Here is a 114,901-nt window from a genome sequence, read left to right as displayed (position 1 = left end):
GTGAAGGCGTCGGGGGCCAACGTGCTGGTGGCGATCGGCTACTACCGCGACAGCCTGCTGGCCGCCAAGGCGATCAACGCGGTCAAGCCGCCGCTGGACGCGGTCTGGGGCGTGTCCAACGGCGCCTTCGACCAGCCCAAGTTCGTCACCGACGCGGGCGCGCTGGGCGAGCGGATCTTCAGCACCAACTACCACTTCGACGCCAAGAACCCGCGCACCACCAGGCTGCGGGAGGAGTACCAGCGCCGCTACGGCGCCCCGATGCGCACCGGCGCGGTGCTCGCCTACGACGCGGTCCAGGTGATCGCGCAGGCCGTCGAGCGGTCGGGCAGCACCGACCCGGTCAGGATCCGCGAGGCCGTCCGCGCCTCCCAGGTCGCGCCGCTGACGGTGGGCAACGGCCCGATCACGTTCGCGCCCAACGGCGACAACACCAACGCCGCACCCGTCCTTATGCAGGTCCAGGGAGGCCAGGTGAAACAGGTTCACCCCCCGGAGAAAGCCGAATCCCAGCCCGACTACTCGGTGACGTGGCGGCCATGACGCACAGCGAAGGGGCGGCGCTCGCCGCCGAGAAGGAACCCGCCGAGATCCTCGATCCCCCGGGCCCGGCCCGGGCCGGCGGCGGCACCGCGGCCCTGCTCAGGCGCGCCGCCGTCCCCGCCGGGGCGGTCGCCGTCGCGATCGTGGTCGCGCTCCTCCAGTCCGGCAGCGGGCTGGTGGTGTGGCAGTCGGTGGTCACCGGCCTGCTGATGGGCGGGCTGTACGGGCTGATCGCGATGGGCCTGACGCTGATCTTCGGCGTGCTCGACATCGTCAACTTCGCGCACGGCGCGCTGCTGGCGGTGGCGATGTTCCTGTCGTTCGGGGTGATCCAGGCGACCGGCCTGCACCCCTACCTCACCCTGCTGGTGGCCGTGCCGGCGCTGTTCCTGCTGGGCGCCGCCGTGCACCGCGGGCTGCTGAGCGGGGCGGGCGGCGGCTCGCTGGAGAACCAGCTGCTGATCACGCTGGGCCTGTCGCTGCTGCTGGAGAACGGGCTGCTGATGTTCTTCGGCGCCGAGCCCAAGAACGTCCCGCTGCCCGGCGACTTCCAGTTCTCGATGTTCGGCGCGGTGGTGTCGGGCGCCCGCCTGTACGCCTTCCTGGGCGCGCTGGCTCTGGGCGCCGCGCTGTTCTGGCTGCTGCGCCGCACCCGCCTGGGCACCGCGATCCGCGCGGTCGCGGCCAACACCGACGGCGCCCGCCTGGTCGGCATCAACGTCCGCGGCATCCACACCCTCACCTTCGCCATCGGCACCGCCTGCGCGGGCGCGGCGGCGGTGCTTGCCGCGCCGCTGGTGACGGTGACGCCCACGCTCGGCGAGCAGTTCAACATCACCGCGTTCGTGGTGGTCGTGCTCGGCGGCATGGGCAACGTGGCCGGCGCGCTGGTCGGCGGGCTGCTGATCGGCCTGGTCGAGCAGCTCACCACCATCTACATGGGCGGCCAGAGCTCGCTGCTGGGCGTGTTCGTGGTGTTCGTGCTGGTCCTCTTCCTGCGCCCGCAGGGCCTGTTCGGACGGAGGGACGCGTCATGAGCGGCGGTGTCACGCTGGCCGAGCGTCCGGGCCCCGCCGGGGGAGCGGGCGGGACGGCCCGCGCCGTCAAGGCCCCGCCGCTGCGGCCGCAGAACCGGCAGCTCGCGGTCCTGCTGGTGCTGCTGCTGGTCGCGATCCCGCTGCCGCTGGTGCTGCCGCCCGCGCAGGGCGCGGTGGCGGTCCGGATCCTGATCTTCCTGCTGATGGCCGTCGGCTGGAACATCATGAGCGGCTTCGGCGGCATGTTCAGCTTCGGGCACGCCGCGTTCTTCGGGCTCGGCGCGTACACCAGCGCCTACCTGCTGGTCGAGCACGGCGTCTCGCCGTGGATCGGGATGCTGGCCGGGATGGCGGTGGCCGCCGCGGTGGCGGTGCTGATCGGCTACTTCGCCTTCCGCTACAAGCTGCGCGGCGCCTACTTCGCGCTGGCCACCTTCGCGTTCGCCGAGATGCTCCGGCTGGTCGTCAACAGCAGCGAGATCACCAACAAGGCGGTCGGGTTCACCGTGCCGCTGATCCAGGGCTCCTCGCTCCCGCTGATCCAGTTCCCGGCCGACTCGCACGCCTACTTCTGGCTCGCGCTGGCGCTGGCGGGCGCGGCGGTCGCGGCCAGCATCGCGTTCCTGCACTCCAGGACCGGCCGGTACGTCACCGCGATCCGCGACGACGAGGTGGCCGCGGCGGCGCTGGGCACCCCGGTGATGCGCTACAAGCTGGTCACGGTGGCGCTGTCGGCGGCGATCACCGCCGTGGCGGGCGCCTTCTACACGCAGTACTACCTGTTCGTGAACCCGGACCTGGCGTTCGGGTCGGCGGTGTCCATCCAGGCCATCGTGACCGTCGTCATCGGCGGCATCGGCACGATCTGGGGCCCGGTGGTGGGCGCGGTCATCGTCGGCTCGCTGAACGACGTGACCGCCACCCTGCTGCGCACGCCCCCGGACTTCCTGTCGTTCCTGCAGGGCCGCAGCGGGCTGGACGTGGTGCTGTACGCGATCCTGCTGATCCTCATCGTGCGGCTGCTGCCCAAGGGGATCGTCGGGACGATCATCTCGGCGAGCAGAGAGAGGCGGCGGCGATGAGCGGCACGGCGGGGCCCATCGTCCGGGCCACGGGCGTCGGCAAGTCCTTCCGCGGGCTGCACGCCCTGGCGGAGGTGGAGTTCGAGGCCGCCGAGGGCGAGATCCTCGGCATCATCGGGCCCAACGGCGCCGGCAAGACCACCCTGTTCAACGTGGTCAGCGGGGCGCTGGCCCCCGACACCGGCCGGGTCGTCTTCGACGGCCGGGACGTCACCGGCGCCGCGCCCGACCGGATCGCGCGGGCCGGCATGGTCCGCACGTTCCAGCTGATGCGGCCGTTCGGCAGCATGACGGTGGCGGAGAACGTGGCGCTGGCCGCCCAGCACGAGCGGCTGTCCGCCCGCACCCTGCGGGAGCGGTCGCTGGACGTGGTGGAGCGGGTCGGGCTGGGCCCGTACGCGCACCGCCGCGCGACCGAGCTGCCGACCGCCGGGCTCAAGCGGCTGGAGCTGGCGCGGGCGCTGGCGATGCGGCCGAAGGTGCTGCTGCTGGACGAGGTGCTGGCCGGGCTGGTCCCCGCCGAGCGCGAGCCCGTGCTGGACCTGCTGGCCGGGCTGCGCGAGCGGGACGGCACGACGCTGCTGTTCATCGAACACATCATGGCCGCGGTGATGCGGCTGGCGGACCGGGTGCTGGTGCTGGACCAGGGGCGGGTGCTGGCGGCCGGGGCACCGGAGGAGGTCACCAGCGACCCGCGCGTCATCGACGCCTATCTGGGCGAGGAGCCGACCACCGGGGAACCGGCCGGGGAGCCGGGCGATCAGGCCGGCCGTGAGGAGGCGACCGATGCTGGCTCTTGACAAGGTCTGCGCCGGGTACGGGCGCATGCGGATCCTGCACGACATCGACCTGCGCCTGGGCGAGGGCGAGATCGTGGCGCTGGTCGGCGCCAACGGCGCGGGCAAGACCACGACGCTGCGCACCGTCTGCGGGATGCTGCGCCCCCTGTCCGGCACGATCACCTTCGACGGCGCGCCGACGGCGGGCCGCCGCCCCGACCAGCTCGTCCGGGACGGCCTGGTGCACGTGCCCGAGGACCGCGCGCTGTTCGGCACGCTCACCGTCGAGGAGAACCTTCGGATGGGCGCGTGGACCCGTTCGGCGGCCCAGGCGGAGAAGAGCCTGCGCGAGGTGTACGAGCTGTTCCCCGTGCTGGCCGAGCGCCGGACGCAGATCGCGCAGACCTTCAGCGGCGGGCAGCAGCAGATGCTGGCGATCGCCCGGGCGCTGATGGCGGGCCCGCGGCTGCTGATGCTGGACGAGCCGTCCACCGGGCTGTCGCCCAAGCTGACCTGGACGATGCTGGAGGCGGTCCGGAGGATCCGGGACGGCGGCGTCGCGGTCCTGCTGGTGGAGCAGAACGCCAAGCAGGCCCTGGCCATCGCCGACCGGGCGTACGTGCTGGAGAGCGGGTCGACGGTCCTGGAGGGCACCGGCGAGGAGCTGTCCGGCTCCGCCGAGGTGCGGAAGGCGTATCTGGGCCTGTGACACCGCAGAAGGCGAGGGAGGCAACGGCCGGGCTCGGGGCGTGGGTGTCGGGCCTGGTGCTCGACGACGTCCCGGACGGGGTGGTCGAACGGCTGTCGCTGGTCCTGCTGGACGTGGTGGGCGTGACGGCGGTGGGCGCGGGCCTGCCGGAGCATCGCGCGCTGCGCGACGCCTGGAACGCCCCGCCGGGCCGCTCCCCGCTGATCGGCGCGGGCCGGCTGGCGACGTCCGACGCCGCGGCCTGGCTCGGCGCGATGGCGCTGGTCGCCCTCGAACTGGACGAGGGCAACAAGTACGCCAAGGGCCATCCCGCCGCGCACGGCTTCCCCGCGGTGCTGGCGCTGGCCGCCGAGCGGGACGCCACCGGCGCCGACACCGCCGCCGCGCTGCTGGCCGCCTACGAGGTCGCGGCGCGCTTCGGCCGCGCCACCCGGCTGCGGCCGGGGGCGCATCCGCACGGCAGCTGGGGCGTGGCGGGCGCGGCGGCCGGGTGCGCGCGGCTGCTCGGCCTGGACGCGGACGCGACCGCCGCCGCCATCGACACCGCCGCCGGGATGCCGATCGCCGGGCACTTCGACTCGGCGACGTCGGGCAACCCCGTGCGGGACGCCTGGATGGGCGCGGCGAACCTCTCCGGTCTCGTCGCGGCCCGGATGGCGGCGGCGGGGGCGGCCCGCAACACGGGCACGGCCGCGCTCTCGCTGGGCACGCTGCTCGGCGAGTTCGACCCCGCCGAGCTGACCGGCGGGCTGGGCGAGCGGTGGGACATCACGCGCGGCTACTTCAAGCGGCACGCGTCCTGCTCGTTCACCCACCCGGCGGCCGACGCCGTGCTCGCGCTGGCCGCGGAGACCGGCCTGGCCGCCCGCCCGATCGCGGAGATCCTGGTCGAGACGCACGCGCTGGGCGCGGGCCTGGCGCGGACCGGCTGGGACAACCGGCTGTCGGCGATGTTCTCCACGCCCTACGTCGTGGCGGCCGCCGCCCTCACCGGAGAGGTGGGGCCGCGCTCGCCGCTGGACCGTCCCGACGTGGCCGCGCTGGCCCGGCGGGTCCGGGTCGCCGCCGCCGGCGACCTGACGGCGCGGCTTCCCGACGAGCGCGCCGCCCGCGTCACGGTCGCGTTCGAGGACGGGACGCGGGCCGTCCGGGAGGTGCCCAACCCGGTCGGGGACGCCGACCACCACCCGCTCGGGGAGGCGGAGGTGGTCGCGCTGCTGCGGGCGTGGCTGCCGGAGCGGCCCGGGCTGATCGACGACGCCGTGCGGACCTCCCGCGAGCTGCCCGGCATGCCTCAGGTGGGCGACGCCCTGCGCGCCCTCGCGGGAGAAGAGGAGAAGGAGCAGAGCTGATGCGTGCCCTCGCGGTGACGCCCATCCACCTGCCGGCGGAGGAGATCCGCAGGCGGCAGGACCGTTACGACCGGCTCGCGCCGCCCGGCCTGCGCGTCGAGTTGCGGGACGTGGGCCCCGCCGCCCCCGGGTCGCTGGACACCGGCGGCGACGTCCGCGTGTCCGAGCGCGAGGTCGCCGCGGCGCTGGCGAGGGAGGCCGGGGACGGCACGGCCTGGGACGCCGCGTTCCCCGACTGCGTCCTCGACCCGGCCGTGCCCGACGCGGTGGCCCCTGCGGTGACCGGGGGGACGCCGCCGGTGCACGGGCTGCTGAAACTCAGCGCGATGCACCTTGCGGCCAAGGGCGTCCGGTTCGGCGCGGTCGTGCGCAACCCGGCCATCGGGGACGAGCTGGCCCGCCGCCTCACCGTGTACGGGCTGGGCCCGTACACGGCGGGCGTCGAGGTGCTCGAGCTGCCCTTCGAGGCGATCGCCGACACCGGCGCGTGGAACGCCGCGCTCGGCGGCGCCGTCCGCGCCCTGGCCGCCGCCGGCGCCACCGCGGTGATCAACGGCTGCTCGGCCGTGGACGTCGTCCCGGCCGACATCCGCAGCGAAGCGAGGAATGTCGGCCCGGCAGTTGCCCGGGGGTCTGGGGGGTCGTCCCCCCAGAATGATGCCGACCTGGCCGCCCGGATCGTCGACCCGACCGAGCTGGCCCTCCGCCTGCTCGTCGCCGAGGCGGCGGCATGAGCGGCGGCGGCGACGCGGTCGACCTGGTCGTCGCCGGGGCGGGCGGCGGCCTGGCGGGCGCGCTGCGCGCCGCCGAGCACGGGCTGAGCGTGCTGGTCGTCGAGTCCAGCGAGCACTACCGGCGCGGCAACAACACCTCCATGTCCACGGCGATGTTCCCCGGACCCGGCTCGCGCTGGCAGGCCGAGGCGGGGATCGACGACTCCCCGGAGCGGTTCGTCGCCGACGTCATGGCCAAGACCAAGGGGGAGGCCGACCCGCGGCTCGCCCGCACCCTCGCCGAGGTCGGCGCGCCGCTGGTGGAGTGGCTGGCCGACTCGGTGGGCCTGCCGATGTCGCTGGTCACCGACTTCAACTACCCCGGCCACTCCGTGCCGCGCTGCCACTCCATCCCCGGCCGGCACGGCTCGCGCGTGATCGACCACCTGGCCCGCAGGGCCGCCGAGAACCCCCTGATCGACATGCTCGTCCCGGCCCGGCTCGTGGACGTCCGCACCGGGGACGGCGGGGCGGTGGCCGCCGCCGTCGTCCGCTACCCGGACGGGACCGAGGAGGAGATCCCGGCCCGGGCCGTGCTGCTGGCCACCAACGGGTTCGGCGCCGACCGCGACCTGGTCGCCCGGCACCTGCCCGAGATCGCCGGGGCGCTCTACCACGGCGGCGAGCACTCGCTCGGCGACGCGCTGCGGATCGGGGAGCGGCTCGGCGCCGCCGCCGGCTTCCTGGACGCCTACCAGGGCCACGGCGCGGTCGCCGCGGGCGCGGGCACCCTGGTCGGCTGGGCCACGATCATCCACGGGGGGATCCTGGTCGACCGGCTCGGCCGCCGGTTCGGCGACGAGACCCGCGGCTACTCCGAGTACGCCGCCGAGCTGGCCGCCCGTCCCGGCGCGACCGGCTGGATCGTGCTGGACGAGGTGATCCACGAGCAGTGCCAGGCGTTCCAGGACTTCCGCGACACCGTGGAGTCCGGCGTGCTGGTGTGGGCCGACGACGCGGCCGGGCTGGCCGAGGCCACCGGGCTGCCCGCCGAAGCCCTGGCCGAGGAGCTGGAGACGGCGGCGGCCATCGCGCGCGGCGAGCGGGACGACCCGTTCGGCCGCACCAACTGGGAACGCCCGCTGGCCTCCCGCTACGCGGCCGTGCGCGTCGTCCCGGCGCTGTTCCACACCCAGGGTGGCCTGATCGTGGACGAGCACGCCTCCGTGGTCGGCGCGGACGACCGTCCCATCCCCGGCCTCTACGCGGCGGGCGGCGCCGCCGCGGGCATCTCCGGGCACGGCGCCGCGGGCTACCTGCCCGGCAACGGCCTGCTGCCCGCCTTCGGCCTGGCCTACCTGGCCGCCGACGCCGCAGCCCGTGCGGCGACCGCGGCGGCCGGACGCCGCACACCCTGACCCGACCTACCCTGACCTCGAACGCGGAGGAGCTCTCATGGCGACGACCGAACTACTGATCAAGAACGTCCGGGTGGTCCGTCCCGACGACGCCGACGGGACCCGGCCGGAGGCCCTCGACATCGCCGTGAACGACGGTGCCATCACCCGGGTCGCGCCCGGCCTCCCGGACGACGACGCGGCCACCGTGGTCGACGGCCGCGGCCGGCTGGCCTTCCCCGGGGTCGTGGACGCCCACCAGCACTGGGGCATCTACAACGAGCTGTCCACCGACACCCGCACCGAGAGCCGCGCCGCCGCCCAGGGCGGCGTGACGACCGCGCTGACCTACATGCGGACCGGCCAGTACTACCTGAACAAGGGCGGCTCCTACCGCGACTTCTTCCCCGAGGTGCTGGCCGCCGCCGAGGGCCGCGCGTACGTGGACTACGCCTTCCACCTGGCCCCGATGATGGCCGAGCACATCGACGAGATCCCCTACCTGGTGGAGGAGCACGGGGTCACCTCGTTCAAGATCTTCATGTTCTACGGGTCGCACGGCCTGCACGGCCGGTCCGCCTCGCAGAGCGACTTCCTGATGATCCCGCCGGACGAGCGCTACGACCTGGCCCACTTCGAGTTCGTCATGCGCGGCCTGCAGCGGGCGCGGGAGGCCCTCCCCGCCTACGCCGACCACCTGTCGCTGTCGCTGCACTGCGAGACCGCCGAGATCATGACGGCGTACACGAAGATGGTCGAGCGGGAGGGGGCGCTGACCGGCCTGCGCGCCTACAGCGCGTCCCGTCCGCCGCACTCGGAGGGCCTGGCGGTCACCATCGCCTCCTACCTGGCGCACGAGACCGGCCTGCCCAACATCAACCTCCTCCACCTGTCCTCGGAGAAGGCGGTGTCGGCCGCGCTGACCATGGCGTCGGCGTTCCCGCACATCGACTTCCGCCGCGAGGTGACCATCGGGCACCTGCTGGCCGACGTCGACACCGCGCACGGCCTGGGCGGCAAGGTCAACCCGCCGCTGCGCGAGCGGGAGGACGTGGAGGCGCTGTGGCGGCACGTCCTGGCCGGCGAGGTCGACTGGGTCGTCAGCGACCACGCCTGCTGCCGCGACGAGATGAAGTTCGGCGCCGACCGCGACGACATCTTCCTGGCCAAGTCGGGCTTCGGCGGCGCCGAGTACCTGCTGCCCGGCCTGGTCGGCGAGGGCGCCAAGCGCGGCCTGTCGCCGCAGCAGGTCGCCCGGCTCACCTCGTGGAACCCCGCGCGGCGCTACGGCCTGCTGAAGAAGGGCACGATCGCCGAGGGGTACGACGCCGACATCGCCCTGGTCGACCCGGACGTGAACTGGACGGTCCGCGCCGCCGACTCCGAGTCCACCCAGGAGTACACGCCGTTCGAGGGGTTCGCCATGACGGCCAAGGTCACCGACACGTTCGTGCGCGGCCACCGGGTGTACGCCGACGGCGCGATCACCGGCGACCCCGCCGGCCGCTACCTGCGGCGCGGACGCTGAGCCGCCCGCAGGGTCCCGCCCGCCCTAGGATCTTGCCGTGACGAACAGGAGCACGACCGTGCGCAAGGCCGCCCCCGGCGCCGACAACGTCGGGACCGAGGCGGCCGCGCGGGTCGCCGACGTGCTGCTGCTGTTCGCCGGGGGGCCGCGCTACCTCGGCGTGAGCGCGATCAGCCGCGAGCTGGGCATCTCCAAGGCGGTCGTGTACCGCATCCTGCAGTCGCTGGTGTCCCGGGAGGTCCTGGCCACCGACGAGGGCGTGCCGGGCTACCGGCTCGGGCCCGCCGCCGTGGCGCTGGGCGCCAGCGCGCTGCGCCGGTTCGACGCCCGCGCCGCGGCCACCCCCGTGCTGCGCCGGCTGCGGGAGGAGACGGGCGAGACCACCACGCTGTCCGGGCTGGTCGGGGACGAGCGGGTCTACCTCGACCAGTTCGAGAGCCCGCGCGAGATCAAGATGACGGTCGACCTGGGCACCCGGTTCCCGCTGCACGCCGGGTCCTCCGGCAAGATCATCTTGGCGTTCCTGCCGGCGGAGCGGCGCGAGGCGGTGCTGGCCCGGCCGCTGGCCGCGCTGACCGAGCGCACCGTCACCGACGAGGCGGCGCTGCGCGAGGAGCTGGCCGCGGTCGCCGCCGAGGGGGTGGCGGTGTCGCTGGGCGAGCGGCAGGCCGACGCCGGCTCGGTCGCCGCCCCGCTCATCGGCCCCGACGGCGAGGTGCACGGCTCGATCAGCATCTGCGGGCCCCGCTACCGGTTCACGCCGGAGGCCGTCGACCGTTACCGCGCGCTGGTGCGCGAGGCGGCCGAGGAGATCCGGCGCGGATGGTCGTGGCGCCAGGAGTCGGTCACCGAGGCGAGTTGACACGGGGCGAGTTGACACGGGGCGAGTTGACACGGGCGAGTTGACACGGAGGCGAGCTGAGCACCCGATGCTGATCTTCACCAACGCCAACGCGGGGACGCACGACGCCGAGACCGTCGAGCGCGTCGCCGGGCTGCTGCGGAGCGAGGGCGGCGGCGAGGTGATCGTCCAGCCGAGCCGGTCGCCGGAGGACATCGACCGCGCGCTGGACGAGCACGCCGCCGGCCTCGGCGGCGCGCACGGTCCGGGCGGGCGCCCGCTGGTGGTCGCCGCGGGCGGCGACGGCTCGATCCACGGGCTGGTGGCCGCGCTGCACGCCCGGGGCGAGCTCGACCGCTGGACGGTCGGCCTCCTGCCCATGGGCACCGGCAACGACCTGGCCCGCAACCTCGGCATCCCGCTGGAGCCGGAACGCGCCGCCCGGCTGCTGCTCGGCGGCACGACCCGCGACCTCGACCTGCTCGTCGACGAGGACGGCGGCGTCGTCCTCAACGCGGTGCACGTCGGGATCGGCGCGGTCGCGGCGCGCAGCGCGACGCGCTTCAAGCCGTACCTGAAGGCGGCCGCGTTCCCGCTCGGCGCGGTCCTGGCCGGGCTGCGCGAGTCCGGCTGGCGGCTCCGGGTCGGCGCGGACGGCGAGCCGGTCCAGGAGGGCCGGTTCCTGATGGTCGCGCTGAGCAACGCCTCCGGCATCGCCGGGGGCAGCGCCCAGCTCGCGGCCGACGGGCATCCCGCCGACGGCCGGCTGGAGCTGGTGATCTCCGCCGCGACCGGGCCGTTCGCCCGGGTCGGCTACGCGCTCGGCCTGCGCCGCGGCACGCACCGGCAGCGCGACGACGTGATCCACACCACCGCCCGGAACGTGACGGTGACCGGCGAGGAGTTCCTGGCCAACAGCGACGGCGAGGTCACCGGCCCCTACACGCACCGCTCCTGGACCCTGCGGGGGCGCGCCTGGCGGATCGTCGCCCCCGCCGACCCCGGCGGCGCGTCCTGACCGTCGGGGCTCAGGGCGCGGCGGTGTTCGACAGCACGTCGGTCATGCGGGCCGCGACCTCGTCGTCCAGCGCGCGCTCGCGCAGCCGGGTCTCGATCTTCTCGCGGAGCTGCGCCAGCTTGAGCGGGGCGTCGCCGGTGCGTCCCGAGGCGAGGTCGTTGCGCAGGTTGGTGATCAAGTTGTTCAGGTCGACGGCCACGTCGGAACGGATCGCGCCGGACGCCTGCCCCCGGTCGACGATCGGCTGCAGCCGTCCCAGCGTCGCGAACACCTCCGGCGCCGGGTCCGGCGTGGGACCCGGCGGCGCGGTCTCGGTGGGTTCCGCGCCGCGCGGTGACGCGGGCGCCGGCAGCGGCGGCGCCGAGCCGCCCTGACCCGGGGACGGACCGGGCAACGAGCCGCGGCCGGCGACCACCAGGATCGCGGCCAGCGACGCCGCGGCCAGCGTCACGGCGACCGCCACCCGGAACACCGCCGCCCGGTCGCCGTCCAGGGCCGGGGACCGGCTCCGGGACGGGCGCTCCGGCGCGTCGGCCTGCCGGGACTCCAGGTCCTCCGGGCGGTCGAGGACCGCGGTGGCGTCGGACGGCCCCGGGCCGCCGGGGGAGGCGGGGAGCACGGGCTCACCGTCCGCGCCCGGCTCCCTCCCCAGCGCCCCGGCGAGGATCTCCGCGGCGCGGGCCGCCGCCGGACGCGCGGCGGGGTCGGGCGAACGGCACAGCGCACCGAGCCGCACGACCTCCTCGGGCGTCTCGGGCGCCGAGCCCTCTGCCGCGTCCTCTGCCGAGCCCTCCGCCGAGCCGCCGGCCGAGTCTTCCGCGGGGGGCTCCGGCAGGCACGCGCCCAGCAGGTCGCCGAGCGCCAGCACGTCCGCGGCCTGGCCGGCCTCGGGGGCCGCGCCGCCGCCCCGTGCGGGGGCGCCGTGCGAGGCCATGCCCAGGCCCACGATCCGCACCCCGTCGGGGGTGAGGAACACCTTCTCCGGCCGCAGGTCGCCGTGCGCCACCCCCGCCGCGTGCGCGGCGGCCAGCGCCGCGGCCACCTGCGCGCAGCACTCCAGCGCCTCCGGCACGGGCGGCGTCCCCCGGGCGATCCGCTCCGCCAGCGTCTCGCCGTCCAGGAACGCGGTCACGATGTAGGACACCTGGCGGCCGTCGCCGTCGCGGGTGCGGTCGCAGTCGTAGACGGTCACGAACGCGGGGTGGGTGATCCGGACCGCGTTCACCACGCGGTCCACCACCCGCGCGTGCGGGGGGCCGGGCCGGCCGCTCCCGCCGCCCACCCGTGCGAACCCGGGGATCCTGACGGCCACCGGGCGGTTGAGCGCCTCGTCCCAGGCGCGCCAGACGTGTCCCGTCCCGCCGCCGTCCAGGCGCTCCACCAGCCGGTAGCGCTCGGTGAGTCTGAGTCCTGGTTCCACTGCACTCACCCCTGCTGCCATACCCGAGGCCGTGCCGAGGACTCGGCCACCCGTACCGCAAACCATCAAGGTGTACGCATCCAGCGGTAAACAGGTTCGAGCCCGACAGGTCAGGAAGTGTTGCGGTGCAGGCGGCGCAGGGCCAGGGCGAGCTGCAGCCGCAGCCGCCCCTGCGGCTCGTGCACCGACCAGCCGAGCAGCGACTCGGCGTGCGCCAGCCGGTCCTGGAGCGTCGAGTGGTGGATCGCCATCTCCTCGGCCGCGCCGCGCAGGCTGCGCGCGGAGGCGACCGCGTCCAGCACGGCCAGCATCCAGGGGGCGGACGCCGCCGCGCGCTCGAGCGCGCGCACGTCCGGAACGGGCTCGGTGTCCGGGCCCACCGCGGCGGCGAGCACCGCGAGCCCGCCCAGCCGGTCGGCGTGGACGACCCGCGGCCCGGGATCCCGCTCGGTGCCCTCGGCGGTCAGGCGCAGCGCGGTCAGCGCCTCCCGGTGGGACACGGGCAGGTCGAGGACCGGCACCTCGGGGCCGATCCCGGTACGGCGCGTCCCGTCCGGCGCGGCGGCCCGCCCGCCGGTGGACCCGGCCGTTCCGGGCACGGGTTCGATCGCGGGGACCCCGCCCGCCATCGCCAGGGCCCGGGCCCGGCCGCGCGGGTCGAGGCCCAGCCGCCGGGCGGCGCGCAGCCGGGCCACGGCGGGCGCCGCCGGATCCAGCACGGTCTCGACCATCGCCTGGTCGTGGCCGGCGGCCGGGACCTTGCCGCGGGTGCGTTCGAGGACGGCGCGGATCGCGGTCGAGGCCCGCTCCAGGACCATCGCCTCCACCACCCCGGCCGGGCCGGGCCCCTCCAGCCACAGCGCGGGCGGACCGCCGGCCTCCAGCGGGGCGGACGGCCACCCGGCCCCGGCGGGCGGCGGACCGGCGCCGTCGGCGCGCCGCCCGCCGGGGTCCACCCGGATCCGCACCCGCCGCGTCTCGTCCACCAGGCGGGCGGGACGGCCGGTCAGCACGGCGGCGCCGCGCACCAGCGCCTCCAGCCCGGCCCGGCCCTCGACCAGCCGGTCGTAGTACGCGATCACCTGGAGCGCCGCGCCGGCGTCGGGGTCCAGCGCCTCCAGCCGCCCGGCCAGCTCCTTCACCGCGTCACACGTCCTGACACGCCCTCACCCGTCCTCACCGTCCCGGCCGGCCGGGTGCCGGGCCTCAGACCTCAGACCCCCAGCAGCCTGCGGAGCCAGCGCACCCGCGCCTCGCGCGCCTCCTGGGAGAGGGCGGCCTGCGGCGCCATCATGTCGAAGCCGTGGAAGCCGCCGGGCCACACGTGCAGCTCGGCCTGCCCGCCGGCCTGCCACAGCCGCGCCGCGTAGGCGACGTCCTCGTCCCGGAAGGTCTCAGCCGAGCCTACGTCGATGAACGCCGGCGGCAACCCCGAGAGGTCCTCGGCGCGGGCCGCGGCCGCGTAGGGCGACACCCCGGGGCCGCCCCTGGCGTCGCCGAGCAGCGCCGTCCAGCCGGTGTCGTTGGCCGTGCGGTCCCAGACGCCACGGCCGGCCATCTGCCGGGTCGACACGCTGTCGTTGCGGTCGTCCAGCATCGGGCACATCAGCACCTGCGCGGCGAGCGCGGGGCCGCCCCGGTCGCGGGCCAGCAGCGCCAGCGAGGCGGCCAGCCCGCCGCCGGCGCTGGTGCCGGCCACGATGATCCGCGCGGGGTCGGCGCCCAGCTCGGCGGCGTGCCCGGCCGTCCACACCAGGCCCGCGTAGCAGTCCTCGACGGGTGCCGGGTGCGGATGCTCGGGGGCCAGCCGGTACTCCACCGACACCGCCACCAGGCCCAGTTCCTGCGCCCAGTCCAGCACCTCGCCGAGGCCCATCCGGTTGTCACCCATGATCATCCCGCCGCCGTGCACGTAGTAGACCGCCGGGAGCGGCCCCTCGAAGCCGGTGGGGGTGCAGATCAGCAGGGAGACGTCCGGCGCTCCCGCGGGACCGGGCACGGCGCGTTCCACCACCTCGAAGGCGCCGTCCCGGCGCAGCTCGTCGTCGGTGACCCGGGGCATCGTCCCGCCCTGGCGCAGCATCGGCAGCACCTCCGCGGTGATGGCGGACGGCAGTGCCGCGCTGATGATCTCCAGCGCGGCGGCCAGTTCCGGCTCGAACGGGGGCGGCGGCGGAGCGCCGTCCGCGGCGGGGGCGGGCTGCTGGGAGGAGGAGGTCGGGGTGGTCATCGCTTCTCCTGTCTCGGGACGCCGCCGTGCGGGCGCGGCACCGGTGTGATCCATGCCATGCTCGCCCCCGCGAGGGTATGCCGACAGCGCCACGCGGCGGAAATCCTCCGCCGAACGGCGGGAAGGGGCCCGGGGCGCGCGCCTAACCGGTGCGGTCGAGACTCCCCGCGCGTTCGCGGGACAGGATCTCGTAGAGCTGGACGATCTGCTCGCAGGCCTCGGTGAGGTCGGAGCGCGGCACCCTGGCGAAGCCTCCGCCGGGCACCCGCCAGTGGAACGATCCTCCCTCGCACCACACGGTGAGGTCCCGCTCCACCGACAGCACCGACAGCCCGCGCTCGTTCCGCCGGATGAGACGGCGGATGCCGCGCTGGACGAGCAGCGCGTGCAGGTCCTCGGCGGCGCGCGCCGCACCGGTGTGCACGGGCGGGCACAGCGCCGGGATCGGCAGGCCGAACCAGGTCGCCTTGCCGGGCACCGCCGGGTCGACCAGCCGCGAACGGGTCAGGTGGTGACCCCAGCGGCCCTGGCTCAGCGCGTCGACGATGAGCAGCCCGCGGCCGTGCTCGGCGAGCTCTCCGGAAAGGCCGGCGACGTCGTCGCCGTCCGGTGCCGGGGCGGTGTGCGCCGGGTCGGCCTGAGCCGGGACGGCGGATGCCGGGGAGTCCGGCGCGGGAGCGGCCTGCGCCGGGGCGTCCGGCCCCGCGGCGGCGGCGCCGTGCCACTCCGGGGAGCCGTCGAAGACCTTGACGACCAGCTCGGAACGGTCCCGGTCGTGGCCCCCGTGGGCTCCGTGGCGCGCGTAGATCCACAGCTCCACCGGCCGGGCCGGGGAGGGGGTGCCGTCGGGCGAGCGCGGGACGCCGTGCCGCAGGGCGTTGGTGGCCAGCTCGCTGACCATCAGGGTGGCGCTGTCGATGGTGTCGGCGGACAGGCCGCCGAACCCCTCCAGCGTCTCGCCGGTGCCGGTGCGCGCCGCGTGCGCGATGGTCTCGTCCGGAGGCAGCCGCATGGCCGCGCAGCCGCCTCGGTCCACGCACAGGGAGGGCCGGAACCCCGATTCCGCCTCCGTCATGCTCGCCTCCCCCGTCGGGATATGAGCGTCCACGTTCGCGAGTCGCTATCTGTGATTCACAGTTATGGTCGCACATTCGGCGTGGCCGTCCCGCGAACTGAAGAAAACTTCACGGCTTGAAAGGCGAGACGTTCGTCGACACTCTCATAACGGTTAAAAACAGGGTGGACCTCATCATCGACGACAGATCCCGTCGCGGCCGGAAAAGGGCGGCCGTACCGGGCGGGTAGGGTGGTCGCACCCTGAGACGGGTGGCAGGCGCGAAGATCCCCCAGGGGTGCAGCCCTGGGGGATCCGCCTTCGCGGGGACGCGGCGCTACAGGTCGTAGCGGCCCGCGCGCACGTCGGCCAGGAACGCGGTGAACGCGGCACGGTCGACCACGTGCACGCCGGCGTCCGGCCTGGTGCTGTCGCGCAACGCGGTGGCGTCGCCCAGATCGGCGACCTCCACGCAGCCTCCGTTGCTGGAGGCGCTCGCCGTCGCCTTGAACCATTCGGCCTGAGACAGGTCCATGTCTACTCCGGCTCCGACCACTCGGGGTCTCGCTCGCGGGGTCTTCTCGGACGTCATGCTCGGAGTCATGCTCGGGCGCCGCGCGTGAAACGTCCCGCGCGAAACGTCCTGCACGAAACCTGGTGTTCGGAAGGTCTGGGTCGGACCGTCGTGCCCGACGGTCGGGAACGGGCGCTCAGTCGAGGGTGTGCGTCAACCGGTCGAGGTGCTCGGTGGTGCCGGCTGGATCGAGCGCCGCCTTGCGGACCCGTTCGAGGTTCTGCTCATAGGCCTCCACGATCTCGGGGTCGATGCTGTCCTGGATCGCGACGTCGTTCTCCAGGAAGGCCATCGAGGGGTCGTCGTCGAAGCGGAAGAGGTTGACCAGGGTCGACATGCCGGGGTGCAGCCCGTCGGCGAAGCGCAGCAGCCTGATCTCGACGTTGGGCCGCCGGCCCATCGCGGCGAGGTGGGCGATCTGCTCCCGCCGGTCGGACCGCTCGCCCCAGCGGTAGAGCAGGGACGCCTCGGTGACCAGCGCGAGCAGCTCGGGCGCGGTGCCGTCGTCGCGGTCGAGGACGCGCTGGCGCCGCAGCCGCGCCTTGAGCGCCCGTTCCCGCCACTCGGCGCCCTTGGAGCCGGAGGCGAACAGCGCCCGCGTGTAGGCGGGCGTCTGCAGCAGGCCCGGCACGACCAGGGGGGTGAGGACCCGGATGGCGGACGCGTCGGCCTCGAAGCCGGGGAACTCGTTGGGGAAGACGTCGGGGTGGTCGCGCCACCACGCGCGCCGGCGGGCGAGGGCGGCCAGCCGCTCCAGCTCCGCCAGGTCGCCGCCGGCCTGCCCGTAGACGCGGGCCAGGTCGCGGATGTCGCTGAGCTCGGGCCGCACCCAGTTGTTGGCCTCGAACCTGCCGACCTTGCCGCGGCCCCAGTTCAGCCGGTCGCAGACCTGGTTGGCGGTGAGGCCCGCCTCGTCCCGCAGGGCCTTCAGGCGCCGGGAGAGCCGCCACTTGGCGACGGTGGAGCCGTAGGCCTCGCTCACCGCGGCTCCCTCGCTCGACCTGCGGCTTTCCCCGCCAGCATAACCCTTCATCACCCTTCCGATTTTGTGAATCACAGATTGAAGGGGGTGTCCTCCCGGTTAGGTGGCGGCGCGGTCGAACTCGCCGGCCTTGGCTCCCTGGACGAAGCAGTCCCACTCGTGGTGGTCGAAGACCGAGACGTGACCGCCGTCCCCCTCGGTCCGCAGCAGCACCCACGGCCCGGTGAAGGCCACCTCGACGGCGCCCGCGCCGCCCGCGCCGCCCGCCGCGCGCCGCCAGTCGAGGGTCCGCAGGTCGACGCCCAGCTCGTCGGCCGCCGGCTTGGCCGGCCTGCCCGCCATGGTCGGCTCGCTCATCGGTCCGCCCGTCCTCTCGTCCGTTCCGCCGTCCGGCCGGTGTCCAGCGGCCGCGATTCGCGACACAGATTAGGGGACCGCAAAAGCCGAACCGCATTGCGTCAATGCCGAAAGCGGTGAATCGGATCGTCCGAAGTCGGTGCGCGCTGTACCGTCCCACCGCGAGCGGCTCCATCGCAATGGCGCGAATGTGATTAACGCCGGTCCGGAAGGGGATCGCCAGTCCGTGCCGGACCGGCCGCGAGTCGGGACGGGGGAAGGGCGGTAGTCGCGATGGTGCGCGATCCCCGCGAGGATTCTTGTCAGGAAATACCTAGTTTGGCGGGTTTTCTGGGCCTTAGCGTGCGCCGACTCCGCACTTCATGCCCAGGAGCCCCCATGACCGCGCCCGATCCGCTCTCCCTGGTACGCGACGTCCTGCCGCCCGCCGATCTGGCGTGGCTCGAGAAGGCCCGCGCCCGCGCCGCGGCCGACCCCCGTTCCGTCATCCTCCTCTTCCCGGCCGTCGGGCGCCACTGCGGCCGCCGCCGCGCCCTGGACGCCGGCGGCCGGCGCCTCGACGACGCCTGCCGCGCGCTGCTGCTCGACGCCACCACCGGTCCCGTCCTCGACCTGCTCGGCGACCTCTACCACGACGGCGGCGTGGACGAGCGGCGCGCCGTCCTGAAAGCCTTGCCCCGGCTGCTCGACCGGCTGCCGGCCGAGTCCGCCGCGCTCGCCCTGGTGCACGACGCGCTCCGCGGCGACGACCCCGTGCTGCTGGAGGCCGCCGTGGGGCCCTACGGGGGGCGCCACCTCGACCAGGACTCCTTCCGCCGGGCCGTGCTGAAGTGCGCGCTCGCCGGTGTTCCGCTGACCGCCGTGGCGACGCTGAGGGAACGCGCCGACCGGACGCTGGCCCGGATGCTGGCCGGGCTCGTCCGCGACCGCGCCGCGGCCGGGCTGGACCTCCCGGAGGGCGTGTGGGTCGTCCTGCACGACCACCCCGACCTCGTCCTGGACCTGGACGCCGACGAGGCGGTCCGCGTCCCAGGGGAGGCCCGCACGTGGGCGCCCCGGCTGGCCCGCACTCTGGGCATGGGCGGAGCCTGACCGGGCGGGCTGTCGTCCGGCCACAACGGGCGGGCCCGCGCGTTGGGCGCCGCGCCCGATGCCGCGATCGCCGGCCGCTCCTACCCTGGCGGCAAGGGTGATCTTGAGGAGGCGCGGATGACCACAGCCACGGACGTCACGGCGGTGCCGATCGGCCGGAGGGTGCGCGACCTGGCCGCGACCAGGCCGGACGCGCCCGCGGTGACCTGCGGGGACGACACCGTCACCTGGGCGGATCTGGACCGGCGCACCAACCGGATGGCCCGGGCCCTCGCGGACGCGGGCGTGGACCAGGGGCGGTTCGTCACCATCGCCCTCCCCAACGGCGTCGGCTTCGTCCTGGTGTGCGTGGCGGTCTGGAAACTGGGCGCGGTTCCGCAACCGGTGTCGTGGCGGCTCCCGGAGGCGGAGCTGGCCGGCGTCGTGGACCTGGCCGACCCGCCGGTGGTCGTGGGGCCGGTGGCGGTTCCCGGGCGCCGCGCCGTCCTGCCGGAGGAACTCGAGGCGGGCGGCCACGGCGACGGCCCGCTGCCCGACCGGGTGTCGCCCTCCTGGAAGGCGCCGACCTCGGGCGGCAGCACCGGGCGTCCCAAGCTGATCGTGTCCGGCACCCCCGGCGTGGTGGAGGACCGGGCCACGCGGTTCTGGCGCTGCGGCGCCGACGACACCCTCCTCATGCCCGGCCCGATGTTCCACAACGGCCCGTTCGCCTCGGCGTTCGCGGGATTCCTGGAGGGCGGGCACCTGGTGCTCCTCCCCAGGTTCGACGCCGCCGCGACGCTGCGCGAGGTGGAACGGCACCGCGCCACCTGGCTCTACCTCGTCCCCACGATGATGAACCGGATCTGGCGCCTGCCGGAGGAGCGGCGCGCCGCCCACGACCTGTCGTCCCTGCGCACCGTGTGGCATCTGGCCGCGCCCTGCCCGCCCTGGCTCAAGCACGCCTGGATCGACTGGCTCGGACCCGAGCGGATCTGGGAGCTGTACGGCGGCACCGAGAGCATCGCCACCACCGTGATCGCGGGCACCGAGTGGCTGGACAGGCCCGGCTCGGTGGGACGCCCCGCCTACGGCGAGATCGCCGTGCTCGGCCCGGACGGGCGGCGGCTGCCGCCGGGCGAGGTCGGCGAGGTCTACATGCGGCGGGACGAGGGCGTCCCGGCGACCTACCGCTACATCGGAGCCGAGGCGCGGTCGCTCGGGGAGTGGGAGTCGCTGGGCGACCTCGGCAGCCTCGACGCCGACGGGTTCCTCTACCTGGCCGACCGCCGCACCGACATGATCCTGGTCGGCGGGGAGAACGTGTATCCGGCCGAGGTCGAGGCGGCCCTGGAGGAGCACCCGGACGTGCTGTCGTGCGCGGTCGTCGGGCTGCCCGACGACGACCTCGGGCAGGCCGTGCACGCGATCGTCCAGGCGCGGGACGGCCGCGCCGGCGACGCGCTGCGGGACGAGCTGGACCGCTGGGCGGGGGAGCGGCTGGAACGGATGAAGCGGCCGCGGAGCGTGGAGTTCGTCGACGTGCCGCTGCGCGACGACGCGGGGAAGGTCCGCCGCTCGGCCCTGCGCGCCGAACGGATCGGAACACCGCGCCGCGAGGCGGCCGGCTGACCACGCACGCCCTTCTGCTTGGGCGCTTCGGGCCGGGGAAACCCGGATGCGATCCGGTGCCCGTTTCGACCACCATGGAGGGGTGGGCGAGGTAGGGAAGACAGGCGATCGGGCACTGCTGCGGTTGGGCGCGCAGATGGCCGAGGTCGAAGCGCTGTTCGCCTGCGTGCTCGACACCCCCGACGCGCAGGCCGAGCGGCGCGCGCTGATGGAACTGGCCGGGGCCGGGACGCGGCTGGCCGAGCTGGCGGGCACGCTCGCCGCCGGGCAGGCGCCGCTCGACCCTCCCCGGCCGCCGCGCCCGCGTCGCGCCCCCGCGCGGCGCCGCGCCGCGGCGACGCGCCGTCCGGCGCGCACCAAGCTGGAGCGCCGGATCGCACGGGTGGAGGTCACCACCGAGTGGATCATCACCCATACGGGCGGCAGCACCGGCGGCGGCGTGCGCTGACGGCGGGGGCGCGGCGCGGGCGGCGGAGCGCGCCGCGCGAGCCGCGCGAGCCGCGCGACGGTGCGCGCTCGGCCTGTTTCGGCCGGTCATGGCCGGATTAAGGGGCGTTTGTTCACGTATGTGCCGCTCTCCGGTCACGGGCGGCTTCTAGGTTCCTGATGACCGCCGAACGATCTTCGCCGCGCCCGAGGGCGGCGCGGGGAACGAGGCGGGGCCGTCAGCCGGAGAAGAAGCGAGGTTCCCCATGACCGTGGACGACGTCGCCCGCGGGGCCGATCCCGAGGACGTCAGCACCAACCCGTCGGGCAATCCGGCGTTCCGGGAGGTCGTCGAGACCCGCTGGTCCAGGAGGTCGGTGATCCGCGGCGGAACGGTGGCCGCCGCGGCCGGGTTCCTCGGCGCCGCCACCGCCGGCTCGGCCGCCGCCGCCCCCGTAGCCTCCGGCGGACGCGGTCACGGCCACGGGAACGGCCGCCTGCTCGGCTTCGAGCCGGTGCCCGCCGGGTCGGCCGACACGGTCGTGGTGCCCAAGGGGTACGTCGCCGAGGTCCTGATCCCGTGGGGCACGCCGCTGGACTCGCGCGGCCCCAAGTGGAAGAAGGACGCCTCCAACACCGCGGCCGAGCAGGCGCAGCAGATCGGCATGCACCACGACGGCATGCACTTCTTCCCGTCGGGCCGCAGGGAGGGACTGCTCGTCCTCAACCACGAGTACATCGACCGCACGCTGCTCTACCCCGACGGCGACGCCGTCATGACCAAGGAGAAGGTCGACAAGGCGCTGGCCGGGCACGGCGTGAGCGTCGTGAAGGTGGAGCAGTCCGGCGGCCGGTGGCGGCAGGTGGACTCCCGGTACAACCGGCGCGTCACCGGCAGCACCCCGGTCGCCTTCTCCGGCCCGGTGCCCGCGGGCCACCCCCTCCTGCGCTCCAACAACAAGCCGATGGGCACGCTCAACAACTGCTCCAACGGCTACACGCCCTGGGGCACGTACCTGGCGTGCGAGGAGAACTGGAACAGCTACTTCGGTACCGAGAACGCCTCCTGGAAGGCGACGGCCGAGCAGGCCCGCTACGGGGTGGTCGCCGAGGGGTTCGGCTACCGGTGGCATGTCGCCGACCCCCGCTTCGACCTGGCCGTCAACCCGAACGAGCTCAACCACTTCGGTTGGGTGGTGGAGATCGACCCGTTCGACCCGAAGTCGACGCCCGTCAAGCGCACCGCGCTGGGCCGCATCAAGCACGAGGGCGCGACCGTCACCGAGTCGCGCGGCCGCGTCGTGGTCTACACCGGTGACGACCAGGACGGCGAGTACGTCTACAAGTTCGTGGGCAGCGCGCCGTGGCGGGCGCTGCGCGCCCTCCGCAAGAACCCCCTCGACCACGGCACGCTCTACGTCGCCCGGTTCAACGACGACGGCTCGGGGACGTGGCTGCCGCTGACGTTCGGGACCGGCCCCCTGACCGCGGCCAACGGCTGGAAGGACCAGGCCGACGTGCTGCTGCGGACCCGGACGGCGGCGGACGCGCTGGGCGCGACCAAGATGGACCGTCCCGAGTGGGTGGCGGTGCACCCGAAGAACAAGGACGTCTACCTCACCCTCACCAACGGCTCCGGCTGGGACAACAAGGCCAACCCGCGCAAGCCCAACCCGTACGGGCACATCATCCGGTGGCGGGAGAAGCACGGCGACAACACGGCCACGTCCTTCGAGTGGGACATCTTCGTGCTCGCCGGGGACCCGGCCTACGACCCGCAGGTGAAGCTGGCCGCCGAGGACGTGTTCGGCTCGCCGGACGGCCTGTGGTTCGACGGCGACGGCCGGCTGTGGATCCAGACCGACGTGTCCAACTCCACGCAGAACCGCCCCGACCGCGGGCACGACAACATCGGCAACAACCAGATGCTGGCGGCCGACCCGCGCACCGGGGAGATCCGCCGGTTCCTGGTCGGCCCGCGCGGCAGCGAGGTGACCGGGATCAGCGCCACGCCCGACGGGCGGACGATGTTCGTCAACATCCAGCACCCGGGTGAGGCCACCACGTTCTGGGGTTCGCCCACGCCGCAGAACCCGCGCGCGGTCAGCAACTGGCCCGACTTCGACCCGGCCGGCCGGCCGCGTCCGGCGACGCTGGTGATCCGCAAGAAGGACGGCGGCGTCATCGGCACGTGAGCCGGTACCCGAGCCGGCACCCGAGCCGGCACTGAGCGACGTGGGGGCGGGCGGGCCCTGGCACCGCCCGCCCCGCGCGTCCGCCGAATGGGTGCCACGCCACACCGCCGCGTCCGGCCGGCGCCCTTAGGATCACAGGGTGAGCGGTCTTTACGCGATCAGTGACCTCCATGTGGGATTCGCCGACAACCGCGCGTTCGTCGAAGGGCTGCGGCCCGAGTCCGACGGCGACTGGCTCGTGGTGGCCGGGGACGTCGCCGAGCACTTCGCCGACGTCGAATGGGCCCTGCGCACGCTGAGCGGCGCGTTCGAGAAAGTGATCTGGACCCCTGGCAACCACGAGCTGTGGACGCCCAAGAACGACCCCGTCCAGCTCCGCGGCGAGGCCCGCTACCTGCGGCTGGTGGAGATGTGCCGGGAGCTGGGCGTCCTCACCCCGGAGGACCCGTACGCGGTGTGGGAGGGCGAGGGCGGCCCGGTGACGGTCGCGCCGCTCTTCGTCCTCTACGACTACACCTTCCGGCCCGAGGGCACCTCCACCAAGGAGGAGGCGCTGAAGGTCGCCTACGACGCGGGCGTGGTGTGCACCGACGAGGTCCTGCTGCACCCCGACCCGTACCCGACCCGCGACGCCTGGTGCGACGCCCGGATCGCCTACACCGAGCGGCGCATGGCCGAGCTCCCGGACGGTGCCCGCACGCTGCTGGCCAACCACTTCCCGCTGACCCGCGAGCCCACCCGGATCCTGTGGTACCCAGAGTTCGCGCAGTGGTGCGGCAGTGAGCGCACCGCCGACTGGCACGTGCGGTTCGGCGCGGTGACCGTCGTGTACGGGCACCTGCACATCCCCCGGACGTTGTGGAGCGACGGGGTGCGGTTCGAGGAGGTGTCGGTCGGCTACCCGCGCGAGTGGCGCAAGCGCGGCGACGGCCCGCGCGGGCCGCGGCGCATCCTCCCCGCCCCGCCCTCCGAACCGGCGGCGGCCGCCGGATGATCGAGCGGATCCTGCCCGCGGGAGTGGTCACCGCGAGCGCCTACGACGATCCGGCCGAGGCGAAATTGCTCCCCGAGGAGGAGCCCGCCGTCGCGCGGGCCGTGGACAAGCGCCGCCGGGAGTTCACCACCGTCCGCTGGTGCGCGCGGCGGGCGCTGGCCGGGCTGGGCCTGCCGCCGGTGCCGATCACGCGCGGCGACAAGGGGGCGCCGCGCTGGCCGGACGGGGTGGTCGGCAGCATGACGCACTGCGACGGCTACCGCGCGGCGGCCGTGGCCAGGGCCGCCGACCTGGCCGCCCTCGGCATCGACGCCGAGCCGCACGGCCCGCTGCCGGACGGGGTGCTGGAGGCGGTCGCCCGCGAGGAGGAGCTGGCGATGCTGGACGGCCTGGGCCGTACCGCGCCGGGCGTGCACTGGGACCGCTTGCTGTTCAGCGCCAAGGAGTCGGTCTACAAGGCGTGGTTCCCGGTCACCGGCCGCTGGCTGGGGTTCGAGGACGCCTCGCTCACCTTCGATCCCGGCGGGACGTTCCGGGCCGCGATCCTGGTGGGCGACTCGCCGTTCGCGTCGTTCGACGGGCGGTGGGCCGCGGGCGGCGGCCTGGCCGTGACCGCGATCGCCGTGCCCGCCGGCTGACCGGATCCGGTGCGTCCCGGTTCCGATTGGTCCCGCCCGCGCGGGGAAGGGCGTCGAGGGTACTGCTCCCGGCGTTGATCGAACGCCCTGCGATGCGGAGGGGACGACCCTTGAGAAGAGCCCTGCGGGACAGCGGGAGGGGGGCCGCGGCGCCGCGGGCGGGCGGCACCGAGCGGCCGGCCGCGACGGATCGGCTGGGCGCCGCGGAGGCCGCGGCGATCGACGCCTGGTGGCGCGCCGCGAACTACCTGTCGGTGGGGCAGATCTACCTGCTGGACAACCCGCTGCTACGGGAGGAGCTGCGGCCCGGGCACATCAAGCCGCGGCTGCTGGGCCACTGGGGCACCTCGCCCGGCCTGAACTTCTGCTACGCCCATCTCAACCGGGTCATCCGGGCGCGCGACCTGGACATGATCTACATCATGGGCCCGGGGCACGGGGGCCCGGCCGCGGTCGCCAACGCCTGGCTGGAGGGCACCTACAGCGAGGTGTACCCGGACGTGTCGCGGGACGCGGCGGGCATGGCCCGGCTGTTCCGGCAGTTCTCCTTCCCGGGCGGGGTGCCGAGCCATGTGGCGCCGGAGACGCCCGGCTCGATCCACGAGGGCGGCGAGCTGGGGTACTCGCTGGCGCACGCCTACGGCGCCGCGTTCGACAACCCGGACCTGGTGGTGGCGTGCATCGTCGGGGACGGCGAGGCCGAGACCGGGCCGCTGGCGGCGAGCTGGCACTCGGGCACGTGGCTTGACCCGGTGCGCGACGGCGCGGTGCTGCCGATCCTGCACCTGAACGGCTACAAGATCGCCAATCCGGCGGTGCTGGCGCGCATCCCCGAGGAAGAGCTGACGCTGCTGCTGTCGGGGTACGGGTACCGTCCCATCCTCGTGTCGGGCGACGAGCCCGCCGCGATGCACCAGAAGATGGCCGCCGCGCTCGACCAGGCCCTGGACGAGATCGCCCGGATCCAGGAAGCGGCGCGCGACGCCCGGGCGGAGGGCCCGGACGGCCAGGCGAACGGCCGGGTCCGCTGGCCGATGATCGTGCTGCGCACGCCCAAGGGCTGGACTGGGCCGAAAGAGGTCGACGGGCTGCCGGTGGAGGGTACCTGGCGGTCGCATCAGGTCCCGCTGTCGAGGGTGCGCGACGATCCGGAGCACCTCGCGCGGCTGGAGGACTGGCTGCGGTCGTACCGTCCCGACGAGCTGTTCGACGCCGACGGCCGCCCGGTGGAGACGCTGCGCGAGCTGCCGCCGCGCGGCCGGCGGCGGATGAGCGCCAACCCGCACGCCAACGGGGGAGAACTGCTGCGCCCGCTGGTCCTGCCGGACTTCCGGCTCTACGGCGTCGAGGTCGACGGCCCGGGCGAGCGGACGGCCGAGCCCACACGGGTGCTGGGGGCGTGGCTGCGCGACGTGCTCGCCGCCAACCGGGGCCGCTTCCGGCTCATGGGCCCCGACGAGACCGCCTCCAACCGCCTGGACGCGGTGTTCGAGGTGACCGACCGGGTCTTCCGGGCCGAGCGGTATCCCACCGACGAGCACCAGGGCCCGCACGGCCAGGTCATGGAGGTGCTGAGCGAGCACCTGTGCCAGGGCTGGCTGGAGGGCTACCTGCTGACCGGGCGGCACGGGCTGTTCAACAGCTACGAGGCGTTCGTCCACATCGTCGACGCGATGTTCAACCAGCACGCCAAGTGGCTGGAGGTGACGCGGCGGCTGGCGTGGCGGCGCCCGATCGCCTCGCTGAACTACCTGCTGTCCTCGCACGTGTGGCGGCAGGACCACAACGGCTTCACCCACCAGGACCCCGGCTTCCTGGACGTGGTGATGAACAAGAAGCCCGAGATCGTGCGGGTCTACCTTCCGCCGGACGCCAACACGCTGCTGTCGGTGACCGACCACTGCCTGCGCTCGCGCGACTACGTCAACGTCGTCGTCGCCGGGAAGCAGCCCTCGCCGAACTGGCTGCCGATGGACCAGGCCATCGCGCACTGCACGCGCGGCCTCGGCATCTGGGAGTGGGCCAGCACCGGGGGCGGGGGAGACCCCGACGTGGTGATGGCCTGCGCGGGCGACGTGCCGACACTGGAGACGCTCGCCGCCGTCGACCTGCTCCGGCAATACTTCCCCGAGCTGCGGGTCCGGGTCGTGAACGTGGTCGACCTGATGCGGCTGCAGCCCGACACCGAGCATCCGCACGGGCTCTCCGACCGCGACTTCGACATGATCTTCACCGCCGACAGGCCGGTCATCTTCGCCTTCCACGGCTACCCGTACCTGATCCACCGGCTCGCCTACCGCCGTGCCGGGCACCCGAACCTGCACGTGCGCGGGTACAAGGAGGAGGGCACCACGACCACGCCGTTCGACATGGTGATGATGAACGACCTGGACCGCTACCACCTGGTCATGGACGTCATCGACCGGGTGCCGTCCCTGGGCGGACGGGTCGCGCACATCCGGCAGCGCATGGCCGACAAGCGGCTGGCCATGCGCGTCCACACCCGCGAGCACGGCGAGGACGCCCCCGAGGTCCGCGACTGGGTGTGGCCGTACGGGGGAGCGTCCTGAGATGCGGGTGCTGACGGTCAACCCCGGCTCCAGCAGCCTGAAACTGAGCGTGCTCGAACCCGGCGACGCGGTGGCGGCGCGCGCCGAGGTCGCCACGGGGATGGGGGAGCGGGAGGCCGAGCAGGTGGCGGCGGCCGTGCACCGGATGCCCCGTCCGGACGCGGTGGGGCTGCGGTTCGTGCACGGCGGCCCCGGCTTCACCGCGCCCACGCTCGTCGACGACGGGGTCACCGCGCGGCTGCACGGGCTGATCGGGCTGGCGCCGCTGCACCAGCCGCTGTCGCTGTACGCGCTGGGCGAGATCCGCCGCGCCCTGCCGGGCGTGCCGGTGGTCGCCTGCTTCGACACCGCCTTCCACGCGACCCTTCCGGACGCCGCCGCGACCTACGCCGTCCCGGCCGAGTGGCGGGAGCGGTTCGCGCTGCGCCGGTACGGGTTCCACGGGCTGTCGTACGCCCACGCCGTGGGCCGCGCGGGGGAGCTGCTGGGCCGCGATCCGGCGGAGCTGCGGATGGTGATCTGCCATCTGGGCGCGGGCGCCTCGCTCGCCGCGGTCGAGGGCGGCCGTTCGGTCGACACCACGATGGGGTTCACGCCGCTGGAGGGCCTGGTCATGGCGACCCGGGCGGGCAGCATCGACCCCGGGGTGCCGCTGTGGCTGCTGCGCCACGGCGTCCCCGCCGACGAGATCAACGACGCGCTGGAGCACCGGTCGGGGCTGCTGGCCCTGGCCGGGACCGCGGACATGCGGGAGGTGCGGGCCCGCGCCGGCCGGGGGGACGCCGTGGCGGCGGCGGCCCTGGACGTCTACCACCACCGCCTGCGCGCCTGCGCCGCCGCCATGATCGCCGCGCTCGGCGGGCTGGACGCGCTGGTCTTCACCGGCGGGGTGGGGGAGCACGACGCCGAGGTCCGCCGCCGCGCCGCCGCCGACCTGGCGTTCCTCGGCCCGGCCGTGGACCCGGACGCCAACGGCGCGGCCCGCGGTGACACCGACGTCAGCGCGCCGGGCGCGCGGGTCCGGACCCTGGTGGTCGAGGCGAGGGAGGATCTCCAGATCGCGGCGGGCGTGCGCGAGGCCCTGCACGCCGGCTGACGTCGTCTCACCGGGCTTCTCACCCCCCGGCTTCGCACCGCGACCCAGGATCATATATTTTATAGGTGACTTCCTGGGAGGGGTGAGCATGTTCGGGCTCAGCGCAGAGGAACGCGCCATCGTGGAGACCGTCCGCGACTTCGTCGAACGGGAGGTCCGGCCCGTCGTCCGCGAGCTGGAGCACTCCGACACCTATCCCGGCGAGCTCATCGACCGGATGAAGGAGATGGGCGTGTTCGGGCTGGCCGTGCCCGAGCCGTACGGGGAGGCGGCGGTCTCCACGCCGTGCTACGCGCTGGTCACCGAGGAGCTGGCGCGCGGCTGGATGAGCCTGGCCGGGTCGATGGGCGGGCACACCGTGGTCGCCAAGCTGCTGCTGGCCTACGGCACCGAGGAGCAGCGGCGCCGCTACCTGCCGCGGATGGCGACCGGCGAGATCCGCGCCACGATGGCGCTGACCGAGCCCGGCGGCGGCTCGGACCTGCAGGCGATGCGGACGGTGGCGCGCCGCGACGGCGACGACTACGTGGTCGACGGTGCCAAGACCTGGATCACCAACGCCCGCCGCTCCCAGCTCGTGGCGCTGATGTGCAAGACCGACCCCGACGCCCGCCCGGCCCACTCCGGCATCAGCATCCTGCTGGTCGAGAAGGTCCCCGGCTTCACCGTCTCCAAGGACCTCCCCAAGCTCGGTTACAAGGGCGTGGAGAGCTGCGAGCTGTCGTTCGACGCGTGCCGGGTGCCGGGGGAGGCGCTGCTCGGCGGGGTCGAGGGGCGGGGGTTCGCGCAGATGATGAAGGGGCTGGAGATCGGCCGGATCCAGGTCGCCGCCCGCGCCACCGGTGTCGGCCGCGCCGCCTTCGACGACGCCTTCCGGTACGCCCAGCAGCGCGAGTCGTTCGGGAAGCCCATCTGGAAGCACCAGAGCATCGGCAACTACCTGGCCGACATGGCGACCAAGCTCACCGCCGCCCGCAACCTGCTGGTCCACGCCGCCCAGCGCTACGACAGCGGCGAGCGCAGCGACATGGAGGCCGGGATGGCCAAGCTGTTCGCCTCCGAGACGGCCATGGAGATCGCCCTGGACGCCGTCCGGATCCACGGCGGCTACGGCTACTCCACCGAGTTCGACGTGGAGCGCTACTTCCGCGACGCGCCGCTGATGATCGTCGGCGAGGGCACCAACGAGATCCAGCGCAACGTCATCGTCAGCCAGCTCGTCTCCCGGGGCGGCCTTCCGCAGTGACGTCCCAGGCCGGGCCGTGCGGGTGAGGCGCGGCCCGGCGACACCCGCCGTTCCACCTTGCTGATCATGGCGCATCAAAGTTGAGTCGCCCCGGCTCACTCGCGTTGACACCTCCGACGGGCTGGGGCAGCCTGGCGGATGCCGGGCCCCGGCCGCGCGCCGGGCGGGCGATCAGGTGGAGGGCGAGGGACATGGCACGTGCGGTCGGTATCGACCTGGGGACGACCAACTCGGTCGTCGCGATCCTGGAGGGCGGCGAGCCCACGGTGATCGCCAACGCGGAGGGTTCGCGGACCACGCCGTCGGTGGTGGCGTTCGCCAAGAACGGCGAGGTGCTGGTCGGTGAGGTCGCCAAGCGGCAGGCGGTGACCAACGTCGACCGCACCATCCGGTCGGTCAAGCGCGAGATGGGCACCGACTGGAAGACCAAGATCGACGACAAGCCGTTCACCCCCCAGCAGATCAGCGCGTTCGTGCTGCAGAAGCTCAAGCGCGACGCCGAGGCCTACCTGGGCGAGAAGGTGACCGACGCGGTGATCACCGTGCCGGCCTACTTCTCCGACCACCAGCGGCAGGCCACCAAGGAGGCCGGGCAGATCGCCGGGCTGAACGTGCTGCGGATCATCAACGAGCCCACCTCCGCGGCGCTGGCCTACCACCTGGAGAAGGAGAACGAGGCCACCATCCTGGTGTTCGACCTGGGCGGCGGCACCTTCGACGTGTCGCTGCTGGAGGTCGGCGACGGGGTGGTCGAGGTGAAGGCGACCTCCGGTGACAACCACCTGGGCGGCGACGACTGGGACAACAAGGTCGTCGAGTGGCTGGTGGAGAAGTTCAAGAACGCCAACGGCGTGGACCTGTCCAAGGACAAGATGGCGCTGCAGCGGCTGCGCGAGGCGGCCGAGAAGGCCAAGATCGAGCTGTCGTCGTCCTCGGAGACGCAGATCAACCTTCCCTACATCACCGCTTCCTCCGAGGGTCCGCTGCACCTGGACGAGAAGCTGACCCGGGGCGAGTTCCAGCGGATGACCTCCGATCTGCTGGAGCGGACCAAGGCGCCGTTCAAGCAGGTGCTCAAGGACGCCGGGATCACCGTGGACGGCATCGACCAGGTCGTGCTGGTCGGCGGTTCGACGCGCATGCCGGCCGTCAGTGAGCTGGTCAAGGAGCTGACCGGGGGCAAGGAGCCCAACAAGGGCGTCAACCCCGACGAGGTCGTGGCGATCGGCGCGAGCCTGCAGGCGGGCGTGCTCAAGGGCGAGGTCAAGGACGTCCTGCTGCTGGACGTGACCCCGCTGTCGCTGGGGATCGAGACCAAGGGCGGCATCTTCACCAAGATCATCGAGCGCAACACCACCATCCCCACCAAGCGCTCGGAATCGTTCTCGACCGCCACCGACAACCAGCCCTCGGTGGGCGTCCAGGTCTTCCAGGGCGAGCGGGAGATCGCCGCCTACAACATGAGGCTGGGCACCTTCGTGCTGGACGGCATCCCGCCCGCCCCGCGCGGCGTCCCCCGGATCGAGGTCGTCTTCGACATCGACGCCGACGGGATCGTCGACGTCTCGGCCCGCGACGAGGCGACCGGCCGGGAGCAGTCGATCACGATCACCGGCGGATCGGCGTTGCCCAGGGACGACATCGAGAAGATGATGCGCGACGCCGAGGAGTACGCGGAGGAAGACGCCCGCCGCAAGGAGGAGGTCGAGGTCCGCGACCGGGCCGACACCCTGGCGCACTCGACCGGGACGTTCCTGCGGGAGAACGGCGAGAAGATCCCCGCGGAGACGGAGGCCGAGGTCGAGGAGGCCGTCGCCGGGGTGAGGAAGGCACTGGAGGGCACCGACCTCGAGGCCGTCAGGACCGCCGCCGAGAAGCTCGCCCGGACCAGCCAGAAGATGGGCGCGGCCATGTACGCGCAGAACCCCGAGGGCGGGCCGTCCGGCCAGAGCGGCACCCGTCAGGACGACGGCGAGGTGGTCGACGCGGAGGTCGTCGACGAGGACGGCGGGAAGCGCGACGGCACCGGCTGAACCGTGCCCCCGGGGCGGCGGAGGAGAGGAGGGCGCCGGTGGACGCCGTCGGCGAGGACACGCCGGTCTACGTGATCTCGGTGGCCGCGGAGCTGTCGGGGCTGCACCCGCAGACCCTGCGCACCTACGACCGCCTCGGGCTGGTCTGCCCGAAACGCACGAGCGGTCGCGGGCGCCGCTACTGCGCGCGCGACATCGTCACGCTCCGCGAGATCCGCCGCCTCACGCAGGAGGAGGGGATCAACCTCGCGGGGATCAGATACATCTTCACGCTGGAGCGGGAGGCCGAGCTCCTGCGCGGCGAGGTCGGCCGGCTGCGGGGCCTGGTCGGCCGGCTCCGCGACGAGCTGGAGTCCACCCGCGCGGTGGCCGCCCGGCTGGCGCGGCTGCGCCGCGGGTCCGGGCAGGACGGTGCCCGGACGCCGCCCCCGGCCGGGCGGGCCGATGTGGTCCTGGCCCGGCGCCGGCTGACCGACTAGCCGGCGAATCCGCTGATCAGAGCCGGGCACCGGCCCGCGCTGCTCACATGAGCAAACGGTTACGCATATGTTGCGGCCGCATGAAATGCCCTTTTACGTTGTGACCCGAAACACAACCCGGGAGGGCAGCATGCGGAGAACGTTCCTGGTCGGAGCGCTGGCGGCGATCGTCACGGCGGCGTCGGCGTGTTCGGTCTCCACCGGGCCGGGCGGCTCGGGGTCGGACGATGGGGACAAGGGCGGCCAGGTGGTGATCGGCTTCAGTCAGGTCACCCAGCAGTCGCCGTTCTACGTCCAGCTCAAGAACGGGGCGCAGCAGGCCGCGGACAAGGCCGGCGCCAAGCTGCTGTTCGCCGACGCCAACGGCGACGTGACCAAGCAGAACAACGACATCCAGGACCTGATCACCCGCGGCGTGGACGTGCTCCTGGTCAACCCGGTCGACCCCAAGGGCGTCGCCGCCGGGCTGGCCGCCGCCAAGGCCGCCAAGATCCCCGTGGTCACCGTCGACCGGCCGGTGCCCACGGGCGCGCAGACCCATGTCGGGCGCGACAACGTCACGATGGGACGGCTGGTCGGGGAGCGGGTCGCCAAGGCGCTCGGCCCCGGCGGCGGCAAGGTCATCGAGATCCAGGGCGACGCCGGCGGCGCGGTGGCCCGCGACCGCGGCAACGGGTTCCAGCAGGGCGTCGCCGCCAACTCCAAGATCCGCATCGTCAAGGGCCCGTACAGCGACTACCTGCGGGCCAAGGCGGTCGGCGCCATGCAGGACCTGCTGCAGGCCAACCCCGACGTGAAGGCCGTCTACGCGCACAACGACGACATGGCGGTCGGCGCGCTCCAGGTGCTCCGCGAGAACCGGCGCACCGACGTGAAGGTCGCCGGGGTCGACGGCCTCATGGAGGCGGTGAAGGCCATTCCCGCGGGGCAGTACGTCGCCACCGCGCTCAACGACCCGATCGGCATGGGCGGGCTGGCCGCGCAGACCGCGATCAAGGTCCGGAACGGGGAGAAGGTGCCGTCGTACGTGGACGCCGGGACCGGCCTGGTCGACCCGTCGAACGCCGCGAGGTACGCCGGCGACACCGTGTTCGCCCGCGCCTCCTGAACGACCCCCGGCTGAGAACAAGCAGGAAAGGAACATCGTGCCTGAGAGAATGCTCGCGGCCGTGCTGCACGCGCCCGGTGACATCCGCGTCGAGGAGGTGCCCCGGCCCGAGCCGGGCCCCGGCGAGGCGCTGGTGCGGGTGGAGGCCTGCGGCGTCTGCGGCTCCGACATCGCCCGGATGCTGACCGCGGGCGCGCACCGGATGCCGGTCGTGTGCGGCCACGAGTTCTCCGGACGCGTGGTGGCGGCCGGGCGGGGCGTGAGCGGCGCGTCCGAGGGCGACCTGGTGACCGTCCCGCCGCTGATCCCGTGCCGGGTCTGCGCGGAGTGCCAGCGGGGCCGGTTCAGCCTCTGCCTCGACTACGACTACTTCGGCAGCCGTCGCGACGGCGCGTACGCCGAGTACGTCACGGTGCCCTCGGGCAACCTGTTCACCGTCCCCGAGCAGGTGTCCGCCGAGGCGGCCGCGATGGTCGACCCCGCGGCGATCGCGCTGCACGCGATCTGGCGCACCCGGCTGGGCATCGGGCACCGGGTGGCGGTCGTCGGCGCCGGGCCGATCGGCCTGTTCGCGATCCAGTGGGCGCGGCTGGCGGGCGCCTCGGAGGTGCTGGCCGTCGAGGTCAACGACCAGAAGCTGGCGATGGCGCAGGAGGCCGGCGCCACCCAGACCGCCTCCGGCGCCGAGCAGGCGCGCGACCTGGCCGGGGACGGGTACGACGTGGTGGTGGAGTCGGCGGGCAGCCCGGTCACCGCGGACATGGCGGCCTCGCTGTGCGCCCGGCGCGGCGAGGCGGTCTTCATCGGCATCCCGCACGCCCCGGTCGAGCTGGCCAAGGACACCTTCAACGCCTTCCTCCGCAGGGAGATCACCCTGCACGGCGCGTGGAACTCCTTCTCCGCGCCGTTCCCCGGCGAGGAGTGGCGGGCGACGGTGGACGCGATGGCCTCCGGCGCGCTGCGCTGGAAGTTCATGATCACGCACGAGCTGGGCCTGGACGCGCTGCCGGAGACGATGCGCGCGCTGGGGGAACGTTCCATATTCAGCTCGAAGGTACTCTTCCGGCCGGGCGAGGGCGCGTGACGGGGACCGCGCCCCGCCCGCCGGACGGCGGAGGGGAGGGGACATGAGCGCGCTCCTGGGCATCGACCTGGGCACCGAAGGGGCGCGGGTGGCCGTCTACACGGCCGGCGGCGCGGTGCTGGGCACCGGCCGGCACGGGTACGCCACCGGCTACCCGCGGCCGGGCCGGGCCGAGCAGGACCCGGAGGACTGGTGGCGCGCCGTCGTCGCCGCGACCCGGCAGGCGCTCGCCGAGGCGGGCGGCCCGGCCGTGTCGGGCGTCGCGGTGGCCACCACCGCCTCCACCGTCGTCGTCCTCGACGGCGACGGCCGCCCGCTGCGCCCCGCCCTGCTCTGGATGGACGCCCGCGCCGGCGCCGAGTCCGAGCTCACCGCCCGCACCGGCCACCCGGTGCTCCGGTACGCGGGCGGCGCCGACGCCGTGGAATGGCTGGTGCCCAAGGCGATGTGGCTGGCCCGCAACGAACCGGAGACCTACCGGCGGGCGGCCCGGATCGTCGAGGCGGTCGACTACCTCACCTGGCGGCTCACCGGCACGTGGACGGCCTCGCGGATGAACGCCGTCTGCAAGTCCAACCACGACCCGCGCGGCGACGGCTACCCCACCGGGCTGTACGAGTCGCTCGGCGTCCCCGACCTGGCCGGGAAGCTGCCGCCCGAGGTGCTGCCGGTCGGCGCCACGGCCGGGGAGGTGACCGCCGCGGCCGGCGCCGAGCTCGGCCTGCGCGGCACGCCCCGGGTCGCCGTCGGCGGCATCGACGCCCACCTGTCGCTGCTGGCCACCGGCGGCCTGGAGCCCGGGCGGCTGTCGGTCGTCTGCGGCACCTCCAACGCCTTCGTCGCCGAGATCGAGGACCCCGTGTTCACCCCAGCGATCTGGGGCCCCTACCCCGACGCGCTCCGCGACGGGCACTGGCTCGTCGAGGGCGGGCAGGTCTCGGCGGGCTCGGTGCTGCGCTGGGTGAGCGAGGACATGCTCGGGCTCAGCCGCGAACGGCTCCCCGAGCTGTGGGACGAGGCCGCCCGGGTGGGACCGGGCGAGCACGGCCTCGTCGTCCTCGACTACTTCATGGGCAACCGGACACCGCTGCGCGACCCGGCGCTGCGCGGCGCCGTCCTCGGCCTGACCCTCGGCACCACCCCGGCGCAGCTGTACCGGGCCGCCGTGGAAGGCGTCGCGTACGGCACCCGCCAGGTCCTGGAGTCCTTCCTCGAGGCCGGGGTGCCGGTGAAGGACATCTACGTCTCCGGCGGCATCCAGCACAACCCGCTGTGGCTGTCGATCACCGCCGACGTCCTGGGCCGCCCGCTGCGGCTGGTCGGCGCGGGCGACAACCTCACGCTGCGGGCCTGCGCGGTCATCGCGGCCACCGCCACCGGGGCCCACCCCGACCTGGCCGCCGCCGCGGAGGCGTTCACCCCGGCCACCACCCTGGTCGAACCCTCGGCGCCCGCGGCGAACGGCGCCTACGACGAGGGATACGCCCTCTACCGGCAGGCCACCGCCGCCACCCGCGAGGTGGCGCACCGGCTCGGCCGGCCCAGCGGAGAGACCGATGAACCCTGACGAACCCGGATACGAGGCCCTGCTGCTCAGGGTCGCCGAGATGTACTACGAGGGCGACCAGACCCAGGAGCAGATCGGCCGCAAACTGCACCTGACCAGGTGGAAGGTCGGGCGGCTGCTCGCCGAGGCGCGTACGGCGGGCATCGTCCGGATCGAGATCGTCCACCCGCGCCACCGGCGGCACGCCGACGAGCGCGCCCTGGTCGAGCGGTACGGGCTGCGCGACGCCGTCGTCGTCCCCGCCGACGGCGTGAACGGCGACCTCGAACTGCGCGACCGCGTCGCCGGGGTGGCCGCCCAGTACCTGGCCGACCTCAGCCCCTCCCCGCGCACCCTCGGCGTCTCCTGGGGACGCACCCTCGATGCCGTCGCCGCGCACATCCCACCCGGCTGGGCCAGGGGCGTCCACGTCGTCCAGGTCAACGGCGGGCTCAGCCGCACCCGGCGGCCCACCTCCGCCTCCGACATGGCCAGCCGCCTCGCCCACCACGGCGGCGGCACCGTCACGCTGCTGTCGGTCCCCGCCATCGTGGAGAAGAGCTCCACCCGGGAGGCGCTGGAGAGCGACCGCTCCGTCGCGGGCGTGCTGGAACTGGCCCGGCACTGCGGCGCCTTCCTGTTCAGCCCCGGCGCCCTCTCCCACAACTCGGTCCTGGTCGAGTCCGGCCACCTCACCTCCGCCGACGTCGACGCCATCGCCGGCGCCGGCGGCGTGGGCGACGTCGTCGGCCGCTTCATCGACGGCGAGGGCCGCATCGTCCGGGAGGAACTCGACCGCCGCACCCTCGGCGTCACCCTGGACGACCTGCGCGCCGGCACCTGGTCGATCGCGGTGGCCACCGGCGCCGCCAAGCACCGCGTGTGCCGCGCGGTCGTGGCCAGCCGCATCTGCAACGTCCTGGTCACCGACCACCACACCGCCGCCCACCTGCTGGAGACCTCATGAGCGAACGGCAGCCGGGGAGCGGGGGAGGGCCCCCGCTCCTGCGGATGAAGGGAATCGTCAAGCGCTTCCCCGGCACGCTCGCGTGCGACGGCGCGAACCTCACCGTCCGCGCCGGGGAGGTGCACTGCCTGCTCGGCGAGAACGGCGCGGGCAAGAGCACCCTGATGAAGATCCTCGCCGGGTCGTACCGGCCGGACGGCGGCGAGATCGTCCTGGACGGCCGGCCGCTGCGCTGCGCCGGCCCCCAGGACGGCATCGCCGCCGGCATCAGCGTCATCTACCAGGAGCTCGACCTGGCGCCCGACCTCACCGTCGCGCAGAACCTCTTCCTCGGACGGGCGCCCGCGCGCGGCCCGTTGGTGCGGCGGCGGCAGCGGTCGGCGGCGGCCCGGGAACTGATCGCCCGGCTCGGCGGGACGTTCTCCCCCGAGGACCGCGTCGGCGACCTGCCCATCGCCGCGCAGCAGCTCACCGCCATCGCCAAGGCGCTCACCACCGACGCCAAGGTCATCGTCATGGACGAGCCCTCGGCCACCCTCGGCGGGCGCGATTTGGAGGTCGTGTTCTCCGTCATCCGCGGCCTGGCCGCCGAGGGCCGCGCCATCATCTACATCTCGCACCGCCTGGACGAGGTGTCGGAGATCGGCGACCGCGCCACCGTCATGCGCGACGGCCGCGACGTCGGCGTCTTCGACCTCGCCACCACCACCCACGACGAACTGGTCGCCGCCATGATCGGGGAGGCCCGCGACCTGGTCCGCCGCACCGACCACCCCGTCCCGTCCGGCGCCCCCCGGCTCTCGGTCGAACGGGTCCGGGTCGGCCGCATCCTGGACGTCGCCGGGCTGGAGGTGCGGCCCGGCGAGATCGTCGGACTGGCCGGGCTGGCCGGCGCCGGGCGCACCACCCTGCTGAACGCGCTGTTCGGCGCCGTCCGCGGCGAGGTCCGCGCCCGGCTGGACGGCGCGCCGCTCAAGGTCGCGGGCCCCCGCACCGCCGTCCGCAACGGGCTCGCCCTCGTCCCCGAGAGCCGCAAGGAACAGGGACTCTTCCTCGGCCTCGGCGTCGCCCGCAACTCCGCCATCGCCGCCCTCGGCTGGGCCGCGCCCCGCGGGCGCGGCAGGCGGATGACCGCGCCCGTCCTCGCCGGACTCGGCGTCAAGCACGCCTCGCCCGACCAGCCCGTCGGCCAGCTGTCGGGCGGCAACCAGCAGAAGGTCGTCCTCGCCAAATGGATCACCCGCGGCATGCGGGTGCTGCTGCTGGACGAGCCCACCCGCGGACTGGACATCGGCGCCAAGGCCGACCTCTACCGCCAGGTCCGCCGCCTCGCCGACGACGGCGTCGCCGTGCTGCTGGCCAGCAGCGAGCTCGCCGAGCTCACCGCGCACGCCGACACCGTCTGGGTGCTGCACGAGGGCCGCAACATCGCCCGCTTCGACCCGCGCACCGCCCCCGAGGCCGACATCGCCCACACCGTCATCACTGGAGCCACGCCATGACCCAGACCGTGTCCGAGCCCCGGCTCGCGGGCGCCGGCATGCTGTCCCGGCAACGCGGCCTCGACCTGCTCCGCAACGGCAACCTGCTGGTGATCTTCCTGCTGCTGTGCGTGGTGGCCGCCGTGCTCGCCCCCGAGTTCCTGACCGCGCGCAACATCGCCAACCTGCTCCAGCAGTCCAGCCTCACCGGCATCGTCGCCGTCGGCATGACCCTGGTCATCCTCACCGCCGGCATCGACCTGTCGGTCGGCAGCACCGCCGCCTTCGCCGGGATGCTCGTCGCCGTCCTCATCTCCGACGGGCTCGATCCACTGCTCGCGATCATGCTCACCCTCGCCGCCGGAGCCTCCGCCGGGGCCCTCATGGGCGGGCTGTCGGCCTACCTGGCACTGCCCAGCTTCATGGTCACCCTGGCCGGGCTCACCAGCATCCGCGGCCTCACCTACCTCCTCACCGGAGGCACCCCCGCCGGAGGCGACCTCGGAGAGGGCTTCCAGCTGCTCGGCGGCGGCTTCATCGGGTACGTCCCGATCGTGGGCCTCATCTTCATCGGCGTCACCGTCGTCGCCGCCCTCGTGCTGCGCGGCACCACCTTCGGAGAGTACGTCTACGCCACCGGCAGCAACCGCGAGGCGGCCCGCCTGTCCGGCCTCCCCGTGCGCGCCGTCACCACAGCCGTCTTCGCCATCTCCGGGCTGCTGGCCGCGCTCGCCGGAATCCTGCTCACCTCGCGCCTGACGATCGGCCAGCCCACCGCGTTCAGCGGCCTGGAACTCGACGCCATCGCCGCCGTCGTGCTCGGCGGCACCAACCTCTTCGGCGGCCGGGGCAAGATCTTCGGCACGTTCGTCGCCGTGCTGCTGCTCTCGGTCCTGAAGAACCTCTTCAACCTGGTCGGCCTGAGCTCCTTCTTCCAGATGCTCGTGACCGGCCTCATCCTGGTGGCGGCCCTCATCCTCAACCGCATCCTCGAGAACAGGGGAGACCATGCCTGAACCGACCCTCACCCTCGCGCCGGGCGAGAGCCCGCCGACAGCCCGGGAGCTGCGCGCGTTCCTGCATGGTCTGCCCGGTGTCGATCAGGTGGGTGCCGAGGAGCGGGCGGCGCGTCTGTCGACGCGTTCGATCAAGACCTCGGCGAAGGCGGAGGCGATCGATCTGGCGATCGCGATGGTGGATCTGACCACGTTGGAGGGGGCGGATACGGCGGGGAAGGTGCGTGCGTTGTGCGCCAAGGCCGTCCGTCCCGATCCCGGTGATGCCGAGGTCCCCAAGGTCGCGGCCGTGTGCGTGTACCCCGATCTGGTGGGTGTAGCGGTCGAGGCGCTGCGCGGGAGTGGCGTGGGCGTGGCGAGTGTGGCGACGTCGTTCCCCTCGGGCCGGGCGCCGCTGGAGGCCAGGTTGGCCGATACGCGTGCGGCGGTGGCGGCGGGTGCGTCGGAGATCGACATGGTGATCGATCGGGGCGCGTTCCTGGCGGGGGATTACGGCAAGGTGTTCGGTGAGATCGCCGCGGTGAAGCAGGTGTGCGGGGGTGCGCATCTGAAGGTGATCTTCGAGACCGGTGAGCTGGTCACCCTGGACAACGTGCGCCGCGCGTCGTGGCTGGCGATGCGCGCGGGTGCCGATTTCATCAAGACCTCCACGGGCAAGGTGTCTCCGGCGGCGACGCTTCCGGTGACGTTGGTGATGCTGGAGGCCGTCCGCGACTTCCGCGCGGCGACGGGCCGTCAGGTGGGCGTCAAACCGGCGGGGGGCATTCGGACGACCAAGGATGCGGTCCGGTATCTGGTGCTGGTGAAGGAGGTCGCCGGTCCGGACTGGCTGACCCCCGAGTGGTTCCGCCTTGGTGCTTCGAGTTTGCTGAACGATCTGCTGATGCAGCGGCGGAAGCTGGCCACCGGTGTGTATTCGGGTCCCGACTATTTCACCTTGGACTGAGCATGGTTTTGGAGTATGCCCCGGCGCTGGAGTCGCGGGACATCGTCGACATCCGCCCCTCTTACGGCCTGTTCGTCAACGGGGAGTTCGTGGACGGGCATGGTGAGCCGTTCAAGACGATCGATCCGTCCACTGAGGACACTCTGGCCGAGGTGGCCTGCGCCGACGCCTCCGACGTCGATCGCGCGGTGGCCGCCGCGCGCGCCGCCTATGAGCGGGTGTGGGGGCCGATGCCGGGTCGGGAGCGGGCCAAGTACCTGTTCCGGATCGCGCGGTTGGTGCAGGAGCGTTCGCGTGAGCTGGCGGTGCTGGAGTCGATCGACAACGGCAAGCCGATCGGTGAGTCGCGGGATGTGGACGTGCCGCTGGTGGCGGCGCATTTCTTCTATTACGCGGGGTGGGCCGACAAGCTGGGCCATGCCGGGTTCGGGCCTGATCCTGGGCCGGTGGGGGTGGCGGGGCAGGTGATCCCGTGGAATTTCCCGCTGCTGATGCTGGCGTGGAAGATCGCGCCCGCTCTGGCGTGCGGGAACACCGTGGTCCTCAAGCCGGCCGAGACGACCCCGTTGACCGCGTTGGCGTTCGCCGAGATCTGCGTCCAGGCCGGCCTTCCGCCGGGCGTGGTGAACATCATCACCGGTGCGGGGGAGAGCGGGCGGGCGCTGGTGGAGCATCCGGGGATCGACAAGGTCGCTTTCACCGGCTCCACCGACGTCGGCCGCCAGATCGCCCGCAGCGTGGCGGGCACCTCCAAGAGGCTGACGCTTGAGCTGGGCGGCAAGGCCGCCAACATCGTCTTCGATGACGCTCCACTCGACCAGGCCGTTGAGGGGATCGTGAACGGGATCTTCTTCAACCAGGGGCACGTGTGCTGCGCCGGGTCGCGGTTGCTGGTGCAGGAGTCGATCGCCGAACCACTGCTGGAGCGGCTCAAGACACGGATGCGCACCCTGCGGGTGGGTGATCCGCTGGACAAGAACACTGATGTGGGGGCGATCAATTCGGCGGCGCAGTTGGAGAAGATCCGGGAGCTGGCCGCTTCGGGTGAGAGCGAGGGCGCTCAGCGGTGGGCGCCGGAGTGTGCGTTGCCGCAGCGGGGGTTCTGGTTCGCGCCGACGGTGTTCACGGGGGTGGCCCAGTCGCATCGGATCGCGCGGGAGGAGATCTTCGGGCCGGTGCTGTCGGTGCTGACCTTCCGCACGCCGGAGGAGGCGGTGGTGAAGGCCAACAACACTCCGTACGGGTTGTCGGCGGGGGTGTGGTCGGAGAAGGGGTCGCGGATCTTGTGGGCGGCGCAGCGGTTGCGGGCGGGGGTGGTGTGGGCCAACACCTTCAACAAGTTCGATCCGGCCTCGCCGTTCGGGGGGTTGAAGGAGTCGGGGTTCGGCCGCGAGGGCGGACGGCACGGGTTGGAGGCCTACCTCAATGTCTGAGTCGGCTGGGCAGCGGTTGGTGGTGCGCAAGACCTACAAGCTGTTCATCGGGGGCGCCTTCCCCCGCTCGGAGTCGGGCAGGACGCTGGTGGTGAACGACACCAAGGGCCACTTCCTCGCGCACGCCTCCCGGGCTTCGCGCAAGGACGTGCGGGACGCGGTCGTGGCCGCTCGCAAGGCGTTCGAGCCGTGGGCGGGGCGGACGGCCTACAACCGGGGGCAGATCCTGTACCGGATCGCCGAGATGCTGGAGGGCCGCCAGGCGCAGTTCGTGGAGGAGTTGCGCGCGGCCGGTCTGGGCAAGGCCGCGGCCTCGGCTGAGGTGGGGGCGGCGGTCGATCGGTGGGTGTGGTACGCGGGGTGGGCCGACAAGCTGGCCGCGGTGCACGGGTCGGCCAACCCGGTGGCGGGGCCGTTCTTCAACTTCTCCACTCCTGAGCCCACGGGTGTGGTCGGGGTGCTGGCACCGGATTCGGCGTTGCTGGGGCTGGTGTCGGTGCTGGCGCCGGTGATCGTGTCGGGCAACACCTGTGTGCTGGTGGCCTCCGAGCCGGCTCCGTTGCCGGCGGTGACGTTGGCGGAGGTGCTGGCGACCTCCGATCTGCCCGGCGGGGTGGTCAACATCCTCACCGGGCAGCGCGCCGAGCTGGCTCCGTGGCTGGCCTCGCACATGGACCTGAACGCGTTGGATCTGGCCGGGGTCGAGGCCGGGCAGGTGCCGGTGCTGGAGGAGGCGGCGGCCGGAAATCTCAAACGGGTTCTGCGTCCGCAGGAGGGGGCGGACTGGTCCGCAGCCCCCGGAACCGGGCGGATGACCGCGTTCCTGGAGACCAAGACCGTATGGCATCCCGTGGGCGTCTGAACGGCGCCGCGGTCTCACAGTGCCGCGACGACCCGGGCGCGGTGCTCGGCGGGGGAGCCCCACGCCGAGCGCAGCGCCCGGGTTTTACGGATCCACAGCGACGGGTCGTACTCGTCGGTGTAACCGATGGCGCCGTGCACCTGCAGGGCGATCCTGGCGGTGGCGTACGAGGCGTCCGACGCCGCGACCTTGGCGGCGGACACGTCCCGGCCGAACTCGGGCGTCCCATAGGACAGCGCCGCCCCGAACAGCAGCGGCCGCGCGAACTCCAGCTCCACCAGGGCGCCCGCCAGATGATGCTTGATCGCCTGGAACTCGCCGATCGGCCGTCCGAACTGCTCGCGCGTCTTCACGTACCCGGCCGAGACGTCCAGCAGCGCGCGGCCCAGCCCGATCTGCTGGGCGGCGCACAGGAGGACGCCGAGGTCGTACGCCGCCGCGGACGCCGTGCGCGCCGCGTCCCCGGAGAACAGGGGCTCGCCCGGGACGACCTCGAACAGCCGCCGGGCGGGGTCGAGCGAGGCCGCGACCGGCCGGTCGCCGGCCGCCGCCGCCCGGACCGTGTCGCCCGCGGCCAGAACCAGCCCAGCGATGTCCGCGTCCAGTGCGTACGGAACGGACGGGGGCAGTGCCAGCGAAACGAGCGCGTCCCCTTCGGCGATCTTCGGCAGCCACTCGGAGGAGGCGGGGCCGCCGAGCCGTCCCAGCAGTTCGGCGGCGGCGAGCGTCTCCACGACCGGGCCCGGGACCGCGTGCCGTCCGAGCACCTCCATCGCGGTGACCAGTTCCACCGGCAGCGGCCCGGCCCCGCCGTGCTCCTCCGGTACGGCCAGTGCGAACACCCCGGCCCCGGCGACCGCCGCCCACAGTGCGCGCCCCGGCGCGGCGTCGCCCACCGCCCAGGCCCGCACCGCGCCCGCCGTCCCGGCCTCGGCCAGCAGCTTGTGCAGGGTCTCGCCGAACATCCGCTGCTCGGCGTCCAGCACGAACCTCATCGCGACCCCCTCGGCAGGCCGAGCAGCCGCTCGGCGATCACGTTCAGCTGGATCTCGTTGGTGCCCGCGTAGATGGGACCGGCCAGCGCGAACACGTAGCCCTCCAGCCAGGAGGAGTCCAGCTCGCCGTCCGGGCCCAGCAGGTCCAGCGCGGTCTCGTGCAGCGCCACGTCCAGCTCCGACCAGAACACCTTGTTGAGGCTGGCCTCGGCGCCGATGTCGTCGGTGCGCGAGATCGTCTCGAAGCCCTTGAGCCGGTACGCGCGGGACCGGATCCAGGCGTCGGCGACCCGGTCGCGCAGCGCGGTGTCGGACGGCTCGGCCCGTTCCCGCCACAGCTCGGCGAGCCGGGCCGCGGCCGCGGTGAACCGGCCGGGGCTGCGCAGGGTGAGCCCGCGCTCGTTCCCGGCCGTGGCCATCGCGACCCGCCAGCCCTGCCCGGCCTCGCCGATCACGTCCTCGTCGGGGACGAACACCCCGTCCAGGAACAGCTCGGCGAACGCGGGCTTGCCGTCCAGCCGCCCGATCGGCCGCACGGTCACGCCCTCGGCATTCAGGGGGAACATCAGGTAGGTGAGGCCGCGGTGCCGCTGCGAGCCGGGGCCGGACCGGAACAGGCCGAACGCCCGGTCGGCGAACGCGGCGCGGGAGCTCCACGTCTTCTGCCCGTCGAGCAGCCAGCCGCCGTCGGTTCGGGTCGCGGTCGCGCGCAGCGCCGCCAGGTCGCTGCCCGCGCCGGGCTCCGACCACGCCTGCGCCCAGATCACCTCCCCGGCGGCCATCGGCGGCAGGATCCGGTCGAGCTGCCCGGGCGTACCGTGCTCGAACAAAGTGGGGGCCAGCAGGTTGACCCCGTTTTGGCCGACCCGGCCCGGCGCGCCGGCCGCGTAGTACTCCTCCTCGAAGATCAGCCAGCGCAGCGGGGAGGCGCCGCGCCCGCCGTAGTGTTCGGGCCACGACACCACCGAGAGGCGGGCCCGGCCCAGTTCCCGCTCCCACGCGCGGTGCGCGGCGAAGCCCTCGGCCGTCTCCAGCGACGGGAGCGGCTCGGCGGGCACGTGGTCGCGCAGCCAGGCGCGGACCTCGGCGCGGAAGTCCTCCTCGGCCGCCCCGAACTCGAGATCCATCCGTGGCCCTCCAAGGTTCTTTCTAACAATTGTTAGATAGATTAGTGTACCTGGGCGGCAGATGGGAGAGGGGCTCCCAACGCACCCGAGATCGACACGACCCGGCCGACCGGCGACCGCCGAGATCGCGGCGCGGAGCAGGATCGCTGGGGGATTCCAACCCGTGGCCCTCAGGAGAGGAGAACAGGTTGAGGTTCGCGGTTCGTCCGCCCGGCAACACGGAGCGTCCCCGCGCGAGTGGCGTCCCGACGGCGCGGCCCGCGGCCGTCCGCCGCGGAGGTCAGCCGGTACGGCGCCGTCGCCCGCAAGCCCTGACGGCCCGCGCGGGTACGGTGGCCGAAAAGAAATCCTCCGTGCGACGTCGAGAGCGAGGTCTCTGCTCCGTCCTCTGCTGCGAGGCGCCCACCGGGGGCGCCCGCGGCGCCGGTCGACCCGGCGCGGAGAGGAGCGGTCATGGACCGTCCAGTGGTGCACTTCGAGATCATCGGGAGTGATCCGGCGTGGGAGTTCCACACCGGGGACGCGGCCACCGAATCGGTCTCCGCGCCCGGCGCCTACGGGTTTGTGCCGGGGGAGACCACGGCCGGCGACGGCAGCGGCGTCGGCGGCGGGGAGGGGTTCAGACCTGTTGGTGGGAGAGTGTTCAGGAGTGTCCATGGATACCCACGCGCGCCCATGGCGATGTACCGTCACAGTGTCCGAGCAGCAAGAGTCGATTGCATGTTCGAGTTCTGTCACTTAAAGTGTTCGTCATGTCGCGTACCACTTCCGGTGGTGTGGCCGCCGAGACGGCGACCCGCCACACCGCCCCCGCCCGCACAGCCCGCCCCCCAGGCGGCGAGGTGCGTCCGGTCGCGGCGCCGTTCGTTGCGGCGGGCCCGCTCGGGGTGGCGGTGCGCGACCGTCTCAAGGGCCTGACCGCTGCCGACGAGCGGGTGCTGCGGCTGATAGGGGTGCATCTGGGGTCGCTGGCCGCGCGGGATCTGAAGGCCCGGTGCCGCGACGGCCTGGAGCATGATGCGGATCGGTGGGCGGCGCGTAAGCGGGAGTTGACGGGGGTGTCGTCGTCTCGGTGGGCCGGGAGCATCACCAAGGCCACCCATGACCAGTGGGCCCTGGCCCGCCACGCCCAGCACGCCCACGTCCAGGGATTGGAAGCGGGGGTGCGGACGCTGGAGCACCGGCTGTCCCAGCCCCTGGGAGCCAGGGGTGCCGGGCGGGCGCCGGGCGGGTACCGGTCCCGGCGGGAGTGGTTCGCCAAGTCCCGCCGCATGGCCGCCCTGAAGGACCGGCTCACCTGTGAGCGGGCCGACCGGGACGCCGGTATCGTGCACGTGGTGCGCGGCGGCACGAGGCTCGCCCGCACCCGCCACCATCTCGGCGATGCCGGGCTCACCGAGCAGCGGTGGCGGGAGCGCTGGGAGGCCCGGCGATCGTTCCTGGCCGCCGATGGCGAGAGCGGGAAGCGGTACGGCAACGAGACCATCCGCCTCACCCCCGGCGGCCAGGTGTCGATCCGCCTTCCCGCCCCCTTGGCGTCCTTGGCGAACGCTCCGCACGGGCGCTACGTCCTGGCCGCCCGCGTCGCCTTCCGGCACCGGGGAACCGAGTGGGCCGACCGCATCCAGGCGGACCGGGCGGTGGCCTACCGCATCCACCACGACCCCGAACGCGACCGCTGGTACCTGACCGCCTCCTGGCAGCGCACCCCCGCCCGCACCCTCCCTCTCCAGGCGGCGTGCGCCCGGGGTGTGGTCGGGGTGGACGCCAACGCCGACCACCTGGCCGCATGGCGGCTCGACCCCTGCGGCAACCCCATCGGCGACCCACACCGGTTCGACTACACCCTGACCGGCACCTCCACCCACCGTGACGCGCAGATCCGGCACGCCCTCACCCGCCTGCTGCACTGGGCCCTATCCTGCGGCGTGGCCGCCATCGCCATCGAAGACCTCGACTTCACCGGCGGCAAGACCCGGGAGAAGCACGGGCGGCGCAGGCGGTTCCGGCAGTTGATCTCCGGCTTCCCCACCGGGAAACTCAAGGCACGGCTGGTGTCGATGGCGGCCGAAGCGGGCTTGGCGGTCGTGGCCGTCGACCCCGCCTACACCACCAAGTGGGGCGCCCGGCACTGGCAGAAGCCACTGCGCACCCCACGCCGCGAAGTTTCCCGGCACGATGCCGCGAGCATCGCGATCGGGCGACGCGCCCTCGGGCACCCGATCCGGCGACGGACGGCACCGCCCCCTGCCCACCGGAGCGATGAGCAGGGGCATCGGACCGCCCAGGCCAGACCAGGCGCACGCGAGCGCGAGGGAACCCGCCCACCCCTCACGGAACCTGCACACGATGCACCCAGCCGGACGGGCAGACGAACGCGGGAGACCAGCGCATCCAACACCGTTCGGGATACGCGCAGTTCCAGGAGCCGGCATCAGATGCCACTCCTGCACACTGAATAGGAACGGTACGAGCCGCGCGTCCGCCGCGCCTCGCCCGGCGGCGTCACCGCGCCTTGACGAGATTGAGATCATCTCCGCCCGAACCCGGTTGCGCGGGACCGCGTCTCCCGGAGAGGGTCGTTCCCGTACGGCGGCGGCCGCCGGTACGGCGCGGATGTGAGGTGGCGACTGCCGATGGAGGCACTGCGGCCCGGGGACCCCCGGCGCATCGGCGGCCACCGGCTGCTGGGCCGGCTCGGCTCCGGCGGCATGGGCCAGGTGTACCTCGGACGCTCGCCGGGCGGCCTGCACGTCGCGGTCAAGGTGGTCCACCCGCACCTGGCCGAGGACGACGACTTCCGCCGCCGGTTCCGCCGCGAGACCGCCGCCGCCCGTTCGGTCGGCGGCGCGTTCACCGCCCCGGTCGTCGACGCCGACCCCGAGGCCGACCCGCCGTGGCTGGCCACCGCCTACCTGCCGGGGCTGCCGCTGCACGAGGTCGTGGCCGCGCACGGGCCGCTGCCGCCCGCCGCGGCGCTGGCGCTGGGCGCCGGGCTCGCCGAGGCGCTGGTCTCCGTCCACCGCGCCGGGGTCGTGCACCGCGACCTCAAGCCCGCCAACGTCATCCTCGGGCTGGACGGCCCGCGCGTCATCGACTTCGGCATCGCGCACGCCGCGGAGGCCAGCCTCGTCACCCGGGCCGGATCCGCGGTCGGCTCCCCGGGCTTCATCGCCCCCGAGCAGGCCCGCGGCGAGCCGACCGGGCCCGCCGCCGACGTGTTCTCGCTCGGCGCCGTGCTGGTGTACGCCGCGACCGGGACCGGGCCGTACGGCGACGGCCCGCCCCACCTCCTGATCTACCGCGCCGTCCATGAGCGGCCCCGCCTGGACGCGGTCGCCGACCCGGTGCTGCGCGCCATCGCCGCCGACTGCCTCGGCGCGGACCCCGCCGCCCGTCCCACGCCCGCGCGGCTGCTGGAACGGCTCGCGCGGCTCGTCCCGGACGAGGCGGACCTGCACGGCCTGGGCTGGCTGCCCGAGCCCGTCGCCGCCGGGATCGCGCTCGCCGGGGCCCAGACCCCGGCGGACGCGGCGGGGGCCACGCGGCCGTACGAGGGCGGGTTCCTCGCCCCGACCCGGCGGCGCGTCCTGCTGCTCGGCGGCGCCGGCGCCGCCGCCGCGATCGCGGCCGGGACGGGGGCCGCCGCACTGCTGCGGCCAGAGGACGAGCCCGCCCCGCCCGCGCGGACCAGGCCCGCGGCCGGCACGGCGGCCTCGCCCCCGCCCGTAGGGCAGGGCAAGGTGCTCTGGCGCCGCTACACAGGGTCGAAGTACCTCATGTCCAGCCCGGCCGTGGCGGGGGGCGCCGTCTTCATCGGCAGCGAGAAGGGCGACCTGCTGGCCTTCGACGCCAGGACCGGCAAGCCCCGCTGGAAGTACTCCACCGGCAAGCGGATCATCTCCTGGCCCGCCGTCGACGGCGGCGTCGTCTACGTCGGCGGAGAGGACGGCGACGTCCACGCCGTCGACGCCGGGACCGGCCGCGTGCGATGGCGGCGGCGGGCCGGGGCGACCGGGACCGGCACCAACACCCTCGTCGCGGACGGCCTGGTCTTCGCCGGGGACGATCCCGTGCGCGCGTTCGACGCCGCCGACGGCTCGGCCCGCTGGCAGAGCCGCGGCGGCACCCGGTACGCCTCGCACCGCACGGTCGCGGGCGGCGTGCTGTACGTGCCGCGCGGCAAGAGCCTGGCCGCGCTCGACGCCTCCACCGGCGGGCTCCGCTGGGAGTACGACATGAGCGAGGGCTCCGGCGGCGCGGCCGTGTCGGGCGGCGCGGTCTACTGCGGCGACTTCCAGGGGAACCAGGTGCACGCCTTCGGCGCCCGCGACGGCGCGCCCCGCTGGAAGTACCGCACCGCGGGAGCCGTCACGGCCCGCCCGCAGGTGTCCGGCGGCATCGTGTACGTCGGCGACCGGGACTCCAACGTGTTCGCCCTCGACGCGGCCAAGGGGACCATGCGCTGGCAGGCGCAGATCGACGGCCACGTGCAGGGCGATCCGGCGCTGGCGGGCGGGGTCCTCTACGTCGCGGCCGGCGTCTACTCGGACGGCGTCCTGTACGCGATCGAGGCCGCCACGGGCCGCCAGGTGTGGCGGTTCGAGGTCGGCGAGGGCACCGAGTCGAGCCCGGTGGTCGCGGACGGGATCGTCTACTTCGGGTCCAAGGACGGGTACCTGTACGCGCTCGACGCCCGCGGCGGCCCCGGCACCGTGCCGCCGTCCGGCTGACCCCGCCCGCCCCCGAACGCCCCGCGCCTCCGGAGCGGGTCGGCGCGATGCGCCGCGTGAACGTGACGAGAGAACGAGGAGGTCCGATGTCGGCGACGCGGCCCGGAGACCCCAGGCGGGTCGGCCCCTACCGGGTGCTGGGCAGGCTCGGCGCGGGCGGGATGGGGCAGGTCCTCCTCGGCCGCTCGCCCGGCGGCCGCACCGTCGCCATCAAGATCATCCATCCGGCGCTGGCGGACGAGCCCGACTTCCGGTCCCGGTTCCGCCGCGAGGTGACCGCCGCCCGCGCGGTCGACGGCGCCTACACGGCCGCCGTCGTGGACGCCGACCCCGACGCCGCGCGGCCCTGGCTGGCGACCGCCTACCTGCCGGGCATGTCGCTGCAGGACGCGGTCGCCGAGCACGGCCCGCTGCCCCCGCCCGCCGCGCGTGCGCTGGGCGCCGGGCTCGCCGAGGCGCTGCTGTCCATCCACCGCGCGGGCGTGGTGCACCGCGACCTCAAACCGTCCAACGTGATGCTCACCCCCGAGGGCCCGCGGGTGATCGACTTCGGCATCGCGCGTTCGAGCGACGCCAGCGCGCTCACCCGGACCGGCGTGGCGCTGGGCACCCCCGCGTACATGGCCCCCGAGCAGGCCGCCGGGGAGACGGCCGGGCCCGCCGCGGACGTGTTCTCGCTGGGGGCCGTCCTGGCGTACGCGCTCACCGGCTCCGGGCCGTTCGGCCATGGCGCGGTGCACGAGGTGATGTACCGCGTCATGCACATGCCGCCCGACCTCGGCGCGATCAGCGATCCCGGGCTGCGCGTCCTGGTCGCGTCCTGCCTGGAGAAGGACCCGGCACGCCGTCCCGAGCCCCCGGAAGTGCTGCGGACGCTGACGGGCGGCCAATCGCCCTCCCCGGACGGCACGCGGTGGCTTCCGGCGGCGGTCGCCCACGCCATCGCGGGTCGGGGAACCGAGCCCGCCTCGTCCGGGCCGGGCCGCCGGCGCTTCCTCGCCGTCGGCGCGGGCGCCGCGTGGGCGGTCCTGGCCTCGGGCGGTGCCGCGGCCTTCTTCATGGCGCGCCGCGACGACTCGCCGCTGCGCTGGACGTTCACGCTGCCGGGGGACCAGAGCGTCCGGGTCGGGCCGTTCATCGCGCCCGGCCTGGTGCTCATCGTCGGGGCCGAGCGGCTGGACACCACGACGTACGCGGTCGACGCCCGCACGGGTGAGCGGCGCTGGCAGGGCGACTTCGGCGCGACCAGGGACTCCAAGCTGGCGATCCTGGGCGGGACGGGCTTCCTGTGCGACGCGAGCGGCGCGAGCTCGGCGCTGACCGGGTTCGACCTCGCGACCGGGCGGCGGCTGTGGTCGGCCTCGCTGAGGACGTTCACGATGACCCCCGCGCCGGTCGCTGGGGCCGGGGTCTTCTGCGTCCCCGGCAGCGAGGGGATCGGGAGCGACGGCCTGTACGCGTTCGACGCCGCGACCGGGCGGCGGCGCTGGCAGTACCGGACCGAGCGCGTCATGGGCGATGTGGTCCTGGCGGGCGGCCTGTGCCATTTCACCGACGAGGACGGCTTCCTGTACGCGGTCGACCTCGCGACCGGAGCCGCCCGCTGGCGGCAGCGGTTGGCGGAGCGGCTCGGTGCGGCGACCCCGGCGGCGGGCGGGGGCCTGGTGGCCGTGATCGCCCCGGACCGCCGCGTGCACGCGTTCGACGCCGCCACCGGCGCACCGCGGTGGAAGTCGGAGCCGGCGGAAGGCTCCTCCGGCACGGTCGGCGGCCTGGGCGACCCGGGGCCGCTGCTCGCCGGCGGCACCGTCTACGTCGGCGGTGCGGGCGGCGTGCTCACCGCCCTGGACGCGCGCAACGGCGCCCGGCGCTGGCTGCACGGCACAGCGGGCTCCGGCGCCGCGTCGCCCGCCGGGAAGGGGCACCAGCTCCCCGTGGTCGGCGGCGGGCTGGCCGTCCTGGACGACGGCGCCGGGACGCTGGCCGCGCTGGACGCCGCCACCGGGCGGGTCCGCTGGCGGCGGCCGCTGCCGCAGGGGTTCGGGGAACGCCCGGTGGTCGCGGGGAACGTCGTCTACCTGGCCATGGTCGACGGCGTGCACGGCTTCGACCTGGCCACCGGCCGCCCCCGCTACCGGCTGGGCAGGGACGACCTGCCCGAGGAGTCGCTGTCGTCCGCGAAGGGCATCGCCGCCGACGGCGCCGACGTCTACTGCTCCATCGGAGGGGACCTGCTCTGCGCGCTCCGCCCGGCGCCCGCCGGCTGACCTGCGAGGTTTCAAATCCGGGACGGGGGCAGGTCCACGGCAGCCGACAAGCCACCGGACCGGGAGACACCGCGATGACCGAACGCCCCGAGACCATGCCCGACAAGGACGTGGTGGACCTGCTGCTGCGCCAGCACATGGAGATCCGCGCGCTGTTCGGGGAGGTGGCGGCTGCCCGGGGCGACGCGCGGGCCGCGGCGTTCGACCGGCTCCGCAGGATGCTGGCGGTGCACGAGACCGCCGAGGAGGAGGTCGTGCACCCCTACGCGCGCCGGCTGATGGACGGCGGCGGCCCGATGGTCGACGCCCGGCTGGAGGAGGAGAACCGGGGCAAGACGATCCTGGCGGAACTGGTGGACATCGGCCCTGGCGGCAAGGGGTTCGGCCCGCGCTTCGAGGAGCTGCGCACCGCCGTCCTCGAGCACGCGCGCCGCGAGGAGGAAGAGGAGTTCCCCCGCATCCGCGAGCTGGCCACCGCCGAAGAACGCCGGGGGATGGCCGCCGCCGTCAAGGCCGCCCAGGTGCTGGCGCCCACGCGCCCGCACCCGGGCGTGGAGTCCGCCTCGGCCAACCTCCTCGTCGGGCCGTTCGCGGCGGTGGCCGACCGGACCCGCGACGCGGTCCGCAAGGCCGCCGGCAGGCGGCGCGGCTGACCGCCGGCCCGGCCGCGATGACCGCCGGTGCGGCGGGTTTCCTTTACGGTCCGGTAGAGGCGTGGTCAAGGTTGGGCCGGGGGCCTTTCGGGGGCGCCGGAGCGGGTAACCGGCGCTTGCCATGCACATCCGGTCGCCGATCACGCCGATGCTGGCGGTCACCGTGGATCGCCTCCCGGGGCCGGCCCAGTGCCGCGGCGGCTGCCTCTTCGAGCCCAAGTTCGACGGGTTCCGCGCCGTGGCGTCCGTGGAGCCGGGCCGCGGCGTCCACCTGTGGTCGCGCCGCCGGACCAGCCTGAACGCGGCCTTCCCGGAGGTCGTGGCGGCGCTGGCCGAGTGGGTCCCGGCCGGGACGGTGCTGGACGGGGAGATCGTGCGGTGGAGCGCCGAGGGGCGGCTGGACTTCGGCGCCCTGCAGCGCCGCCATGTCGCGGGCGGCCGCCGCGCCGCGCTGGCCCGGACCGAGCCCTGCCACTACGTGGCCTTCGACGTGCTGGAGACCGGCGGCGCCGATCTGCGGCCCCGCCCGCTGCGGGAGCGGCGCCGGGCGCTGGAGGGCCTGCTGGCCGGGGCCGGGCCCGGCGCGCTGGTGATCGCCTGCCCGCAGACCGCCGACCGCGCCGAGGCGGAGCTGTGGTTCGCGGCACTGGCGGCCCAGGGCATCGAGGGGCTGGTGATCAAGGCCGCCGGTGACCCGTACCAGGCGGGCCGGCGCCGCTGGTGGAAGATCAAGCACCGCAGCACCGTGGAGGTGATCGTCGGCGGCGTCACCGGGTCCCCGGAGCGGCCTGAGACCCTGGTCCTCGGGCGCCGCGCCGCCGGCGGCCGGCTGCGCGTGGTCGCCCGGACGGGACCGCTGCCCCTGCCCGCCCGCACCGAACTGGGGGCCGTCCTGCGGCCCGCCGGCGACGATCACCCCTGGCCCGCCGAGCTCCCCGCCGCGCTGGCCGGCGGGCCGTACGGGGGCGGGCCGCCCCTGCGGTACGTGCGGACGGTGCCGGACACGGTGGTGGAGATCAGCGTCGACACCGCGACGGAGGCGGGCCGGTGGAGGCACGCGGCGCGGTTCGTCCGGACCCGCCCGGACCGGCACCCCGGCGACGTCCCGGCCGGGCTCGCCCCCGAGTGAACGGGTCGAGCGTCGGGCCGGAAATGTCCTGGTCGCGCCCACTATGGCCAATGCTGGGCCTGTTCTTCTTCAAGTCCGATATGGGGGGTGAAGATCGGGTAACCCCTGTCGCGCCACCAACTACCACGGGGGGAATCGCCATGACCTACACCGCGCAGATGATGAAGGCCTACCCGGCCGAGATCAATCTCGACCGCGGGCGGCTGGCCGAGGTGATCGACACGCTGATGAGCTGCGCGCAGGCGTGCACCGCGTGCGCCGACGCCTGTCTGTCCGAGCCGTCGGGCGAGCTTCCCCGGCTGACTAGGTGCATCCGCGACAACATGGACTGCGCCGCGATCTGCACCACGACGGCCGAGGTCCTGTCCCGCCACACCGGCTACGACGCCAACCTGACCAGGGCCCAGGTGCAGTCGGCGATCCAGGCCACCAAGACCTGCGGCGACTCCTGCGCCGAGCACGCCCGCGACCACGAGCACTGCCGGGTGTGCGCGGAGGCCTGCCGGCAGACCGAGCAGGCCCTCAACGGGCTGGTCTCCCAGCTGACCTCCTCGGGCGCGGTGCCGCGCCAGCCCAGCCAGGCCGCACCGCAGCGCCGCTGACCCGTGGCCGCCGGCTCGGCGAGCGGCGAGGCCCCGAACGGGCGGGGCCTCGCCCCATGAGACCCCGCGCGGAGGGTCAGGGGGCGGCGGCGACGAGGGCCGCGAGGTCGAGGTCGTCGCCGTGGACGTCGGCGAGCCACCCGTCGTGGACGTACTCGAAGGAGTAGGTCTCGGTGTCGAGCAGGCCGATGCTGCCGGGCGTCACCTGCTGCCCGGGGTTGACGGGCGCGCTGTCCCTTCCCTCCTTGGGGCCCACGAGCTGGCCGAGGGCGTAGGAGACGGTCGGGCCGTAGCGGCGCGGGCCGTTCTCGTGGTGGTAGTGGCCGCTGACGTGCAGGCGCGGCCGGAGGTGCTCGATGAGCGCGGTCAGCTTGGCCGAGCCCTGGACCTGGCCCCGGTACTCCGACATGCCGTACGGGCCGTCATGGGTGATCAGGATGTCCGCGCTGCCCGGCTCGGCCGCCATGAACGTCGCGTAGGCCTCCGGGTCGAGGTCCATCGAGCCGTCGGTGGCCTCGATCATCCCGAGGAAGGCCGTGCGCTGCCCGGCCACCTCGACGACGTTCCCGCAGGCCACGTGCCGGTACGAGCCGAGCGGATCCACCGCCGCCACCGGCCCGCGGCCGTCCTCCCGGTGGAGGCCGGCCAGCCAGTCGTGGTCCTCGTGGTTGCCGCTGACGAACAGGAACGGGGGCACCCGATCGAGGGCGAGCCGCACGCCGTCGGCGAGCCGCGGCGGGGGATCGAGCAGCCGGAAGAAGTCGCCCTGCGCGGGGTTGCCCGCGCCGAACCGGCGGCTGGGCCCGTCCATCCGTTCAAAGGTGGGGAAAGCGCCCAGATCGCCCACCTGGACCAGGGCGTCGAGCCGGATCGCCCGGCGTGAACCGAGCATGACCGCCGCGCCCAGCGCGTGCAGCACGCACCCGTGGACGTCGCCGAAGAACGCGATCTTCATCGCCACTCCTGTCTCGGGAGGCCGGCGCCTGTGCCGGCCTCGCGCCCGGGCGCCGGGAAGGGGCGCCCCGGGCAGTGTCTCAGAACCGTCTCTCAATTCATCTCACAACCGTCGCACAATGTCGCGCAATGTCGCGCGAGCTAGGGCGGCGGGGGCGCGGCGTCCTCGCGCAGGTGGCGGTACACGGTGGCGCGGGACACCCCCAGCCGCTCGGCGATGGCGTTGACGCTGTACGAGCCCGTCGCGTACATCCGCCGGGCCGCGGCCGCCTTCCCGGCGTCCATCACGCTGGGCCGCCCCGCGCGCCGGGGCGCGGGCCCGGCGCCGCCCCCCTCCAGCCCCGCCTCCTCCCGCGTGACCAGCCCGGACGCGGTCGGCTCGTCGAGCAGCGCCCACACGCCCGCCAGGATCTCCGCGCGCAGCCGCTCGATCGGCAGCTCTTCGAAGAAGAACACCGGGTCGCTCAGCATGGCGAAGATCTGGACCGCCCGGATCCGCGCGCTGACGTCCTGTTCGGGCCCGGCGAACAGCTCGTGGATCCGCCGCACCAGCGAGACCAGCTCGCGGAAGGCGTGGTCGTGCGCCAGCAGCGTCAGATCGTGGAGCAGCAGGCGCAGCACCCTGCGGTTGCGGATGTAGGCGTCCAGCGTGCCCTCGATCAGCACGCGGCGCATCCCGACCGGGTCCTCGACCTCCGCGGCCGTGCCGAGGAGGTCCTCGAAGTCCTCGGTGAGCGGCTCGCACAGCGTCGCCAGCAGCATGGCCTTGGAGGGGAAGTGATAGAAGACCGTCGCCTTGGTGATGTCCAGCCGGGCGGCGATCTCGCGCATGGAACTGGCCTGGTAGCCGCGCTCGGAGAACAGGTCCAGCGCGGTCTCCAGGATGCGCGCCCGGGTGTCGGGGGACCTCCTGTCGTCCACCCGCCCACCCTAGACCGGCCCCGGTTGGCCCGCGCGGCGGTGATCCTCTACTCTCGAAGGAACTGACCGGCGGTCAGCCGGGATCCCTGGCCGGCTCGACCGCCATGACCGCGAGGACGATGAGGACCATCGCGATGACCGACGCGATCCGTGTTTGCGATCTGACCAAGAGCTTCGGCGACGTCCGGGCGCTCGACCGGCTGGACCTGACCGTCCGGACCGGCGAGGTGCACGGGTTCCTCGGCCCCAACGGGGCCGGCAAGTCCACCACCATCCGCGTGCTGCTCGGCCTGCTGCGCCGCGACTCCGGCGAGGTCCGGCTGCTGGGCGGCGACCCCTGGCGGGACGCGGTCGACCTGCACCGCCATCTCGCGTACGTGCCGGGCGACGTCAACCTGTGGGGCAACCTGTCCGGCGGCGAGGCGATCGACCTGCTCGGCTCGCTGCGCGGCGGCCTCGACCGCGCCCGCCGCGACGACCTGGTCGAGCGCTTCCAGCTCGACCCGGGCAAGAAGTGCCGCACCTACTCCAAGGGCAACCGGCAGAAGGTCGCGCTGGTCGCCGCCTTCGCCTCCGACGTGGAGCTGTACATCCTGGACGAGCCGACCTCCGGGCTCGACCCGCTGATGGAGGCGGTCTTCCAGGACTGCGTCGCCGAGGTCAAGCGGGCCGGGCACACCGTCCTGCTGTCGAGCCACATCCTCGCCGAGGTGGAGCGGCTGTGCGACCGGGTGTCCATCATCCGCGACGGCCGCACGGTGGAGTCGGGCACCCTGGCCGAGCTGCGCCACCTCACCCGCACCGCCATCAGCGTCGAGGCCGAACGGCCCCTCACCGGCCTGGACGGGATGGAGGGCGTGCACGACCTGCACGTCGAGGGCACCGCCGCCAGCTTCGAGGTCGAACCGGAGGCGCTCGCCGGCGTCCACCGGCACCTGGCCGGGTTCGGCGTCCGCGCGCTCACCAGCAACCCGCCCACCCTGGAAGAGCTGTTCATGCGGCACTACGGCGACCGGACCGGCGCCGCCGACGGCGCCGCCGAGCCGGCGAAGGCCGCCCGATGAAGAAGCGCGCCGGCACGTTCACCGGCACCCTCCGCCTCGCCCGGCTCGCGCTGCGCCGCGACCGGGTGTCCATCATCCGCGACGGCCGCACGGTGGAGTCGGGCACCCTGGCCGAGCTGCGCCACCTCACCCGCACCGCCATCAGCGTCGAGGCCGAACGGCCCCTCACCGGCATGGACGGGATGGAGGGCGTGCACGACCTGCACGTCGAGGGCACCGCCGCCAGCTTCGAGGTCGAACCGGAGGCGCTCGCCGGCGTCCACCGGCACCTGGCCGGGTTCGGCGTCCGCGCGCTCACCAGCAACCCGCCCACCCTGGAAGAGCTGTTCATGCGGCACTACGGCGACCGGACCGGCGCCGCCGAGCCGGCGAAGGCCGCCCGATGAAGAAGCGCGCCGGCACGTTCACCGGCACCCTCCGCCTCGCCCGGCTCGCGCTGCGCCGCGACCGGGTCCAGCTGCCGCTGTGGCTGCTCGGGACGACCGCCGTCGTCGGCGCGACGGCCTCCAGCATCTCCGGCCTCTACCCGACCGCGCAGGAGCAGGCCGCCTACGCCCGGTCCAACGTCACCAGCGCCGTCTCCCGCGTCTTCAACGGCGTCGTGCCCGACGCCAGCGAGGGCGGCGTCGTCGTCAACGAGACCTTCGTCATCGTCGTCGTGGCCGCCGTGCTGATGAGCATCATGGCGGTCGTCCGGCACACCCGGCAGAACGAGGAGACCGGACGCTCGGAGATGATCGGCTCGGCGGTCGTGGGACGGCACGCGGCCCTCGCCGCCGCCCTGGCCGTGACCATCGGCGCCGATCTGCTGCTGGCCGGGCTGGTGGCGGTCGTGCTGGTCGCCGGCGGGCTCCCGGTGGCCGGGTCGCTGGCCGCCGGCGCGGCGGTCGGCGCGATCGGCGCGGTGTTCGCCGGGGTCGCCGCCGTGACCGCGCAGATCACCGAGAGCGCGCGGGCCGCCTCCGGGCTGGCCTCGGCAGTCCTCGGCGCGGCCTTCCTGCTGCGCGCCGCCGGGGACGGCCTCGCCCCGGTCGAGGACGACATGACCGTCACCAGCCTCTGGCCGTCCTGGCTCTCGCCGATCGGCTGGGGGCAGCGGGTCCGCCCGTTCGGCGACGAGGACTGGTGGCCGCTGGCGCTGCACGCCGTGCTGCTGGCCGCCCTGGTGCTGATCGCGTTCCGGCTCACCGACCACCGCGACGTGGGAACCGGGATGCTCCCCACCCGCCGCGGCCCCGTCCGGGCGCCGCGCGCGCTGCTCAGCCCCCTCGGGCTGGCCTGGCGGCTGCAGCGCGGCGTGCTGTACGGCTGGGCCGCGGGCATGCTGGTCATGGGCGTGGCGCTGGGCGCCGTCGGGAACGAGGCCGAGGAGGTGCTCGGCAGCAGCGACGGGCTGGCCGACATGATCGGGCGCATGGGCGGGGCGGGCGACGTGGTCGACGTCTTCTTCGCCGCGATGATGAGCCTCACCGGGGTGATCGTCGCCGGGTACACCGTCCAGGCGCTGCTGCGCACCCGCGCCGAGGAGAGCGGGCCGCTGGAGGCGGTGCTGGCCACGGCGGTGAGCCGCCCGCGGTGGCTGCTCTCGCACGTCACCTGCGCCGTGCTCGGCACCGCCGCCGTGCTGCTGGTGACCGGGCTCGCCAACGGGCTGGCCTACGCCGCCGCGTCCGGCTCGATGGAGAAGGTGCCCTCGCTGCTGGGGGCCGCCATGGTGCAGCTGCCCGCGACACTGGCGCTGGCCGGGTTCGTGGTCGCGGTGATCGGCCTGCTGCCGCACCGGTCGGTCGCGATCTCCTGGGCGGCGCTGGGCGCCTGCCTGCTGATCGGGCAGATCGGGCCGATCCTGGAGCTGCCGCAGGCGGTCACCAACCTCTCGCCGTTCAGCCACACCCCGTCGCTGCCGGCCGCCGACCTGGCGCTGACGCCCGTGGCGGTGCTGGCGGGCGCCGCGCTCGCCCTCACCGCCGCCGGCGTGGCCCTGTTCCGCCGCCGCGACCTGGCCTTCTGAGGCCCGGCGCGCACCGGCTCCCGGCGGCACTCCACCGCCGGGAGCCGCCCCGGACCGCTTCCGGCCACTTCAGGAGGCCCGGCGCGCCGGTGCGGACGAACCTGTAAGCGATTGGTAAGGCCCCCTCCGGCAGAATGACCGGGTAGCTCCCACCAAGAGCACCGCCAGAGAAAAGCCCTGGTGGGGGCCGACGGCCGGGCGGAGCGGGGACTCGCCGGTTGTTCGAACGTCATTGGGGGCACGCTCGACCACCGGACGACGACGATCCCGCCGCCGAGGAGCAGGGGGCTCCCGGGGAACCGCCCGGCCGCGTGCGAGCGCGGGCCGGGCCGTGCTCACCGCGCGTTGAGGAGGGCGCCGACGCCCGCCGCCGCCTCCTGATCGCCCAACTGCTCATAGACGCTGACCGCCTCACTCCAGTTCTTCCTGGCCGCCTCCTCGTCGCCGTTCGTCCGGTAGGCAGTACCCAGGACGCGGAGCGTGCCGGCCAGGAACGCGAGCCAGCCGCGGTCGCGCCAGAGGCGGACCGACTCCTCCAAATGCGTCGTCGCCGAGGCGCTCCGGCCGGCCCCCAGCTCCAGTTCCCCGAGCACCTTCAGAGAGTCCGCGAGATGGTGCTCCATGCCGTGCCGACGGCTGAGGAAGACCACCGAGTGCGCCGTCGGCAGCGCCCGCTCGTCGCCGAGCGCGGCATACAGCTTGGCCAGGTAGAGCAGGGAGAACGCCTCCGCGTAGCGGTCCTTGAGCGCGTGGCAGACGCGCAGCGAGTCCACCAGCAGCTCGTGCCCGATGTCGATGCGTCCCGCCAGGCAGTGCGCGGCCCCCAGGAACTGCATGGCCGTGGCCTCGAAACGCGGGTTGCCGTGCAACCGCGCCAGCTCCAGGCAGCGCTGCAGGTGCTCGGCGGCCTCCTCCGGGCGCCGCTCGCCGTAGGCGACGCCCATCACCTGGTGCGCGCGGGCCTCGCCGCCCAGGTGGCCGGTCTCCTCGGCCATCCGCAGCGCGCGCCGCGCCGTCTCCAGCGCCAGCTCCTCCTCGCCGCGGGCCACCAGCCCCCAGCACTGGGCCACCAGGGCGTCGGCCATCCCGCGCCGCTCGCCCTCCTCCTCGAACAGCCGCAGCAGCCGCCGCGAGTCCTCGTACGAGGTGCCCATGGCGTCGCCGGCCCGGTCGTTGGCGATCCAGGTCGCCACGTCGACGAGGCCGCGCAGCATGACCGCCTCGCCCAGCCGGTTGCCCGCCGACGCGCACAGCTCCATGGCCCGCTCGTGCGTCCGCATCAGGTCCTGGGTCAGGCTCCTGACGTCCAGGTACTTGGCCATCGACGCCGCGAGCTCCCAGGCGTGCTCGTCGAGCCCGAGCGCGCAGGACTGGTCGACCGCCGCCGTCAGCGCGGCGCGCTCAGTGTCGAACCACCCCATCGGGTCGGCCAGCAGGTCCTCGGCCACCGCGGCGGGGAGCCGGTGCCGGGGCGCCGAGCCGCCGATGGTGGCGAAGCAGGGGCCCGGCACGCGCTCGGCGGCCCGCTCGGCCAGCCCCAGCCAGGCGCCCAGCGCGCGTCGCACGGCCGCGTTCCGCGTCCCGGCGTCGTCCTCGGCCAGGGCGAGCTCGCGGGCGTAGATGCGGACCAGGTCGTGGTAGCGCAGGCGCGGCCGGCCCTGGGGGTCGGCCCCGGTCACCGTGAGGAGCTGCGCGTCGACCAGGGCCTCCAGGTGCGCCCGGCCGGCCCGGTACGGGACGTCCAGCAGCGCCGCCGCGATCCACTCCCCGAAGTCGGGCGCCTCCAGCAGCCCGAGCAGCCGGAAGAGCCGCCGCGTGCCGTCGGGCAGCCGCAGGTAGCTGAGCCGGAACGAGGCGCGCACGGCCAGGTCGCCGGCGGCCAGCTCGTCCAGCCGGTGCCGCTCGTCGCCGAGCGTCTCGGCCAGCCAGCCGAGCGTGCGGTGCCGCCGGTGCGCGAGCCGCGCCCCGGCGATCCGCACCGCCAGCGGGACGTACCCGCACAACCGGGCGATCTCGGCGGCGGCCTCGGGCTCGGCGCCCACCCGGTCCGGTCCGGTGATGCGGCCCAGCAGCGCGACGGCCTGGCCGGGCTCGAAGACCCCGAGCTCGATCCGGCCGGCGCCCTCCAGCCCGGCGAGCGGGAGCCGGCTGGTGACGACGGCGGCGCAGCCGGGCGCGGCGGGCAGCAGCGGGCGCACCTCGCCCTCGGCCGAGGCGTCGTCCAGCACGATCAGCACCCGGCGGCCGGTCAGGACGGTCCGGAACAGCGCCGACCGGTCCTCCAGCGACGGCGGCACGTCCTGCCCGGTGATCCCGAACGCGCCCAGGAACCCGCCGAGGACCCGCGCCGGGTCCACCGGGGCGCCGTCGGGGCCGCGCAGCCGGGTGTAGAGCCGCCCGTCGGGGAACCGGGCGGCGAGCCGGTGCGCCACGTGCAGGGCCAGCGTGGTCTTCCCGACCCCGCCCATGCCCGTGATCAGCGCGAGCGGGGAGTGGTCGCGGGCGCCCAGCAGGCCGGTGAGGGCCTCCACCTGCTCGTCGCGGCCGGTGAAGTCGGGCACGCCGGGCGGCAGCTGCGCCGGCACGGGCGGCCCCGGCACCCGCGCGGGGCCCGACCGCCGGCCCGACTCCTGCGACAGCACGGAGAGGTAGGCGGCCTGGACCCGCTCCCCGGGGTCCACGCCCAGCTCCTCGGCGACGCTCTCGCGGTACGCCTGGTACCGGCGCAGCGCCTCGGCGCTGCGCCCGTCGGCGGCCAGCAGCTCGATCACCCCGGCCTCCAGCCGCTCGTCCAGCGGATGCGCCTCGGCCAGCGCGTGCAGCCGGTCCAGGGCCGGGCCGGCGCGGCCGGTGGCGGCGGCCGCGGCGGCCAGGCCCGCGGCGGCCGCGTGGACCTCCTCGGCGACCGAGCGGAGCAGCGGGTCGGAGAAGTCCAGGACGGACAGGTCGGCCAGGAGGGGACCCCGCCACAGCTCGAGCGCGGACTCCAGGAGCGCGGCCCGTTCCTCGGCGTGCCCGGCGGCCTCCGCCCCGTCCACGAGGGCGCGGAAGCGGCCGAGGTCCACGGTGTGGGCGGGCACCGCGAGGCGGTAGCCGGCGCCGTCGTGGTCGAGGCTCCAGCGGGGCTCGGGCGCGGGGTCGATTCGCCGCAGCCACTGCCGCAGCCGGGAGACCCCCACCTGCACCGAGCCCGGGCCCACCTCGTCGGACCGTCCCGGCCAGACCAGCTCGACCAGCCGGAGCGAGGGGACCGAGTGGTCCCCGGCGGCCAGCAGGACGCCCAGCAGGCCCCGGAGGATGGGGGAGCGCGGCGGCGTGACCGGGGCGCCGTCCACCTGCACGAGCAGCGGCCCCAGCACGCCGAAGGCCAGCCTCTCAGCGTTCACCGAGTTCACCCGGACGCCGCCTCCGTCGTGACGCGGCTCCATCGCCGGCCGGCGGGCGTCGCACGGCATCCCGCCCGTATCGACACCACCCACATATAACATGACTTATCAGTAGTTGAACCGTGAGCGGGACGGGAGCGATGCAGGCAGCCGCCACGCCCGCACCCGTCCTGGAACCGCCGATACGGCGCGTGCGCACGGCGATCTACCTCTGCTACGCGGGCGAGGCGCTGGTCTTCTCCACCGTCATGGCGCGGGTGCCGCAGATCCAGCACGCGCACCGGCTCGGCGACGCGGCGATCAACGTCCTGGTGGCGCTGGTCCCGGTCCTGGCGATCGCGGGCGGCCTGCTGGCGGCGCGGCTGAGCGGCCGGTGGGGCTCCGGCCCGGTGCTGCGGTACGCGCAGCCGGCGTTCTTCGCGGCGGTCATGGCGGTCGGCCTGGTCGGCGGGACGGCCCCGCTGGTGGCCGCGGTGGCGCTGGCCGGCCTGACGATGGGCATGGCGGAGGCGGCGATGAACGCCCAGGCCGTCGCCATCGAACGGCACGCCGGCCGGTCCCTGGTCAACGGGTTCTTCGCGGTCTGGAGCGGGGCCGGCATCGCCGGCTCGCTGTGGGCCTCGTTCGCCAACCAGGCCGGCCTCTCGGTGGCGAAGGGCTTCCTGGTGCCGGTCGCGGTGGGCCTGCTGATCGCCGTGGCCACCGCGCGGACGGCGCTGGGCAGGGACCAGGAGGCGCGGATCGGGGAGCGCGCCGCGGCGGCGCTGGAGCGGCGGGGACCGCCCGTCGCGGTGCCGTGGCGGCCGCTGCTGGTCCTCGGCGCGGCACTGGCCTGCGCCTACGTCGCCGAGGGCGCGATCGCGGGATTCGCCGTCAAGTACGTCCGCGACGAGCTGCACGCCCCCGAGGCGGTGGCGCCGCTGGCCATCACCGCGTTCGCGGCGGCGACGGTGACCGGCCGGGCGCTGGCCGACCTGGCCGTGCGCCGCCGCGGCGCCGCCTGGATCGTCCGCGGGGGCGCGGTCCTGGCCGCCCTCGGGCTGACGGCGGCCGTCCTGGCCCCGGTCCCGTGGGTGGCCATCGCCGGTTTCGCGATGGCCGGGTTCGGGCTGTGCTCGGTCGCCCCGAGCGCGTACGCGGCGGCGGCCCGCCACGACCCGGTCGGGCAGGGCGTCGCCGTGGCGCGGGTCGGGATCTTCAACTACCTCGGGGCGGTCGCGGGGACCGGGCTGGTCGCCGCCCTGCAGCCGTCGTCCGGGTACTGGGCGGGCTACCTGGTCGCGGCCGTGCTCGTCCTGGTGGTCGTGCCGCTGGCCGGCCGGTTCGACGCGCGGCCGCCGGCGAGGGACCGGGCCCGGCCGAACTCCGCGGTCCCCGCGTAGGGGGCCGGCTCACGGCGGTTCAACGCCCGGCGGTGCGCGCCGCGGCGGCGAGGTCGTCGAGGTGGCGTGACACCGGGCCTGCGGTGAGCAGGCCGCTGCCCGCCCCGGCCAGTTCCCCCGCCGCGGGGGCGAGCGCCTCGTGCGCGCGCCGGATCGTTCCCGCGTCGCCGAGGGCTACGGCGGCCTGCGCGATGAGGCACCACAGGGCCTCGAACAACAGGTCGGGGGGCGGATCCGGGACGTCGCGCAGCGCCGCGGCGGCCTCGGTACGGCGATCCCGGGCCAGCAGCACCAGGGGACGGGCCCACGGCGCGTACGGGCCCCAGTCGATGTCCTCGCCGGTGGGCGCGGGCCGCGCGTGCTGCACGCGCAGGCACAGCAGTGCCAGCGGCAGCAGGCCGTGCTCCAGCCCCGGCATCCCGGCGCCGTGCAGCCAGGCGGCGGCGTCCCGGTAGGCGGCCTCGGTCTCGGTGTCCGGCGCCCGCCCGGCCGCGGCCAGCCGCAGCGCCGCGTACCAGCGGGTGAACACGCCCACCAGCGGCAGCTCGTGGCGCGCGGCCAGCCGGTCGGCGGCGGCCGCGTGCCGGTCGGCCCCCGGGAAGTCGCCGAGCGCGCCGCGGGCCTGGAGCCGGACCAGATGGCCGAGCACCTCGAAGGTGGTCAGGCCGTGCCGGGCCGACAGCTCCACCAGCTCCGCGCCGATCGCGTCGCGCCGCGGGGCCAGGCCCGCGCGCTCGAAGGTCTGCATGAACGCGCCGTTGAGGGCGAACGCCAGCAGCGCGGGATCGTCCAGGCGGCGGGCGATCTCCTCGGCCAGGCGGGCGGCCTCGGGCCCGCGGGCCGCCCGGCCGCCGCGCGACTCCAGGGCGATCGTGGCCAGCAGCCGGGCCCGCACCGCCTCGGGCGCGCCGGGCGGGAGGCCGGCCAGGGCGCGTTCGGCGGCGGCCACGACCTGCGCCGCCTGGCGCGGGTCGTCCGAACGGGTCCAGATCGCGGGCACGTCATAGGCGCCGATCACGCGGGCGGCCAGCTCGGCGTCCCCCAGCTCCTCGGCCGCGGCGACGGCGGCCAGGCGGTTGGTGCGGGCCGCCTCCAGGCCGCTGCCCCCGGTCACCGCGAGGTTGCGCAGCAGGCCCACCGACGACTCCAGCCTGGCCCGGGCGCCGGTGGTCACGGCCCGGTCGTACACGGCGGCCGTCCGCGCCCAGACCCGGGCCGCCGCCTCGCCCGGCCCGGCCGGGGGATCGAGGTGGCGCGCCTGCCGGAGGATGTCGGACTCCAGGCGGCGCAGCGGCGCGCCCGGGTCCATGCCCAGCTGCTCGGCCAGCAGCGTCCGGGCCCGGCGCAGCACCGCCAGCGCGTCGGCCTGGCGGCCGGTGCGGTACAGCGCGAGGGCCAGCAGCCGCCAGGCGTCCTCGCGCCAGGGATGCTCGGCCACGTGCGCGTCCAGGTCCGGGACCGTCTCGGCGGCCAGTCCGAGGGCCAGCCGGTTCTCGGCCCGCCGCTCGACGGCGTTCAACCGGATCTCCGCCAGCCGGGACCGCTCCGCGCGGGCCCAGTGTTCGTCGGCGAACTCGGCGTAGGCGGGGCCGCGCCACCGCCCCAGCGCCTCGTCCAGCCGTTCGAGGGCCTGCCTCGGCGGCAGCGTCGCGGCGGCGGCCGCCTCGCGTTCGAAGCACCAGGCGTCCACCGTGTCCGGCTCGGCGCGCAGCGCGTACCCGGGGCCCTCGGTGACCAGCAGCCGGGACGGGGCGCGCGGCGGGCGGCCGGGCTCCAGGGCGCGGCGCAGCGCGGCCACGAAGGTGCGCACCGCGCCCACCGCTCCGGCGGGCGGGTCGTCCCACAGGTCGTCGACCAGCCGGTCGACCGGGACGACCCGGCGGCGGGCGATGATCAGCCGGGCCAGCACCGCCCGGTGCCGCGGCCCCTTCAGGGCGACCGCCTCCCCGGAGGCGTCCCAGGCCGTCACCGGCCCCAGCACACCGAACACGACCCGCACCGCCCGACCGTCCCTTCCCCGCATCACTCCTGGTCACGGTAGCGCGCTCATCGGATGCTCATTCCCGCCCGCGAGGCTGGAGGCGTCTTCAGAGAAAGGACCGGACCTTGACCCCAACGATTACCGGCTTCGGCTACCAGCGCGTCCCCGTCGCCGACGGCGTGTCCCTGAACGCGGCCGTCGGCGGTTCGGGCAGCCCCATCGTGCTCCTGCACGGCTTCCCCCAGACCCACCTGATGTGGCGGCACGTCGCCGCGGACCTGGCGGCCGACCACACCGTGATCTGCCCCGACCTGCGCGGCTACGGCGCCAGCGACAAGCCCGCCGCCACCGACGACCGCGCCTACTCCAAGCGCACCATGGCCGCCGACATCGTCGCCCTCGCCCGCGCCCTGGGACACGAGCGCTTCGCGCTGGCCGGGCACGACCGCGGCGCCCTGGTCGCCTTCCGCGCCGGCCTCGACCACCCTGGGACGATCACCCGGCTGGCCTGCCTCGACGTGCTGCCCACGCTGGACATGTGGGACGCGATGCGCGGCCTCGGCGGCGCCGTCGGCTTCCACCTGTACCTGATGGCCCAGCCCCCCGGGCTGCCCGAGCGGATGATCAACGCGAGCGCGGACGCCTTCTTCGGCCACTTCCTCGACATCTGGGCGGGCGACCCGCGGGCGATCCCCGCCGACGTGCGGACCGCCTACCTGGACGCCTGCCGCGCGGCCGTCCCCTCGATCGTCGCCGACTACCGCGCCTCCGCGGGTGTCGACGTCGTCCACGACCGGGCCGACCGGGACGCCGGGAACCGGCTGCGGATGCCCGTCACCGTCCTCCAGCAGGACTGGGGCGCCGCCCTCGGCTTCGACGCCCGGGAGCTCTGGAGCGCCTGGGCGCCCGACCTGGTCCACGCGACGGTCGACCACGGCCACTTCATGGCCGAGGAGGCCCCCGCCGAGATCGCCCGGACGCTCCGCGCGCTCCTCTCCCGCGCCCCCGGGCCCGCGACGCCCGCGCCGGGAGCCGCCTAGAGCGTCCTGGTCATGTACGTGCTGTTCGGGTCGTGCGTGTAGTCGGCGAACGGCTCGCAGTAGTCGAACCCGAACTTCTCGTACAGCCTCCGCGCGGGCAGGAAGAAGTCGTCCGAGCCGGTCTCCAGGCTCAGCCGGGAGAACCCCATCCGCCCGGCCTCGGCGATGATGTGCTCCAGCAGCATGGAGGCGATCCCGCTCCGCTTGCGCGCCGACGTCGTGCGCATCGCCTTCAGCTCCGCGTGGTGCGCGTCCAGCCTCTTGAGCGCGCCGCAGCCCACCGGCGTCCGGCCGTCCAGGACGGACCAGAAGGTGATCTCCGGCCTGCGCAGCCCTTCGATGTCGAGGGCGTGCTTGCTCTCGAGCGGCGTGATCGACCGCATCTCCCGGACGTGCTCGTCGAGGAACCCGGCGATCTCGGGGCCGGTCAGGTCGTCGACCACGATCTCCATGCGCACCCGCCTTTCATGACGTCCCCCCGGGGACGGGACGCGATTGTAGATCCATTCGTGCGGAAGTAGGGTTCTCGCATGCTGGCGGTCGGGGGTGATCGGTCGCAGGAGTCCGCCGAGGCGGAGTTGCTGGCGGCGGCGCGGGCCGGCGACCAGGACGCCTTCGGCCGGCTGGTCGGCCCGTTCCGCGACGAGCTGCGCGCGCACTGCTACCGGATGCTGGGGTCGGTCCACGACGCGGAGGACGCCGTCCAGGACGCCCTCGACCGGGCCTGGCGCGGCCTGGAGCGGTACCGGCACCGGGGATCGATCCGGCCCTGGCTCTACAAGATCGCGACGAACCGGGCGCTGACGCTCATCGAGCGGCGCGGGCGGCGCGAGCTGCCCGCCGACCTGGGCCCCGGGGGCGCGCCGCTGGCCGAGGCCGCCTGGATCGAGCCGTACCCGGACCGGATGATGGCCTGGACGGCGGAGCCGGGGCCGGAGGCGCGCGTCCTGGCGCGGGAGAGCGTGGAGCTCGCGTTCGTCGCCGCCCTGCAGCACCTGTCGGCCCCGCAGCGGGCCGCCCTGCTGCTGTGCGACGTCCTCGGCTACCCCGCCAGGGAGGCCGCCGACCTGCTGGAGACGACGACGGCGGCGGTCAACAGCGCCCTGCAACGGGCCCGGAAGACACTGGCCGGGCTGCTGCCGGAGAGCAGCCAGCGGCGGACCCTGGACGCCCTGGGCGAGACGGCGCAGCGGGAGCTGGGCCGCAGGTACGTCATCGCCTGGGAGGCGGGCGACATCGACGCGATCGTCGCGATGCTCGCCGAGGACGCCAAGTACTCGATGCCGCCGCTGGCCGCCTGGTACGAGGGCCACGCGGGCATCCGCCGCTTCCTGGCCGAAGGCCCGATGCGGGAACGCTGGCGCCTCCTGCCCGCGCGCGCCAACGGGCAGCTGGCCTTCGGCACGTACAGGTGGAACGGGTACGCCTACGTCCCCGCGGGCCTGGACCTGCTCGCCCTGCGCGGCGCCCGGGTCGCCGAGGTGGTGTCCTTTCTGGACGCCGACTTCCCCGCCTTCGGCCTGCCGGCGGAACTCCCCGAGAACGGCCCGCCGCGCCGCGATGATTTCGCGGACCCGCCCGGGTTGTAGTCCTGACGGAAGCACCGAACCGGAAGGACGCACCGATGCCCACCGACGAAGAGCAGATCCGCACCCTGATCGAGCGCTGGGCCGGGGCGGTCCGCGACGGCGACATCGACGCGGTCGTCGACGGCCACGCCGAGGACATCGTGATGTTCGACGTGCCGCCGCCGCACCAGGGCGTGCGCGGGCTCGACGCCTACCGCGCCACGTGGCCGCCCTTCTTCCAGTGGCTGGCGTCGGGCGCCCTGTTCGAGATCGAGTCGCTGGACGTCGTCGCCGGTGGCGGCGTCGCCTTCGCCCACGCCCTGCTGCGCTGCGGCACCCCCGAGGAGCTCGCCGCCGACCCGGGCAACCGCCTGCGGCTGACGCTGGGGCTGCGCAGGGACGACGGCCGGTGGGTCGTCGTCCACGAGCACCACTCGTTCCCGCTCGCCGACCCCACCGGCGCCGAGGAGGAGGTGCGCCGCGTGCACCGGGAGTGGTCCAGGGGCACCGCGGAGAAGGACCTGGACGCGATGATGGCCCACATCGCCGAGGACGTCGTCTCCTACGAGCACGAGGAGCCGCTCCAGTACGTCGGCGTCGAGGCCGTGCGGGAGGTCTGCGAGCGCAACCTCGACGCGGGCGGGGCCGAGGTCGGCCTGGACATTCCAGATCTCAAGGTCCTCGTGCGGGACGATCTCGCGGTCGCGTGGGGGCTCAACCACGTGCGCGTGGCGCGGCCCGGCGGCGGAAGCACCGACTCGTGGTCTCGCGGCACTCGGGTGTTCCAGCGGAGGAACGGAGCGTGGGCGATGGTCCACCAGCACCTCTCCGTCCCCTTCTCGCCGGCCACCGGGGAGGCGAGGACCGGCCTGCGCCCCTGACCCAGCCCGCCCAGCCCGCCCAGCCCGCCCGGCACGGCCGACAACGGAGGTTATCCATGACCGCAGTGATGCAGGGAGTCCGCGTCCTCGAGGTCGCCGAGCACACGTTCGTGCCCGCGGCCTCGGCGCTCCTGGCCGACTGGGGCGCCGAGGTCGTCAAGATCGAGCATGTCGAGCGCGGCGACGCCATGCGCGGTCTGGCCTCCACCGGGACGGCGTCGGTCTCCTCCGACGTCCACGTCCTGTTCGAGCACTCCAACCGGGGGAAGCGGAGCCTGGCCCTCGACCTGGCGTCGCCGGAGGGGCTCGACATCCTGTACGCGCTCGCGGCGAAGTCGGACATCTTCGTCACCAACAAGCTGGCGGGCGTCCGCCGGAAGCTGAAGATCGACGTCGAGGACATCCGGGCGCACAACCCGCGCATCATCTACGTCCGCGGCTCGGGTCAGGGGGAGCGGGGGCCCGACGGCGACCGCGGCTCCTACGACATGCTCGGGTTCTGGGCGCGGGCGGGCATCGGCGCGGGCGTCCAGGGGGCGGAGCCCGGCCCCGTGCCGAGCCCGCCGGGCCCCGGCTTCGGCGACTCGATCGGCGCGATGGCGATCGCGGGCGGGATGATGGGCGCGCTGTTCCACCGGGAGCGCACCGGCGAGGGGACGGTCGTGGACGTGTCGCTGCTCGGCACGGGCCTGTGGTCGATGGGCCACGCGCTGGCCCTCTCGCTCCAGCTGGGGGTGCCCTTCACGGCCCCGTCGGCGTCGTCGCTGTGGGCCAATCCGCTGGTCGGCAACTACCGGACCAGGGACGGGCGGTGGCTGGCGTTCTGCTGCCTCCAGGCGGGCCGGTACTGGGCGTCGCTGTGCGAGGCGATCGGACGGCCCGGGGCGGCGGCCGATCCCCGCTTCGCCGACCACCATTCGATCATGGCGAACAACGAGGACGCCATCGAGCTGCTGCGCGAGGCGTTCGAGGAGCGGACGGTCGACGAGTGGCGCGCGCGGCTCGAGGGCTTCACCGGCCCCTGGTCGGTCGTCCAGAACATCGCCGAGGCGGGGGCGGATCCGCAGACGGCCCCGAACGGCTACGTACAGACGTGCCGGACGGCGGCGGGCGTCCCGTTCCAGGTGGCCGCCGCGCCCGTCCAGTTCGACGGGGAACCGGCCGCCCCGGAGCGGGCGCCCGAGTTCAACGAGCACGGCGACGCCATCCTGGCCGGTCTCGGGTTCGGCTGGGACGCCATCACCGACCTGAAGCTCCGCGGCATCGTCGCCTGATCAGAACACCCGCCCGACGTCCTGCCGGACGATGGCGGCCATGCTGTGCTCGGCCAGGGCGGCGATGGTCATGGACGGGTTGCAGGCGCCGGTGGAGCCGGGGATGCGGGCGCCGTCCAGGACGTACAGCCCGCGCTGCCCCAGCATCCGGCCGAACCGGTCGACCGCACCGCCCATGGGCACGCCACCCAGCGCGTGCCAGGTCGAGGCCTCCTGGGCGTTGGTGTCGACCATCTGGCCGCCGCCCACACGTGCGATCTCGTCGACGCGGTCGCGGATGAGCGCCTGCAGCTCGGCGTCGCCGGAGGAGGGCCAGGTCAGACGGGCGTCGTCGGCGGAGGCGTCGTAGGCCCAGGTGCCGGCCGCCTTGACGATGCCGAAGCCGACCACCGTCATCATCTTGGTGCCCTGCGGGGGAGGCAGCGGCGAACCCGCGTGGATGATCGTGTACGGGATGGCGCTGCCGGGGTCGCGTCCGCCGACGCAGGCGGGGCCGCCCTGCCGCGTCCCAGGGTCGCCGTTCATCTGGACCCAGGCGAAGATGCGGTCGCCGTTGTTGCCCCACTGGGTGCCGATGGCGTCGGGCAGGCCGGGGATCAGGCCCTTGGCGCGCGCCTTCACCATGAGGCGTGTCGTGCCGGGAGAACCCGCGTTGAGGAACACCGCGTCGGCGATGATGCGCTTCTGCTCCTGGACGACACCGTCGGTGTTGATGCGGTCCACGTGCAGCACCCAGCGCTTCTGGGCGTCCAGCGACACGTCCCGCACGACGTGCAGCGTCGCCACGCGGACGCGGCCGGTGGCCTGGGCGGCGGCGAGGTAGGTGACGTCGATGGAGTGCTTGCCGCCGTTGTTGACGCCGAAGACGACGTCGCTGGTGGTGTAGGTGGGGGTGTACCGGCCGTCCAGTTCCCCGCGCACGAAGCTCCAGTCGATGGGCAGGGGCACCTTGAACCTGTCCAGTCCTGCCTGGGGTGCGACGTCCCAGAACAGCCGGGAGGACCGGTACGGATCGGTGGCGATCACGTCGTCGGGAACGGTGGTGATCTTCAGCATGCGCGCGACGGTGGGATAGGCCCATCGGTCGAGTTCGGCGTAGTCGCCGGCCGCGACCGGCATGGACGCGGCGAAGTACTCCTCGGTCGGCTGCAGCGTCATCCCGTGGTACATCAGTGATCCGCCACCGACACCGGCGCCGCAGTTGATCGTCATGCCCTGCTCTTTGAGGACCTCGATCAGCCCCGTGTAGGGCTCCCAGGTGCCGGGCAGGCCGGGGACCGGGCTTCCGCCGCTCAGCCAGGCGGAGCGGCGGTCGATGTTGGCGACGCGGGGGAAGGTCGTGGCGTTGGGCCCGGTCGGCCAGCGCAGGCCGCGTTCCAGGACGAGGGTCCCCACCCCGGCCTGGGCCAGCCTGAGGGCGGTCACGCCGCCGCCGAAGCCGGTCCCGACGACGACGGCCCGCTCGCGCTGCTCGGTCACCGGGACCCTTCGGCCGCGCGCGGCGGCCCAAGCCGGCCCGGCGCCGGTGGCGGCCGCGATGCCGAGTCCGCCGAGTCCGCCGAGTGCGGCGGCGCCGAGCAGCCGGCGGCGGGTGACGTCCGGAGCGGGGGACGGGGTGGTGGAGGCGTTGTCAGGCATGGCGGCTCCCGATCGTTCGTCGTGCTGGACGAGGTGTCCGAGCAGCGATTATGGGAAGCGGCCTGGCCGGGCCTTAGTCACCGAAGAGAGTAAACAGTCACTTATTTATTGGCAGCCGGGGACAGTTCGGGGGATCGGCGGGGTGCGACGGGGCGTCCCGGGGGAGGGGCGGCCAGCAGGCCGCAGCGGATCGTGAGGACGTGCCTGATCGCGCGCGCCGCGCCCGCGACGTCGGTCGCCAGCCCGATCCGGTCGCCCCACGACCAGGTGAACCACCAGGAGCCCGCGCCCGCGACGCAGTGGATCCGCTCCGTGAGGCCGGTGCCGTGCGGGCCTGCGACCCGGAGGAAGGCGGCGCCGAGCGAGGCCGGGCCGACGAGGTCGACGCCGAAGTCGCTGATCGTCCGCATCTCGGAGGCCAGTGCCTCCAGGTGGAGCAGCGCGTTGTCGCCAGGGAGACGGCCGGACATCATCCACTCTCCTTCGCGCCGGGCGCTGCCCGCGGGGGACGCCGCCTACGAAGCATGCTTTCTCATTACGAGAATGTTGTAATCGTATAACGAGAACCAGGTTAGTCAAGGCGATTCCGCCGATGCGCGCGGCCGGAACGGCCCGATGCGGCGCCCGGCGCGGGGCGGTGCCCGATGTCACAGGCGGTTTCCACTTGCCGGTGGTGTGGAATGGCATGATCGTATATGTAGAGCGATGTTGTTCTTCACAGCCGTGGCCATGGCCGTACTTGGGAGGCCCGCTGGCATTCGGGTGGAGCGGCGTTGTCCCGGGCGGCGGGTGAGGGGAGAGCATGGTGCGGCAGGAGCCGGACGAGGCGGAGCGCGTGGACGGCGGGCCGGCGACGGAGCCGCTGGGCGAGGAACTGCCGAGCTGGCAGCGGCGCAGCGTGGAACGATCCCTGGAGGGCGCCCGCACGCGCGCGCGCCAGCGGAGCGACCGCTTCGTCAACGCCGCCCTCGAGTTCATCCTCGAGGAGGGCAGCGTCGACTTCACCATCCAGGACGTCGTCGACCGCTCCGGGATGTCCGTCCGGACGTTCTACTCGTTCTTCGACGGCAAGGACAGCCTGCTCCTGGCCATCTACGAGACGATCCTGCGCAAGACGGCGGTGCCGATCCTGCGGGAGCTGTGCGACAAGGAGACCGAGCCGGTGCTGCGCCTGCGGGCGCTGCTGTCGGGGCTCACCGAGCGCACGGCCACGACGAACCCGACCTACCGGGCGCTGAGCGTCTTCCACCTCCGGCTCGCCGAGTCCCGGTCGCGCGACCTCGCGCACGCCCTGAATCCGCTCCGCGGCTTCATCGTCGAGCTGCTGAGCGAGGTCGAGGCGGCCGGGAAGCTGCGCGGCGACCTCGACATCACCGCGCAGGCGGAACTGCTGCTGGAGCTCCTGCTGGCCAACGCGCACACCTCGATCCTGTCGGGGGTCCGCAGGGCGGGCCCGGAGGACATGTGGGCGTTCTGCTCGGCGGCGGTCCTGCGCACCACGTCGTGACGGGCCGCCGGGCCGGCGCGATCAGAGATTCTCATACTTCTCTAGAGAGAACCTGAGCTGCTCTTCTGGGAAACCCTATTCACATGTGCGGCCCATGGGGTTACAGTGCTCCGCGTCACACGTGCTCCACACGGTCGGTGAAGGGGACGGTCAGGATGCATGGTCCCGCGGTCCCCCGCCCCCCGGTCCACCGGCCCACATGACCGGATCGCCCCCTTGGGGGCCGGGCTCCCACGGTCCCCGCGCACAACGAGGAAGTCCGTACATGGCTCAGGCCACGATGATCCCGCTCCCGCTCCCGGACGACCGGCCCCCCGCCCGCCGCGGCGCCGCCCCGCCCCCCGACGTCGTCGCCGTCCTGCGGCCCGAACTCCCGTCGCTGGCGGCGGAGATCGTCGAGGAGATCAGGTACTCGGTCACCGAGTTCGGCGGTCCCCTCCAGGACGGCCCTCCCACCGTGATCCGCCCGGCGGTCGAGCGGGCGCTGCGGCAGTTCGTCGACCGGCTCGCCGATCCGGCGGCCGCGGCGGACGGCGGAACCAGGATCTGCCGGGGGTTCGGGCGCCACGAGTACCGGGCGGGCCGGAGCCTGGACGCCCTCCAGGCCGCCTACCGCGTCGGCGCCCGGGTCGCCTGGCGCCGCATCGCCGACGTCGGGCGCCGCGCCGGATGGCCCGCCGAGACGATGTCGCTGCTCGCCGAGGCGGTCTTCACCTACGTCGAGGAGATCGCGGCGTACACGGTCGAGGGCCACCTCCAGGCGCGGCAGAGCGCCTCCGACCGGCTCCAGGCACTGCGCCGCAGGCTGGTCGAACTGGTGCTGACCAGGGGCCACGCGATGTCCGGGGAGGCGCTGGCGGACCTGGCCCGGGAGGCGCGGTGGCGGCTTCCGGCGACGGTGGCGTGCGTGGCCGTCGCCGAGCGTCCCCCCGACGGGCGGCTGGCGCCGGCGGTCGGGCCCGACGTGCTCGTGGACCTCCAGCGCCCCGACCCCTGCCTGATCGTCCCGGACCCGGACGCGCCCGGACGCGAGGACATGCTGGCCCGCGCCCTGCGCGGGACCGAGTTCGCCATCGGCCCGAGCGTGCCCCTCGACGACGCCGCCCTCTCCCTCCGGCTGGCCGTCCAGGCCCTCTCGCTCGTCCAGCGCGGCGTCGTCGGATGCGACCGCTACGTCCGCTGCTCCGACGAGCTCTCCACGCTGCTGCTGTTCCACAACGAGGACGTGATCCAGCTGATGACCAGGCGGCGCTACGGGCCGCTGGCCGCCCTCAAGCCGCTCCAGCAGGTCCGCCTGGGGGAGACGCTGCTGACCTGGCTCGTGACCGGGGGGAAGGCCCCCGAGATGGCGGCCCGGCTGCACGTCCACGCGCAGACGGTGCGCTACCGGATGCGCCAGCTGCAGGATCTCTTCGGCGCCGAGATGGAGGACGCCGACTGGAGGTTCGAGATGGAGATCATCCTCCGGACGAGGCTCCTGCGGGACGACCGGAGCAGGCAGTCCCTCCGCAGGGCGGGAGAGGGCACCGGTACCCTGGCCTGACCCGATTTGAACAGCGATTCACGCTATTGATTCATTGCTCATTCTGATGAGTGTGGTTAGCATCGCTGTGATCTGAATCTCTTCAAGGAGTTGCGATGCGCCTCGGTTTCATCGGCGCCGGGAGGATGGGGCGGCCCATGGTGCGCCGCCTCACCGCGGCGGGCCACGAGGTCCGCGTCCTGGGAAGGACGCCCGAGGCGCGGGAGGCCCTGGCCGGGGACGGCGCGCAGGCCGTCGCCGACACGGCCGGGGTCGCCGACGGCGCCGAGGCCGTCCTGGTGTGCGTCTTCAACGACGAGCAGGTCCGCGACATCTGCCTCGACGGCCCGCTGCTCGACCGGATGCCGGCCGGGTCCGCGCTGGTCGTGCACACCACCGGCAGCCCGCGGACGGCCGAGGCCATCGCCGCCCGGGCCGCGGCGGGCGGCGTCGACGTGATCGACTGCCCGGTCAGCGGCGGCCCGCACGACATCGAGGCCGGCCGCCTGACGCTCTTCGCCGGCGGCGCCGACGACGCCGTCGCGCGGGTGCGGCCCGCGCTGGAGAGCTACGGCGACCCGCTGCTGCACGTCGGCCCGACGGGCGCCGGCCAGCGGGTGAAGCTCGTCAACAACGCGCTGTTCGCCTCGCACATCGGGCTGCTGGCCGACGCGGTCCGGCTCTGGAACCGGTGGGGCCTGGACGAGACCGCGCTCCTCGACGCGCTCCAGCACGGCAGCTCCGCCAGCCGGGCGCTGGCGGGCGTCCACCACAGGGGGTCGGTCGCGGCGTTCGCCGAGGCGACGGGCGCCTTCGTCGGCAAGGACGTGGAGGTCGTCCGGAAGGTCGCCGCCGAGGACGGCGGTGACCTCGGCGCCCTGGAGGCGGCCCTCGACAGCCTGGCGCGCGTGCTGCGGCCCGCCGACTGACCCCGCGCCCGCGTGACGGCCACCCGGCCGGGACCGGGTGGCCACCGACGCCGGCGCGCGCGCCGGCGCTGCGATCTAGCGGGCGGCCTGCTCCTCGAGGAGGAGCTTGCGGAAGGGCAGGATCAGCTTGGGCGCGTTCCAGGCGAGCACTCCCATGAGCCGCCCCTCAGAGCGGTAGGAGGCCACGAACTTCCCGTCCGCCGGCGTGCCCTCCTCGATCGTCACCTCGGCGTCCGCCGGGAGCACGCCGTGGGCCTGGATCTTGACGTCGTACTGGTCGGTCCAGAAGTACGGCAGCGGCGAGAACGGCTTGTCGTCGCCGTGCAGCAGGTTGCGCGCCGCGGCGGTGCCCTGCTCGGTGGCGTTCATCCGGTGCTCCAGCCGCATCCGGCGCCCGTACCGCGGGTTGAACCAGGACGCGACGTCGCCCGCCGCGTAGACGCCCGGCGCGGCCTTGCAGAACTCGTCGCACTCGATGCCGTCGCCGAGCGGCAGCCCCGAACCGCGCAGCCAGTCCACCTCGGGCACGGCGCCGATGGACACCAGGACGCAGTCGGCGGGGAGGGAGGTGCCGTCGGTCAGCTCGACCGTCGTGACCCGGCCGTCCTCGTCGCGGATGTCGCCGACGCCGACGCCGAGGCGCAGCTTCACGCCGCGCTCGCGGTGCAGGCCCGCGACGACGGGGGCGATCTCGGGGCCGACCTGGCGGAGCATGGGGTGCTCGAGGGGTTCCACGACGGTGACGTCGAGGCCCATGCCGCGGGCGGCCGCCGCGACCTCCAGGCCGAGGAAGCCCGCGCCGACGATGACGACCCGGCCGCCGGCCTCGAAGGCGGTGCGGATCTCGGTGGCGTCCGGCCGGTCGCGCAGCACATGCACCCCGGTGGTGAGGTGCGACGCTCCGGGGAGGCGGCGCGGCCGCACCCCGGTGGCGATGACCGCCCCGTCGTAGTCCAGGCCCGTCCCGTCGTCCAGCCGGATCGTGCGGCGGCCGGGATCGAGCTCGCGCGCCCGCGCGTGGAGCAGCTGGACGCCCAGGTCGGAGTACTGCCGCCGCTCGCGCAGCCGGGTCCGCTGGTGGTCCCAGGTCCCGGTGAGGACCTGCTTGGACAGCGGAGGGCGGTCGTAGGGCAGCATCGGCTCGCCGCAGAGCAGGGTCAGCACCCCGTCGTACCCCTCGCGGCGCAGTGTCTCGACGGCGGCCACTCCGGCGGCGCCGCCGCCGACCACGACCACGCTTCGCATCGGTCCCATGATTCCGCCTCTCGTCCGGGCCTCGACGCCGCGCGGGTCCGCTCCGGGGCCGGTCGGCCGCCGTGGCGCCTGCGGTTCGAGGGACTGAATGGGAGATACGAGAATTGAATTATAGTTCAGAATGATGCATGCTGACTCGGCAGTCTTCCCCCTTACGGTAGTGAAGGAGGCGATGTGACCGGAGCGCCGGGGCGCCCTCTGCCGTCGATCACACCGGAGACCGAGTTCTTCTGGACGTCCGGGGCCGACGGCCGCCTGCGCTTCCAGGAGTGCGAGTCCTGCTCCGCACTGGTCCATCCGCCGCAGCCGGTATGCCGCCACTGCCGGGGCACCGGCCTGCGGGTGCGGGAGGTCTCGGGCCGCGCGACGCTCATCGGCTTCACCCTCAACCAGCGGTTCAGCATGCCCGGCCTGCCGGCCCCCTACGTCGTGGCGCAGGTCGCGATCGAGGAGGACCCGCGGGTCCGGCTCACCACCAACGTGGTCGAGTGCGATCCCGGGAGCCTCGAGCTGGGCATGCGCATGGAGGTCGTCTTCGAGCACGTCGAGGACGTCTGGCTGCCGCTCTTCCGTCCCGCCGCCGAGCAGGGCGAGCCGGCCGAGCTCCCGCGCGACGAGATCGAGCCCGGCCAGGCGTGGCGCCACGTGCGCCCCATGGCCACGCCGGAGAAGTTCGAGGACAAGGTCGCGATCACCGGCATCGGCAGCTCGGAGATCGGGCGCCGGCTGATGGTGCCGCCGCTGTCCCTGACGCTGCGGGCGTGCGAGCGCGCGATCGCCGACGCCGGCCTCACCCTGGACGACATCGACGGCCTGGCGACCTACCCCGGCGCCGGGAACGTCGGCGGGTTCGGCGAGGGCGGGGTGACGGCGCTGGAGGGCGCCCTCGGCATCCGCCCGACCTGGTACAACGGCGGCATGGAGACGTTCGGGCCGAGCGGCTCCCTCATCGCGGCGATGCTGGCGGTCGCCGGCGGCCTGGCCCGGCACGTGCTGTGCTTCCGGACGCTGTGGGAGGCCACGCACGCCCAGCAGATGCGCGAAGGCAAGATCAGCATGGGCGGCGCCGGGGGCAGGGTGGCCGGCTCCGGGAGCTGGTTCCACCCCTTCGGGGCGACCTCGGCCGCGCACACCCTGGCGCAGAACGCGCAGCGTCACTTCCACCGCTTCGGCACCACCCGCGAGACGCTCGGCTGGATCGCGCTGAACCAGCGCGCGAACGCCGCCCTCAACCCGGACGCGATCTACCGCGACCCGATGACGATGGACGACTACCTGCAGGCCAGGCCGATCACCTCGCCGTTCGGGCTCTACGACTGCGACGTGCCCTGCGACGGCGCCGTCGCCGTGATCGTGTCGGCCGTGGACGCCGCGCGCGACCTGCCCAAGCCGCCCGTGCTGGTGGAAGCCGTCGGCACCCAGATCCTCGAGCGGATCGACTGGGACCAGAGCACGCTGACGCACGAGCCCCAGGTGCTCGGGCCCGCCGCCCACCTCTGGACGCGCACCTCGCTGCGGCCGGACGACGTCGACGTGGCCCAGCTCTACGACGGCTTCACCATCAACTGCCTGTCGTGGATCGAGGCGCTGGGCTTCTGCGGCATCGGCGAGGCCAAGGACTTCCTCGACGGCGGCAAGAACATCGCCCGGGACGGGGTGCTCCCGCTCAACACCCACGGCGGCCAGCTGTCCCACGGGCGGACCCACGGCATGGGCCTGGTCCACGAGGCGATCGTCCAGCTGCGCGGGGAGGGCGGGCCGCGGCAGGTGCCGGGGGCCCGGGTCGCCGCGGTGAGCAGCGGCGGTCTCACACCGGGCGGGGCGATCCTGTTCAGGACGGACACGTGAGCTCGGGCGGTCCCGGAGACTCGGCGGCGACCGCCGAGGCCCCGGCGCCGCCCGGCGGGGACGACGCCGTGCGGTCGCGCGTCGTCGACGTCGGCGGGATCCCGATGTCGGCGCTGGTGCGCGCGGTCGACCGGCCCCGGGCCGTCATCGTGGCGCTGCACGGCGGCTCGGCGCGGGCGGCGTACTTCCACGCCCCCGCCCTGGCCCCGCAGTCGCTGCTGCTCACCGGCGCGGCGCTCGGGTTCACCGTCATCGCGCTGGACCGCCCGGGGTACGGCGCCTCCGCCGCCCACGCCGACCGGATGACCGATCCGAGGAGCCGCGTCGACCTGGCCTACGCGGCCGTGGACCGCCTCCTCGGAGCGGGCCCGCGGGGCGCGGGCGTGTTCGTGATGGCGCATTCGCTGGGGTCGGTGCTCGCCCTCCGGATGGCCGCCGACGAGCGCGGTCCCGGCCTGCTCGGGCTGGAGCTCGCCGGCACGGGACTGCGTTTCCATCCGCCCTCGGTGGAGATCCTGGACGGGCGCCTGCGGGACAGGCCGCGCGAGCCCGGGCGGCTGGGGCTGCGCGACATCCTGTGGGGGCCGGAGCACCTCTATCCCGAGGACGTCGAGGATCGTGCCGCGATCGCCTCGTCCACGCCCGCCTACGAGGCGGACGAGGTGCGCACCTGGACGGGGCGGCTCCCCGGCGTCGCGGTCGAGGTGCGCGTGCCCGTGCGGTACTGCCTCGGCGACCACGAGCTCGTGTGGGACGCGGAACCCTCGGCGATGGCGGGGGTCGCCGCGCTGTTCACCGCCTCCCCTCGCGTCGTCGTCGACCGGCAGGTGTACGGTCCTCACAACTTGAGCCTCGGACGGTCCGCCACCGCCTATCACCTGAAGGTCCTGGCGTTCGCCGAGGAGTGCGTGCTGGCCCGCGAGGGGGCGGGTTCCGCGGGGGACCGGACCGCGGCGGACGACGCCGCGGCGCCGGGTCGCTGACCGATCGTTGCCTTGGGAGGAAGAGATGTCGGACGCGGACGTCGCGGTGCTGCTCGTGCGTGCGGTGGTGGGGATCACCATGATCGCGCATGGGGTCAACCACTGGATCGGCGGCGGCAAGATCGAGGGCACCGCCCGCTGGTTCGGCGGTCTCGGGCTGAAGCACGGGAAGCTGCAGGCGTGGATGAGCGTGCTCACCGAGATCGGCGCCGGCGCGCTGCTGGTGGTCGGCCTGCTCACGCCGCTGGCGTGCGCGGCGGTGATCTCCGTGATGCTGGTCGCGGGCCTGCTCGCGCACCGGACCAACGGCTTCTTCGTGTTCAAGGACGGCTACGAGTACGTGCTCGTGCTCGCGGTGACCTCGCTCGCCCTGGCCCTGCTGGGCCCGGGGAAGGCGTCGGTGGACGCCGCGGCCGGCATCGAGATCACCGGCTGGGCCGGCGGCGGGATCGCGCTCGGGGTGGGCGTGGTGGCGACCGCGGGCCTGCTCGCCACGTTCTGGCGGCCGGTCCCGGCGAAGGCCGAGCAGGCGGCCTGACGCCGGGCCCGCACCGCTTGAAAGTAGCCATTCCAGCTTCTGAGACTCTTACTTGCACGAAGCGAGAATGTTATTTTCTAGCCATGCATCATCTGGGATGGCAGGCGGAGCGGAGCCCCGGCGCGATCGCGGTCATCGAGGCGGACGGGAGGACCGTCACCTACGCCGAACTCGACGCGCGCTCGCGCCACCTCGCGGCCGCGCTCGGCAAGGAGCCGGGCGACTCCATCGCCATCCGCATGCCCAACGGCGCGGCCTTCCTGGAGGTGGCCTGGGCGGCGCAGCGCTCGGGCCTCTCCTACACGCCGGTCAACAAGCACCTCCGGCCCGCCGAGATCGACGCCATGGTCGACGGCAGGCTCCTGGTCACCGAGGAGGTGTACGAGCGCCTGCTCGCCACGCCGGTCTCCGCCGAGGCGCGGGCCGCTCAGGACGCGCGGGAGTGCGAGGGACGGGAGCTGATGTTCTCCGGCGGCACCACCGGCATGCCCAAGGAGGTGCGCAAGCAGCTCACGGCGGGGCCGATGGGCGACCCGGAGGCCGAGTGCGTGAAGGTCGCGCTGGGGCTGACCCGGTACGGCATGGGCCCCGGCACCGTCTACCTCTCCCCGGCGCCGCTCTACCACGCGGCGCCGCTCGTCTACTGCATGTCCCTGCTCCGGCTCGGCGCCACCCTCGTCGTCATGGACCGCTTCGACCCGGCGGCCTGCCTGGAGCTGATCGAACGCCACCGCGTCACGCACGCGCAGTTCGTCCCCACGATGTTCGTCCGGATGCTCAAGCTCCCCGCCGACCGGCGCGACCGCGACCTGAGCAGCCTGAAGCTGGTCTTCCACAGCGCCGCGCCGTGCCCGGTCGAGGTGAAGCGGCGGATGCTCGACTGGTTCGGCCCGATCATCCACGAGTACTACTCCGGCACCGAGGGCTACGGCCACGTGGCCATCGGCCCCGAGGAGTGGCTGGCGCACCCGGGGTCGGTGGGGAAGGCGGGCGACGACGTCCGCATCGTCGACGGCGTCGTCCACTTCGGCGAGCACAGCCTCGGTGACGTCGGGTACCTCGACGACGACGGCTACCTCTACCTGACCGACCGGGTCTCGCACATGATCGTCTCCGGCGGCGTCAACATCTACCCGCAGGAGACCGAGAACGTGCTGGTCATGCATCCGCGCGTGGCCGACGTCGCGGTGATCGGCGTCCCCGACCCGGAGATGGGCGAGCGGGTCCTGGCGGTGGTCGAGCCCGCGGGCGAGGTGACCGCGGAGGAGCTCCTGGCGTACTGCCGGGAACGCCTCGCCCACTACAAATGCCCGCGCGACGTCGACTTCGTCTCAAGCCTGCCCCGCGACCCCAGCGGCAAGCTCCGCAAGGGCCTGCTCAAGGAGTCCTACTGGCGGGACCACGAAACGAGGATCGTCTGAAGCGCCCACCCGCCCCGTACATGCGTGTCGTCTGTCTGTGGGCCGATGCGACGGAAGCCCCGAACGCGGGCCGCCGCGCCGTCGGCAAGGTTCATTTGGAGGTCGCCGGTGGATGTCGAGTTCGATGAGGATCAGCGGCTGTTGCAGCAGATGGTCCGGGAGACGGTGGCCAAGTCGCGGTCGTTGCCGGAGGATCGGTTGTGGGCGCAGTACCGGGAGTTGGGGTGGTTGGAGGCTCCGCCGGTAGAGCTGGCGATCGTGCTGGAGGAGCTGGGGTATGTCGCCGATCCGACGCCGTTTTTGGCGTCGGCGACCTGGTTCGCTCCGCTGGCGGGTCGTCTTCCTGAGGGTGCGGGGACGGCGGTGTGCGACGGGACCGGGCGGTTCGTGCTGGACGCGGACAGGGCGGATGAGGTCGCGTTGGTCACCGGTGATGGTGTGGTGGTGGTGAACGGGGCGGATCTGGCGGCCAAGCGGGTGGATGTCTTCGATCCCACGCTGCATGTGGCGCATGTGGAGGCGCAGGATCTGGCCAAGGGTGTCCCGGATCTGGCGTTGATGGGGCTGGCGGTCACAGCGGTGGGGAGTTGCCGCCGGATTTTGGATCTGGTGGTGGAGCATGTGAAGCAGCGGGTGCAGTTCGGTGTGCCGATCGGGTCGTTTCAGGCGGTGAAGCACAAGGCCGCGGACATGTACGTGGCGATCGAGCGGGCTCGTGCGCTGGCGTATTTCTCGGCGTTGACGATCGCGGAGGATGACGCGGGTCGTGGCCGGGCGGCGTTGATGGCGAAGGCGGCGGCGGGGGAGTGTCAGCGGGTGGTGTTCGCTCATGGGCTGCAGTTGTTCGGGGCGATGGGGTTCACGTGGGAGAACGAGGTGCAGGTGCATTTGAAGCGGGCGAAGGCGTGTGATCTGCTGCTGGGTACCGCGTCGGTGCACAGGAAGGCGCTGGTCGCGTGAAACTCGGAATCGACCCCGAAGTCGAACAATTCCGCGCCGAGTTCGCAGAATTCCTGGACGCCAATCTCCCCAACCCCGTTGAGGCCGCGCAACGGCCGCGATCGAGTTCGGACGTCCCCGAATGGGCGAGGCGGTGGCAGCGCAAGCTGTTCGACGCGGGCTGGCTGCTTCCCGGCAACCCGCCCGAGTTCGGCGGCCGCAACGCCACCCTGGCGCAGCAGCTCGCCTACCGGGAAGAGCTGTCGGAACGGCGGATCTACCACAGCTACAACCCCCAGGGCGTCGGCATCATCGCGGCCTCGATCCTGACGTTCGGGACCGAGGAGCAGAAGCGCGAGTGGGCCGTCCCCATCCTGAAGGCCGACATCACGGCCTCGCTCGGCATGAGCGAGCCCGGTGCGGGGTCCGACCTGGCCGGGCTGCGGACGCGTGCCGTCCTGGACGGTGACGAGTTCGTGGTGAACGGGCAGAAGGTGTGGACGTCGGGCGCGCATCACGCCGACGTGCTGCTGACGTTCGTGCGGACCGATCCCGAGGCTCCCAAGCACAAGGGCATCAGCGTCCTGCTCATCCCCACCGCCGCCGAGGGCGTGGTGCGCAGGCCCTTCGGGTCCCTCACCTCTCCTGACGACATGGACTTCAACGAGGTCTTCTTCACCGACGTCCGGGTGCCCCGGAAGAACCTGATCGGTGAGCTCAACAAGGGCTGGAGCGTCGCGCACGGCTCCCTGGGCCACGAGCGGAACCTGCTGTGGCTGGGCTACGCCGAGCAGATGGTGTGGCTGCTCCGGGACGCGCCCAGCGACCAGGAGTGGTACGCCACGCTGGAGATGGACCTGCAGGCGCTGCGGCTGCTGGGCTACCGCCAGCTCGCCGGCGACCGGGACCCGGCGGAGCTGTCGGTGCTCAAGGTGCTCGGGTCCGAGGCCGTGCAGGCGGGGAACCTGAACGCGCTGGAGGAGAACGGGGCCGACTCGCTCCTCCATCCCACGACGACCGCGCCGTTCAACCACATGGGGCTCGACGTCATGTCGGCCGGCTGGTTCGACCGGTACTCGCGCGGCTTCGGCGGCACGATCGCCGGGGGCACCTCCGAGATCCAGCGCAACATCATCGCCGAGCGCATCCTCGGCCTACCCAGGTAAGGACATCCGGATGGACCAGATTCTGTACGAGGCCAAGGACGGGGTGGCGGTCATCACGCTGAACCGTCCGGAGGCCGCCAACGCCCAGACGATGGCGCTGCTGGACGACCTGGACGCGGCCTGGACCCGTGCGGCGGCCGACCAGGACGTGCGGGTGATCGTGCTCAAGGCCAACGGCCGGCACTTCTCGGCCGGGCACGACATCAAGGGCGGCGGCCCGGCCCCCGACAAGATCACCCTGGAGTCGATCTACGAGATCGAGTCGCGCCGGTACCTGGAGTACACGCTGCGCTGGCGCAACGTGCCCAAGCCCTCGATCGCGGCGGTGCAGGGCAAGTGCATCGCGGGCGGGCTGATGCTGTGCTGGCCGTGCGACCTGATCGTGGCGGCCGAGAACGCGCAGTTCTCCGACCCGGTGGTGCACATGGGCATCGGCGGGGTGGAGTACCACGGCCACACCTGGGAGCTGGGCCCGCGCAAGGCCAAGGAGATCCTGTTCACCGGCCGCCCGGTCACCGCCGAGGAGGCGGAGAAGGTGGGCATGGTCAACAAGGTCGTCCCGCTGGAGGAGCTGGAGAGCGCGGCGATGGAGCTGGCCGGGCAGATCGCCAAGATGCACCCCTTCGCGCTGCGGCAGGCCAAGCGCGCGGTCAACCAGAGCCTGGACGTCCAGGGCTTCTACGCCGCCATCCAGTCGGTCTTCGACATCCACCAGACCGGGCACGGCAACGCCCTCAGCGACGGCGGGTACCCGATCATGGTCCGCCTCGACGAGATGAAGAAGCAGCTCAAGTCGAATTGAGCCGCGGGCCCCGGGCGGGCGCCGGCGCCCGCCCGGGGCGGTGCCCGCCGCCGGGGCGCCCATATCGATCAAGCCTTTGCGCCGTCCTTCAGCACCGCATTCCCGCGGTGGATCAAGGGCGGCGCGCCTTATGTGCCGCCGCTCCGTCGACCCTTCGCCACGGGCTGCTCCTGATCGTCCTGTCAGATGACGTTCTCCTGTGTGAATACTTGATTTACCCAGATTGAGAATGTAGTTTTCGACCACTGCGGAGGATGGACAGGATGCGAACTCAGGACAGGGTGGCGATGGCCACCGGAATGCACGTGAACGGTGGACGGGTGGTGTGGCTGTGAAGCGTCTGCTCATCGACGGTCGGCTCGTGGAGACCGGCAGAACGTTCTCCTCGTTGAACCCGGCGACGGGCGAGGTGCTCGGCGAGGCGCCGGACGCCACGGTCGCCGACGCCGAGGCCGCGGTCGAGGCCGCGCGGCGCGCCTTCGACACCACGCGCTGGGCGACCGACCGCGAGTTCCGCGTCAAGTGCCTGAACCAGCTGTACCAGGCGCTGAACAAGCACAAGGAGGACCTGCGGGAGCTGACGATCGCGGAGGTGGGCGCGCCCCGCGTGAGCACGCACGGCGCCGGCCTCGACGAGCCGATCGAGCTGGTCCGCTACTACGCCGACCTGGTCGCCGGCCTGCCCGAGACCGAGGAGCTCGGCGAGATCGAGGTGCGGGGCCAGCGCCACCGCCGCTGGGTGGAGAAGCTGCCCGCGGGCGTGGTCACCGCGATCACCGCCTACAACTACCCGACCCAGCTCGCCCTGGCCAAGCTGGCCCCGGCGCTGGCGGCCGGGTGCACGGTGGTGCTCAAGGGCGCCCCGGACACGCCGCTGATCACGCTGGCGCTGGGCGAGCTGATCGCCTCCGACACCGAGATCCCGCCCGGCGTGGTGAACGTGCTGACCTCCTCGGAGATCGCGGTGGGCGAGGTGCTCACCACCCACCCCGGGGTGGACATGGTCACCTTCACCGGGTCCACCCCGACCGGCCGCAAGATCATGGCCGCCGCCAGCGAGACCGTCAAGAAGGTCTTCCTGGAGCTGGGCGGCAAGTCCGCCATGATCGTGCTGGACGACGCCGACTTCGGCCTGGCCGCGATGGTCGCCTCCTTCACCATCTGCTCGCACTCCGGGCAGGGCTGCGCGATCACGTCCCGGATGCTGGTGCCCCGCGCGCACCACGACGCGATCGTCGAGCAGGTCGCGGCCATGCTCGGGCAGGTGCGCTACGGCGACCCGTCCGACGCGGACAACTACATGGGGCCGCTCATCAGCGAGCGGCAGCGCGACAAGGTCGACGCCATGGTCAAGCGGGCCGTCGAGGCGGGCGCCACGCTGGTCACCGGCGGCGAGAAGGTCGATCCGGGCTACTACTACAAGCCCACGCTCCTGAGCAATGTCGACCCGTCGAGCGAGGTCGCCCAGGAGGAGGTGTTCGGTCCGGTGCTGGCGGTCATCCCGTTCGACGACGACGATGACGCGGTCCGGATCGCCAACGACTCGATCTACGGCCTGTCCGGCGGCGTGTACGGCGCCGACCAGGAGCGGGCCCTGTCGGTGGCGCGCAGGATCCGCACCGGCACCATCGGCGTCAACGGCGGCGCGTGGTTCGCGCCGGACGCGCCGTTCGGCGGCTTCAAGCAGTCGGGGATCGGCCGGGAGATGGGCGTGGCCGGGCTCGAGGAGTTCCAGGAGCGCAAGACCCTCGCGGTGGTGGTCGCGTGAAGCCGCTGGAGGGCATCCGCGTCCTGGAGGTCGCGATGTACGGCTTCGTCCCGTCGGCGGGGGCCGTGCTCGCCGACTGGGGAGCCGAGGTGATCAAGGTCGAGCACGCCGTCAAGGGCGACCCGCAGCGCGGGCTCCGGCAGACCGGCACCATGAAGGTCGAGGGCGACCCGAACCCCAACGTCGAGCACGCCAACCGCGGCAAGCGCAGCCTCGGCCTCGACGTGGCCAGCCCCGAGGGCAAGGAGGTGCTGGACGAGCTGGTGCGCCGCGCCGACGTGTTCCTCACCAACTTCCTGCCCGCGGCCCGCCGCAGGCTGGGCATCGACGTCGAGGACGTCCGCGCGCTCAACCCGAAGGTCATCTACGCCCGGGGGAGCGCGCTCGGCCCGCGCGGTGCCGAGTCCGAGCGCGGCGGCTTCGACATGACGGCGTTCTGGTGCCGGGCGTCCACGGCCGCCAGCATCACCCCGCCCACCATCGACGGCCTGATCGGCCCGCCGGGGCCCGCCTACGGCGACACCATCTCCGGCACCAACCTCGCGGGCGGCATCAGCGCGGCGCTGTTCAAGCGCGAGCGGACGGGCGAGCCGTCGGTGGTGGACGTCTCGCTGCTCGGCAGCGGGCTGTGGGCCATGGGGCACCTGATCGGGCTGTCCCAGCATCTCGGCGAGCCCGGCGTGGCGCCCGTCCCGGGCTCGCACGGCTCGCCGAACAACCCCCTGTCCGGTCTGTACCGGACCTCCGACGGCCGCTTCCTGTCGCTGGTGATGCTGCAGCCCGGCAGGTACTGGGCGGACGTGGTCCAGCACATCGGCCGTCCCGAGCTGGTCGACGATCCCCGGTTCGCCACCGCGGAGCTGATCGCGGCCAACACCGAGCAGGCCGTCGAGATCCTGCGCGAGGCGATCGCGGAGCGCTCCCTCGCGGAGTGGACCGAGCGCTTCGCCACCCTTTCCGGGCCGTGGGCCCCGGTGCAGGACTCCCTGCAGGTGGGCGAGGACCCGCAGATCCGGGCCAACGAGTACATCCTCCCGGCCGGGGAGCTCGAACTGGTCGCCAACCCGGTGCAGTTCGACGTCACCGCGCCCGAGCTCGGCCCCGCTCCCGAGTTCGCCGCCCAGACCGAGGAGGTCCTCCTGGAGCTCGGTCTGGACTGGGAGCGCATCATCGCCCTGAAGGAGGCGGGCGCGGTCACCTGACCCCGCCGCCACCCGGCCGCGCCGGGGCGTCCCGGGCCTCCTGCCTGGGACGTCCCGCCGCTCCGGCGCTCACGCCCCCCGCGTCGATATTGCCATGCTCTCATTAAGAGAATATGCTTCTCCAAACTGACGAGGGAGGATCTCCATGGCGTCGCGTGAGCTGTCGTATCCCCTGTTCGACGCGGACAACCACCTGTACGAGCCGCCGGAGGCGCTGACCCAGTACCTCCCCAAGGAGTACAGCGGCGCGATCGAGTACGTGCAGGTGCGCGGCCGGACGAAGATCGCCGTTCGCGGCCAGATCAGCGAGTACATCCCCAACCCCACCTTCGAGGTGGTCGCCCGCCCCGGCGCGATGGAGGAGTACTACCGGGTCGGCAACCCCGACGGGAAGACCCGCCGCGAGATCTTCGGCGAGCCGATGAAGTCGATCCCCGCCTTCCGCGAGCCGGCCCCCCGCCTCGAGCTGATGGACGAGCAGGGCATCCGGCAGTCGCTGATGTTCCCGACGCTGGCCAGCCTCATCGAGGAGCGGATGCGGGACGACCCGGAGCTCACCCACGTGGTGATCCACGCGCTCAACGAGTGGCTCCACGAGACCTGGTCGTTCGACTACAAGAGCCGCATCTACACCACCCCCGTCATCACCCTCCCGATCGTGGAGAAGGCGATCGACGAACTCAACTGGTGCGTCGAGCGCGGCGCGCGGGCGGTGCTGATCCGGCCCGCGCCGGTGCCCGGCTACCGCGGCCCGCGCTCGTTCGCGCTGCCGGAGTTCGACCCGTTCTGGAAGCGCGTCGTGGAGACCGGCGTGCTGGTCGCCATGCACTCCTCCGACAGCGGCTACGCCCGCTACATCAGCGACTGGGAGGGCCAGCGCAACGAGATGCTGCCCTTCAAGCCGAACGCCTTCCGGCAGCTCAGCAGCTGGCGCCCCGTCGAGGACGCGGTGGGCTCGCTGGTCTGCCACGGCGCCCTGACCCGCTTCCCCGACCTGAAGATCGCGGTCATCGAGAACGGCGCCTCCTGGGTGGCGCCGCTGCTGAACAACCTCACCGACCTCTACAAGAAGATGCCGCACGAGTTCGGCGAGAACCCGGTCGAGCAGATCAAGCGCCACATCAACGTCAGCCCGTTCTGGGAAGAGGACATGGCCGAGCTCGGCGACCTCATCGGGATCGAGCGGGTGCTGTTCGGGTCCGACTACCCCCACCCCGAGGGCCTGGCCGACCCGATCACCTACGTCGACGAGCTGCAGCGGCTGACCGAGCAGGACAAGGCCAAGGTCATGGGCGGCAACCTCGCCAAGCTCGTCGGCGTGTGAGACCGGCATGAGCTGGGACACCATCCCCGAGATGGTGCTGAGCGCGGCCGACCGCTTCGGTGACGCCGAAGCCGTGGTGGACGGCCCGCTCAGGCTCGGCTTCGCCGAGCTGGCCGACCGGGTCCGCGCCGCCGCGGGAGCGTTCGCGGCGGCGGGGATCCGGAAGGGCGACCGGGGCGCGGTCTGGGCGCCCAACTCGGCCGAGTGGATCATCGCCGCGTTCGGGCTGCAGACCGCCGGCGGGGTCCTGGTCCCGGTCAACACGCGGTACCGGGCCGAGGAGGCGGGCGAGGTCATCCGCCGGAGCGGGGCCCGGGCGGTGCTCGTCCAGAAGGGCTTCCTCGGCCTGGACTTCCCCGTCCCGCCCGGCGTGCCGGTCTTCGACCTGAAGTCGGGCTTCCTGGAGAGCGGCACGCCGTACGAATGCGCGATGAGCGGCGGCGACGTGAGCGACATCGTGTTCACCTCGGGCACGACCGGCCGGTCCAAGGGCGTCATGTGCGACCACCGGCAGTCGCTCCGGCTCTACTCGGAGTGGTGCGACCGGGCCGACCTGCGCGAGGGCGACCGCTACCTGATCGTCAACCCGTTCTTCCACGTGTTCGGCTACAAGGCCGGGTGCATCGCCTCCCTGATCCGCGGCGCCACGATGATCCCGGTCCCGGTCTTCGACGTGGACCGCGTCCTGGAACTGGTGGAGCGGGAGCGGGTGACGATGCTGCCGGGGCCGCCCACGCTGTACCACTCGCTGCTGGAGGCGCCGGGCCGGCGCGACCTGTCGTCCCTGCGCGTCGCGGTGACGGGCGCCGCCGACATTCCGGTGGAGCTGGTCCGCAGGATGCGCGGCGAGCTGCCGTTCCGCAGGATCATGACCGGGTACGGGCTCACCGAGGCGTCGGGAACGGTCACCACGACCGGGCCCGCGGACTCCTTCGAGGACATCGCGACCACGGTCGGACGCCCCTGCGAGGGCGTCGAGGTGCGGATCGCCGACGACGGCGAGGTGCTGGTCCGCGGCTACACGGTCATGAAGGGCTACCTCGACGACCCGGCCGCGACCGCCGACGCCGTCGACGCCGACGGCTGGCTGCACACCGGCGACCTGGGCACCCTGGACGAGAAGGGCCTGCTGCGGATCTCCGGCCGCAAGAAGGACATGTTCATCGTCGGCGGCTTCAACGTCTACCCGGCCGAGGTCGAGGGCTGCCTGCTGGAGCACCCGGCGGTCGCGCAGGCCGCGGTCGTCGCCGTCCCGGACGCCCGGCTCGGTCAGGTGGGCCGGGCGTTCGTCGTGCGCCGCGGCCAGGTGTCGGAGGAGGAGCTGATCGCCTGGAGCCGCGACCGGATCGCCGGCTACAAGGCGCCGAGGTCCGTGGCGTTCCTCGAGGAACTGCCCCTGAACGCCACGGGCAAGGTGATGAAGGAACGCCTGAGATGAACGACTGAGATGAACGACTGAGATGAACGGCTGAAACAGAAGAACGGCTGAGTTGACCGCTGGGACCCCACCCCCTTTGAGCCCACGGAGCAGACCGTGTTCAACGCCGAGCATGTCCAAGGCTCGCGCGGAAGGCCGCGCACGCGGCCCATCCGCCGCAGGATCGCGCTGCTGCTGGTCATTCCGCTGACGTCGCTGGTGGCGCTGTGGGTGTTCTCGGCGTCCACGACGCTGTCGGCGGCGCTGCAACGACTCGACTTCGCCACGGTCTACGACCGCGTCGGCAATCCCCTCGGCCGGCTGGCCCAGACGCTCCAGGACGAGCGGGCGGCGGCCGTGGCGCTGGTCACCGACCCCGCCGGCGGCGAGGCCGCACGGTTCCGGGAACGGGTGACCGCCACGGACACGGCGATCGCGGCGGTCCGCAAGGCGGCCGGCACGCCGGAGGCGTGGGGGCCGCGGGAGGGCGCCGCCGCCCACCGCTACCAGGACCTCGACCGCGCGTTCGGCGGCCTGGCGGCGCTGCGCTCGCGGGCCGGCTCGGGAGACGGCGCGCCGCTGCGCCTGATCGACGAGTACAGCGAGGTCGTGACGGCCACCACCATGCTGCTGACCACCCTGACCAGGATCGACGACATCGCCGTCCAGCAGCAGACGATGTCGCTGCTGAACGTCTACTGGGCGCGGGACTTCATGCTCCGCGAGGACCTGCTGCTGTCGAGCGTCCAGCGGGGCAGGATGACCGCGGCCGAGCGCGCGGCCTTCGCCCGGTGGGCCGGCAGCGGCCGGGAGTTCTTCAGGACGGGCCTCGCCACGGCCGACGGCGAGATCGCCCGGTTCCTGGGCCGGCTCACCGGCGCGCCGTCCTACCTCGCCTACCGCGGGTTCGAGGAGGGTGTCGTCACCGGTGGCACGGTCCCGCGGGCGGCCGAGTGGCGCGGCACGATGACGACGCTGGCCCCGCTGTGGCTGCAGGTCAGCCAGCAGGCGGGGCAGATCCTCACCCGGCGGCAGATCGAGCCGGTCGAGCGGGGCATCATGACCCGCTTCTACCTGGCGGGCGGGGTGGGCCTGCTGGCCGTGGTCGCCTCGATCGTGCTGTCGCTGCTGTTCGCGCGGCGCCTGGCCGACGAGCTGCGCACCCTGCAGCGGACCGCCCAGGAGCTGGCGCACGAGCGGCTGCCGCGGGTGGTGGCGCGGCTGCGGCGCGGCGAGCGGGTGGACGTGGAGGCCGAGGCGCCCCGGCCCGCCGCGGGCAGGACGCGGGAGGTCGCGCTGGTCACCGACGCGTTCGCCGCCGTCCAGCGCACCGCGATCGGCACCGCGGTCGGGGAGGCGGAACTGCGCGCGAGCATCAACCGCGTGTTCGTCAGCCTGTCGTGGCGCAGCCAGTCGCTGCTGCACCGGCAGCTGCGGCTGCTGGACCAGATGGAGCGGCGGGCGTCCAGCCCCGAGGAGCTGGAGGCGCTGTTCCGGCTGGACCACCTGACCACCCGGATGCGGCGCCACGCCGAGGGCCTGGTCATCCTGTCGGGCGCGCCGACCGTCCGGGCGTGGGACCATCCGGTGGCGGCCGAGGACCTGGTCCGCGCCGCCATCGCCGAGGTGGAGGACTACACGCGGGTCGAGGTGGCGGGCTCCTCGTCCTCCGCGGTGACCGGCCGGGTCGTCGCCGACATCATCCACCTGCTGGCGGAGCTGATCGAGAACGCGGCGGCCTACTCCCCGCCGACCACCGAGGTCACCGTGAAGGTGGAGACGGTCGCCAACGGGCTGGCGATCGAGGTGGTGGACCGGGGGGTCGGCCTGCACCCGGACGAGCGCGCCGAGCTCAACCGGCGGCTGGCCGACGCCGCCGAGTTCGACCTGGCCGACGCCGACCGGCTCGGCCTGTTCGTGGTCGCGCGGCTGGCCGCGCGGCACGGCGTCCAGGTGACGCTGCAGCCCTCGGCGTACGGGGGGACGACCGCGATCGTGCTGGTCCCGTACGCGCTGGTGACCCATGACGAGCAGCGGCGGCCGCTGAACGGCGCGGGGCCGGAGGCGGTGGCGCGGCCCGCCGAGGCCGTCCCGGTGCCCGCCCACCGGCTCGACCCTCCGATCAGGCCCGCGCTCCCGGGCGCCCCGGTCCACGAACCGCCGCCCCCGCCCCAGGTTTCGGTCTGGGGCATGCCCCCCGGCGGCCTGGACCGTCCGCTCCAAGGCGGCCCGCCCGAGCCGGAGTCGAGCGAGGTCACGGGAGAGCTGCCCCGCAGGGTGCGGCAGCAGCACCTCGCCCCGCAGCTGCGCGGCCGTCCGGCGCCCCGGCCGGGACGGGGAGCCGCGCCCGACGACGACTTCGACGAGCCGAGCCCCGAGGTCAGCCGCGATCTGATGAGCTCGCTCCAGTCCGGATGGCAGCGCGGCCGGGACGACGACGATCCGGACGACAACGATCAGCTCGACGAATGGGGGCGATCATGAAGCAGGGGACCCGGGCCTCCGGCGAGCTGGACTGGCTGCTGGACGATCTGGTGCAGCGGGTCGGCGAGGTGCGCCAGGCCGTGCTGCTGTCGCGGGACGGGCTGGTGATGGCCGCCTCCGGCGGTGTCACCCGGCAGGACGCCGAGTTCCTGGCGGCGCTGTCGTCGGGGTTCCACAGCCTGGCCAACGGGGCGCGCGAGCACTTCGAGTCCAGGCGCGTGCGGCAGACCGTCGTCGAGCTGGACGGGCTGCTGTTCTTCGTCATCCCGGCCGGCAGCGGCAGCTGCCTGGCGGTGCTGAGCGACGCGGGCGGCAACGCCGGCCTGGTCGCCTACGAGACCACCGTGCTGATCAAGCGGCTGCGGCGGCAGCTGGCGGCGGCGCCCAGGCCCGCCTCCGGCCCCGTCCCGGGCGCCGCGGACCCGCCGGCGCCGGGCGGCCCGGCCGCACCGGGATGATCCCGTGGAATCGCCGAAGGAGCGCTGGATCGGCCGGGACGCCGGGCCGATCGTGCGGCCGTACGCCGTCACGCGCGGGCGGGTGCGCCCGCGCGGGCTCGCCATCGATCTGATCACCATCCTGGTCGCCACCGGCCGCGGGCCCGACGGGCGGGTGCGGCTGACGCGCGAGCAGCGGACGCTGCTGGAGCTGTGCCGGCGGCCGTCCACCCCCGCCGACCTCGCCTCGGAGACCGACCTTCCGTTCCGGGTCGTCCAGATCCTGCTGGAGGACCTGCACCAGTACGGGCTGATCGAGGAGCTGCCGCAGGCCGTGCAGGACGAGCAGGACGGCCGGCCCGACCCCCGCATTCTGATGAGGTTGCTCGATGAACTTCGCCGCCTTTGACTCCTCGTCCCGCTCGCCGCGGGGGGTGGAGGACGATGTCCCGCGGCACACGCTGAAGATCCTGGTCGCCGGCGGCTTCGGCGTCGGCAAGACCACCCTCGTCGGGGCGGTGAGCGAGATCAGGCCGCTGCGCACCGAGGAGGAGCTCACCGAGGTCGGCGACGCGGTGGACGATCTGCGCGGCGTGGAGCGCAAGGCGACGACGACCGTCGCCATGGACTTCGGCCGGCTGACCTTCCCCGGCGGGATCCGGCTCTACCTGTTCGGCACGCCGGGGCAGGAGCGCTTCTGGTTCATGTGGGACCGGATCTCCTACGGCGCGATCGGCGCCGTCGTGCTGGTCGACACCCGGCGGCTCACCGCGAGCTTCGCCGGCATCGACTTCTTCGAGCAGCGCGGGATCCCGTTCCTGGTCGCGGTCAACTGCTTCGACGGCGCCCGCCGCTACACGGTCGAGCAGATCAGGGACGCGCTGGACGTCGATCCGCACGTCCCCGTCATGCTCTGCGACGTGCGCCGCCACGACCTCGCCCGGGACGTCCTGGTCGCGCTGGTCGAGCACGCGCTCCGGTTCTCGGGACGCGGCCACTGACCCGGGCGGGCGGACCCGCGGCCGGCCGGAGCGCTCCGGTGCCCCGGCCGGGAGGGCGCCGCCCTACTTCGGCGGGAACCGCAGGGCGCCGTCGAGCCGGATCACCTCGCCGTTGAGGTAGTCGTTCTCGCAGATGTGCTGGACGAGCGAGGCGTACTCGGAGGAGCGGCCCATCCGCTTGGGGTGCGGGACCTGGGGGCCCCAGTACGCCTCGAGTTGGTCGCCGGCCTTGCCGTAGGCCGGGGTCAGGAACGTGCCCGGGGCGATGGTGACCGCGCGGACGCCCACGGGGGACAGGTCGCGGGCCGCGACGAGGGTCATGCTCACGACGCCGCCCTTGGCCGCGGCGTAGGGGATCTGCCCGATCTGGCCCTCGTAGGCGGCGATCGAGGCGGTGTTGACGATGACCCCGCGGGCGCCCTCGTCGAGCGGCTCCTGCTTGGCGATGGCGGCGGCGGCCAGGCGCATCACGTTGAAGACGCCGGTCAGGTAGACGTCGACGGTCGTCCGGAAGCCCGCGAGGTCGAGGGGAGAGCCGTCCTTGTTGAGCAGCCGCCCGCCGCTGGCCGGCCCGCCGTGGACGTCGACCGAGATGCGCAGCGGTCCCGCGGCCTCGGCCTCGGCGATCGCCGCCTGGACGGACTCCTCGTCGGTGGCGTCGGTCCGCACGTAGCGGATGCCCAGCTCCTGCTCCAGCGCCTTGCCCTTGTCGTCGGCGAGGTCGGCGACGACCACCTTCGCCCCCGCCGCGTGCAGGCGGCGGACGGTGGCCTCCCCCAGGCCCCCGGTCCCGCCGACCACGATCGCGGAGTTGCCACTGATCTCCATCAACGTTTTCCTTTCTAGCAAGCAAGGCTCTAGCGATCCGAGAATATCATTCTCGCGATGATTGGCAAGGGTCCGGAATGGCGTTCCGAGGGCGGTCGTTCTGGGACATTCCGGGTGCGTTCCGGTGGAACTCCTCCCGGCGCGGGAATCGGCCCGCACGCGCGCCGCGCCGAAACCGGGGCGCCGTGGGGAGCGCGCGACGCGGGCGGCCGGAGAAGGCGAGAGGCCCCGCCGGGACCGGCACCCGCCCGGACGAACGGAGCGCGATCCCCGGCGGGGCCTCATGGGCGCCGGCGGAGGTGGGAAGTGATCGAGGTGTGACCGAAATTACGGTCGACGATCGAGACCGTCGCCTTCGCATGGCATCGGTCATGCACCGATCGTGAAGAGTCCCCTCCGGAGCGAGAGGGGAGCTTCTCCGGAGAAGGGGGTAAAGGGCCGCTCGCTAGAGCTTCGCGAAGCCGGTCGCGCAGAAATCCCAGACCTCGTCGGCCGTGATGGGATGCCCGGCCTCGTCGCTCTCACCGGTGGCGGACTGGGCGATGAACATCACCGTCTGCATCGTCAGCGCGGCGGCGCGATGCGGTTTCAGGTCGGTCCGGATCCGGTCGACCGCCTTGGCCTCGGTCATCAGCTCGGTGAACAGCCCGAGCAGCGGCGCGTGCGCGACCTTCACCTCGGTGGGGTGGGAGATCAGCAGCTGCGGGGCGAAGTCGGTGAACAGCGGGCGCTGCGCGGCCGGGTCGGGCCGGGAGAGCTCGAACAGCAGCTGGACGGCGACCTTGAGCCGGTCCAGGGGGTCGGAGTGACCGGCCGCCGCCGCGCGGATCTGGTTGGCCGACCGCCGCAGCGCGTCCTCGAAGAGGGCCAGCAGCAGCTCGTGCTTGCCGTCGAAGTGCTGGTAGAAGCTGCGCAACGACTGGCGGGAGCGGTCGACGACCTCCTGGACGGTGAAGTCGGTGGTGCCCTTCTCGCTCATGATCGCCTGAGCCGCGTCCAGAAAGCGTTGCACTCTCTGCTCCGCGCGGAGCTTCGCGGCTTTGGTGGAGCGTTCGACCGCTCGCTGTTTCCACGCCGGTTCTTCGCTCGTCGTGCTCACGGGCGGGTCCGTCCTCTGCGCCATATGCAGAACCTTACTGCACGGTACCGGTAGGCCACCTGAGCTCCGATCGCGTATCTCCGAACTAATACGAGATTCTTACTCTCCCAAACTGAGAACCTTACATCCCCGCCATCGAATTCAACGGCCGGCCGACGTCCGGGAGTCGGCCGCCGGGGCGGTCTGCCGGCCCGCGCCCGGCCCGCCTCCGGACTCGACGCCGAAGGTGTTGAAGGCCATCGCCAGCATGCAGTAGGTGCCGATCGTGAAGACCAGGTCCATGCGCTGGTGCTCGTCGAGGTGCTCGCCGAGCGCGGCCGAGGTGCGGCCGGACAGGGCCGAGTCGTCGTCGAGCTCGTCGACGGCGTCCAGCACGGCGAGCTCGAGCGCGTCGGCGGCCTCGCCCCGTCCCGCCGCCTCGATCTCCGCCTCGGTCAGCCCCGCCTCCGCCGCGAGCCGCGCGTGATGGGTCCACTGGTACTCGCAGCCGCGGCGCCGGGCGACCCGCAGGATCGCCAGCTCGCGCAGGCGGGGCGGCAGGGTGGAGCGCAGCAGCAGGTGGGTGTTGACGGTGAGGAGGGCCTCGGCCAGGTCGGGGTGGCGGACGAGGGTGGCGAGCGCGTCACCGGCCTCGCCCCGATCGCGCCGCTCGTCCCGCTCGTCCCGGTCGCCCTGGTCGCCGCGGTCGCCGTCGGACAGGACGGCCAGCGCGGTGCGCGCGTGCTCGTCCCAGGTGTCGTTCTGTGGCGGGGGCACGCGCATCGTGGGTCCCTTCCGGCGTGGGCGGGGAGGCTCGGGCCGGCGCCTCCGCCGGTCGCGAGAATATTATTCTCTAACTCTGGATGTCAGGTTTCCATGAGTGCGGCGGCGTCGTCAACCTTCATCGGCGCAGCTTGCCGAAGTCCCAGCTCACGATCTTCTCCGGGGTCAGCCGGAGCCAGCCGTGCTTGCCGTCGTACCGGAACTCCCCGCCGCCCGCGTACTTGTCCGCGAACAGCCGCTCGGGCGCGGTGAGGTCCTCGACGGGGTCGCCCTTGCGGGGCACCTCGCCGACGATCTGCGCGTTCCCCAGGAGTTCGACGCCGCGCAGGCGCAGGAAGTCGGTGCCCCCGTCGTCCACGATCACGCTCAGCCGCGGGTCGCGGTCGAGGTCGGCCCAGCGGCGGCTGCGGACGAGCGAGTTGAGCCACAGGGAGGCGCCGTCCCAGGCGAACCACAGGGCGCTGGCGTGCGGGTGCCCGGTGGGGCCGACGGTGGCGACCCGGCAGATGGGCTGTTCGCGCAGGAAGACGTCCCGCTCCTCCCCGGTCATGGCGATGGCGGTTCCACGGCGCTGCCCCATCTGGGTTGCTCCCTACGCATTCTTGCTTCTCTGTTCTGGAGAAGCTAGTTTCCACTCACTGGGAGGAGAATGACAGATGAGCCGAGGTCCACGCCACCGCCGCGCAGGCCACACGCCCTCCGGGGCCGGCGGCTGATCTCTCCGAGCGGACGCCCCGCCCGCCCGTCGCGACGCCCCGAGGGCGGCCCCGAGGGGGCGGCCCCGCGGGGCCCACGGTTTCGAGCCCGGCACGGGCGCCTACCATCGCGACGCGCCCACGACTTCATGATGGAACGGTCTCGAAAGGAATCACCAGCATGACCGCACCGGCACAGGCCCTGCGTCCCGGCGAGCAGCTCGCCAGCACCGTCTGCGCGACGCGGGTCGTCGTCGTCCGCGCGCCCGCCGACGGGCGGCCGCTGATCGCCTGCGGCGGCGAGCCGATGGTCGCCGCGGCCTCCGCGCCCGCCGCGCCGCCCGCCGGTGCGGGCGGCGACCCCGTCACGCTCATCGGCAAGCGCTACGTCGACGCCGCCGGCACGCTCGAGCTGCTGTGCACCGCCTCAGGGACGGGCGCGCTGACCGGCGACGGCGACCCGCTGAGCCTCAAGTCGGCCAAGCCGCTCCCCGCCTCCGACTGACCCGGGGGGAGAGGAGACGACCGAGGGTCCCGTGCGACCCTCCGCATGACTCCCGGCGCGACTCCCGCATGACGCCCGCGTGACCCTTGTCACACGCGGAAAACCAACCTACTGTATGTTCAGTTGGTGAGTTGGAGGACGAGCCCGTGTCGGATCAACGGCCGTACGCCGCTCTCCTCGCCAAGGGCGAGGACCGCAGGCAGCAGATCCTGGTGGCCGCGCAGCGGCTGCTGAGGCTGCACGGGTGGCGTGGCGTCACTCTCGGGCAGATCGCCCGGGAGGCGGGGGTCACGTCGGCGGGTCTCCTGCACCACTTCGCCTCCAAGGAGGACCTGCTCCACGCGGCGCTCGACCAGCGGGACGCCTACGACGAGTCCCATGCCGACATGTCCGGCGACATCGTCGTGGAAGTCCAGCGGGCCGCCGTCCGCATGCAGGAGGTCCCGGACCTGGTCGGCATGTTCGCCGTCCTCATGATGGAGAACATCGACCCGGACGCCCCCCTGCACGCCCGGTTCGTCGACCGGTACCGGGCGGCGGTCGACATCGTCGCCAGGGTCCTCCGCAAGGGGCAGCGCGCGGGGCGGTACCGCACCGACCTGGATCCGGCCGTCAAGGCCGTGGAGATCGTCGCCTTTATCAACGGGATGGAGTCACTATGGCTGCTCGACCCTTCGATTCCGTTGACCCAGGTGTTCAAGGAGTACACCGGGTCGCTCGGCCGTCAGCTCGCTCCTCCGCCAGACAGGCCCTGAGGCCCCGGATCCTGGTGGTCGCGCCGAACATGGTCGACGCGGTCCGGTTCGCGGGCGGCTGGCTGTTCGACCGGGTGATGGCGGGGGAAGAGGTGCTGGTCCTCACGGCCGACCACGGCGACCTGCGGCCGCTGCGGATCCTGGGGGCGCACGCCGTCGACCTGGAGTGCGCGCTGTCGTCGCCGGTGCAGGGGCCGTGGCCGCCCCAGGCGATCGCGGTGGGCGCCGACTCGTGCGGATCCGACTCCCGCGTGCGGCAGATCGTGCTCAAGGCCATCGACGACGGCCTCGCCGACGTCCGGCTCTGGGGCGACCAGAAGACCGCGGGTCTCGGCGACGGCATCGGCGACTCCCCGGTGCTGCACCGGTTGAGCGTGGCCGCGCGGGCGTTCAAGGCCCAGGCCCTGGCCGCGGCCGCCGCCCCGTCCCACGGCGCCGCGGTCGTCACCGAGACCTTCCGCCGCGGGGAGTCGCTGCGCGCCGCCGGTGCCTGAGCGGCCCTCCCGCTCCGTGCCGCGCCCGCCGGATCGTCGCCGGCGGACGCGGTGCGCGGCCGTGCGGCCGTTGCGGCCACGGCACGAAAGTAATAATCTCATTTAACGAGAGTCCGATTTCCAATCACGTCGGAGATCTCCGCTCGACCTGAGATCCCCGCACAGCCTGACCTGCGCCGCAGGGGCCGGACCGGTGAGGAGCCCTCCGATGAACCTGGCCATGATCCTCGACATGGTCGCCGACGGAATGGCCGACCGCGTCCTGCTCGGCGGCCGTGAGGACGGGCTCACCGGCGCCGGACTCCGCACGCGGGCCACGGCGGGCGCCGCGCACATCGTCTCCGCGGGTGCGGACCGGCTGGTCTACCTGGGCGGAAACGGTCCGGTCTTCCCGGTGGCGCTGTTCTCCGCCACCCTGGCCGGGGTCCCGTTCCTGCCGCTGAACTACCGGCTCAGCGGCGAGCAGCTCGACGAGATCATGAGCCGGCAGAACGCCCCGCTGGTCGTCACCGACACCCCGGAGCGGACGCCCGGGGCGCGCACCATCGGCGTCGAGGAGTTCCTGCGGCTGCCCGACGGCGGGCCCGCGCCGCACCAGGCGTACGAGATCGACGCCGACTCGATCGCCGTGCTGCTCATGACGAGCGGCACCACCGCGGCGCCCAAGAGCGCGGTGCTGCGGCACCGGCACCTGGCCGCCTACCTCTTCGGCTCGGTCGAGTTCGGGTCCGTGGCCGAGACCGACGCCACCCTGGTCAGCGTCCCGCCGTACCACATCGCCGCGGTCGCGAACGCGCTGTCCAACCTCTACTCCGGCCGCCGGATCGTCTACCTCGACCGCTTCACCGCCACCGGCTGGCTCGGCACGGTCGAGCGCGAGGGCGTCACCCACGCGATGGTCGTGCCCACCATGCTGGCGCGGATCGTCGCCGAGCTGCAGACCTCCGGGCGGCAGGGGCCCGCGCACCTGCGCTCGCTCTCCTACGGCGGCGCGAAGATCGCCGAGGAGGTCGTCGGCGAGGCGCTGCGGCTGTTCCCCGAGACCGGGTTCGTCAACGCCTACGGGCTGACCGAGACCGCCTCCTCGATCGCGGTGCTGGGGCCCGACGACCACCGCGAGGCCGCGGCCTCCTCCGACCCGGCCGTCCGGGCCCGGCTGGGGTCGGTGGGCCGGGCGCTGCCCTCGGTGGAGATCGAGGTGCACGGCGAGGACGGCAAGCCCTGCCCGCCCGGTGAGGTGGGCGACATCGTCGTACGCGGCGAGCAGGTGGCGGGGGAGTACGTCGAGGCGGGCAGCCTGGTCCGCGACGACGGCTGGTTCCCCACCCGCGACCGCGGCTACCTCGACGAGGTCGGCTTCCTCTTCGTCCGCGGCCGGGCCGACGACACCATCATCAGGGGCGGGGAGAACATCGCGCCCGCCGAGATCGAGGACGTCCTCGCGCGCCACGAGGCCGTGCTGGAGTGCGCGGTCGCGGGCGTGCCCGACCTGGAGTGGGGCCAGCGCATCGCGGCGTTCGTCGTCCCGCGGCCCGGGCACCGGGCGGAGGCGCAGGAGCTGCGGGAGTGGGTGCGCGAGCGCCTGCGGGGCTCGAAGACGCCCGACGACGTCGTGATCCTCGACGAGCTGCCGACGACGCCGACGGGCAAGGTGCTGCGGCGCGAGCTCGTGGCGATGGTGCAGGACGACGCCGGCGCGCCGGCCGGGGGCTGAGCCCTCCCGAACCCCTCGCCCCGCTCTCTCCACCTTTTTTCTCCTTCTCCTTCCCCCTCCTTCTAGCTCGGCGACGTCCCGCTGAGCCGTCCCCTGTGAGCTGCGCCGCCTCGATCGGCCGCGCGCCCTCGGCTACCCTCGCCTACCCTCAGCCGCCTTCACCGCGGCTGACTCGCCGCGCCGCACGGCCGTCAAACTCGGTGTGACTTAGACTGAGCGACGGTTCAGTTGAGGGATGATGGGCTCAGATTTGCGGAATCCGCATCACGGAAGAGGCTGGGAGGTGCGTGTGACGAGTGGAAAGGCCGCTGGGGTGAAGAGCGGCGAGGGGCCGGGCGGGGGCGGCGGGACCGGGCCGGCGCCGGCGGAGCGGCTCAGCCCCCGTGAGATACGCCGTCGGCAGCGGATCGAGCTCGGCAGGGAGCAGCTGCTGGAGACCGCCGAGGAGCTCTTCGCGGAACGCGGCTACTACGAGACGAACCTCAAGGACGTGGCCGACATCTGCGAGTTCTCCGTCGGTTCGATCTACTCCTTCTTCGACAGCAAGGACGCCCTCTACCTGGCGGTGCTCATGCGGCGCGGGGCCGGGCAGCGCGAGGAGATGGAGCGGATCGCGGCCGGGGACGGCCCGGCCGGCGCGCGCCTGATCGCGATGGTGAAGGCGCAGGTCGATCGCCGGCGGGCGCACCCGGCCTGGGGCCAGCTGCACGCCCAGATGACCAAGATCGGCGGACGGTCCGGCGCCGGCGTCCCCGAGGTCTACAAGGACTTCTACGCCGAGATCGTCGGCCTGCTGGCGAGGGTCATCGAGGAGGGGCAGCGGGACGGCACGATCCGTCCCGGCGACCCGCCGGCCCTGGCCCGGCTGTGCTGCGCGCTGCTGGACGGGTTCACCCTGATGGACCCGGTGATCAGCGAGGAGCCCGAGGGGATCGACGCGGAGGAGTTCCTGAGGTTCGTCAGGGAGACCTTCACCGCGGGCCCACCGCCCCCGGGGGCGTGACGCGCGTGCCGCCCGTGCCGGTCAGCGGGTGCGCGGGAAGCCGAGGTCGACCGACGAGGTGGCGGGGTCGGGCCAGCGGCTCGTGACGACCTTCGTCCTGGTGTAGAAGTTGACGCCCTCGGGACCGTAGATGTGCTGGTCGCCGAACAGGCTGGCCTTCCACCCGCCGAAGCTGTAGTAGCTGACCGGGGTGGGGATCGGCACGTTGACCCCGACCATGCCGGCCTGCACGTCGAACTCGAACCGCCGGGCCGCGCCGCCGTCGCGGGTGAAGATCGCCGCGCCGTTGCCGTACGGGTTGTCGTCGATGAGCCGCAGCCCCTCGGTGTAGTCGCCGATCCGGACGACGGTGAGCACGGGCCCGAAGATCTCCTCGTCGTAGCACCGCATGCCGGGCTTGACGTGGTCGATGAGGCTCGGCTTGAGGAAGAAGCCGGCGGAGGGGACGTCCTCGCGGCCGTCGACGACCAGGGTGGCCCCCTCGTCGGCGGCCCCCGCGAGGTACCCCGCCACCCGGTCGCGGTGCTCGGCGGTGATGAGCGGTCCCATCTCGCTGCCGGGCTCGCCCGCCGCGCCCACCGCGATGCCCGGGATGCGGTCCCGGATCCTCGCGACGAGGTCGTCGGCCACGGCGTCCATCGCGAGCACCACGCTGATCGCCATGCAGCGCTCGCCGGCCGAGCCGTACGCGGCGCTCACCGCCGCGTCGGCGGCCAGGTCGAGATCGGCGTCGGGCAGCACGAGCATGTGGTTCTTGGCCCCGCCGAGCGCCTGGACGCGCTTGCCGTTGCGCGTCCCGGCCTCGTAGACGTGCCGGGCGACCGGCGTGGAGCCGACGAAGCTGACGGCCGCGACGCCGGGGTGCTCCAGGATCCGCTCGACGGCGGTCCGGTCGCCGTGCAGCACGTTGAAGCAGCCGTCCGGCAGGCCGGCGCGCTTCAGCAGCTCCGCCAGGAACATGGACGCGGAGGGATCCCGCTCGCTCGGCTTGAGGACGAAGGTGTTGCCGCACGCGAGGGCGTTGGCGAGCATCCACATCGGGACCATCGCCGGGAAGTTGAACGGCGTGACGCCGGCCACCACGCCGAGCGGCTGGCGGACGCTGTGCACGTCGAGGCCGGTGGCGGCCTGCTCGCTGTAGCCGCCCTTCAGCAGGTTCGGGATCCCGGACGCGTACTCCACGTTCTCCAGGCCGCGGGACACCTCGCCGAGCGCGTCCGAGGGCACCTTCCCGTGCTCGGCGGACACCAGGGCGGCGATCTCCTCGCCGTGCGCGGAGATGATCTCGCGGGCCCGGAACATGATCTCGGCCCGCCGCGACAGGCTGGTCGCGCGCCAGGCGGGGAACGCGTCCGCGGCGACCGCGACCGCGCGGTCGACCTCCGCGGCCGAGGCGAGGTCGACCTCGGCCTGCCGCTCGCCGGTGGCGGGGTCCCACACAGGGCCGGAGCGCCCCGAGGCGCCCGGGACGACCTTGCCGCCGATCCAGTGCGAAATCCGCTTCACGCGCGTCCCTTTCCTCCGGCCGTCCGGCTCCCGTGACCCGTGCCGGCCTGGCTTCGGCATGAGAATATGGTCGCCGAGGGTAACTGAGCAAGTCTTCACTCTCTTGGTTCGGGACGGGTGGGCGCGGAGCGGTCCCACGAGGTGTGCGCCGGGTCCGCGGGACCGCCTGGCCGGGGGGATGCGGGAAGGAGGGGTGAGCTGGGAAGTCGCGGCCCTCATGGCGTCAATGCTTCCGATAGCGCGGCGTGCCGACCGGTGGAACACACCGAACGGCGGCGGGTCGGCCGCCGGAGACGAGGTGGGCTCGCATGATTGATTCTTGCGGAGTGAGTGATTACTGATCTAAGCTCCGACCAGGATCGAATGTGATCCCGATCACCTTCTGTGATGGAGTGACATGCGCAACCGCAACCGGTTCATGGTCGGGCTCGCCGCCGCGTCGCTGGTCGTCGCCAGCGGATGCGGCGCCTCGGCGGACAGCTCCAGCGGCAACGGGCCGATCAAACTGGGCATCATGGCGGGGGTGCAGACGAACGCCATCTCGCACCCGTGGGTGCCGCAGGCCGCCAAGATCGCGGCCGCGGCGATCAACGACGCGGGCGGGATCATGGGGCGCAAGGTGGAGATCCGCTTCTGCGACGACCACGGCACCCCGCAGGGCGCGGCCCTCTGCGCCCAGAAGCTCCTGGTGCAGGAGAAGGTCCTCATGATGGTCGGCAACGACGGCACCATGGAGCCCGGCCTCATCCCGACGCTCAAGGTCGCCAAGACGATCTCGTGGTCCAGCCAGGGCGCCAGCCTCGACTCGCTCAAGAGCGACCGCGTCTACGTCCTGCAGCCCGTCCTGGCGCAGTACAAGATCGTCCCGCAGATGCTGTCGCCCGCGACCAAGCGCGTCGCCTACATCTCCGCCGACACCGTCGTCGCCCAGGAGGGGCAGAAGACCTCCGCCAAGTACTTCCCGCCGACGATCCCGATCACGCCGCTGACGGTGGCGCCGACCGCCACCGACTTCCAGCCCACCTGCCTGAAGGTCCAGCAGAGCGGCGCCGACACCGCCGTGATCGCCGTCAACCCGGCGCAGATCCCCTCCCTGATCCAGACCTGCAACCAGATCGGCCTGAACCGGCTGCACTGGGTCATCCCGAGCATCGAGATGACGCCGCAGGTGCTCAAGACGGTGACCGAGCTCAAGCAGCCCAACACCACCGTCATGGCCTTCGGCCAGACCGCCTTCGACGGGTTCGGGGCCGACGTCGCCAAGTACGGGCGCCAGGTCGGCGGCATCGACAACACCATCGCCGACAGCGCGGTCAACGCCTGGCTCGGGGTCAAGCTGCTGGCCAAGGTCATCCCGGCCGCCGGGGGCCCGGACGCGGCGAAGATCAAGTCCTGGCTGGACAAGCAGACCGCCTTCGACACCGGCGGCGTGACCGCCCCCATCGACTTCACCGCCTCGCCCGTCCCGGGGATGCCGCGCGTCAAGAACATCTCGGCGAGCAAGGGCGAGATCCGGGATGGCAGGCTGGTCTCCACCGACCCCAAGCCGTTCACCCTCAAGAACCCCTAGCCCCCGACGCCCCACCGGCCGATCAGGAGGATGACCGTGGACAGGGAAGCCCTGGAACGCAGCCTCGCGCGGCGGCTGCTGGACCACATCGAGAACCGCACCACCGACCTCGCCGACGACCTGATGGAGCTGCCCGCCGACGTCTACTCGCGGGCGCGCCACGACAGGGAGGTCGAGGTCCTGTTCCGCGACCAGCCCCTGGTGCTGTGCCTGTCGGGCGCGCTGCCGGGGCCGGAGACCTATCACACGGTCGACCTGTGCGGGACGCCGATCCTGCTCACCCGGGACGCGGCGGGCAAGGTCCACGCCCTGGCGAACGCGTGCCGCCACCGGGGAGTGCGCGTCGCCGACGGGGCGGGCAAGGCCAAGAGGCTGACCTGCCCGTTCCACGCCTGGACCTACGAGCTGGACGGTCGCCTCGTCCGCGTGCCCGTCCCCGAGGCGTTCGAGGGGATGTGCCTGGAGGACAAGGGGCTGGTCGAGCTGCCGGTCGCCGAGGGGTACGGCCTGATCATCGGCCGCCTCCGCCCCGGCCCGGAGCTGGACGTCGACGACTACCTGGGGCCGGGCCTCACCGACGAGCTCGCCATGTTCGGTTTCGAGGACTGGGCGCCCCACGGCGAGCCGCACGTCCACCGCGTCAACGCCAACTGGAAGGTCACCCTCGACACCTTCCGCGAGAACTACCACTTCAACTACCTGCACCGGCGGACGCTGGCCTCCTACGCCTACGGCGGCGTGCTGACCTTCGACGCCTTCGGGCCGCACCTGCGCAACTGCTCGGCGCTGCGCTCCATCGACGAGCTGAAGGAGATCCCCGAGGAGCGGTGGGGTGACGTCGCGCAGCACTTCAGCTACCAGTACGCGCTCTTCCCCAACACCAGCCTGACCTTCGACAGCAGGCACATCGAGCTCTGGCAGATCCTCCCGGTCGACGAGGCCGGCTCCGAGGTCGTGCACACCGCCTACCTCCGGCCCGACCTGAGCGAGGAGGAGCGCGCGAAGGTCGTGGACATGGCGCCGTGGATCTGCGAGACGGTGGTCGACGGGGAGGACTTCTGGGTCGCCGGCCGGACCGAGCCCGGCGTCCGGACGGGCCTGCTCGACACGGTCGTGTTCGGGCGCAACGAGCCTGCTCCGCAGCACCTGCACCGGGGATTCGACGCCGCGCTCGCGGCGGCCGAGAACGGCGTGCCGGGCGGCTCCCGCCCCGGGGCGCCCGGCTTCGCGGCCACCTGAAGGGACGGACGATGACGGAGACCACCGAGGTCAGGGCGCTGGAGGTCCGCGGGCTGACCGCGGGGTACGGCGCCATGGCGGTCATCCACGATGTGACGCTCTCGGTCGGCCACGGCGAGATCGTCGGGCTGCTCGGGCGCAACGGGGCCGGCAAGACGACCACCCTGATGGCGATCGCCGGGTTCCTGGGGCGCTGCGAGGGCGAGGTGAAGGTCGACGACGTGCGGCTGCGCGGCCCGGCCTACAAGCGCAGCCGCGGCCAGGTCGGGATCGTCCTGGAGGGGCGCAGCGTCTTCCCGTCCCTGACGGTCGCGAACAACCTGGAGCTGGCCGGCGCGGACCGGGACGAGGCGCTGGAGCTGTTCCCCGAGCTGCGGCCGAAGCTGGCGCTGCGCGCGGGCGTGCTGAGCGGCGGCGAGCAGCAGATGCTGGCGCTGGCGCGCACGGTGTGCCGCCATCCGGCGGTCATGCTGATCGACGAGCTGTCGTTCGGCCTGGCCCCCACGGTGTGCGAGCGCCTCCTGGCGCGGTTGCGCCACGTGGCGGAGACCACCCGGGTGGGGGTCCTGCTCGTCGAGCAGGGCATCCACTACGCGGCGAGCGTGGCGGACCGGGTCCTCATCATGAACGAGGGGCTGATCCGCGCGGAGATGCCCGGCGCGGAGCTGGCCGAGCGCGAGGACGAGATCGAGCGCATCTACCTCGGCGGTCTCGACGACGCCGCGTGACCGGGTGACGGCCGGCCGCCGGCGGCGCCGGCCGTCCGCCCGTAGAGAGTGAATGCTTGCTTTTGATTGTGCCGCCCCATAGATTCGGACCGCGAGCTGGTTCGAAGTGCGATGAATGCGATGAAAGCCTCGCCTGCGACCCCGGCGGTCGCGTGGCGCGGGGAGACGAGGGCAGATGGTGAAGCTGGCTGACGAGGTGCGCGTCATCGACGCCGACACGCATCTCACCGAACGACATGATCTGTTCACCACGCGCGCTCCCAAGGGATACGAGGACCGCGTCCCCCGCGTGGTGGAGATCGACGGCGCCCCCTGGTGGATCGTGGAGAAGGACGGGCGGCTGGGCCCGGCCCGCGGCGGCGGTGTGGTCAGCCTCAACGGGGAGAAGTTCCCGTTCGAGGAGAGCAAGCACAACGGCATCGACTGGGTGCACCGGGCCGCCTGGGACCACGAGGCGCGGCTGGAGTACATGGACCAGAACGGCTTCCACGCCCAGGTCCTCTATCCCAACGCCATCGGCATCGGCGGCCAGGGCATCTCCAACAACGTCCAGGACCCGGTGCTGCGCCGGCTGACGGTGGAGATCTTCAACGACTACCTGGGCGAGCTGCAGGACTGGTCGGGCCACCGCTTCCTGCCCATGGCGATCATGCCCGCCTGGAGCGTCGACGAGTGCGTGCGGGAGGCCCAGCGCGCCGCCGCCGCGGGCTTCCGCGGGGTGAACATGACCTCCGACCCGCAGGAGACCGGCGCCCCCGACCTGGCCAGCCGCGAGTGGGACCCGTTCTGGGCGGCGTGCGCCGACCTGCAGCTGCCGGTGCACTTCCACATCGGGGCGAGCCTGACCTCGCTGAACTTCTACGGCAAGTACTTCTGGCCGTCGCTGCACCAGAACCTCAAGCCCGCCGTCGGCGGCGGCATGCTGTTCCTCAACAACGCCCGGGTCGTGATCAACAGCATCTACGCCGGGATCTTCGACCGGCACCCGAAGCTGAAGATGGTGTCGGTGGAGAGCGGCATGGGCTGGGTGCCGTTCATGATGGAGACCGCCGACTACGAGATCCTGGAGAACGCCCCCGAGCAGGCCGCCGAGCTGTCGCGCAAGCCCTCGGAGTACTTCAAGGACCACTGGTACGCCACGTTCTGGTTCGAGGAGAACGGCGGCGACCTGCAGTACCTGATCGACAAGGTCGGCGAGGACAACGTGATGTTCGAGACCGACTTCCCGCACCCCACCTGCCTGTACCCCGACCCGCTGACCGCGGTCGAGGAGCGGATGTCGGCGCTGCGGCCCGAGACCCGCCGCAAGGTCCTCGGCGACACCGCAGCCAAGCTCTACCGCATCTGACACGCCCCCGGGCACGCGGGCGCTCCTTCCGCCGCCCGCGTGCCCCGGGCTCTCACCACCACGCTCCACCACGATCCAGCACGGCCGGCCCACGCGGTGCGGGAGGGACGCGATGCAGGTACTGGTCATCGGAGGAACCGGGCCGACGGGCCCGCACATCGTCCGGGGGCTGCTGGAGGACGGCCACGACGTCACGATCTTCCACCGCGGCACGCACGAGCCGCCGGGGCTCGCCGACGTCGAGCACCTCCACGGCGACCCCCACTTCCGCGACTCGATCGACGAGGCCCTCGGGACGCGCTCGTTCGACCTGGCCGTCGCCATGTACGGGCGCGTGCGGCACCTCGCCCCGGCCCTCGCCGGGCGGTGCGGCCGCTACGTCGGCATCAGCGGGGTGCCGGTCTACCGCGGGTACTTCCCGGGCGGCGGCGAGGCCGCCCTCCCGATGCCGGTGACCGAGGACCACCCGGTCGTCACCGAGTCCTCCGGCGACCCGGCGCTGCGGTTCTCCCGCAGGCTCGCCGACGCCGAGGCCGCCGTGTTCGCCCGCCACCCGGGCGCGACGATCCTGCGGTTCCCCATGCTGTACGGCCCGGACAACGCCCGTCCGCACGAATGGTCGGTGGTGCGGCGCGTCCGCGACGGACGGCGGCGGATGATCCTGCCCGACGGGGGACTGCAGATCCACACCCGGTGCGCCGCCCGCAACGCCGCGGCGTTCGTCCTGGCCGCGGTCCGCGGCGCGGACGCCGCCGCCGGGCGGATCTACAACTGCGGCGACCCCGTGAACTGGTCGCTGCGCGACTGGGCCGAGACGGTCGCGCGCCTGATGGGCGCGGAGCTGGAGATGGTGGCGGTGCCGCGGGAGATCGCGCTCGAGGCCACGACCGCGCTGCTCCCGCTGGCGGGCACGACGGCGGCCCACTGCGTGCTGAGCACCGAGCGGGCGCGCCGCGAGCTGGACTACCGGCCCGCCGTCGACCCGGTCGAGGCGCTGGAGGAGCTCCTCGCCTGGTACGAGGCGCGGCCCGGCTTCGACGCGGGCACGAGCCCCTCCTTCACCGACCGGTTCGACTACGCCACCGAGGACGCGCTCATGGCCGAGTACGGCGCCGCCGCCCACCGCGTGACGTCCACCGTCGTGCAGCACCCGGCGCCGCCCGTGCACAGCATGCCGCACCCCCGCACCCCCGGACTGGTCGACCACCGTGGCCGGTGAACTGGACGGCCGGGTGGCCGTGGTGACGGGCGGCGCCAGCGGGATCGGCCGGGCGACCGTGCTGCGCTTCCTCGACGCGGGCGCCCGCGTGGTCTTCGGTGACCTGAACGAACGGAACGCCGAGCGGCTCCTGGACGAGGTCGACGACCGCTCGCGGCTGCGCTTCGTCCGCGCGGACGTCTGCGAGGAGAGCGAGGTGGCGGCGCTGGTCGCCGCCGCGGCCGACGGGTTCGGCCGGCTCGACGTCATGTTCAACAACGCCGGCGTGGGCGGCGCGTTCGGCCCGCTGACCGAGATCGACGCCGCCGACTGGGACCGGACCTTCGCGGTGATCGGCCGCGGCGCCTTCCTCGGCACCAAGCACGCCGCGCGGGCGATGATCGCCGGTGGCGGCGGCGGGTCGATCGTCAACAACGCCTCCGTCGCCGGTCTGGTCGGCGGCGGCGGCCCGCTCGCCTACTCGGCGGCCAAGGCGGCGGTCGTCAGCTTCACCGCCAACGCCGCCGTCGAACTCGCCGGCCACGGCATCCGGGTCAACGCGGTCTGCCCGGGGCTCGTCGACACGCCGCTGGTGATGGGCAAGGACGAGGACTCGATCCTGGAGCGGATGGCGACGTTCCAGCCGTGGCCCCGGCTGGGCCGTCCCGAGGACATCGCCGGCCTCGTGCTGTTCCTCGCCGGGCCCGACAGCGCGTTCGTGACCGGGGAGGCGATCCGGGCCGACGGCGGTATGGTCGCCTGGGGGCCGCGCATGACCGGCACCGTCGACCCGAGGGGGCTGACCCGCCGGTACGCCGGTTTCGCCGACGGGTCCACCGGGCGCCCCCCGACCCGGCGCCCCCTCACCTGAGACCCGGGATGCACTGAGATGCGAGAGGCCGAGGCGGCACGATGCGGTGGACCATAGGCGACGTCCAGGTGACCAAGGTCGTCGAGCACGAGTTCGCGGTGCCGTTCGACGGCCTGCTGACCGGCGTCCCGCCGGATCCGGCCGGGGACCATCCGTGGCTCGTCCCGCACTTCGTGACCGGCGACGGCGCCGCGCGGACCTCGATCCACGGCCTGGTGATCGACACCGGCGCGCGCCGCGTCCTGGTCGACACCTGCATCGGCGACATGCGCGAGACGGCGGCGATGCCGGGCATGCCGAGCGCCTTCCCGCAGGCGCTGGAGGCCGCGGGCTACGCGGTGGAGGACATCGACACGGTCGTGTGCACCCATCTGCACTTCGACCACGTGGGCTGGAACACCCGCCTGGTCGACGGCGCGTGGACGGTGACCTTCCCGCGGGCGCGCTACCTGTTCGCGCGCCGCGAATGGGAGCACTGGCAGCAGGCCGCCAGCGACGTCGTCGATCTCACCGACACCGTGCGGCCGGTGGTCGCGGCCGGGCAGGCCGACCTGGTCGACATGGACCACGTGCTCTGCGACGAGGTGCGGCTCGAACCCACCCCCGGGCACACGCCGGGCCATGTCAGCGTCCGCATCGAGAGCCAGGGGGAGCGGGCGTTCATCACCGGCGACCTCGCCCACCATCCCGTCCAGTTCGCCGAGCCGCAGCTGTGCAGCACCGCGGACTCGGACCGGGCCGGGTCGGAGGCCACCCGCCGCCGCTTCCGCAGCGCGCGGCTGGACGACGGCGCCCTCGTCATCGGCACCCACTTCCCCGGCCCGACGGCCGGACGGATCGTCGTCCGCGGCGAGAAGTGGGAGTTCGCCGTCGACTGAGCCCGGCAGGGGAGGGGCCGGTCAGGCTCCGCCGCTCCGCAGGCGGGCGAGCGCGTCCTCGGCCTCGAGTTCGGCGTATGCGGCCGAGAACCGTTCGACGAGCGCGAGAGAGACCTCGGGGCGCTGGTACCCGGCCGAGCCCAGCGTCGACAGCCAGATGACCAGCCCGTAGACGGCCGAGGCCCGGTATCGCAGCCACGCCTCCTCCGCCGACGGCCCAGCGGCTCCAGCGGCCTCCAGCGACCGCCGGTACTCCTCGACCAGGCCGGTCTCCGCGTCCCGGCGGTCCTCCTCGGGCAGCGCCCCGATCAGGAAGTGGCCCACGTCGTGCGACCAGTTCCCGCGCCGGACGACCTGCCAGTCCAGGAAGCCGACCTCGCCGTCGGGCAGGACGTAGGTGTTGCCGATGTGGGTGTCACCGTGCAGCAGGGTCATGGGACCGTCGGTGAGGGTCTCGACGTAGCGCACCCAGAGGTCCACGAGCCCGTCCGCGTCCAGGCGCCCCACCTCCTGGGGAAGCCGGTCCGCGGCCCGCTCCAGGCCGGCCGGGACCCGCTTCCTGAGGCCGACCTGCCATCCCTTGGTGGGCTTCCACGTCTTCACCCAGCGGAGGCCGGGACGGGTCGCCCGCGACAGGCCCCAGTAGGCGCCGTGCATGCGGGCGAGCCCCCGCAGGCCGTTCGCCACCTGCTCGGTGGTCATCGGACGGGTCGAGTCGCGCGGATCGGCTCCCCGGGCCTTCAGGTCCTCCATCACGATCAGGAAGTCGAGGTGCGGGCGGTCGACGACGGCCCGGTACACCACGGGGTGCTCGAGCGGCAGCGTGACGCCCGAGCCGAACAGGCGCGCCTCGCCGAACAGGTTCCCGTTCCGGAGGTGGACGATCCGGTGCGCGTCGTTGTGGGCCTTGACGAAGACGGTGCCGGGTCCGCTCCCGGCCGCGTAGGACAGCCCGAGGCGGGCGCGCCGGTTGGTGCCGTCGTCGCGGGCGACGACCGAGATCTCCCCGACCCTGGCCCCCGGATGCTCGGCGGCGAGGGCCGCCGTCATCCATTCGGGCGTGAGATCGTCCCACCGCTTCGGCACGCGCCGCCTCATCCCGGGCTCCTTCTCCTCGTCATCGGCTCAGCGGCCGAGGTAGGCCTCGCGGACGGCCGGTTCCCGCAGCACGTCCGCCGGCGGCCCGGACGCGATCGTCCGGCCGTGGTCGAGCACGATCACCCGGTCGCAGGTCGCCGCGACCACGTCGATGTTGTGCTCCACGAGCAGGACCGCGGCGCCGAGCTCGTCGGCCAGCGCCCGGAACAGCTCGCCGGCGGTGCGCCGCTCCGAGCCGTTGAGCCCGGCGGCGGGCTCGTCCAGCAGGACGGCGGCGGGCTCCTGGGCGACCAGCCGCGCGATCGCGGCCATCCGGCGGCGGCCCTGCGGGAGGTCCGCCACGACGGTGTCGAGGTCCTTCTCCAGGTCCAGGATGGACACCGCCGCCCCGGTGGCCTCGTTCAGGTCGTGGCGGCGGGGGAGGACCAGGTCCCGCGCGTAGGACAGCCGGCTGCGGCTGTCGAGCGCGGTGAGGATGTTCTCGCGGACGCTGAGGTCGTCGAACAGTTCGAGGTTCTGGAACGTCCGGCCCATGCCGAGCCGGGCCCGCAGGTGCGCCGGCAGGCCGCCGATGTCGCGGCCGCGGAACTCGACCGTCCCCTTGGCGGAGGGGGAGAAGCCCGTCAGCGCGTCCAGGAGGGTCGTCTTGCCCGCGCCGTTGGGCCCCACGACGCCGACGACCTCGCCGGCCTTCAGTTCGAGGGACACGTCGTCGACGGCCACGGTGCTGCCGTAGGTGACCCGGATGCCGCTCGCGGTGAGGACGGGCGTGCCCGGCGTGACGCCCGAGACGCGCGGCAGCGCCGTCGTCCTCTCCGGCTCGGGCCCCGCCTCCGTGCCCGCCTCCGGAGCGGCCTTCGCGTGCGCGCCCGCCGCGGACGGCCGCCGCTTCACCGGCAGGACGCGGGCGAGGTGGCTCCTCATGGCGGCGAACTGCAGGATGATGCCGTCCGGGGTGCGGACCATCACGTCCAGGACCAGCAGCCCCGAGCCGATGGCGAGCCAGGCGTCGATCGACGACAGGTTCAGGTCGTTGCTGACGAAGTTGGCGACGACGCCGCCCTGCGCGGTGACGGCGGCGAACACGGCGCCCGCGACGTACCCGACGCCGCCCACGACCGTGAAGGCCAGCGTCGAGATCGAGTGGAAGACGGTGTAGCTGGAGAAGTCGGCGATGTTGAACCGGAACGCCGACACCGCGCCCGCCAGGCCGGCCAGCCCGGCGGAGATCGCGAAGGCCCCGAGCTTGGCGCCGGCGACCGAGACGCCGACCGAGGCGGCGCCCCGCTCGTTGGCCCGCACGGCGAGGTAACGCCTGCCGGACTCGCCGCGCCGCAGGTTGAGCACCGCCACCGCGCCGAGGGCCAGGACGATGAGGCAGAGGACGGCGAAGCGGTCCGGATAGGCGGCCGGGTTCAGGTCGATCCCGAACAGGGTGGCGTTGGAGATGACCACGCCGTCGCTGCCGCCGGTCATCGTGGGCTGCAGCAGGATCAGGTTCTCCACCGCCAGCGAGAGGCCGAGGGTGACGATCGCCAGGTTGACCCCGCGCACCCGCACCGCGGGCCCGCCGATCAGCAGGCCGAGGACGATCGCCGAGAGCGTTCCAAGAAGCACGCAGACGAGGAAGGGCAGGCCCAGGTCGCTGCTGCTCCGGGCGGCGACGAAGGCGCCGAATCCGGCCAGCGCGGCGGACGCCACGCTGATCTGCCCGGCGTAGCCGGTGACCACGATGACCGAGAGCGCCAGCAGTCCGAAGACGGCGGTGTTGATCAGCGCGGACGCCCAGGTGGGCGACAGGAGCACCGAGACGGCGACGGCGACCCCGGCCCAGATCGCCACCGTGGCGGGCCTGAGCCGCCCGGTCCCCACCCGGGGCAGGCGGCGGGTCAGCGTCTCGCCGCGCCCGGGCAGCGCCGAGCCGCCGAGCACCACCGCGATGATGATCAGCGCGAACGGCACGGACGAGATGATCCCGGAGTTGATCTCGAACTCGCGCATCACGGACTGCAGGACGCCCAGC

Annotated in this window: 99 protein-coding genes (2 of these 99 cut by a window edge); 75 read left to right on the top strand and 24 right to left on the bottom strand. The window is 73.5% G+C overall.

What is annotated here, in order from left to right; genetic code table 11:
* The 11 genes from ACZ466_RS54335 to ACZ466_RS54285 form a co-directional block, all read left to right on the top strand.
* A protein-coding gene (locus ACZ466_RS54335; protein WP_378291463.1) for an ABC transporter substrate-binding protein crosses the window boundary here: on the top strand, positions 1-543 show its final stretch. 744 nt of this gene lie to the left of the window's left edge; 543 of the gene's 1,287 nt are visible here — the last part of the coding sequence; its start codon lies off the left edge, out of view; the stop codon is at positions 541-543.
* Positions 540-1,580 (top strand): branched-chain amino acid ABC transporter permease, encoded by a 1,041-nt coding sequence (locus ACZ466_RS54330; protein WP_378291466.1) that lies wholly within the window; start codon positions 540-542, stop codon positions 1,578-1,580. The genes ACZ466_RS54335 and ACZ466_RS54330 overlap by 4 nt, the downstream gene beginning before the upstream one ends.
* Complete coding sequence (locus tag ACZ466_RS54325) at positions 1,577-2,662, top strand: branched-chain amino acid ABC transporter permease (protein ID WP_378291468.1); 1,086 nt, start codon at positions 1,577-1,579, stop codon at positions 2,660-2,662. The genes ACZ466_RS54330 and ACZ466_RS54325 overlap by 4 nt, the downstream gene beginning before the upstream one ends.
* Entirely contained in the window at positions 2,659-3,462 is an 804-nt protein-coding gene (locus ACZ466_RS54320) for an ABC transporter ATP-binding protein (RefSeq protein ID WP_378291470.1), read from the top strand. Before ACZ466_RS54325 ends, ACZ466_RS54320 begins: the two co-directional genes overlap by 4 nt.
* Complete coding sequence (locus ACZ466_RS54315) at positions 3,449-4,150, top strand: ABC transporter ATP-binding protein (RefSeq protein ID WP_378291473.1); 702 nt, start codon at positions 3,449-3,451, stop codon at positions 4,148-4,150. The genes ACZ466_RS54320 and ACZ466_RS54315 overlap by 14 nt, the downstream gene beginning before the upstream one ends.
* On the top strand, positions 4,147-5,502 hold the full coding sequence (locus ACZ466_RS54310) for an MmgE/PrpD family protein (RefSeq protein WP_464042472.1): 1,356 nt from the start codon (positions 4,147-4,149) through the stop codon (positions 5,500-5,502). Before ACZ466_RS54315 ends, ACZ466_RS54310 begins: the two co-directional genes overlap by 4 nt.
* Positions 5,502-6,236 carry a hypothetical protein gene (locus tag ACZ466_RS54305; protein ID WP_378291477.1) on the top strand — a complete coding sequence of 245 codons (735 nt, stop codon included), beginning with the start codon at positions 5,502-5,504 and terminating at the stop codon, positions 6,234-6,236. Before ACZ466_RS54310 ends, ACZ466_RS54305 begins: the two co-directional genes overlap by 1 nt.
* Positions 6,233-7,633: an FAD-dependent oxidoreductase gene (locus tag ACZ466_RS54300; RefSeq protein ID WP_378291479.1), complete on the top strand. Its 1,401-nt coding sequence runs from the start codon at positions 6,233-6,235 to the stop codon at positions 7,631-7,633. The genes ACZ466_RS54305 and ACZ466_RS54300 overlap by 4 nt, the downstream gene beginning before the upstream one ends.
* A gap of 37 nt (positions 7,634-7,670) precedes the next feature.
* Positions 7,671-9,140, top strand: a complete 1,470-nt coding sequence (locus ACZ466_RS54295; RefSeq protein WP_378291482.1) for a dihydroorotase — start codon at positions 7,671-7,673, stop codon at positions 9,138-9,140.
* A 37-nt stretch (positions 9,141-9,177) separates the two neighbouring features.
* Entirely contained in the window at positions 9,178-10,002 is an 825-nt protein-coding gene (locus tag ACZ466_RS54290) for an IclR family transcriptional regulator (RefSeq protein WP_378291484.1), read from the top strand.
* Positions 10,003-10,069: 67 nt separating this feature from the next.
* Entirely contained in the window at positions 10,070-10,999 is a 930-nt protein-coding gene (locus ACZ466_RS54285; protein ID WP_378291487.1) for a diacylglycerol/lipid kinase family protein, read from the top strand.
* A gap of 10 nt (positions 11,000-11,009) precedes the next feature.
* Here ACZ466_RS54285 and ACZ466_RS54280 read toward each other — a convergent pair whose 3' ends face one another.
* From ACZ466_RS54280 to ACZ466_RS54250, 7 genes are all read right to left on the bottom strand, one after another.
* On the bottom strand, positions 11,010-12,419 hold the full coding sequence (locus ACZ466_RS54280; RefSeq protein ID WP_378291489.1) for a hypothetical protein: 1,410 nt from the start codon (positions 12,417-12,419) through the stop codon (positions 11,010-11,012).
* Between the two features lie 110 nt (positions 12,420-12,529).
* On the bottom strand, positions 12,530-13,561 hold the full coding sequence (locus tag ACZ466_RS54275) for a helix-turn-helix domain-containing protein (RefSeq protein WP_378291491.1): 1,032 nt from the start codon (positions 13,559-13,561) through the stop codon (positions 12,530-12,532).
* A 71-nt stretch (positions 13,562-13,632) separates the two neighbouring features.
* On the bottom strand, positions 13,633-14,649 hold the full coding sequence (locus tag ACZ466_RS54270) for an alpha/beta hydrolase (protein ID WP_378291493.1): 1,017 nt from the start codon (positions 14,647-14,649) through the stop codon (positions 13,633-13,635).
* A gap of 142 nt (positions 14,650-14,791) precedes the next feature.
* Entirely contained in the window at positions 14,792-15,724 is a 933-nt protein-coding gene (locus ACZ466_RS54265) for an ATP-binding protein (RefSeq protein WP_378291495.1), read from the bottom strand.
* 316 nt (positions 15,725-16,040) lie between these two features.
* Positions 16,041-16,238 (bottom strand): DUF397 domain-containing protein, encoded by a 198-nt coding sequence (locus tag ACZ466_RS54260; protein ID WP_378291497.1) that lies wholly within the window; start codon positions 16,236-16,238, stop codon positions 16,041-16,043.
* A gap of 175 nt (positions 16,239-16,413) precedes the next feature.
* On the bottom strand, positions 16,414-17,259 hold the full coding sequence (locus ACZ466_RS54255; RefSeq protein ID WP_378291499.1) for a helix-turn-helix domain-containing protein: 846 nt from the start codon (positions 17,257-17,259) through the stop codon (positions 16,414-16,416).
* 99 nt (positions 17,260-17,358) lie between these two features.
* Positions 17,359-17,616 carry a DUF397 domain-containing protein gene (locus ACZ466_RS54250; RefSeq protein WP_378291501.1) on the bottom strand — a complete coding sequence of 86 codons (258 nt, stop codon included), beginning with the start codon at positions 17,614-17,616 and terminating at the stop codon, positions 17,359-17,361.
* 378 nt (positions 17,617-17,994) lie between these two features.
* Here ACZ466_RS54250 and ACZ466_RS54245 point away from each other — a divergent pair, with 378 nt between their 5' ends.
* From ACZ466_RS54245 to ACZ466_RS54150, 20 genes are all read left to right on the top strand, one after another.
* Positions 17,995-18,708 carry an EboA domain-containing protein gene (locus ACZ466_RS54245; RefSeq protein ID WP_378291503.1) on the top strand — a complete coding sequence of 238 codons (714 nt, stop codon included), beginning with the start codon at positions 17,995-17,997 and terminating at the stop codon, positions 18,706-18,708.
* A 117-nt stretch (positions 18,709-18,825) separates the two neighbouring features.
* A complete protein-coding gene (locus ACZ466_RS54240) occupies positions 18,826-20,319 on the top strand; it encodes an AMP-binding protein (protein ID WP_378291505.1) in 1,494 nt (497 codons plus the stop codon).
* 82 nt (positions 20,320-20,401) lie between these two features.
* The gene (locus ACZ466_RS54235) at positions 20,402-20,767 is read left to right on the top strand and encodes a hypothetical protein (RefSeq protein WP_464042466.1); all 366 of its coding nucleotides are present in this window, start codon (positions 20,402-20,404) and stop codon (positions 20,765-20,767) included.
* 244 nt (positions 20,768-21,011) lie between these two features.
* Complete coding sequence (locus ACZ466_RS54230; protein ID WP_378293269.1) at positions 21,012-22,940, top strand: PhoX family protein; 1,929 nt, start codon at positions 21,012-21,014, stop codon at positions 22,938-22,940.
* A 139-nt stretch (positions 22,941-23,079) separates the two neighbouring features.
* Entirely contained in the window at positions 23,080-23,934 is an 855-nt protein-coding gene (locus tag ACZ466_RS54225) for a metallophosphoesterase family protein (RefSeq protein WP_378293267.1), read from the top strand.
* Positions 23,931-24,572 carry a 4'-phosphopantetheinyl transferase family protein gene (locus ACZ466_RS54220; protein WP_378293265.1) on the top strand — a complete coding sequence of 214 codons (642 nt, stop codon included), beginning with the start codon at positions 23,931-23,933 and terminating at the stop codon, positions 24,570-24,572. Before ACZ466_RS54225 ends, ACZ466_RS54220 begins: the two co-directional genes overlap by 4 nt.
* A gap of 110 nt (positions 24,573-24,682) precedes the next feature.
* The gene (locus ACZ466_RS54215) at positions 24,683-27,142 is read left to right on the top strand and encodes a phosphoketolase family protein (RefSeq protein ID WP_378293263.1); all 2,460 of its coding nucleotides are present in this window, start codon (positions 24,683-24,685) and stop codon (positions 27,140-27,142) included.
* Between the two features lies 1 nt (position 27,143).
* Positions 27,144-28,238: an acetate/propionate family kinase gene (locus tag ACZ466_RS54210; protein ID WP_378293261.1), complete on the top strand. Its 1,095-nt coding sequence runs from the start codon at positions 27,144-27,146 to the stop codon at positions 28,236-28,238.
* 88 nt (positions 28,239-28,326) lie between these two features.
* Positions 28,327-29,484, top strand: coding sequence for an acyl-CoA dehydrogenase family protein (locus ACZ466_RS54205; RefSeq protein ID WP_378293259.1), 1,158 nt, complete (start codon positions 28,327-28,329; stop codon positions 29,482-29,484).
* Positions 29,485-29,675: 191 nt separating this feature from the next.
* Complete coding sequence (gene dnaK / locus ACZ466_RS54200; protein WP_464042462.1) at positions 29,676-31,517, top strand: molecular chaperone DnaK; 1,842 nt, start codon at positions 29,676-29,678, stop codon at positions 31,515-31,517.
* A 38-nt stretch (positions 31,518-31,555) separates the two neighbouring features.
* Complete coding sequence (locus ACZ466_RS54195; RefSeq protein WP_378293233.1) at positions 31,556-31,996, top strand: heat shock protein transcriptional repressor HspR; 441 nt, start codon at positions 31,556-31,558, stop codon at positions 31,994-31,996.
* Positions 31,997-32,126: 130 nt separating this feature from the next.
* The gene (locus ACZ466_RS54190) at positions 32,127-33,104 is read left to right on the top strand and encodes a substrate-binding domain-containing protein (protein WP_378293230.1); all 978 of its coding nucleotides are present in this window, start codon (positions 32,127-32,129) and stop codon (positions 33,102-33,104) included.
* Between the two features lie 37 nt (positions 33,105-33,141).
* Positions 33,142-34,188, top strand: a complete 1,047-nt coding sequence (locus ACZ466_RS54185; protein ID WP_378293228.1) for a galactitol-1-phosphate 5-dehydrogenase — start codon at positions 33,142-33,144, stop codon at positions 34,186-34,188.
* A 43-nt stretch (positions 34,189-34,231) separates the two neighbouring features.
* Positions 34,232-35,755 carry an FGGY-family carbohydrate kinase gene (locus ACZ466_RS54180; RefSeq protein WP_378293226.1) on the top strand — a complete coding sequence of 508 codons (1,524 nt, stop codon included), beginning with the start codon at positions 34,232-34,234 and terminating at the stop codon, positions 35,753-35,755.
* Positions 35,745-36,701 carry a sugar-binding transcriptional regulator gene (locus ACZ466_RS54175; RefSeq protein WP_378293224.1) on the top strand — a complete coding sequence of 319 codons (957 nt, stop codon included), beginning with the start codon at positions 35,745-35,747 and terminating at the stop codon, positions 36,699-36,701. Before ACZ466_RS54180 ends, ACZ466_RS54175 begins: the two co-directional genes overlap by 11 nt.
* Entirely contained in the window at positions 36,698-38,203 is a 1,506-nt protein-coding gene (locus tag ACZ466_RS54170; protein ID WP_378293222.1) for a sugar ABC transporter ATP-binding protein, read from the top strand. Before ACZ466_RS54175 ends, ACZ466_RS54170 begins: the two co-directional genes overlap by 4 nt.
* Positions 38,200-39,198, top strand: a complete 999-nt coding sequence (locus ACZ466_RS54165; RefSeq protein WP_378293220.1) for an ABC transporter permease — start codon at positions 38,200-38,202, stop codon at positions 39,196-39,198. The genes ACZ466_RS54170 and ACZ466_RS54165 overlap by 4 nt, the downstream gene beginning before the upstream one ends.
* On the top strand, positions 39,191-40,144 hold the full coding sequence (deoC, locus tag ACZ466_RS54160; protein ID WP_378293218.1) for a deoxyribose-phosphate aldolase: 954 nt from the start codon (positions 39,191-39,193) through the stop codon (positions 40,142-40,144). Before ACZ466_RS54165 ends, deoC begins: the two co-directional genes overlap by 8 nt.
* Before the next feature lie 2 nt (positions 40,145-40,146).
* On the top strand, positions 40,147-41,577 hold the full coding sequence (locus ACZ466_RS54155) for an aldehyde dehydrogenase family protein (RefSeq protein ID WP_464042458.1): 1,431 nt from the start codon (positions 40,147-40,149) through the stop codon (positions 41,575-41,577).
* Complete coding sequence (locus tag ACZ466_RS54150) at positions 41,570-42,439, top strand: aldehyde dehydrogenase family protein (protein ID WP_464042456.1); 870 nt, start codon at positions 41,570-41,572, stop codon at positions 42,437-42,439. Before ACZ466_RS54155 ends, ACZ466_RS54150 begins: the two co-directional genes overlap by 8 nt.
* Positions 42,440-42,453: 14 nt before the next feature.
* Here the strand turns inward: ACZ466_RS54150 and ACZ466_RS54145 are convergent, their stop codons facing one another.
* Both ACZ466_RS54145 and ACZ466_RS54140 read right to left on the bottom strand, forming a co-directional pair.
* Positions 42,454-43,434, bottom strand: coding sequence for an acyl-CoA dehydrogenase family protein (locus tag ACZ466_RS54145; RefSeq protein WP_464042455.1), 981 nt, complete (start codon positions 43,432-43,434; stop codon positions 42,454-42,456).
* A complete protein-coding gene (locus tag ACZ466_RS54140; RefSeq protein WP_378293423.1) occupies positions 43,431-44,561 on the bottom strand; it encodes an acyl-CoA dehydrogenase family protein in 1,131 nt (376 codons plus the stop codon). Before ACZ466_RS54140 ends, ACZ466_RS54145 begins: the two co-directional genes overlap by 4 nt.
* Before the next feature lie 752 nt (positions 44,562-45,313).
* On the opposite strand from ACZ466_RS54140, the gene ACZ466_RS54135 reads away from it, so the two are divergent.
* The 6 genes from ACZ466_RS54135 to ACZ466_RS54110 all read left to right on the top strand — a co-directional run bounded on the left by ACZ466_RS54135 (position 45,314) and on the right by ACZ466_RS54110 (position 53,945).
* Positions 45,314-47,023, top strand: a complete 1,710-nt coding sequence (locus ACZ466_RS54135) for an IS200/IS605 family accessory protein TnpB-related protein (RefSeq protein ID WP_378293426.1) — start codon at positions 45,314-45,316, stop codon at positions 47,021-47,023.
* 174 nt (positions 47,024-47,197) lie between these two features.
* On the top strand, positions 47,198-49,294 hold the full coding sequence (locus ACZ466_RS54130) for an outer membrane protein assembly factor BamB family protein (RefSeq protein ID WP_464042453.1): 2,097 nt from the start codon (positions 47,198-47,200) through the stop codon (positions 49,292-49,294).
* A gap of 86 nt (positions 49,295-49,380) precedes the next feature.
* A complete protein-coding gene (locus ACZ466_RS54125; protein WP_378293322.1) occupies positions 49,381-51,561 on the top strand; it encodes an outer membrane protein assembly factor BamB family protein in 2,181 nt (726 codons plus the stop codon).
* 74 nt (positions 51,562-51,635) lie between these two features.
* Positions 51,636-52,214, top strand: coding sequence for a hemerythrin domain-containing protein (locus ACZ466_RS54120; RefSeq protein ID WP_378293320.1), 579 nt, complete (start codon positions 51,636-51,638; stop codon positions 52,212-52,214).
* A gap of 121 nt (positions 52,215-52,335) precedes the next feature.
* Positions 52,336-53,343, top strand: a complete 1,008-nt coding sequence (locus ACZ466_RS54115; protein ID WP_378293318.1) for an ATP-dependent DNA ligase — start codon at positions 52,336-52,338, stop codon at positions 53,341-53,343.
* Between the two features lie 140 nt (positions 53,344-53,483).
* Entirely contained in the window at positions 53,484-53,945 is a 462-nt protein-coding gene (locus ACZ466_RS54110) for a four-helix bundle copper-binding protein (RefSeq protein WP_378293316.1), read from the top strand.
* Between the two features lie 76 nt (positions 53,946-54,021).
* Here ACZ466_RS54110 and ACZ466_RS54105 read toward each other — a convergent pair whose 3' ends face one another.
* Together ACZ466_RS54105 and ACZ466_RS54100 are read right to left on the bottom strand one after the other, a co-directional pair.
* A complete protein-coding gene (locus ACZ466_RS54105) occupies positions 54,022-54,900 on the bottom strand; it encodes a metallophosphoesterase family protein (RefSeq protein WP_378293314.1) in 879 nt (292 codons plus the stop codon).
* Between the two features lie 140 nt (positions 54,901-55,040).
* Positions 55,041-55,820, bottom strand: a complete 780-nt coding sequence (locus tag ACZ466_RS54100; RefSeq protein ID WP_378293312.1) for a TetR family transcriptional regulator — start codon at positions 55,818-55,820, stop codon at positions 55,041-55,043.
* Positions 55,821-55,954: 134 nt separating this feature from the next.
* On the opposite strand from ACZ466_RS54100, the gene ACZ466_RS54095 reads away from it, so the two are divergent.
* The 3 genes from ACZ466_RS54095 to ACZ466_RS54085 are packed head-to-tail and all read left to right on the top strand — an operon-like array spanning position 55,955 to position 58,895.
* Positions 55,955-56,884 (top strand): ABC transporter ATP-binding protein, encoded by a 930-nt coding sequence (locus tag ACZ466_RS54095; protein ID WP_464042449.1) that lies wholly within the window; start codon positions 55,955-55,957, stop codon positions 56,882-56,884.
* A complete protein-coding gene (locus ACZ466_RS54090; protein WP_464042447.1) occupies positions 56,881-57,270 on the top strand; it encodes an ATP-binding protein DrrA1-3 family domain-containing protein in 390 nt (129 codons plus the stop codon). Before ACZ466_RS54095 ends, ACZ466_RS54090 begins: the two co-directional genes overlap by 4 nt.
* Positions 57,267-58,895, top strand: coding sequence for an ABC transporter permease (locus tag ACZ466_RS54085; protein ID WP_378291759.1), 1,629 nt, complete (start codon positions 57,267-57,269; stop codon positions 58,893-58,895). The genes ACZ466_RS54090 and ACZ466_RS54085 overlap by 4 nt, the downstream gene beginning before the upstream one ends.
* A gap of 335 nt (positions 58,896-59,230) precedes the next feature.
* On the opposite strand, the gene ACZ466_RS54080 is transcribed toward ACZ466_RS54085, so the two are convergent.
* Entirely contained in the window at positions 59,231-62,281 is a 3,051-nt protein-coding gene (locus ACZ466_RS54080; RefSeq protein WP_464042445.1) for an AfsR/SARP family transcriptional regulator, read from the bottom strand.
* Between the two features lie 191 nt (positions 62,282-62,472).
* Here ACZ466_RS54080 and ACZ466_RS54075 point away from each other — a divergent pair, with 191 nt between their 5' ends.
* A complete protein-coding gene (locus ACZ466_RS54075; RefSeq protein WP_464042443.1) occupies positions 62,473-63,663 on the top strand; it encodes an MFS transporter in 1,191 nt (396 codons plus the stop codon).
* 19 nt (positions 63,664-63,682) lie between these two features.
* Here the strand turns inward: ACZ466_RS54075 and ACZ466_RS54070 are convergent, their stop codons facing one another.
* The gene (locus ACZ466_RS54070) at positions 63,683-65,662 is read right to left on the bottom strand and encodes a BTAD domain-containing putative transcriptional regulator (protein ID WP_464042441.1); all 1,980 of its coding nucleotides are present in this window, start codon (positions 65,660-65,662) and stop codon (positions 63,683-63,685) included.
* A gap of 107 nt (positions 65,663-65,769) precedes the next feature.
* On the opposite strand from ACZ466_RS54070, the gene ACZ466_RS54065 reads away from it, so the two are divergent.
* On the top strand, positions 65,770-66,684 hold the full coding sequence (locus ACZ466_RS54065) for an alpha/beta fold hydrolase (RefSeq protein WP_378291752.1): 915 nt from the start codon (positions 65,770-65,772) through the stop codon (positions 66,682-66,684).
* Here ACZ466_RS54065 and ACZ466_RS54060 read toward each other — a convergent pair.
* On the bottom strand, positions 66,681-67,136 hold the full coding sequence (locus ACZ466_RS54060) for a GNAT family N-acetyltransferase (protein ID WP_378291749.1): 456 nt from the start codon (positions 67,134-67,136) through the stop codon (positions 66,681-66,683). The two genes, ACZ466_RS54065 and ACZ466_RS54060, sit on opposite strands and share 4 nt — an antisense overlap.
* Positions 67,137-67,214: 78 nt before the next feature.
* On the opposite strand from ACZ466_RS54060, the gene ACZ466_RS54055 reads away from it, so the two are divergent.
* Genes ACZ466_RS54055 through ACZ466_RS54045 form a run of 3 tightly spaced genes read left to right on the top strand, consistent with a single transcriptional unit; the run spans position 67,215 to position 70,407 of the window.
* Positions 67,215-68,273, top strand: a complete 1,059-nt coding sequence (locus tag ACZ466_RS54055) for a sigma-70 family RNA polymerase sigma factor (RefSeq protein WP_378291747.1) — start codon at positions 67,215-67,217, stop codon at positions 68,271-68,273.
* Between the two features lie 35 nt (positions 68,274-68,308).
* Positions 68,309-69,133 carry a YybH family protein gene (locus tag ACZ466_RS54050; protein ID WP_378291745.1) on the top strand — a complete coding sequence of 275 codons (825 nt, stop codon included), beginning with the start codon at positions 68,309-68,311 and terminating at the stop codon, positions 69,131-69,133.
* A 56-nt stretch (positions 69,134-69,189) separates the two neighbouring features.
* The gene (locus ACZ466_RS54045; protein ID WP_378291743.1) at positions 69,190-70,407 is read left to right on the top strand and encodes a CaiB/BaiF CoA transferase family protein; all 1,218 of its coding nucleotides are present in this window, start codon (positions 69,190-69,192) and stop codon (positions 70,405-70,407) included.
* Here the strand turns inward: ACZ466_RS54045 and ACZ466_RS54040 are convergent, their stop codons facing one another.
* Positions 70,408-72,045, bottom strand: a complete 1,638-nt coding sequence (locus ACZ466_RS54040) for a GMC oxidoreductase (RefSeq protein WP_378291741.1) — start codon at positions 72,043-72,045, stop codon at positions 70,408-70,410.
* Between the two features lie 101 nt (positions 72,046-72,146).
* Complete coding sequence (locus ACZ466_RS54035; RefSeq protein WP_378291739.1) at positions 72,147-72,518, bottom strand: hypothetical protein; 372 nt, start codon at positions 72,516-72,518, stop codon at positions 72,147-72,149.
* Positions 72,519-72,847: 329 nt separating this feature from the next.
* Here ACZ466_RS54035 and ACZ466_RS54030 point away from each other — a divergent pair, with 329 nt between their 5' ends.
* The 3 genes from ACZ466_RS54030 (at position 72,848) to ACZ466_RS54020 (ending at position 76,003) form a co-directional block, all read left to right on the top strand.
* Entirely contained in the window at positions 72,848-73,552 is a 705-nt protein-coding gene (locus ACZ466_RS54030; protein ID WP_378291736.1) for a TetR/AcrR family transcriptional regulator, read from the top strand.
* A 265-nt stretch (positions 73,553-73,817) separates the two neighbouring features.
* Complete coding sequence (locus tag ACZ466_RS54025) at positions 73,818-75,095, top strand: PucR family transcriptional regulator (protein ID WP_378291734.1); 1,278 nt, start codon at positions 73,818-73,820, stop codon at positions 75,093-75,095.
* A gap of 95 nt (positions 75,096-75,190) precedes the next feature.
* Positions 75,191-76,003, top strand: coding sequence for an NAD(P)-dependent oxidoreductase (locus ACZ466_RS54020; RefSeq protein WP_378291732.1), 813 nt, complete (start codon positions 75,191-75,193; stop codon positions 76,001-76,003).
* Positions 76,004-76,078: 75 nt separating this feature from the next.
* Here ACZ466_RS54020 and ACZ466_RS54015 read toward each other — a convergent pair whose 3' ends face one another.
* Complete coding sequence (locus ACZ466_RS54015; RefSeq protein WP_378291730.1) at positions 76,079-77,248, bottom strand: NAD(P)/FAD-dependent oxidoreductase; 1,170 nt, start codon at positions 77,246-77,248, stop codon at positions 76,079-76,081.
* A gap of 183 nt (positions 77,249-77,431) precedes the next feature.
* Between ACZ466_RS54015 and ACZ466_RS54010 the strand changes: the two genes are divergently transcribed.
* The 15 genes from ACZ466_RS54010 to ACZ466_RS53940 all read left to right on the top strand — a co-directional run bounded on the left by ACZ466_RS54010 (position 77,432) and on the right by ACZ466_RS53940 (position 94,587).
* Complete coding sequence (locus tag ACZ466_RS54010) at positions 77,432-79,105, top strand: thiolase C-terminal domain-containing protein (RefSeq protein WP_378291728.1); 1,674 nt, start codon at positions 77,432-77,434, stop codon at positions 79,103-79,105.
* A complete protein-coding gene (locus tag ACZ466_RS54005) occupies positions 79,102-80,088 on the top strand; it encodes an alpha/beta hydrolase (RefSeq protein ID WP_378291726.1) in 987 nt (328 codons plus the stop codon). Before ACZ466_RS54010 ends, ACZ466_RS54005 begins: the two co-directional genes overlap by 4 nt.
* Before the next feature lie 25 nt (positions 80,089-80,113).
* A complete protein-coding gene (locus ACZ466_RS54000; RefSeq protein ID WP_378291724.1) occupies positions 80,114-80,626 on the top strand; it encodes a DoxX family protein in 513 nt (170 codons plus the stop codon).
* A gap of 83 nt (positions 80,627-80,709) precedes the next feature.
* On the top strand, positions 80,710-82,047 hold the full coding sequence (locus ACZ466_RS53995; RefSeq protein ID WP_378291722.1) for an AMP-binding protein: 1,338 nt from the start codon (positions 80,710-80,712) through the stop codon (positions 82,045-82,047).
* A 108-nt stretch (positions 82,048-82,155) separates the two neighbouring features.
* The gene (locus tag ACZ466_RS53990) at positions 82,156-83,007 is read left to right on the top strand and encodes an acyl-CoA dehydrogenase family protein (RefSeq protein ID WP_464042434.1); all 852 of its coding nucleotides are present in this window, start codon (positions 82,156-82,158) and stop codon (positions 83,005-83,007) included.
* Positions 83,004-84,152 carry an acyl-CoA dehydrogenase family protein gene (locus ACZ466_RS53985; protein ID WP_378288162.1) on the top strand — a complete coding sequence of 383 codons (1,149 nt, stop codon included), beginning with the start codon at positions 83,004-83,006 and terminating at the stop codon, positions 84,150-84,152. Before ACZ466_RS53990 ends, ACZ466_RS53985 begins: the two co-directional genes overlap by 4 nt.
* 10 nt (positions 84,153-84,162) lie before the next feature.
* Positions 84,163-84,954, top strand: coding sequence for an enoyl-CoA hydratase (locus ACZ466_RS53980; protein WP_378288163.1), 792 nt, complete (start codon positions 84,163-84,165; stop codon positions 84,952-84,954).
* 331 nt (positions 84,955-85,285) lie between these two features.
* Entirely contained in the window at positions 85,286-86,722 is a 1,437-nt protein-coding gene (locus ACZ466_RS53975; protein WP_464042432.1) for an aldehyde dehydrogenase family protein, read from the top strand.
* Complete coding sequence (locus ACZ466_RS53970; RefSeq protein ID WP_378288165.1) at positions 86,719-87,924, top strand: CaiB/BaiF CoA transferase family protein; 1,206 nt, start codon at positions 86,719-86,721, stop codon at positions 87,922-87,924. The genes ACZ466_RS53975 and ACZ466_RS53970 overlap by 4 nt, the downstream gene beginning before the upstream one ends.
* A 145-nt stretch (positions 87,925-88,069) precedes the next feature.
* Positions 88,070-89,248: an amidohydrolase family protein gene (locus ACZ466_RS53965; RefSeq protein ID WP_378288166.1), complete on the top strand. Its 1,179-nt coding sequence runs from the start codon at positions 88,070-88,072 to the stop codon at positions 89,246-89,248.
* A gap of 7 nt (positions 89,249-89,255) precedes the next feature.
* The gene (locus ACZ466_RS53960; RefSeq protein WP_464042430.1) at positions 89,256-90,686 is read left to right on the top strand and encodes a FadD3 family acyl-CoA ligase; all 1,431 of its coding nucleotides are present in this window, start codon (positions 89,256-89,258) and stop codon (positions 90,684-90,686) included.
* A 96-nt stretch (positions 90,687-90,782) separates the two neighbouring features.
* Positions 90,783-93,149, top strand: a complete 2,367-nt coding sequence (locus tag ACZ466_RS53955) for a sensor histidine kinase (protein ID WP_378288168.1) — start codon at positions 90,783-90,785, stop codon at positions 93,147-93,149.
* Complete coding sequence (locus ACZ466_RS53950) at positions 93,146-93,607, top strand: roadblock/LC7 domain-containing protein (protein ID WP_378288169.1); 462 nt, start codon at positions 93,146-93,148, stop codon at positions 93,605-93,607. The genes ACZ466_RS53955 and ACZ466_RS53950 overlap by 4 nt, the downstream gene beginning before the upstream one ends.
* 4 nt (positions 93,608-93,611) lie before the next feature.
* Entirely contained in the window at positions 93,612-93,995 is a 384-nt protein-coding gene (locus ACZ466_RS53945; RefSeq protein ID WP_378288170.1) for a DUF742 domain-containing protein, read from the top strand.
* Positions 93,976-94,587, top strand: a complete 612-nt coding sequence (locus ACZ466_RS53940; RefSeq protein ID WP_378288171.1) for a GTP-binding protein — start codon at positions 93,976-93,978, stop codon at positions 94,585-94,587. The genes ACZ466_RS53945 and ACZ466_RS53940 overlap by 20 nt, the downstream gene beginning before the upstream one ends.
* A gap of 63 nt (positions 94,588-94,650) precedes the next feature.
* Here ACZ466_RS53940 and ACZ466_RS53935 read toward each other — a convergent pair whose 3' ends face one another.
* From ACZ466_RS53935 to ACZ466_RS53920, 4 genes are all read right to left on the bottom strand, one after another.
* Positions 94,651-95,415 (bottom strand): SDR family NAD(P)-dependent oxidoreductase, encoded by a 765-nt coding sequence (locus ACZ466_RS53935; protein ID WP_378288172.1) that lies wholly within the window; start codon positions 95,413-95,415, stop codon positions 94,651-94,653.
* A gap of 445 nt (positions 95,416-95,860) precedes the next feature.
* Entirely contained in the window at positions 95,861-96,427 is a 567-nt protein-coding gene (locus ACZ466_RS53930; protein WP_378288173.1) for a TetR/AcrR family transcriptional regulator, read from the bottom strand.
* 228 nt (positions 96,428-96,655) lie between these two features.
* On the bottom strand, positions 96,656-97,276 hold the full coding sequence (locus ACZ466_RS53925) for a carboxymuconolactone decarboxylase family protein (protein ID WP_378288174.1): 621 nt from the start codon (positions 97,274-97,276) through the stop codon (positions 96,656-96,658).
* 118 nt (positions 97,277-97,394) lie between these two features.
* On the bottom strand, positions 97,395-97,856 hold the full coding sequence (locus ACZ466_RS53920; protein ID WP_378288175.1) for a pyridoxamine 5'-phosphate oxidase family protein: 462 nt from the start codon (positions 97,854-97,856) through the stop codon (positions 97,395-97,397).
* Positions 97,857-98,152: 296 nt separating this feature from the next.
* Here ACZ466_RS53920 and ACZ466_RS53915 point away from each other — a divergent pair, with 296 nt between their 5' ends.
* From ACZ466_RS53915 to ACZ466_RS53895, 5 genes are all read left to right on the top strand, one after another.
* Positions 98,153-98,476, top strand: a complete 324-nt coding sequence (locus ACZ466_RS53915; protein ID WP_378288176.1) for a hypothetical protein — start codon at positions 98,153-98,155, stop codon at positions 98,474-98,476.
* Between the two features lie 146 nt (positions 98,477-98,622).
* The gene (locus tag ACZ466_RS53910) at positions 98,623-99,231 is read left to right on the top strand and encodes a TetR/AcrR family transcriptional regulator (RefSeq protein ID WP_378288177.1); all 609 of its coding nucleotides are present in this window, start codon (positions 98,623-98,625) and stop codon (positions 99,229-99,231) included.
* Positions 99,232-99,245: 14 nt separating this feature from the next.
* Positions 99,246-99,725, top strand: coding sequence for a hypothetical protein (locus ACZ466_RS53905; RefSeq protein WP_378288178.1), 480 nt, complete (start codon positions 99,246-99,248; stop codon positions 99,723-99,725).
* A 208-nt stretch (positions 99,726-99,933) separates the two neighbouring features.
* A complete protein-coding gene (locus tag ACZ466_RS53900; RefSeq protein WP_378288179.1) occupies positions 99,934-101,439 on the top strand; it encodes a class I adenylate-forming enzyme family protein in 1,506 nt (501 codons plus the stop codon).
* Positions 101,440-101,728: 289 nt separating this feature from the next.
* The gene (locus ACZ466_RS53895; protein WP_378288180.1) at positions 101,729-102,442 is read left to right on the top strand and encodes a TetR/AcrR family transcriptional regulator; all 714 of its coding nucleotides are present in this window, start codon (positions 101,729-101,731) and stop codon (positions 102,440-102,442) included.
* 21 nt (positions 102,443-102,463) lie between these two features.
* On the opposite strand, the gene ACZ466_RS53890 is transcribed toward ACZ466_RS53895, so the two are convergent.
* Complete coding sequence (locus ACZ466_RS53890; protein ID WP_378288181.1) at positions 102,464-104,008, bottom strand: CoA-acylating methylmalonate-semialdehyde dehydrogenase; 1,545 nt, start codon at positions 104,006-104,008, stop codon at positions 102,464-102,466.
* Between the two features lie 337 nt (positions 104,009-104,345).
* On the opposite strand from ACZ466_RS53890, the gene ACZ466_RS53885 reads away from it, so the two are divergent.
* The 7 genes from ACZ466_RS53885 (at position 104,346) to ACZ466_RS53855 (ending at position 111,780) form a co-directional block, all read left to right on the top strand.
* Positions 104,346-105,518, top strand: coding sequence for an ABC transporter substrate-binding protein (locus ACZ466_RS53885; RefSeq protein ID WP_378288182.1), 1,173 nt, complete (start codon positions 104,346-104,348; stop codon positions 105,516-105,518).
* A 36-nt stretch (positions 105,519-105,554) separates the two neighbouring features.
* Positions 105,555-106,757 carry an aromatic ring-hydroxylating oxygenase subunit alpha gene (locus ACZ466_RS53880; RefSeq protein WP_378288183.1) on the top strand — a complete coding sequence of 401 codons (1,203 nt, stop codon included), beginning with the start codon at positions 105,555-105,557 and terminating at the stop codon, positions 106,755-106,757.
* 11 nt (positions 106,758-106,768) lie between these two features.
* Entirely contained in the window at positions 106,769-107,485 is a 717-nt protein-coding gene (locus ACZ466_RS53875; RefSeq protein WP_378288184.1) for an ABC transporter ATP-binding protein, read from the top strand.
* 175 nt (positions 107,486-107,660) lie between these two features.
* The gene (locus tag ACZ466_RS53870) at positions 107,661-108,833 is read left to right on the top strand and encodes an amidohydrolase family protein (RefSeq protein WP_378288185.1); all 1,173 of its coding nucleotides are present in this window, start codon (positions 107,661-107,663) and stop codon (positions 108,831-108,833) included.
* Positions 108,834-108,945: 112 nt separating this feature from the next.
* Positions 108,946-110,052, top strand: coding sequence for an NAD-dependent epimerase/dehydratase family protein (locus tag ACZ466_RS53865; RefSeq protein ID WP_378288186.1), 1,107 nt, complete (start codon positions 108,946-108,948; stop codon positions 110,050-110,052).
* Complete coding sequence (locus ACZ466_RS53860) at positions 110,042-110,902, top strand: SDR family NAD(P)-dependent oxidoreductase (protein WP_378288187.1); 861 nt, start codon at positions 110,042-110,044, stop codon at positions 110,900-110,902. Before ACZ466_RS53865 ends, ACZ466_RS53860 begins: the two co-directional genes overlap by 11 nt.
* 41 nt (positions 110,903-110,943) lie before the next feature.
* The gene (locus ACZ466_RS53855; RefSeq protein ID WP_378288188.1) at positions 110,944-111,780 is read left to right on the top strand and encodes an MBL fold metallo-hydrolase; all 837 of its coding nucleotides are present in this window, start codon (positions 110,944-110,946) and stop codon (positions 111,778-111,780) included.
* Positions 111,781-111,801: 21 nt separating this feature from the next.
* On the opposite strand, the gene ACZ466_RS53850 is transcribed toward ACZ466_RS53855, so the two are convergent.
* Together ACZ466_RS53850 and ACZ466_RS53845 are read right to left on the bottom strand one after the other, a co-directional pair.
* Positions 111,802-112,878 carry a phosphotransferase gene (locus ACZ466_RS53850; RefSeq protein ID WP_378288189.1) on the bottom strand — a complete coding sequence of 359 codons (1,077 nt, stop codon included), beginning with the start codon at positions 112,876-112,878 and terminating at the stop codon, positions 111,802-111,804.
* A gap of 27 nt (positions 112,879-112,905) precedes the next feature.
* On the bottom strand, positions 112,906-114,901 hold the 3' portion of the coding sequence (locus ACZ466_RS53845; protein WP_378288190.1) for an ABC transporter permease subunit. The gene runs 743 nt beyond the window's last position; the window shows 1,996 of its 2,739 coding nt (coding positions 744-2,739); the start codon falls outside the window, past its right edge — the gene reads right to left on this strand; its stop codon occupies positions 112,906-112,908.

The organism is Actinomadura rugatobispora (assembly GCF_055379765.1).
Note: the sequence above shows the minus strand (reverse complement) of the source record. Positions and strands in the feature narration are given on the sequence as shown.

What these genes read in the sequence shown, in the direction of transcription:
- ACZ466_RS54330 (WP_378291466.1), top strand. Translation starts at nt 540, where the DNA reads ATGACGCACAGCGAAGGGGCGGCGCTCGCCGCCGAGAAGGAACCCGCC.
- ACZ466_RS54325 (WP_378291468.1), top strand. Translation starts at nt 1,577, where the DNA reads ATGAGCGGCGGTGTCACGCTGGCCGAGCGTCCGGGCCCCGCCGGGGGA.
- ACZ466_RS54320 (WP_378291470.1), top strand. Translation starts at nt 2,659, where the DNA reads ATGAGCGGCACGGCGGGGCCCATCGTCCGGGCCACGGGCGTCGGCAAG.
- ACZ466_RS54315 (WP_378291473.1), top strand. Translation starts at nt 3,449, where the DNA reads ATGCTGGCTCTTGACAAGGTCTGCGCCGGGTACGGGCGCATGCGGATC.
- ACZ466_RS54305 (WP_378291477.1), top strand. Translation starts at nt 5,502, where the DNA reads ATGCGTGCCCTCGCGGTGACGCCCATCCACCTGCCGGCGGAGGAGATC.
- ACZ466_RS54300 (WP_378291479.1), top strand. Translation starts at nt 6,233, where the DNA reads ATGAGCGGCGGCGGCGACGCGGTCGACCTGGTCGTCGCCGGGGCGGGC.
- ACZ466_RS54295 (WP_378291482.1), top strand. Translation starts at nt 7,671, where the DNA reads ATGGCGACGACCGAACTACTGATCAAGAACGTCCGGGTGGTCCGTCCC.
- ACZ466_RS54285 (WP_378291487.1), top strand. Translation starts at nt 10,070, where the DNA reads ATGCTGATCTTCACCAACGCCAACGCGGGGACGCACGACGCCGAGACC.
- ACZ466_RS54270 (WP_378291493.1), bottom strand. Translation starts at nt 14,649, where the DNA reads ATGACCACCCCGACCTCCTCCTCCCAGCAGCCCGCCCCCGCCGCGGAC.
- ACZ466_RS54265 (WP_378291495.1), bottom strand. Translation starts at nt 15,724, where the DNA reads ATGACGGAGGCGGAATCGGGGTTCCGGCCCTCCCTGTGCGTGGACCGA.
- ACZ466_RS54260 (WP_378291497.1), bottom strand. Translation starts at nt 16,238, where the DNA reads ATGGACCTGTCTCAGGCCGAATGGTTCAAGGCGACGGCGAGCGCCTCC.
- ACZ466_RS54250 (WP_378291501.1), bottom strand. Translation starts at nt 17,616, where the DNA reads ATGAGCGAGCCGACCATGGCGGGCAGGCCGGCCAAGCCGGCGGCCGAC.
- ACZ466_RS54245 (WP_378291503.1), top strand. Translation starts at nt 17,995, where the DNA reads ATGACCGCGCCCGATCCGCTCTCCCTGGTACGCGACGTCCTGCCGCCC.
- ACZ466_RS54240 (WP_378291505.1), top strand. Translation starts at nt 18,826, where the DNA reads ATGACCACAGCCACGGACGTCACGGCGGTGCCGATCGGCCGGAGGGTG.
- ACZ466_RS54230 (WP_378293269.1), top strand. Translation starts at nt 21,012, where the DNA reads ATGACCGTGGACGACGTCGCCCGCGGGGCCGATCCCGAGGACGTCAGC.
- ACZ466_RS54220 (WP_378293265.1), top strand. Translation starts at nt 23,931, where the DNA reads ATGATCGAGCGGATCCTGCCCGCGGGAGTGGTCACCGCGAGCGCCTAC.
- ACZ466_RS54210 (WP_378293261.1), top strand. Translation starts at nt 27,144, where the DNA reads ATGCGGGTGCTGACGGTCAACCCCGGCTCCAGCAGCCTGAAACTGAGC.
- ACZ466_RS54205 (WP_378293259.1), top strand. Translation starts at nt 28,327, where the DNA reads ATGTTCGGGCTCAGCGCAGAGGAACGCGCCATCGTGGAGACCGTCCGC.
- dnaK (WP_464042462.1), top strand. Translation starts at nt 29,676, where the DNA reads ATGGCACGTGCGGTCGGTATCGACCTGGGGACGACCAACTCGGTCGTC.
- ACZ466_RS54190 (WP_378293230.1), top strand. Translation starts at nt 32,127, where the DNA reads ATGCGGAGAACGTTCCTGGTCGGAGCGCTGGCGGCGATCGTCACGGCG.
- ACZ466_RS54180 (WP_378293226.1), top strand. Translation starts at nt 34,232, where the DNA reads ATGAGCGCGCTCCTGGGCATCGACCTGGGCACCGAAGGGGCGCGGGTG.
- ACZ466_RS54175 (WP_378293224.1), top strand. Translation starts at nt 35,745, where the DNA reads ATGAACCCTGACGAACCCGGATACGAGGCCCTGCTGCTCAGGGTCGCC.
- ACZ466_RS54170 (WP_378293222.1), top strand. Translation starts at nt 36,698, where the DNA reads ATGAGCGAACGGCAGCCGGGGAGCGGGGGAGGGCCCCCGCTCCTGCGG.
- ACZ466_RS54165 (WP_378293220.1), top strand. Translation starts at nt 38,200, where the DNA reads ATGACCCAGACCGTGTCCGAGCCCCGGCTCGCGGGCGCCGGCATGCTG.
- deoC (WP_378293218.1), top strand. Translation starts at nt 39,191, where the DNA reads ATGCCTGAACCGACCCTCACCCTCGCGCCGGGCGAGAGCCCGCCGACA.
- ACZ466_RS54155 (WP_464042458.1), top strand. Translation starts at nt 40,147, where the DNA reads ATGGTTTTGGAGTATGCCCCGGCGCTGGAGTCGCGGGACATCGTCGAC.
- ACZ466_RS54150 (WP_464042456.1), top strand. Translation starts at nt 41,570, where the DNA reads ATGTCTGAGTCGGCTGGGCAGCGGTTGGTGGTGCGCAAGACCTACAAG.
- ACZ466_RS54145 (WP_464042455.1), bottom strand. Translation starts at nt 43,434, where the DNA reads ATGAGGTTCGTGCTGGACGCCGAGCAGCGGATGTTCGGCGAGACCCTG.
- ACZ466_RS54140 (WP_378293423.1), bottom strand. Translation starts at nt 44,561, where the DNA reads ATGGATCTCGAGTTCGGGGCGGCCGAGGAGGACTTCCGCGCCGAGGTC.
- ACZ466_RS54135 (WP_378293426.1), top strand. Translation starts at nt 45,314, where the DNA reads ATGTCGCGTACCACTTCCGGTGGTGTGGCCGCCGAGACGGCGACCCGC.
- ACZ466_RS54130 (WP_464042453.1), top strand. Translation starts at nt 47,198, where the DNA reads ATGGAGGCACTGCGGCCCGGGGACCCCCGGCGCATCGGCGGCCACCGG.
- ACZ466_RS54125 (WP_378293322.1), top strand. Translation starts at nt 49,381, where the DNA reads ATGTCGGCGACGCGGCCCGGAGACCCCAGGCGGGTCGGCCCCTACCGG.
- ACZ466_RS54120 (WP_378293320.1), top strand. Translation starts at nt 51,636, where the DNA reads ATGACCGAACGCCCCGAGACCATGCCCGACAAGGACGTGGTGGACCTG.
- ACZ466_RS54115 (WP_378293318.1), top strand. Translation starts at nt 52,336, where the DNA reads ATGCACATCCGGTCGCCGATCACGCCGATGCTGGCGGTCACCGTGGAT.
- ACZ466_RS54110 (WP_378293316.1), top strand. Translation starts at nt 53,484, where the DNA reads ATGACCTACACCGCGCAGATGATGAAGGCCTACCCGGCCGAGATCAAT.
- ACZ466_RS54105 (WP_378293314.1), bottom strand. Translation starts at nt 54,900, where the DNA reads ATGAAGATCGCGTTCTTCGGCGACGTCCACGGGTGCGTGCTGCACGCG.
- ACZ466_RS54095 (WP_464042449.1), top strand. Translation starts at nt 55,955, where the DNA reads ATGACCGACGCGATCCGTGTTTGCGATCTGACCAAGAGCTTCGGCGAC.
- ACZ466_RS54090 (WP_464042447.1), top strand. Translation starts at nt 56,881, where the DNA reads ATGAAGAAGCGCGCCGGCACGTTCACCGGCACCCTCCGCCTCGCCCGG.
- ACZ466_RS54085 (WP_378291759.1), top strand. Translation starts at nt 57,267, where the DNA reads ATGAAGAAGCGCGCCGGCACGTTCACCGGCACCCTCCGCCTCGCCCGG.
- ACZ466_RS54060 (WP_378291749.1), bottom strand. Translation starts at nt 67,136, where the DNA reads ATGGAGATCGTGGTCGACGACCTGACCGGCCCCGAGATCGCCGGGTTC.
- ACZ466_RS54055 (WP_378291747.1), top strand. Translation starts at nt 67,215, where the DNA reads ATGCTGGCGGTCGGGGGTGATCGGTCGCAGGAGTCCGCCGAGGCGGAG.
- ACZ466_RS54050 (WP_378291745.1), top strand. Translation starts at nt 68,309, where the DNA reads ATGCCCACCGACGAAGAGCAGATCCGCACCCTGATCGAGCGCTGGGCC.
- ACZ466_RS54045 (WP_378291743.1), top strand. Translation starts at nt 69,190, where the DNA reads ATGACCGCAGTGATGCAGGGAGTCCGCGTCCTCGAGGTCGCCGAGCAC.
- ACZ466_RS54040 (WP_378291741.1), bottom strand. Translation starts at nt 72,045, where the DNA reads ATGCCTGACAACGCCTCCACCACCCCGTCCCCCGCTCCGGACGTCACC.
- ACZ466_RS54035 (WP_378291739.1), bottom strand. Translation starts at nt 72,518, where the DNA reads ATGATGTCCGGCCGTCTCCCTGGCGACAACGCGCTGCTCCACCTGGAG.
- ACZ466_RS54030 (WP_378291736.1), top strand. Translation starts at nt 72,848, where the DNA reads ATGGTGCGGCAGGAGCCGGACGAGGCGGAGCGCGTGGACGGCGGGCCG.
- ACZ466_RS54025 (WP_378291734.1), top strand. Translation starts at nt 73,818, where the DNA reads ATGGCTCAGGCCACGATGATCCCGCTCCCGCTCCCGGACGACCGGCCC.
- ACZ466_RS54020 (WP_378291732.1), top strand. Translation starts at nt 75,191, where the DNA reads ATGCGCCTCGGTTTCATCGGCGCCGGGAGGATGGGGCGGCCCATGGTG.
- ACZ466_RS54015 (WP_378291730.1), bottom strand. Translation starts at nt 77,248, where the DNA reads ATGCGAAGCGTGGTCGTGGTCGGCGGCGGCGCCGCCGGAGTGGCCGCC.
- ACZ466_RS54000 (WP_378291724.1), top strand. Translation starts at nt 80,114, where the DNA reads ATGTCGGACGCGGACGTCGCGGTGCTGCTCGTGCGTGCGGTGGTGGGG.
- ACZ466_RS53995 (WP_378291722.1), top strand. Translation starts at nt 80,710, where the DNA reads ATGCATCATCTGGGATGGCAGGCGGAGCGGAGCCCCGGCGCGATCGCG.
- ACZ466_RS53980 (WP_378288163.1), top strand. Translation starts at nt 84,163, where the DNA reads ATGGACCAGATTCTGTACGAGGCCAAGGACGGGGTGGCGGTCATCACG.
- ACZ466_RS53965 (WP_378288166.1), top strand. Translation starts at nt 88,070, where the DNA reads ATGGCGTCGCGTGAGCTGTCGTATCCCCTGTTCGACGCGGACAACCAC.
- ACZ466_RS53960 (WP_464042430.1), top strand. Translation starts at nt 89,256, where the DNA reads ATGAGCTGGGACACCATCCCCGAGATGGTGCTGAGCGCGGCCGACCGC.
- ACZ466_RS53950 (WP_378288169.1), top strand. Translation starts at nt 93,146, where the DNA reads ATGAAGCAGGGGACCCGGGCCTCCGGCGAGCTGGACTGGCTGCTGGAC.
- ACZ466_RS53940 (WP_378288171.1), top strand. Translation starts at nt 93,976, where the DNA reads ATGAACTTCGCCGCCTTTGACTCCTCGTCCCGCTCGCCGCGGGGGGTG.
- ACZ466_RS53935 (WP_378288172.1), bottom strand. Translation starts at nt 95,415, where the DNA reads ATGGAGATCAGTGGCAACTCCGCGATCGTGGTCGGCGGGACCGGGGGC.
- ACZ466_RS53925 (WP_378288174.1), bottom strand. Translation starts at nt 97,276, where the DNA reads ATGCGCGTGCCCCCGCCACAGAACGACACCTGGGACGAGCACGCGCGC.
- ACZ466_RS53920 (WP_378288175.1), bottom strand. Translation starts at nt 97,856, where the DNA reads ATGGGGCAGCGCCGTGGAACCGCCATCGCCATGACCGGGGAGGAGCGG.
- ACZ466_RS53915 (WP_378288176.1), top strand. Translation starts at nt 98,153, where the DNA reads ATGACCGCACCGGCACAGGCCCTGCGTCCCGGCGAGCAGCTCGCCAGC.
- ACZ466_RS53900 (WP_378288179.1), top strand. Translation starts at nt 99,934, where the DNA reads ATGAACCTGGCCATGATCCTCGACATGGTCGCCGACGGAATGGCCGAC.
- ACZ466_RS53890 (WP_378288181.1), bottom strand. Translation starts at nt 104,008, where the DNA reads ATGCCGAAGCCAGGCCGGCACGGGTCACGGGAGCCGGACGGCCGGAGG.
- ACZ466_RS53885 (WP_378288182.1), top strand. Translation starts at nt 104,346, where the DNA reads ATGCGCAACCGCAACCGGTTCATGGTCGGGCTCGCCGCCGCGTCGCTG.
- ACZ466_RS53875 (WP_378288184.1), top strand. Translation starts at nt 106,769, where the DNA reads ATGACGGAGACCACCGAGGTCAGGGCGCTGGAGGTCCGCGGGCTGACC.
- ACZ466_RS53870 (WP_378288185.1), top strand. Translation starts at nt 107,661, where the DNA reads ATGGTGAAGCTGGCTGACGAGGTGCGCGTCATCGACGCCGACACGCAT.
- ACZ466_RS53865 (WP_378288186.1), top strand. Translation starts at nt 108,946, where the DNA reads ATGCAGGTACTGGTCATCGGAGGAACCGGGCCGACGGGCCCGCACATC.
- ACZ466_RS53855 (WP_378288188.1), top strand. Translation starts at nt 110,944, where the DNA reads ATGCGGTGGACCATAGGCGACGTCCAGGTGACCAAGGTCGTCGAGCAC.
- ACZ466_RS53850 (WP_378288189.1), bottom strand. Translation starts at nt 112,878, where the DNA reads ATGAGGCGGCGCGTGCCGAAGCGGTGGGACGATCTCACGCCCGAATGG.